This window comes from Amycolatopsis ponsaeliensis (genome assembly GCF_030182635.1).
GTDB classification, from domain to species: domain Bacteria; phylum Actinomycetota; class Actinomycetes; order Mycobacteriales; family Pseudonocardiaceae; genus Amycolatopsis; species Amycolatopsis ponsaeliensis.
In genome coordinates, this window is sequence record NZ_JAPZLD010000010.1 from 112739 (window position 1) to 223347 (window position 110609).

Genomic DNA, 110609 nt, shown 5'->3' on the forward strand with positions numbered 1-110609 from the left:
GATGTACACCAACTTCTCCGGCTGGGACATCTACCGCTCGGAGGTTCCCCTCCTGGCGACGATCGACCCGAAGGAGACGTCGGACATCGTCCGGTCGATGATGGCCTACGCCGAGCAGGGCGGGTCGTGGGACCGCTGGACCGTGGCCAACGACTACACCGGCGTGATGAACGGCGACCCGTACCACATCATCGTGTCCAGCGCGTACGCGTTCGGCGCGCGTGACTTCGACGCCCAGAAGGCGTTGCTGCTCATGATCAAGGGCGCCACCCAGCCGACGCAGGGCTACACCGAGCGGCCGGGCCTCGACGACTACCAGAAGCTGGGTTACGTGCCGGGCGCCGGCGCGGACACGCTCGAGTACACCAGCGCCGACTTCTCCATCGCCCAGTTCGCGAAGCGGCTCGGTGACAGCGCGACGTACACGACGTTCATGAAGCGCGCGCAGAACTGGCAGAACCTCTACAACCCGGGTACCGGTCACCTGCAGCCGCGCAACGCGGACGGCTCGTTCGCCGGAACCTACGACCCCGCCAGCTCGCAGGGCTGGGTCGAAGGCAACGGCGCGCAGTACGAGTGGATGGTGCCTTACGACCTCGGCGGCGTCGTAACGGCGTTCGGCGGGAACACCGCGACCCAGTCCCGGTTGGACACCTTCTTCACCGACCTGAACGCGGGCACGCAGGAGCCGTACGCCTTCATGGGCAACGAGCCGAACTCCAACGCGCCGTACGTGTATTCGTACGCGGGCGCGCCGGCCAAGACCCAGTCGATCGTGCACCGCTCGATGGACGAGCTGTACAACCCGCGTCCCGAAGGCCTGATCGGCAACGACGACCTCGGCCAGATGTCGGCCTGGTACGTCTGGTCCGCGCTCGGCATCTACCCGGAGATCCCGGGCCGCGCCGAGACGCTGCTCGTCACGCCGCGCTTCGAGCACGCCGTGCTCACCACCGGTTCGGGCAAGAAGGTCACTATCAACGCGCCGGGCACCGGCGACTACGTGGGCAGCCTGAAGGTCAACGGCGGCGCGGCCGCGAAGGCGTGGCTGCCGGAGACGCTGATCTCCAGCGGCGGCACGCTCGACTACACGCGCTCCGCCACGGCGACCGCGTGGGGCAGCGCGACGGCCGACGCACCGCCGTCGTTCCGCGAGCAGGAGAAGCCGAGCCTGTCCTTTGTGGACCCGGCACGCGCGGTGACGCCCGCGGGGGCGACGTCGCAGGCGTCGGTCGGGGTTCAGGACCTCTCCGGCACCGCCCGGACCTGGACCTACACCGCGGGCAGTGTCGACGGCATCACGCTGACGCCGGCGTCGGGCAGCATCGCCGTCCCGGCGGGCGGCAAGGCCAAGGCCGACCTGACGGTTTCGGTCCCGGCCGGGCTGGCCGACGGCGCCCGCCGCATCCCGGTGACGTTCTCCGCGCCGGGCGTGGCTTCGTCGCAGGCGGTGCTGACGGTGCTCGTGGCCCAGCCGAACAGCTGGCTGGCCACGGTCGACAACGCCGGGATCTCCCCGGACTCGAACTCGGGCGCGGCGAACTTCGACGGCGGCGGCTGGAGCTACTCGGCCGACGCGCTGGCCGCGGCCGGCGCCACCCCGGGCGGCACGGTCACCAGTGACGGCATCAAGTTCACCTGGCCGTCGTTCCCGGCCGGCGACCCGGACAACGTGGTCGCCGCGGGCCAGACGGTGAACGTGTCCGGATCCGGCCGCCTGGCGTTGCTCGGCTCGGCGTCCAACGGCAACGCGTCCGGCACGCTGACGGTGACCTACACCGACGGCAGCAAGTCCACGGCCACCATCGGCTTCTCCGACTGGACCCTCGGCGGTGGCGGCGCGCAGCCGGCGTTCGGCAACCGGATCTTGCTGTCGACGCCGTACCGCAACGCCGCGGGCAGCGACCCGCAGCAGATCCGCACGATGGTGTTCGGCACCAACCCGATCACCCTGGACGCGGGCAAGACGGTGGCGAGCGTGACGCTGCCGGACAACGTCAGCGGTGGCGCGCTGCACGTGTTCGCGATCGGCGTCGGCGCGTAGTTCCCGAAGACGGAACGGCCCCCTCCCGCGCCGGGAGGGGGCCGTTCCGCGTCCGCGGGGTTGGCCGGTTCCGGCCAGTGTCATGCCCCATTCGGACGCATACGCGCGATCATCGCTCGGCTACGTTGGGCACGCCCCAGGGGGAGCGGAGGTGGGGGTCGATCGTGCCGGTTTCGCAGGAGCCACTGGTATTCCCGGATGTCGAGCAGGCCGTCGCGGCGTTCGTGCGCGCACGGCCGGAGCTGTCCGGAATCCCGGTGGGATCGTCGGTGCCGCCGGACTTCGACGGGACCCAGCGCGCCGTGGTGCTCACCCGGCTCGGTGGTGTCTACCTCGACGACGACCGGCTCGACAACGCCGAAGTGCGGCTGGATTCCTACGGGCCGGGCAAGACCGCCGCGCAGGCGGTCGCGCTGGCCGTGCGGGGTGTCCTGCCGCTCCTGAACGCACCCGGCAGCGGGACGGTGTTCTCCGACGTGGCCGAGCTCCAGGGGCCGTGTTTCGTGCTCGACCGAAGGTTTTCCGACGCGAACCGGTACGTCATGCGGTACCGGTTCGTCGCTCGGGTCGAATCCAGACCGGCCTGACCGGCCGGGCGGTGCAGTGGGAGGGCTGCTGATGCCAGGACTGAACGCCAGCGAGATCCGGGTCGCCGGAACCGGAGCCGTCTACGTGGCTCCGGCGCACACGCCGATGAACTTCACCGGGGAGTGGGCGGCGCCGTGGACCGACCTCGGCTACACCACCGCGGACGGGGTCAAGTTCGTCAAGAAGGACAAGCTCGACCCGGTGGACACGTGGCAGTCGGTGGCCGCGATCCGGTACGTCTTCAGCGATCGCGACTTCTCGGTGAAGTTTTCGCTGCTGCAGATCAACAGTGACACCCTGCAGTTCTTCTTCAGCTCGCCCCCGACGGCGGGCGGCGTGTACAACATCGCCGCCGCGCCGAAGGTGGACGAGCGCGCACTCGGCATCGAATTCTCCGACGGCAACGTCAAGAACCGCTTCTACATCCCGCGCGGCGTGGTCACCGAGACCGACGAAACCGCGATCACGCGGACGTCGGCGATCAAGCTGGGCGTGACGTTCACGGCGATGACGCCGATCAGCGGTGATCCGGAAACACTGGCGCAGTGGTCGATCAGCGGGACGGCCGCCGCGGCGGCCGGGACGTCCGAGTAACGGGGGAACGCACCACATGGCGAAGTACGACGTCAACGCCGCTCGGGCCCAGCGCCTGGAAGCACTGGGGGAGCGCTGGGAGTTCGAGCTCGACGGCGACACCTTCAGCCTGCCGACCGAGCTGCCGAGGGACGCGGTGAGCGCGCTGGCCGCGCTCGATCCGTCCGACTTGGACGGTCTGCTCCAGGTCCTGCTCGGCGACGAGCAGTTCAAGCGGCTGGACGACCACTCGCTCAGCGTCCAGGACGTCCAGGCACTGCTGGAGGCCTACGGTCGCGACACCGGTATGGCGCTGGGGGAATCCTCGGCCTCGACGCGCTCCTGAGCGAGCACGGCGAGGCCGTCGAAGCCGACCTGCTCCGGTTCTACCGGGTCGACCTGCTCGACTACTACCGCGGCCGGCTGTCGCCGCGGCGGCTGCGGGTGCTCATCCGGCACCTGCCCCGCGAGTCCGCGTTGGTGCGCGCGCTGCACGGGGACGCGGCCGAGTGGGGCCTGACCGAGCACCTGCTCGCCGGCGCCGTCGACGAACTGGCCGTCGGCAACTGGCTGTTCGTCACGGCCAACTCCGGCGAGCAGGCCGATGCACCGCCGCGCCCGCGTCCGGTGCCCCGGCCCGGGGCCGAACCGGAGCCGGACACCGCGGCCACCCCGGCCGAGATCGCCGCGTTCTTCGGCGCGCCCGCACGAGGAGGTGACTGATGCCCGAAGCGACTTCCGCCGTCACGGGCGCGCAGGCGCAGACGAACGCCTTGGTGGCCGGCATCCAGAAGTCGATCACCGACGCCGTCGCCGGCGCCGCGAACAAGATATCCACGAAGTTCGCCGAGCGTGTCGACAAAGAGCTCGCCGAGATGACGACGAGCTTCAAGGCGACGCACCCGGCGGTCACCCAGGCCGTCACCGACGTCGTCGGCTACACGGACGCGCTCAAGACCACGTCGGTCGCGATCCGGGACAGCGCCAAGCAGCTCAAGGAGACGAGCGCCGCGGTCAAGCAGCTGCCGGCGTCCATCCGGGACGTCCGGACCGGCCTGCGCGACAGCGCGACGGAGGCGGCGAAGCTCGGCCGCGACCTGAAGCAGATGGTCGCCGGCGTGCCCGGCATGGTTCGGGACCTCGCGACCGCCATGAAGACGAACCTGATCCAGGGCTTCAACGCCGTGCGTCAAGGAGCGGTGCAGGGCGCGAAAGCCGTGCTCGACTTCGCCAAGTCGACGTTCACGTTCTCGAACATCCAGAAGGCCGCCGCGGCCATCACCGGGATCTTCAAGACCGCCGTGCAAGGGCTCGGCAACGCCTTCCGGGCCAACCCGATCGGGTTCGTCGTCACGATCATCACCCTGCTCGTCGGGGCGCTGATCCTCGCCTACCAGCGAAGTACGACGTTCCGGAACATCGTCAACGCGGCCTTCAACGCGGTCCGGTCCGTCGTGACCGCCGCGATGGGCAAGGTCCGGGAGACCATCTCCGCTGTCTGGCCCGCGGTGTCCAAAGTGGTCCAGGTCGCGGCCAAGCTGATCCGCGACTACGTGAGCACCTACTTCGGCGCACTCCGCAAGGTGGTCGAAACCGTGTGGAACGCGGTGAAGACGGTCGTCACCGGCGCGGTGAACACCGTGGTCGCCACGGTCAAGGGCGTCGGCAAGGTGGCCGGCATCGTGAAGGGCGCCTTCGACCAGGCGAAGTCGGCGGTGAGCGGGGCGCTGTCCGGCATCGTCGGCTTTGTGAAGGGGCTGCCGGGCCAGATCGTCAAGGCACTCGGGAACCTGGGCCGGACGCTCTACGACGCCGGCCGGTCGCTGATCGACGGCTTCCTCAGCGGCATCCGCGACATGGCGGGCAGCATCGTCTCGACGTTGAAGAACTCTGTGATCGACAAGATCCCGGGCCCGATCAGGAAGGCGCTCGGCATCCAGTCGCCGTCGCGGGTGATGGCGCAGATCGGGACCGACATCGGCGCCGGGCTCACCACGGGCATCGACTCGACGCGCGACCGCGTGGCCGAGGCGATGACAAAACTGGTGCCCCTGCCGAGGTCGGCGACCATCGCGCCGGCGCTGGCGAACCTGCGCACGACCCTCGCGGCCACGGTGACCGGCCCGCTCGCGCGCACGGCGCCGGTTGCGGCCGGCGCGGTCACGGTGAACGTGCACCCGCGGGCCGGGCAGTCGGAGTACGAGATCGGGCGCATCGCGGCCAGGGAGGTGGCATGGGCGGCGAAGCGGTGACCCTGGTGCAGCCGGTGTACGAAGTGGACGGCTGGGCGGCCAACACGATCGACGCCGACGGCGTCGAATGGTGGGTGACCAAGGAGGACGGCTGGTCCGGCGGGCCGGGGGTGCGGCTCGAGCTGTCCGACCGGCCCCAGCGCGACGGAAGCTTCGACGCGCCTTCGTTCCGGTCGGCGCGGGTGATCACCCTGGAGGGAACGGCGATCGCGCCGGACGAGTGGGTTCGCGAGCGGGCGAAGGATCGCTTGGCTGCCCTGCTCGCGGACGGTTCCGGGTTGACACCGCTGGTCGTGGCGGAGCGCACGGTGCGCCGCACCGCACTGGTGCGGCTGTCGTCGGCGATCAAGATCGTGGACACGACGCCGGTGAGCTTCGACTGGTCGGTCCAGGTCACCGCCCCGGACCCCCTCCGCTACGGCGACCCGCACGACGCGACCTGCGGGCTGCCCCGGCCCGCTCGGGGTATGGCCTTCCCCGTGCGGTTCCCGCTGGTGTTCGGCCAAGGCGAAGGCGGCGTGCTCGCGTTGGTGAACTCCGGAACCGCGACCGTGCGTCCGGTGTGGACGATCACCGGGCCGTGCGATCAGCCCGTGATCCGCAACGACTCCACCGGCGAGCGGATGGCGTTTTCGCTCAGTCTCGCCGAGGGCGACGTGCTGACCGTCGACTCCGCCGCGCGGACGGTGTTCTTGGGCGAGGCCTCTCGCCGTGCCGCGTTGCTCCCCCGGTCGAAGTGGTTCGGGCTGCCGCCCGGCAGCACGACGATCGGGTTCGAAGCTCTCGACAACACCGCGACAGGCAAGCTGACCGCCCACTGGCGCGACGCGTGGATCTGAAGGAAAGCAGGGGGAACGGCGATGGTAGAGCGGGACCCGGGTTGGGTGGACGGCGTCGACTCCGCCGAAGCCCGGCTCATCACCGGCGCGTTGGTGCAGGCGGGAGGCATCGGTGACGCGCTCGATCCACTGCGTGCGCGCCCGGGTGTGCGTGACAGCTCCGGAGACCCGGGCAAGGTGGCGCTCGTGTCGAACAAGCTGCGGGTCAACCCTTTCCAGGCGGTGCTGAGCGACTCGGCCAAGCCGGGTGACGGCCCGTACATCGTGACCCTCGACGCGATGAAGGAGCTGCCGTTCGCCGCGGCGCACGCCTCCCTGTCGCGGTGGGACCTGGTGGTGGCCGAGCTGGTCGGCAACGGTTTCGTGGTGAACGTCTACACCGGGGTGAGCGCGGCCAGCCCCGTGCGGCCGGTGCCGAACCCGGGACCGAGCCTGGTCCTGGCCGAGATCCAGGTTCCGAAGGAAGGCACGCCGCCGACGGTCACCGACCGGCGGCAGTTCACCGCCGGGATGAGCGGGATCCTGCCCGTGCGCGGTGACACCGATCTGCCGCCCGCAGCGACCGCGCACAGCAGCCAGCTCGTGTACCGCGTCGACACCGGTGTCCTTCTGTGCAAACGGGATTCGGCCTGGGTGCCCTACCGGCCGCCCCGTGGGGACATCTGGCATCCCATGACGCCCCTCGAGGGCGGCTGGAAGAATTTCGTCAGCGGCTACAACACTCCCGCGTACACCCTCATGGACGACGGCTGGGTGCGGCTGCGCGGTGTGGTCTGCAACGGCACGATCGGCGAGACGGTCTTCACGCTCCCGAACAACTGCAAGCCTCCGGTGCAGTGGCTGCTCGGGGCCAGCACGAGTCCCGACGCACACGGCCTGGTCAACGTCCTGCCGACCGGTGCGATCAAGGCGACCAAGGGCAACCCCGCCTGGATCTCGCTGGACGGCCTGACCTTCGCCACCTACTAGGCGGGCACGAATGGGCGCGACCTACACCTACCTCATCGCCGATCTCCGGACCGGCACCATCCTCGACGAGCTACCCCTCTCCGGCGTCTCCTTCGACAAGAAGCTCAACGACACCGGCACGTTCCGCGGCCGCCTGCGCGTCGACGACCCCGAGATCCGGATCCGTGAACCCCGGGTACTCGCCGAACCCGGACGCTGCGCCGTCTACGTCGACCGGGATGGTGACCTGCTGTGGGGCGGCATCGTCTGGACGAGCCGTTACAGCGCGGCCGGCGGGGTGCTGGAGCTCGGCGCCGCCGACTTCTTGTCCTACTTCGACCACCGGCTGGTGCTCGATCCCGCCGATCCGGCGAAACCCGTCCCCCTCAGCGGGGACCAGCTCGACGTCGTCCGGCAGCTGACCGCTGTCTTGCAGTCCCATGTGGATGGTGACGTCGCCGTGCGGGTCACCGGTCCCGCCTCCTCCGGGGTGTCCCGCGTCCTGACCTACGCGCCCGCCGATCTCAAGGTGGCCGGTGAGGTCCTGCGCGATCTGGCCAACACCGACGACGGCCTCGACTTCGCCTTCGACGTCCGCTACGACGGGAACGGCGTGCCCGAACGCCTGCTGAACCTGGGCTACCCCCGGCTCGGGTCCGCGGCCGGGGCGGACGCCTACGTCTGGGAGTACGGCGCGAACCTGGTCGACTTCGTCTGGCCGAGCGACGCGGCGAGCATGGCGACCCGGGTGCTGGGCACGAGCAGCGGCGGCACCGTCCCCGTCGTGCGGGCCGACCCGACCGCGCACGACGCCGGCTGGCCGCTGCTGGAGGCGGCCGCGTCCCCGGTCGACACCGCGGACCCGGCGATGCTGGCCGCGCACGTCGCGGGCGAGCTCGCCGCGCGGCGGCGGCCCGTCGTGCTGCCCGAGCTGACCGTGCGCGCCGACCTCGATCCCGTGGTGGGCTCGTATTCGGTCGGCGACGACGTCCGGGTGGTCGTCGACGACCCGTTCTTCGCCGGCGACCAGCTCGACGTGACCGTCCGGCTGCTCGGCCTGGCGGTCACCCCTGGCGACGACGCCGGGCAGGAAGAGGTCGTCCTGACCGTCGCGCCCCTGCTGGAGCCCTCGTGAGCCGCGTCAACCAGCCGGACACGCTGGTTTCGGTGCTCCGCGAGATCCAGCGACGCCTTCGCGTCCTCGAAAGCACCCGCCGCGCGACCACTTTCTCCGCCCGCGCCTCGGCGCCGGTGACCGCGTTCCAGCCCGCGCGCCCCGGCGAGTGGCCCGGCACGGACTCCGCCGAGTGGACGCCGCTGGTCCGGTTGCTCACCCGGCCCGGCGACGTCTTGGTCGTCCTCGACGTCGTAGCGGACGACGCGGGCGAGGCACGGGTGCTGGTGGACGGCGAAGTGGTCTCCACCGTCGAGGTCACCGGCGAGGTGGGTCGCCACGAAGTCGCTGTCACCGCGGACGCGGCCGTGACCGTGACCGAGCTGACCGTCGAAGCCCGCCGGACCGGCGCCACGGGGACGGTCCGGGTGGCGGCGTTCGCCCTGTGACGCGCTGTCCGGAACGAGACAGGTATTCACCGCCCTCTTGACCGGTTCGTCGGGCGTTGCCGAAGGTGTCGAGGGATGACATCGTTGGCAGGAGGAGCTCAGTGAAGAGCAAGGTCCTGGCGGGCGCGTTGACGCTCGCCGTGGTGGCGACGGGGGTGAGTCCCGTTGTCGCCGAAGCGTCCGGTGGGGACGCTCTCGACGCCGTCAACACGTTCATCGGCACGCAGGACGAGGGCAACACGTTCCCCGGCGCGTCGGCGCCGTTCGGGATGACGCAGGTCAGCCCGATCACCTCGCACTACGCCGGCTACCGCTACACCGACACCGCGATCCGCGGCTTCGGGCACTTCTTCCTGTCCGGTGCGGGCTGCTGGGAGCAGGGCGGCCTCGTCTCGACGCTGCCGACGACCGGTGAGATCGGCCCGGGCAAGGCCTTCGACACGACCAAAGCGTCCACTTTCGACCAGAAGCTGTACGCGGCGCCCTTCACCCACGACGGCGAGGTCGGCAAGCCCGGCTACTACAAGGTCCACCTGACCGGCTACGGCGGCGTCGATGTCGAGACGACCGCGGCCACGCGGGCGGGCGTCGAGCGGTACACGTTCGCGAAACCAGGCGACAGCAACGTCTTCGTCAACGTCGGCCAGGCCAACGACAAGGAACCCGTCACGGGCAGCAGCATCCGCGTCGTCGACGACCGGACCGTCGAAGGAACCGTGGAGTCGCAGGCGTTCTGTGGCGGCAAGGCCTACACGACGTACTTCACGACGAAGTTCGACAAGCCGTTCAAGTCCTCGGGGACGTGGTCGCCGACCGGCGGCACGCCCGGCAGCAAAGAGTCGTCGGGCGGTGCGGGCCTGCGCGGCGCGTGGCTGACCTTCGCCGGCGGCGGGCAGGTCACCGCCACCACCGCGATCTCCCAGGTGGACGCGCAGGGCGCGCGGGGCAACCTGGCCGCCGAGCGCATCCGGTCGTTCGACGCGGCGAAGGCCGACGTCCAGCGCACCTGGCGCAAGGAATTGTCCAGTGTGGACATCAAGGGTGGCTCGACCGACGACCGCACGGTCTTCTACACCTCGCTCTACCACGCGCTGCTGCAGCCGCTGACCGCCAACGACGCCGACGGCCGTTACTACGGCTTCGACAAGAAGATCCACCGCGCGGTCGGCTGGACCTACTACGACTTCTTCTCGCTGTGGGACACCTACCGCTCGCAGAACCAGCTCTTGGCGCTGCTGCGGCCGGACCGCGCCAAGGACATCGCGAAGAGCATCCTCGCCATCCACGACCAAGGTGGCTGGCTGCCGCGGTGGGCGTACGCGAGCCAGGAGACGAACACGATGACCGGCGACCCGGTCACGCCGTTCCTGGTGGACCTCTGGCGCTTCGGCGCGCTGTCGGGCAACGAAATGCGCGCCTACCAGGCGCTGCTGCAGAACTCGACGCAGATCCCGCCCGCGTCGTCGCCGTTCCAGGGCCGCTCGGGCAACGCGAGCTACCAGCAGGACGGCTTCGTCCAGTACGACCCGGACTTCCCGAAGAAGGGGCAGGACACCGACCCGAACCACGGCGCGTCGGCCACCCTGGAGTACGCGCTCGGTGACTGTTCGCTGTCGGTCATGGCCGCGGCGCTCGGCAAGAAGGACGATGCCGCCGCGCTGGCCGCGAAGGGCCGGACCTACCGGACGCTGTGGGACGAAACGCAGACCGACCGCGGCTTCACTGGCTTCTTCCGCCCGAAGGTGGCGGGCGGCAACTGGTTCAGCCCCGCCGACAAGCCGTACAGCCCGCAGAGCCAGGACGGCTTCCACGAGGGCACGGCCTGGCAGTACCAGTGGCTCGTCCAGCAGGACGTTCCCGGCCTGGAGCAGCGGATGGGCGGCCCGGCGGCCACCGGCAAGCGGCTTGACGACTTCTTCGCCTACGACGAGCTGGTGAAGAACCCCGCGACCGCGGTCCGCGAAAACTGGGTCGTCGGCCCGTACGACTACTACGACCAGTTCCGCTACAACCCCAACAACGAGCCGGACCTCCACTCGCCGTGGATGTACGCGCTCACCGGGCAGCCGGCGAAGACGTCGACGGTCGTCCGGGCGGCGCACACGCTGTTCACCAACGCACCCAACGGCGTCACCGGGAACGACGACCTCGGCACGATGTCGGCCTGGTACGTCTTCAGCGCCCTCGGCCTCTATCCGGCCGTCCCAGGGACTGGGAATTTCGTGCTGAACTCGCCGCGGTTCGCGAAGTCCGTGCTGCACCTGGAGAACGGGCGCGACATCACGATCAAGGCGCCCGGCGCGGACGGCTCGAAGCTGCAGTACGTCTCGGGCCTCGAGGTCGGCTCGAAGCGGAGTGATCGCGTGTACGTCAACGTGGACCAGTTGAAGCGTGGCACGACGCTCGACTTCCGCCTGACCGCCGACGCCGCGGCGGCCACGTGGGGGACGGCACCGTCCTCCGCACCGGTTTCACCCTGCTCGGAGTAGCAGGTGGACGCTCGCGGCCGTGGTCCAGACCACAATGGACCACGGCCGTGAGCATCGTCACGGGCCCCGGTGTTCCCGTGAGGGCCATCACGCCTCACACTGGGTATCAGCACGTCCGACAGCGCCGTTGACGTCCACAGGCAGTCCGCCGTGGACGGTGCGTCGGACGTTTGTCATGTCACGACCAAAACGTGGTGAGACCCCACAGGAGGAAGAAGTGTCCAGCAAGGCCGCTCTAGTTTTCCGCGTGGCCGCAGTCGCCGAAGCCCTGTCCTGGGCGGCGCTGCTTGTCGGGATGTTCCTCAAGTACGTCGTGCACTCCTCCGGTGAGGGCGGCGTGCCCGTCATCGGCATGGTGCACGGCGTGATCTTCGTCCTCTACGTGGTCGTCTCCCTGTCCGTGGCGAAGCCGCTCGGCTGGCGCCCGAAGACGCTGGTCCTCGCCCTGCTCGCGAGCATCCCGCCACTGTTCACGTGGCTGTTCGAGAAGTGGGCGCTGCGCAACGGCAAGCTCGACGGCCCGCAGCGGCTGTCCCACGGCGGTGTCGGCCTGTTCCAGGTCCGGGAACCCGTCGCCGTCTGATCCCGGAATGTGAGAAAGGGCCCGCGCTCCGGCGCGGGCCCTTTCCGTTTCGCGGCTACTCCGTGAAGTCGCCGGCCGCGCGGCGCACCTTCGTCAGCAGGTCCGTGAGCTGCTCGGTCTGCCGTTCGGTGAGCCCGGTCAGCCCGAAGCCGATGTCGTTGACGGCGACGGTCGCGGACTCGCGGCGCTTGCGGCCTTCGTCGGTGATCTCGACGAGCGTCGTGCGCCGGTCGGTCGGGTGCGGGACGCGCTTGACGAGCCCGTCGCGCTCCAGCCGGTCGACTATGTTGGTGACACTGGTGGGGTGCAGCTGGAGCCGCTCGCCCATCACCCGCATCGGCAGGCTGGCGCTGCGGGCGAAGGTGAGCAGCACCAGTGCTTCGTACCGGGCGAAGGTCAGGCCGTGCGGCTTGAGCGCGCCGTCCACCGCGGACTGGATGATCTGCTGGACCCGCATCACGCCGGTGACCGCGGCCATGGTGCCGGAGGGCCCGATCCGGGCCTCCCAGAGCTGTGCCGCGCGGGCGATCGGGTCGAACGGCAGCGGACGGTTCATGACACGCGAAGTTACCAGCGGGTACCGGCGGGTGTCGCACGACCGGCGGAAAGAGCAACGAAGAAGGGACTTCCGAGCATGATCGTCGCGTTCAGTGTCAGCCCGTCCGGCGGGGAGCCCGACGGCGGAGTCAGCGAGGCCGTCGCCCGCGCCGTCAAGGTGGTCCGCGAGTCCGGGCTGCCCAACTCGACCAACGCGATGTTCACCAACATCGAGGGCGAGTGGGACGAAGTGATGGACGTCGTGAAGCGGGCGGTCGAGGCCGCGGGGGAGGGCTCGGCGCGGGTCGGGCTGGTCCTGAAGGCCGACATCCGCCCCGGCTTCGAAGGCCAGCTCGAGGCCAAGGTGGACCGCATCGAAGCCCACCTGCGCGACGGTTCGTGACCGGCTAGGGGAGTGGCGGGGTGAAGGCGACCGTCCAGCGGCCGTCTTCGGTCGTCACCGTCAGCGGGTAGCTGAACAGCTTCCCGTCGCCGAGGGCACCCGTGACCGTCGCGCGGTCCGGGGCCGCCGCGTCCGGGCCGAGCTCCACCCGCACGTCGTGGACGCCGCGGTCCGCCAGCACCGTGACGTAGTCCTTCGCGAAGTCGCCCCCGCCGGACCCCGGGTAGTCGAGCAGGCCGGCGAGAGCGTCGGCGTCGTGACCGGACAGGGCCGACACGAGCCGGTCGCGCAGCTCGGCGGGCGAAGCGGCGCCCGGGTCCGGTTCGTGCACGATGAGCAGCGTCACCGCGCCGATCCAGGCGACGGCGGCCGCGATCGACAGGCCCACCTTCACGTCACGCCGGATGTGCACCCGGCCGAGCCTGCCCCAGCGGCGCCGTCCTGCCAAGCGGACCGGCCGGGCACCCCGTGAAACTCCTCCGGCACGCGTGCCAGGATGGAGTCGTGACACAACCACGCGGATCTGCAGCGAAGTCAGCGGCCTTGTCCGCCGCCCTTTCCGGCGCGGTCGACCTGTCCGCGCTCAAGGCCCGCGCCGAATCGGCGCAGAGGCAGCCGGCCCCGTCGGCCGGCCCGGCCGGTGGCGACGCGCCGCCGCCGCCCGCCCCGGGTTCGTCCGAGGCCGTGATCGATGTCACCGAGGCCACCTTCCAGGCCGAGGTCGTGGAGCGGTCCCTGCACCAGCTGGTGATCGTCGACCTGTGGGCCGAGTGGTGCGGCCCGTGCAAGCAGCTGTCCCCGGTGCTGGAGCGGATGGCCGCCGAGTCCGGCGGCGCCTGGGTCGTCGCGAAGGTCGACGTCGACGCGAACCCGCGCATCGCGCAGCTGTTCGGCGCGCAGTCCATCCCGACGATCGTCGCCATCGGCGGCGGCCAGCCGGTCGACGCCTTCTCCGGGGCGCTGCCCGAGCCCGAGATCCGCAAGTGGATCAACGCGCTGCTCGACGCCCTGCGCGACAAGCTCCCGGCGATCCGCGAGGCCGAGGCCAACGGCGCCGGCCCGGTCGAGGAGCCCGAGGACCCGCGCTTCACCGAGGCGGAAGAGGCCTTCGAGCGGGGCGACTTCGCCGCCGCGCAGGCCGCCTACGAGCGCATCCTCGACGTCGAGCCGGCGAACGAGCTGGCCAAGAACGCCCTGGCCCAGGTCAAGTTCACCGCCCGCGCGGAGAGCGCCGACCCGGAGGCGCGCGCGAAGGCCGACGCGGACCCGTCCGACCTCGCGGCCCAGCTGGACGCGGCCGACCTGGAGATCGCGGAGAACAATGTGGAGGCGGGCTTCAAGCGCCTGATCGACACGGTCCGCCGAACGGCGGGCGACGACCGCAACAAGGTCCGCGAGCACCTGGTGGCGCTGTTCGACCTGTTCGACCCGGCCGACGACCGCGTCATGAAGGCCCGCCGCGACCTGGCGTCCGCCCTCTTCTGAAAGCCATGAAGGGCACCCTCATGGCTTTAAGAGCCATGAGGGTGCCCTTCACGACATCGGACTAGGCGTACTGCTTCGAGCAGACCGACGAGCCTTCGAGATAGCCCCGCCGCAGTGACTCGACGCGGTCGAAACCGCTGTCCGGGCGCTTCCCGTTGACGTCCGCCGAGATCAGGCTCTCCGGCTGCAGCAGGTCCGCGATGGCCTCGTCGAGGTCACCCGCCGAGAGCCGCAGGTCGCCCGGCCGGTTCGTGAACGCCGCCCACGCGCCCACCAGGCACGCCGTGCGCAGCCCCGCGTTCGCGTTGTCGATCGACGCGCCGACGCCCTTCTGGATGCCCAGCGCGTAGCGCGAAGCGACCTCCGAGAACGCCGCGAAGTCGCCCATGCCGCCCGGGTCTTCGCCCTTCATCTCGGCCTCGCGGTCGATCGGCTGGGCCAGCTGCGACAGCTTCGCGAGGTCGATGGCCACCGTGTTGTTGTCGGCGCAGTACGACGCCGGCGGCGTGGTCTGGCAGCTGCCGCCGTCGGCGATCTCCGGCGCGGCCACCCCGGCGCCCTTGAAGGCCTCGTCGAGGCTCTTCTTCAGCAGCTCGACGGCCTGGTCGTTGAACTTCGCGTCACCCTTGCCCTTGTCGCCCGGGTCGAACGGGCGCTCGGTGAGGCGGGCCTTGACGTTCTCGGCGTTCATCGCCGCGCACTCCTTCGGGCCCTTCTCGAACCCGGTCTGGAACGCGAAGGTGCGGTCGAACGCCGTGCCGTGCGCGCCGCGGTCGGCGCCGCTGGTGCCCGCCTGGTCGCGGATCAGGAACATCGCCGCCATGACCTGGTTCAGGCCCTCGGACGTCGACACCCGGTAGTACTTGCTCTTGTCCTCGGCGACCCAGCGGAAGTAGCCGCCGGCGAAGCAGTCGGCCTGCTGCTCCTTCACGACGGTCGGGGTGCTCTTGGTCATGTTGGCCTTGTCGCCGAGCCGGTACTGGACGGCGTGGCCGAACTCGTGCGCCAGCACGACGACCACGGACATCGGCCCGAACCGCTGGCGCAGCATCGGCAGCAGCACCCCGCGGTCCCACGCCACCGAGTCGTCGACCGAGCAGTAGAACGCGTTCACGAGCTTCTTGACGCTGCCGCAGCCGGTCTTCTCGGTGTCGGTCTGCGAGTCGTAGGACAGCAGCGACTTCACCGGCTCGAACTGCTCCCCGAAGTCGGCGGGCAGCCGCTCGTTCCAGTACGTCTGGACGTCGTCGATCGCGGCGGTGGCGAGCTTGTCGTCTTCACCGCCGTCGGCGTTCTTGACGTCGATCGTCGGCGTGGGCGCGTCCGGCTTGAGGCCGCTCTCGAAGTGCGTCACCGGCAGCCCGGCGACGGATCCGGCGCCGGTGTCCTTGGCCGGGTCCCCGCTCGCGCCGCCCTTGCTGTTGCACCCGCTCACGGCCACCGCCGCGACGGCGAGCAACGCCACCAGCGCGCGCCGTCCTCCCCCTGGGATCATCTGTTCACTCGCTCTCGTGCCCACCCGGTACCCGACGGGCAGGACCATACCCAGGGCATACGCGGAGCGTGCACGTTATCCCCGAACTACTCCCTGCGCAGGCGGGGCCGCGGCCCGATATCGTCGCTTCCCATGCGTGCAGTCCGCCGGTTCACCGTCCGCGCCAGTCTCCCGGAGTCGCTGTCCGGCCTGGGCGCGCTGGCCACCAACCTGCGCTGGACGTGGCACCCGCCGACGCGCGACCTGTTCGCGTCGATGGACGCCGAGCTGTTCAACGCCGTGCGCGACCCGCTGCGGATGCTCACCGCGCTGCCGCCGTCGCGCCTCGACGAGCTCGCCGTCGACGACGACTTCCTCGCCCGCGCCCGGGACGCGGCCGCCGACCTGGAGAACTACCTGTCCGAGCCGCGCTGGTACCAGCAGCGTGCGGACGCCGAGCTGCCGCCCGCGGTCGCGTACTTCTCGATGGAGTTCGGCGTCACCGAAGCGCTGCCGAACTACTCCGGCGGCCTCGGCGTGCTGGCCGGCGACCACCTCAAAGCCGCGTCCGACCTGGGCGTGCCGATGGTCGGCGTCGGGTTGCTCTACCGCAACGGCTACTTCCGGCAGTCGCTTTCGCTCGACGGCTGGCAGGTCGAGCACTACCCGGTGATCGACCCGAACGCGTTCCCCCTCGAACTGCTGACCGTGGGCGGACGCCCGGTGCTCATCGGCGTCGCGATGCCGGGCGGGCGCGAGCTGTGCGCGCAGATCTGGCAGGCCCGCGTCGGGCGGGTGCCGCTGCTGCTGCTCGACACCGACACCGAGGCCAACGACGACGACCTGCGCGGCGTCACCGACCGGCTCTACGGCGGCGACGCCGACCACCGGCTGCGGCAGGAGATCCTGGCCGGCATCGGCGGGTTCCGCGCGGTCCGGAAGTACTGCGAGATCACCGGCCACCCGCAGCCGATGGTGTTTCACACGAACGAGGGACACGCGGGCTTCCTCGGCCTCGAACGCGCCCGCGAGATCGTGCAGGCGGACGGCCTCGCGTTCGACGAGGCCATGCCCGCGGTCCGCGCCGGCACGCTGTTCACCACGCACACCCCGGTCAGCGCGGGCATCGACCGGTTCCCGGTGGACCTGGTGCAGCGCTACTTCAACGACGGCAGGCTGGTGCCCGACATCGACCCGCGGCGCGTGCTCGCGCTCGGCGCCGAGGACAACCCCGGCCTGTTCAACATGGCGCACATGGGCCTGCGGCTGGCGCAGCGCGCGAACGGCGTCTCCCAGCTGCACGGCCGCGTCACGCGCAAGATGTTCTCCCGGCTGTGGCCCGGGTTCGACCACGACGAGGTGCCGATCTCGTCGGTGACCAACGGCGTCCACGGCCCGACGTGGGTGGCGCGCGAGCTGAGCACGCTGCTCGGCCGCGAATGGGGTCTCGACGTCGGCGAGGGACCGCTGCGCGACGGCGTTTCGGACGCCCAGCTGTGGGGGCTGCGGCGCGAGCTGCGCGAGAAGCTGGTGCACGAGGTGCGCCGCCGGGTGCGCGCGGCGTGGCTGCAGCGCGGCGCGTCCCCGCTGGAGCTGGGCTGGGTGGATTCGGTGTTCGACCCGGACGTGCTGACCGTCGGGTTCGCCCGCCGCGTCCCGACGTACAAGCGGCTGACGCTGATGCTGCGCGACCCCGAGCGGCTGCGCACGCTGCTGCTCGACGAGCAGCGGCCGATCCAGGTCGTCGTCGCCGGGAAGTCGCACCCGGCCGACGAGAACGGCAAGCAGCTGATCCAGCAGATCGTCCGGTTCGTCGACGGCGCGGACGTGCGGCACCGGATCGTCTTCCTGCCGGACTACGGCATGTCGATGGCCCGGTACCTCTACCGCGGCTGCGACGTCTGGCTGAACAACCCGGTGCGGCCGCTCGAGGCGTGCGGGACGTCGGGGATGAAGTCGGCGCTCAACGGCGGCTTGAACCTCTCCATCCGCGACGGCTGGTGGGACGAGTGCTACGACGGCAGCAACGGCTGGGCGATCCCGACCGCGGACGGCGTCACCGACCCCCTGCGCCGCGACGACCTCGAGGCGGCGGCGCTGTACGAGCTGCTCGGCCAGCAGATCTCGCCGCTGTTCTACGACCGGTCCACCGACGGCGTGCCGACCGGCTGGCTGTCGATGGTGTGGCACACGCTGGAGACGCTCGGCCCGCGGGTCCAGGCGTCCCGGATGGTCCGCGAGTACGTCGACAACGGCTACCTGCCGGCGTCCCGCATGGTCGCGGCGGCGACGGGCGACGGCTACCGCGGCGCGCTGTCGCTGGCGGACTACCGCACCAAGCTCGAGGTGTCGTGGCCGCGGCTGCGGATCTTCGACTCGGAGCTGCTGGTGGAGGCGACCGAGCCGCTGGTGGTCGGCACGGAGGTGACGATCCGCGCGCGCATCGACCTGGCCGGGCTCGATCCGTCCGAAGTGGACATCCAGGCGGTGGTCGGCCAGGTGGCGGACGACGACGAGCTGCGCGACGCGGTCACGGTCCCGATGACGGCGGACGGAATCGGAGCGTTCGCGGCGCGGTTGAAGCTGCCACGCCCGGGATCGATCGGCTACACGGTCCGGGTGCTCCCGAAGCACGGCTTGCTGGCCGCCCCGGCCGAACTGGCGCGCGTGGTGCTGGCCTGACCCGTGCCGGTCACGCCCGGTTGCGCGGGCGCAGCACCGTCGCCACGATGCCGATGATCAGCGCCACCGGCAGCGTGATCGCCAGCAGGCCGCCGCTCAGCGCGGTCAGTGCCGCGGCGACGGCCAGCGGCACCACCCACGCCGCGAAGATCCAGGCGTGGTCGCGGTGCCGGTACTGCCTCGGAACCTCGTGTGGCTCGGTCATGGTGCCCACCTCGATCGCTCGTGGCTGTCGGCATCACGATCGCCGTTGCCGCGACCGGGCCGATATGGCCCAACGTCGTGAGCACGAAGGCCCTAAGCCATCGGCGACGGGTGCCGTGCCACCTGACCTGGAGTTACTCCACCTCGCGACGTCCGGAAATCACGCCGCGCGCGGCCGGAAGCCGCGTTAAGTTGAACCCATGCGCTTCGGAATCTTCGTCCCGCAGGGCTGGCGGCTCGACCTCGCCGGCATCGACCCCGCGGACCACTGGAAGACCATGCTCGGCCTCGCGAAGCACGCGGAGGCCGGGCCCTTCGAATCGATCTGGGTCTACGACCACTTCCACACCGTGCCCGTCCCGACCGAGGAGGCCACGCACGAGGCCTGGTCGCTGATGTCGGCGTTCGCCGCCGCGACCGACACCGTGCGGCTCGGGCAGATGTGCACCTGCATGGGGTACCGGAACCCGGCCTACCTCGCGAAGGTGGCCGCGACCGCCGACATCATCTCCGGCGGCCGCGTCGAGATGGGCATCGGGGCCGGCTGGTACGAGCACGAGTGGCGGGCCTACGGCTACGGCTTCCCCGGTGCCGGCGACCGGCTCGGCCAGCTCGACGAGGGCGTGCAGATCATGCGTGACCTCTGGACCACCGGCACGTCCACACTGGACGGCAAGCACTACCAGACCGACGGCGCGATCCTGCGCCCGTTGCCGCCGCAGGAAGGCGGCCTCCCGCTGTGGATCGCCGGCGGCGGGGAGAAGAAGACGCTCCGGATCGCCGCGAAGTACGCGAAGTACACGAACTTCGCCGCCGACCCGGAGACCTTCACCCGCAAGTCGGAGATCCTCGCGCAGCACTGCAAGGACGTCGGCACCGACTTCGACGCGATCGTGCGCTCGGCCAACCACAACATCGTCATCGGCGAGACCGAGAAGGACGTCCAGGACAAGCTGGCCTGGCTGAAGTCCCACCTCGGCAAGTACATCGACGCCGACGCCGTCGCGCGCTGGGCCGGCAACTTCGAGAACAGCCCGACCACCGGCACGCCGGAGCAGATCACCGAGAAGCTCGCCGCGATGGGCGAGCTGGGCATGTCCTACGCGATCTTCAACTTCCCGGAAGCCGCGTACGACCGCTCCGGCATCGACCTGTTCGTCGAGAAGGTCGCGCCCGCTCTCGCCTAGGGCACCGCGGGGCTGCCGCCGGTCTGCACGGGCAGGCCGGCGGTGGCCCACGCGCGGAAGCCGCCTTCGAGGTCGGTCGCGTTCGGCAGCCCCAGGCGCTGCAGGTCGGCCGCGGCCAGGCTCGACGAATACCCCTCGTTGCACAGCACGACGACGGTCGAGCCGGCCGTCACGCCGGGCAGCCGCCACTCGCTGTCCGGCGCCAGCCGCCATTCCAGGTGGATCCGCTCGACGACCACCGAGCCCGGGATCTCGCCCTCGGCCTGCCGGTTCGCGAACGGCCGGATGTCCACGAGCAGCGCGCCCGCCTCCTGCAGCTCGCGGGCCCTGGCCGGGCCGACCCGGTCCAGGCCGGAACGGGCCTGCTCCAGGAACGAATCGATCGCGCTCATCCGTGGACGATAGCGGGCAGCGGCGGGATTTCGGCCGGGACGTCGGCGAGCGTCGCGTACTCCCGCGTCGGCACCAGCGGCGGCGAGTACGCGTGGACGCTCGCCGCGGGCGCGTCCCCGATGCCGGTGACCTGGTGGGCGCGGCCGGCGCCGAAGCCGATGCCTTCGCCGGGAACGTGCGTGCGCCGCCGGATCGGGCCGCCGGGGTAGCGGTACTCCTCGCCCAGCTCGCCCTGCAGGACGGTGAACGAGCCGGACGCGCCGCCGTGGTCGTGCGGCTTCGTGTGCTGGCCGGGCAGCCACGACAGCAGCCACAGCTCGACGCCGTCGGTCAGGGCCAGCCGGGCCCACCAGCGGCGGTCTTCGTCGAACCGCAGGATGTCCTTGACGTTCGCGGTCAGCTCGGTGGTGACGGTGGCGGTCAGGTCGGCCAGCTCACGCGGCGTCCAGAGCAGCCGCGACGGGTGCAGCAGCTCGGGCAGCAGCGGATCGGTCAGCTGCGGGTGGATCTCGACGGCGGGACGGGCGATCGAAGTGGTCAACGCGGGTGCTCCTCGGACGCGGAGGTGATCGGGACGCGGGAACAGCGCGGCCCGGTCTCGCGCGCCGGAAAAGGGCGCGTGGGATCAGCGAAGCCGCGCCCGCGTACACCCGGCCGAAGCGACGAGGAGCAGGTCGATCGCACGACGACGCCAGAACGAGCCCCGGGTGACCGGGGTGGCGTGCACGTCGGCTGACATGGTCGCGATCCTGCCACAACCGAGTGGCGCACGGCACTTCCGGCGTGCGTCGTTCCACGTCGTGGACACGTCCCGACCAGCCGGATCGCCGTCTCACCCGGGCGGGTGCGCACGCGCGCGCGACGGCAGACAGAATGGGCCTCGTGAGCGAGCCGATCCAGCCCAGCGAACTTGACGACCTCGTGGTCCGGATGGCCGGTGTCGGCGTCCGCCGGGGCACCAACGACCTCCTCGCCGGCCTCGACTGGAACGTCGAACTGGACGAACGCTGGGTGGTGCTCGGCCCGAACGGCGCGGGCAAGACCACCCTGCTGCGCCTCGCCGCGGCCGAGCTGCACCCGACCACCGGCGAGGTCGACCTGCTCGGCGAGCGGATCGGCCGGGTCAACATCTTCGACCTGCGCCCGCGGATCGGCTTCACCTCCGCCGCGATCGCCCAGCGCGTGCCCGGCGACGAGCTCGTCAAGGACGTCGTGGTCAGCGCCGGCTACGCGGTGCTCGGCCGCTGGCGTGAGGAATACGACACCCTCGACACCGCCCGCGCGACCGAGCTGCTCGACGCGATGGGCATCGGCAACCTCGCCGAGCGCACCTTCGGCACGCTGTCGGAGGGCGAGCGCAAGCGCGCGCTGATCGCCCGTTCGCTGATGACCGACCCGGAGATGCTGCTGCTCGACGAGCCGGCCGCCGGGTTGGACCTGGGCGGCCGCGAGGACCTCGTCGCGCGGCTCTCCGCGCTGGCCCTGGACCCGGACGCGCCGGCACTCGTGCTGGTCACCCACCACGTCGAGGAGATCCCGCCGGGGTTCACCCACGCGCTGCTTCTCCGCGACGGCCGCGCGGTGGTGTCCGGCCTCGTCGAAGACGTCATCACCAGCGAAAACCTCTCGAAGACGTTCGACCAGGACCTCGTGCTGGAGCGTTCCGGCGATCGCTTCTTCGCCCGCCGTCGCTAAGCTGTCGCTTACCGGCCGGTAGCCTGCTGGCAGTCCGTCAACGAGGAGGAACGGCGTGGGAGAGTTCGTAACCCTGGAGGTCAAGGACGGGGTCGGCACGATCCGGCTCGACCGGCCGCCGGTCAACGCCCTGAACGCCCAGGTCACCGCCGAACTCGCCGAGCTGGCGAAGGAAGCCACCGAGCGCGACGACGTCCGCGCGGTGATCCTCTACGGCGGCGAGAAGACCTTCGCCGGCGGCGCGGACATCAAGGAGATGGCCAGCCGCACCTACCCCGAGATCGCGAAGTTCGGCGCCAACCTCACCGGCACCCTCGCGGCCATCGCGAACATCCCGAAGCCGGTCGTCGCGGCCATCACCGGGTACGCCCTCGGCGGCGGCCTCGAACTGGCGCTGACCGCCGACCGCCGGGTCGCCGGCGACAACGTCAAGGTCGGCCAGCCCGAGATCCAGCTCGGCGTCATCCCCGGCGCGGGCGGCACCCAGCGCCTCGCCCGCCTGATCGGGCCGAGCAAGACCAAGGACATCGTCTACACCGGACGCTTCGTGAAGGCCGAAGAGGCGCTGAAGCTGGGGATCGTCGACGAGGTCGTCGCCCCCGACGACGTCTACGCGGCCGCGCACAAGTGGGCGGCCCAGTTCGCGAACGGCCCCGCCGTGGCGCTGCGCGCGGCGAAGGCGGCCATCGACGGCGGTCTCGACACCGACCTCGCGAACGGGCTCAAGCTCGAATCGCACCTGTTCGCCGCTCTCTGGGCGACCGAAGACCAGCAGAACGGCATGAAGTCGTTCATCGAAAACGGGCCCGGCAAGGCCACTTTCGAAGGGAAATGACGCCTTGACCGACGTGAACGACCCGGCGCCGAACCCGCACGCCACCGCCGAAGAGGTCAAGGCCGCGTGGGCCGACCCCAAGCTGGCGAACGTGCTGTACCACGACTGGGAAGCCGGCACCTACGACGAGAAGTGGTCGATCTCGTACGACGAGCGCTGCATCTCCTACGCCACCGACGTCTTCAACGCCGTCGCGGGTGATGACGGCCAGCCGTACCAGCACGCGATGGAGCTGGGCAGCGGCACGGGTTTCTTCCTGCTGAACCTCATGCAGGGCGGCGTCGCCAAGAAGGGCTCGGTCACCGACCTCTCGCCGGGCATGGTCCAGGTCGCGCTGCGCAACGCCGAGAGCCTCGGCCTCGACGTCGACGGCCGCGTCGCCGACGCCGAGCGCATCCCGTACGAGGACAACACCTTCGACCTCGTCGTCGGGCACGCGGTGCTGCACCACATCCCGGACGTCCAGGCGGCGTTCCGCGAGGTGCTGCGCGTGCTCAAGCCGGGCGGGCGGTTCGTCTTCGCCGGCGAGCCGACGAAGATCGGCGACTTCTACGCCCGCAAGCTCGGCCAGTTCACCTGGTTCCTGACGACCCGCGTGACGAAGCTGCCCGCGCTGAGCGGCTGGCGTCGTCCGCAGGAGGAGCTCGACGAGTCCTCCCGCGCCGCCGCCCTCGAAGCTGTCGTGGACATCCACACCTTCGACCCGTCGGAGCTGGAGTCGTGGGCTCGCGGGGCCGGCGCGCAGGACGTCCACGCGGTCACCGAGGAGTTCGCCGCGGCGCTCGCGGGCTGGCCGATCCGGACGTTCGAGGCCGCGGTGCCGCAGGAGAAGCTGACCGTCCGCTGGCGGCTGTTCGCCTACAAGCTGTGGCTGCGGCTGTCCGCTGTGGACAAGAAGCTGCTGGCGAAGGTGCTCCCGCGTGAGCTGTTCTACAACGTGATGATCACCGGGACCAAGCGGCCGTCCTGAGTGGGGTATTCCTTCAGCCTCGGCGACGTCGCCTACCTGCGCTCCGGCGCGGGGACGGCGGCGCTCGCCGAGGTTTCGTCGTTGCCGCTGACCGACCGGATCGCGTCCGTCGCCGCCGTGCGCCGGATCGTGGGCGAGGAGTTCGCAGCCGCCGTCCTGGAAACCGTGCTGCTGCGCCGGAAAGCGGTCGGGAAGCTGTCCGGTGACGGCTGGCTGTTCACCTCGGACGCGCTCCAGCAGGCGAGCGCGTCACTCGTCGCCCGGCACCGGGCTCAGCGGTTGGCGGGTCTCGACGTCCACGACGTCACGTGTTCCGTGGGCGCCGACCTCGTCGAGATCGCGCGGGTGGCGCGGCGCGCGCTCGGGTCCGATCTGGACTCGGTGCGGCTGAAGATGGCCCGGCACAACGGAACCGCCGCGGGTGTCGCGTTCGGACTCGCCCGGGCCGACGCGCTGCGGCCGGTGAGCCGGGACGGCGTCGTCGTCGCGGACCCGGCTCGTCGTGACTCGGCAGGACGACGGGCGTGGAAACCCGCGGACTTCACACCACCGCTGGACAAGCTGGTCGCGGCGTACCCGGGGCGCGCGCTGTCGGTGAAGTGCGCTCCCGGCCTCGACTTTGCGATCACGCCGTGGGCCGAAGAGGTCGAACTGGTGTCCCTCGACGGCCAGGTCCGCGAGTCCTGCCTCTGGCGCGGGCTGGGTACCGGCGTCACCCGGCGGGCGACCGTGCTGCGCTCGGACGGGACACAGTGGACGGTCACCGATGTCGAACCGGACGAACTGCCCACACGGGAGCCGGGGGAGTGGATCGTCGACCCGGACGGCGCCGTCGTGCGGGCCGGACTGGTCCGCCACTACGCGGCCCGGCACGGGTTGTGGCAGCTGGACGAACGCATCGCGTACCTGACCGGCGACGCACCGCCACCGGGCGTGCGCGCCTTCCGCGTCCTGGAGCACGGGCCCTACAGCGAAAAGTCCTTGAAAGCCGTCCTCAAGCGACACGACGTCGGCCGGCTGGAAATCCTCGTGCGCGGCCTGGACGTCGACCCGGATGCCTTGCGGCGGCGGCTGAAACCCCGTGGCGCCGCGGAAGCATCGGTGGTGCTCACGCGAATCGGGCGGTCTCCGGTGGCTTTCCTCTGCCGCGCCGAAAGGTGAACGGAAACTTTCGAGGGGTGGAACTCCGGGTGAACGTGACGTAGGTTCCCCGAGTCGTCAAGTCTTCACTGGAGGGTCGCCGTGTCCGGAAAATGGTCAGGTCTCGTCAAGCTCGCCGCCGCCGCGGCCATCGGCGCCACCGTCGCCTCGGGGGCCACCGCGCTGGCCGGCTCGGACGACGCGACCGCCGCCCGCTCGAAGGAGCCGGCCAACATCGGCCAGGTCAAGAACGACGTCAAGGCCTACTACGGCGACTACCTCGACGCCGCCGGCAAGCACCACTACTCCGACACGAGCCGGTTCGTGAAGGACACCGACCGCGTGGTCACCGACGCGAAGCGCTACCTGCAGCAGCAGCTCGGCCGCGTGAAGAACCCCGCGATCGTGCTGGACGTCGACGACACCGCCGAGATCACCTTCGGCTGGGAGGCCGACAACGACTTCGGGTTCGACCCGGTCAAGCAGCAGCAGGCCATCGACAACGGCACGTTCGTCGCGAACAAGCCGGTGCTGGAGCTGGCCAACTGGGCCGCGCAGCACGGCGTCAAGGTGTACTTCCTGACCGGCCGCAACGAGCTGCAGGGCCCGCAGTCGCTGAAGAACCTGGCCAACGAGGGCTACCCGGCCCCGGCCGGCGCGTTCTTCAAGCCGAAGGTGACCGCGCCGGACTACCTGCCGTGCGGGCTGACCTGCAACACCGTCCAGTACAAGTCGGGCACGCGGGCGCACATCGAGGCGACCGGCGCGAAGATCGTGCTGAACGTCGGTGACCAGTTCAGCGACCTCGAAGGCGGCTACGCGCTGCACCCGACCAAGCTGCCGAACCCGATGTACTACCTGCCCTGAGGTGGAATAACCGCCGGGCCCGGAGTGCTGCTCCTACTAAGCGAACTTTCTCGAGGAGCTGACATGCCGGAGAAGAAGGTGCTGGTTCCGGGCCCGGACCACCCGATCACCGTCGAGCCGACCAAGGCCCGCGTGGTGGTCAAGGCGGGCGGGCGCGTGGTGGCGGACAGCCGCAACGCGCTGACGCTGCAGGAGTCGAACTACCCGGCGGCGCAGTACATCCCGCGGGCGGACGTCGACTTCAGCGTGCTGGAGCGGACCGACCACGAGACGTACTGCCCGTACAAGGGCGACAGCAACTACTACAGCCTGAACGTCGGTGACGTGAAGGCGGAAAACGCGATCTGGACGTACGAGAAGCCGTACGACGCGGTCGCGTCGATCAAGGACCACGTCGCGTTCTACCCGAACGTCGTGGACTCGATCGAACTGATCGAGGACTGAGCTGGACCTCGATCTGCTGAGGACGTTCCTGGCCGTTCACCGGGCAGGATCGCTGACCGGTGCGGCGCCGTCGCTGGGCTTGTCCCAGCCGACGGTGACCGCCCAGGTCAGGGCCCTCGAAGACCAGCTCGGGCGGCAGCTGTTCGTCCGGCGCGCCCGCGGGGTCACACCGACCCCGGCGGCCGACGAACTGGCCGCCCGGATCGCCCCGCACGTCGACGCGCTTTCTTCCTTGACCGTCGGCGAGGTGGACCCCTTCGCCGCGCCGGTGCACCTGGCCGGGCCCGCCGAGCTGACGACGTTGCGGGTACTTCCCGCGCTCGCCGGCCTGGTCGCCGACGGCCTGAATTTGCGCGTGACGTTCGGCCTGGCCGACGACCTCCTGGCGGGTCTCTCGCAGCGCCGGTTCGACCTGGTGGTGTCGACGATCCGGCCGCGCGGCCGCGGTCTGACGGCGACGCCCCTGACGGACGAGGAGTTCGTCCTGGTCGGCCCGCGCGGCTTCTCGGGCGACCCTCGGACCGCGCCGCTGGTGGCCTACGCCGAAGACCTGCCGATCATCCGCCGTTATTGGCGTTCGGTGCTGGGGGTGCGGCCGCCGTCCGGGCCTTCCGTCGTCGTGCCGGACTTGCGCGGCGTCCTGACGTGCGTGCTGGCCGGGTTCGGCGTCAGCGTGCTGCCGCGGTATCTCTGCGCGGCGGAGCTGGCTTCAGGGGACTTGGTCGCTTTGCTCGACCCGGAGGAACCGCCGATCAACACGCTGTTCGCGGTCACTCGCACGGAACCGTGCCGGGCTGGGCCCGCGGCAGTGCGGGACGCCCTGATTGCTGACGCTGTCAGCTGGTGATGCGCAGCACGCAGGTCTGCATGGGGAGGGTGAATTCGCCGTCCGCGGTTTCCGGTGTGCGCGCGAGGAAAGCGCGGATCCGCCCCAGTACGATGGTTCGTTCCCGCTCCGGCATGACCAGCATTCCCGCTCTGGTCGCGAGCGTCGCCACGAGGGAATCCGCGGTGCGGCGCTGCCCATGGGGGAACTCGGCGCGCTCCGCGGAGCCGAACCCGGCGGTCTCGGCCCGCCAGCCGGCGGGAGTGTCCCGCGGCCCGATGGCGGCGCTCCCGCTGACGCGCGCGAGCCCGGCGACCCACCCGACCCGGTCGTCGACGACGTTCCACAGCCCGGCCAGGACTCCGCCGGGCCGCAGCACCCGGGCGATTTCGGGCCCGGCGACGGCCATGTCGAACCAGTGCAGGGCATTCCCGGCCAAGACGGCATCGACGGAGGCATCGGGCAGCGGTATCGCCTCGGCCCGTCCCGGCAGCGCCCGGACATCGGGCAGTTCTCCGCGCAGCTCGCCCAGCATCGCCGGATCGGGCTCCACCGCGGTGACGTCGGCGCCGGCCGAGACCAGCGTGGCGGTGAGTTTCCCGGTCCCGGCGCCGAGATCGAGCACCCGCGGCCCGGCGGCGGGCTCGAGCGCCCACCGCACAGCGGCTTCGGCGTAGTCCGGCCGATGCCGGGCGTACGCGGCCGCGGCGGCGCCGAACGAGGAGGCGTGGTCGTCCACGTGACCATCTTGCCCGCCGGGCGGGGCCGTGGACCCCGCCCGGCGACGAATCAGCCCGTGTAGCCCGCGAAGATCTTCGCGAACTCGTACTTCGCCTGCGGCACGTTGGTGCACTTGTAGAGAGCGCCGGTGCAGGCGTTGGCGTCGCGGCCGGCTTCCCAGAACGACAGCATGCCCAGGTGGACGGTCTTCGCGAACGCCACCAGCGCCTTCGCGTCCTTCTGGTAGAAGATCTCGTTTTGCGAGTCGTTGACGCCGATCATCGGGGTCACGCCGACCTTCTTCCACGCCGCCGCGTCGCTCAGCCCGTAGAGGGACTTGAGCTGCGCCTGCGTCGCCTTGGCCGCGGAAATCGCTTTCGCGCCCTGATCGCCCGCGCCCTGGTAGTAGTCCATCGCCATGATGTTGACGAGGTCGAGGTTCACGCCGGCGTCCTTGGCCGCCTTGACGACGTTGAGCCCGTTCGCGTCGAGGCCGCTCGGCAGCACCGGCAGCGTCAGCGAGATCTTCAGGCCGGGGTTGTTGTTCTGGAGGGTCTTCAGGGCTTGAGAGCGGCGGGTGATCGACGTCGGGTCCGCGACGGCCGCGCCTTCGATGTCGAAGTCGGCGTACTTGAGGCCGTACGCCTTGACGACGGCGTCGTACTCGGCCGCGACCTGCGCGGACGTGCTGCACGCCTGGGCCAGCTCGATGCCGGACGCGCCACCGAAGGAGATCTTGACGTCGCCGCCGGCGTTGCGGATCTTGGTGATCTCGTCCTTCTGCCAGGCCGTGCGCGGGTCGTAGGCGCCGAACCAGCTGGCCTTGCAGCCGTAGGAGTTGACGAAGGCGAGGGTGAAGCCCTTGACGCCGCTGGCGGCGGACATCGCCGACAGGCTGGGCGTGGGCCAGGCGCCCATGTCGACGTAGGGCCCGACGGGGATCGGCGACCCGGCGGCGGCTTCGGCGGGAGCGCCGAGCCCGGTGCTCACGAGCGCTAGGCCGGCCAGCCCGGCCAGCAGGGAACGGAGACGCATGGTGGAACCTCCACGACGACGAGCGCGGCGGCGGGGATTTCCGGACATGATTGGTATAGACCATTAACGTGGTCCGGACCATAGGCCGAACGGGCTACCCAGGTGACCGGCGGTAATCGGTGGACGGGCCACCTAGACTCAGGACGGTGCTGATCACCACGGAACGGCTCACGTTGCACGAGTGGGCCGAGGAGTACTTCGACGGGCTGTTCGCGATGGCGCAGATCCCGGACACGGTCCGCTATGTCGGAACCGGCAAGCCGTGGACCCACGAGTACACGCTGGCCAAGCACCAGGCGACGCTCACGCACTGGAACACCCACGGCTTCGGCTGGTTTGCGGTATCGGCGGCCCCGGGTTCGTTCGACGGAGTGGTATCGCTGGTCAGCCGCAGCCCCACGGAGTCGGGCTTGGGGCTGCCGGCGGTGGAGATGGGCTGGTGGATAGCACCCTCGGGCTGGGGCAGGGGCTACGCAACCGAAGCGACGACGGCGGTCCGCGACCACGTGTTCTCATCCGGGTTCGCGGACCGTCTGCTGGCGGTGTACGAGCCGGCGAACAAGGCGTCGGCGCGGGTGGTGGAGAAGCTCGGATTCACCCCGCACAGCCGGTTCACGCTGGACGGAAGGGTCGAGCAGCGAGCGGTCCTGAACCGCCCGCGCTGACCTTCCTACGCGGAGACCGGAACGGCACCCACCCAGCGGTGCACCGCCTCCGCAAGCCCGTCATCGCCCGAACCGCTCGTACCCACCCAGGCCACATGCCCATCCGGCCGCAGCAACACCGCGTCGATGTCCGAAGTGGACGGACTCGACGCCGCCACCACCTCGACCGCCGCCGACCAGCCGGCGAAAGATCCCGTCAAATCCACCAGCATCGGACGCCCCGGGTGCAGCAACGCGGCCAAATGCGTCTCGCCCGAAGCCGCCACCAACGGCACATCCGGAGCCAGCCGACCCAGCCACGGATGCCCACCCGGCTCATAACACGCGTCCAACCCAGTGACGATCTCCGCCAACGCCCGGTTCCCCGCCGGATGCGCGGCGATCCGGCGCATCAAATCAGCCCACGGCGCATCCCCGGCCTCCTCCAGCGCGACCTGCGCCTGCGTGTTCGCCAGAATCCGCGACCCCGCCGCGTGCCGCTCTGCGTGATACGTGTCCAGAAGCCCGTCCGGGGCCGTCCCGTGCACCGTCGCCGCGAGCTTCCAGCCCAGGTTGAACGCGTCGTCCAACGCCACGTTGACCCCGATCGCCCCGGCCGGCGGGTGGATGTGCGCCGCGTCGCCCGCCAGCAGCACCCGGCCTTCGCGATAACGCGTGGCCAAGCGCGCCGCGTCGCCGAACCGGGTCAGCCAGCGGGGTTCGCGCAGCTCGACGTGCCGGTCGAGCACCGCGTCCACCTGCGCCTGCAGCCGCTCCAGCGTCACCGGCGCGTACTTGTCGGCCGGCGGGTCGTCCTCCCGCACCACGATCCGGACGTACCCCGGCCGCGGGATGACGAACACCGTGCGCCCGTCCGGCCCGGTCGAAACCCCGTACGGCAGCTCGCATTCGACGTCGCCGAGCAGCGCGTACCAACGCGCGTCGACACCCGGAAAGTCGATCCCGGCCTGCTTGCGCACCGTGCTGCGCCCGCCGTCGCAGCCCACCAGGAAGCTCGCGGTGATCGTGCGGCCGAATTGTCCATTGTGGACGACAGTGGAAACGCTTTCCGGAGACTGCGTGAACGACCGCAGCTCGTGTCCCCGCAGGATTTCGACGCCGAGATCGGCGGCCCACCCTTCCAGGACCTCCTCGACGCGGGTCTGCGGAATCCCCAGCGAGAACGGGTGGTCGGTCGCCGCGTCCGCAAGCGACAGGGGTCCGGGCAGGCCCGTGACCGGCGCGTGCGGCACCTGGTGGCCCTCGGCGACCAGGCGTTCGGCCAGCCCGCGGCGGGCCAGCAGGTCCAGCGAACGCGAGTTGAGGTTGAACCCGCGGCAGTACGGCGGCCGCGAGGGATGACGTTCGACGATCGTCGTGCGGACGCCCGCCAGCGCGAGCTCCGCGGCGAGCAGCAGGCCGGCCGGTCCGGCGCCGGCGACGAGGACATCGGTTTCGAGCACGAGTTTCCCCTCAGAAGTGGTCGGGCCAGGGCAGGGAGCCGGAGCGGATTTCGGCGGCCGTGGCGCGGGCCCAGTCGAGCTCCGCCTGCCACGCGTGCCGGACGAACTCGACCTCGATCATGAACAGCCGCGGCGCCCCCTTGCCGACGGTCTCGTCGAGAGCGGTGTTCGCGCCGTCGATGCGGTCGGCGAGATGGCGGGCGCGTTCCTCCAGCGCGTCGGCGGCGCGCTCCGGGCCGAGCGCGCCGAGGTAGCTCACCGCCGCGACGAACTTCGGGTACTCCGCGACCGGCTCGCGGACCAGTTCGTCGAGCCACGCGATGAACTCCTGGCGACCGAGCTCGGTGTGTGCGTAGACGGTCCGCTCCGGCCGGTTGCCCTCCCGGACCGTCTCGACAGGCTCGATCCACCGGTGCTTCGCCAGCGACTCCACGGTGTCGTAGAGCGAGCCGGGGTTGATCTTGAAGCTGCTGTCCTTGTAGCGCTCGCGCAGCGTGGACGCCATTTCGTACGGGTGCATCGGGCGTTCGAGCAGCAGGCCGAGCAGGGCCAGCGCGAGGGTGTTGCGGATCTTGCGTGGTGGCACTAGTCGCTCCCTATTGGTCGGAACCGACTATACGACCGTCGTCAAGTCAGATTCTCGACGCAGGTGTGCAGCAGGTCTGCCAGGTAGCGCCGCTGGTCGGCCGACAGGTCGCCGAGCATTTCGAGTTCGACCTGCGTGATCAGGTCTTCGGCGGCGCGCAACTTCGCGTGGCCGGACGCCGTCAGGGCCACCGGGCGCGCCCGGCCGGTGCTCGCCTGCTCGGCCACGGTCACCAGTTCCGCCGACCGCAGTCCGCCCAGGACGTCCCGCAGCGACTGCCGGGTGACGAACGTGATCCGCGCGAGCTCGGCCGACGACGCGCCGGGGTGGTCGTCGAGCGCGCGCAGCACGGCGTACTGCGACATCGACAGCTCCAGTGGCCGCAGGCGGTCGGTGCAGGCCTGGTTCAACGCCTGCTGGGCGCGTTTGATCAGGTAGCCGGGCCGATCGCCGGTCGAGGGTTGACTCATGACAGGAACCTTACACATACTGATTGATGTAAGGACCCTGACATCGAGGAGGGCTCATGACGACCACGACCATCGACGCGGACGCGAAGCTGGCGACCCTGATCAACGTCTTCACCGTCGAACCCGCGCGCCAGCGGGAGCTGGTCGACGTGCTGGTCAAGGCGACCGAAGAGGTGATGCGGCACCGGCCGGGCTTCGTCGCGGCCAACATCCACGCCGGCGCCGAGGGCACCCGCGTCGTCAACTACGCCCAGTGGGAGAGTGCGGACGCGTTCCGCGCGATGCTCACCGACCCGGCGTGCCAGGAACACATGCAGGCCGCGCTGGCCATCTCGACGGCCGACCCGCAGCTCTACACCGTCGAGTCGGTGCACCACATCTGACGTCAGCGCACGTCGAGCGCGGTCACCCCGGGACGTACCGGCAACCCTTGACGTCGCCGAGCGGGACGCCGTCCGCCACCGTGGACAGCAGGAACGGACGGCCGCAGGCGCGTTCCTCGGCGAGGGTGACGGCGGCGCCGTAGTCGTCCTCGCCGACCGCCACCACCGCCGTGTCCGGCCAGGCGACCACGCCGGCGATCCGCAGCACGGTCACCGAGCGAGCGCCTCAGAACTTCGTGTTCTCCCGCCAATGCCGGAACAGGCCCGCGTTGCCGGAAATCGTCAACCGCCGGTCGTCCGTGGCGATGCGCCCGGTCAGAGCGAGGAGCAAGTCGGCGACGCGGCCCTCGACGACGACGTCCGCGTCGTCTCCCGACTGACTCACCTCGACACCCGTCGCCGTCCGCCGGGCCAGCCAGCCGAGGTCCGGCCCGGTGGACCGGAACAGCAGGGTCTCGCCGGCGCCCCGCAGCGCCGTCCGGTCCATCGCCGGGTGCTCCAGCCGCGAAAAAACGGCCACGAGGTCGAGACCTTCGGAGATCCCGTCCGCGGCCAGATCGGCGTCGACCGCGTATGGCGCACCGGTCGTGAGCGCGGCGTCCGCGCGGTGGACGACGGTCTCGTGGGTGAGCCGGCGCGTCCAGAACCCGGCGCGGCGATCGGGCGTCCAGGTCGACGTCGGCGTCTCGGGGCCGACGTCGGCCACGGCCTCGACGAGCCGTTCCGCGCCGTCGACGAGCCATTCGCCGAGAGCGTCGAAGTCCGGCGGATCATCGACCGCGACCGCGTCGAACGGCACGTACCCGGTGGGCTGGCTCGCGACGATCGCGGCGGACTTGTGGTAGGCCAGCCCGACGTGGCGGGTCAGGTCCTGCAGCGACCATTCGGGACACGTCGGGACGCGCGCGTCCGGCGCGGCGCCCTCGATCGCCATCCCGAACTCCTCCGCCTCGGCGACGAGCGCCTCGGCCAGCCGATCGTGGCTCAAGGATTTCACCCGGCCAAGATAGTCCGGACCGAGGCGGCCGTGGGGTCGTTTTCAGCTGCCCGAGCCGACCGCGGCGACGGCGGACTCTACTGGCTTCGTCGATTTTCGAGCCACGTCTTCGCCAGCCGCTTCGGCGCCCGGCACAACCAGGCCTCGACCAGCACTTCCTCCAGCGTCGGCAGGTCGATCCGGTCGAGCTCGACGAGGATCGCGGGGAAGCCGCGGAAGTGCGGGGTCGTGAAGAAGACGGCCGGGTCGTCGGCGATCAGCACGTCCTTGACCCCGACGTCCGGCACGTAGGCGCAGAGCACCGGCCCGTCGGGCGCCCGCGCGCCGAGCGCCTCGACGTCGCCCTTGCGCAACGGGCGCTCCCAGGCGAAGCCCTTCTTGCCGATCTGCCAGGCCAGATGCCCGCGGGAGCTGTCCTCGATCACTTCGGGCAGCCCGCGCGCGATCCGGCCGGCGTCATCCCAGCCGGCCACGGCGATCAGCATAATCGCGAAAGTGACCGGGGAACTGAAACGCGCTCGCCTGGGAGTCTCCATCATCTTCGCCGTGTGCGGCGCGGCGTTCGCGACCTGGCTGGCGCGGGTGCCAGCGGTGCAGGAGCAGCTGGGGCTGACCACCGGCCAGCTGGCGACCGGGCTCTTCGGCCTCGCCCTGGGGTCGGTCGTCGCGCTGGTGGGCGCCGGGGCGCTGCTCACCCGGATCGGCAGCCGCGCGGCCGTCGTGCTCGGGGCGGTCGTCCTGTGTGGCGGGCTGCCGCTCGTGGCGTTCGCGTGGTCCGCGCCGGTGTTCACCGCCGCGCTCGTGGTGCTCGGCGTGGGCAACAGCCTGCTCGACGTCGCGATGAACGCGCACGCGGCCCGCGTCGAGGAGGGCTACGGGCGCCCGATCTTCGCCGGCTTCCACGCGTTCTGGAACATCGGCGGCCTCGCGGGATCCGGCGTCGACGCTCTGATGGAGGCCCTGCACGTCCCGGTCTCGGTGCACTTCCTGATCGCGGGCGCGGTGCTGCTCGCGCTGGCGTTGTGGGGCCGCGCGCTGTTCCTGGCCGGAGCCGACCGCGGCCAGGGCGACGCGGCGTTCGCGTGGCCGAGCCGGGCGCTAGTGCCGCTCGGCGTGATCGCGTTCTGCGGGTTCGTCGCCGAGGGCGCGGTCAACAGCTGGAGCGCGGTGTACCTGGCCGACGTCACCGGCGCGACGCCCGCGCTCGCCTCGCTGGGTTACTTCGCGTTCTCGGGGACGATGATCGCGGTCCGCCTGGTCGCCGACCGGGTCGTGGCGCGCACGGGCGCGGTGCGTTTCGTCCGCGTGGCGACCACGGTCGCGGTGCTGGGCTTCGCCGTGGTCATTTTCGTGCCATGGCCGGTCGCGGTGGTGTTCGGCTTCGCGGTGGTCGGCCTCGGCGTGGCCGGGATCGTGCCGATCGCGTGGAGCGTGGCGAGCCGCAAGCAGGCGGACGCGCCGGGTCGCGCGGTAGCCGCCGTCGCCGCGTGCGGGTACTTGGGCTTCCTGGTGGAGCCGGTGCTGGTCGGCGCGCTGGCGACGCGGATCGGCCTGCACTGGGCGTTGTCGTCGGCGGTCGTGGTCACTTTTTCGGTCATGTTCCTGGCGCCGTCGCTGCGGGTGCGCGAGGCGGCGCTCACGCGAGAAGTCGTTTGAGCCCTTCGGCGGACGGAGTGCCTGGCGCCGCCGTGTAGACGAGGAGCCGGTGCTCGTGGCCCGGAACCGCGAGGATCTCGCAGTCGAGCTCCAACGGTCCGGCGACCGGGTGGACGGTCCGTTTGGTCAGCGTCCGCTGCACGACGACCTCCCGCTCGGCCCAGAGCCGCGCGAACTCGGGGCTCTCCTCCAGGAGGTTGTCGACCAATGAACGAACGGCGGGCTCGGCCGGGTACCGCCCGCTCGCCCGCAGGTCCGCGACGCACAGCCGAGCCAGGTCCAGGCGGTTGCCGGTGATCGTGTCGCCGGTGTCGAACAGCCGCCGCAGCCGGTTTCGTCGCCGCGGCGACCACGCGGCCGGGTCGCCGATCAGCGCGACCAGCATCCGGTTCCAGGCGACCATGTCGTAACCGGCGTCGATCACCATCGCCGGCACGTCGCCGAGGCGGTCGAGCAGCCGCAGGACGTTCCCGGGCACCGGCCGCGGCGCGGGCGGGGGAGCAGGCCGCGCGAGCTGCCGCAGGTACCCGTGTTCGTCGCCGGTCAGCCGTAGCGCGCGGCCGAGCGCGGCGAGGACCTGGTCCGACGGCTGCGGTCCGCGGCCCTGTTCGAGCCGCACGTAGTAGTCGACGGAGATGCCGGCCAGCAGCGCGACCTCCGTGCGCCGCAGCCCCGGCGCCTGCCGCCGCGGGCCGGGTTCCAGGCCGACGTCGGCGGGCCGCAGGCGGTCCCGCCGGCTGCGCAGGAACCCGCCCAGTTCCACCCTGTCCACGCGTCCATCATCACCCCGCGCCCGGGTGGTACCGCCAGTGCCTACCCCGTTCCGGCCACGCGGGACGAGCCTTCGGGCATGACGATTCTGGTGACCGGCGCCCGCGGGAACGTCGCCCGCGCGCTGATGGGACGACTGCTCGAAGACGGACACGCGGTGCGCGCGGCCGGCCGCGACCCGGAGCGGACCCGGCTGCCGGTCGGGGTCGAGGTGGTCGCGGCCGACCTGGCCCGGCCGGAGAAATGGGACGCGGCCCTGGACGGCGTCACGCAGGTGTTCCTCTACGCGGGCACGGCCGGGCTCGGCGGGTTCCTCGCGCGGGCGGGCGGCCTGGCGCAGGTCGTGCTGCTGTCCGCACTGGGCGCGGATCCCGCGTCGGAGGACGCCATCACGCGCGCCCACGGCGAAGCCGAGCAGGCCGTGCGCGACTCGGGGATCCCGTGGTCGTTTCTGCGACCAGGCGGGTTCGCCGCCAACCGGCTGCTGTGGTCGGAATCGGTCCACACCGGCGTCGTGCGGGACCCGTTCCCGGACTCGCACTCGGCTCTGGTCCACGAAGCGGACATCGCCGCCGTCGCCGCGTGCGCGTTGACGTCGTCCGGCCACCTCGGGGCGACGTACACGCTGACCGGGCCCGAGTCGCTCACGGTGCGGGACCAGGTCGCGGTACTCGGCCGGGTGGCCGGGCGTCCGGTCTGCGTCGAGACTCAGGACCTCGACGACTACCGCCGGGAGCTCACCGCGGCGTTCGAGGCTCGCGGGCTCGGCCGCGTCGGGTCGGCGGAGGTGATCGAAGCCCGGATCCGGCGGCTGGCCGCCCTGGTGGACCGGCCGCAGGAGACGACGGAGACGGTCCTGGCGGTCACCGGCCGTCCGGCGCGGAGCTTCGCGGAGTGGGCTGGCGACCACGCCGGGGACTTCGCTTGAGTCAGCCCTCGTGTTCCTTCAGCAGCCGCCGGACGGCCTTCAGATCACCTGTGACCATAATCCGACCATCGGTGATCGCCGCGTCGAGGTCCTGAGGACATTCGAGGAGCGCATTCAACGTGGGCGGGTCGGTCCGGATCGTCGCGTCCGGGGAAGCGGGTTCGCCCGGCTCGACCGTCAGCCGGCCCGGCTCGGTGCGGATCGTCCACACACGGCTGTCCAGTTCGACGCGGTAGCAGGCCGCCGTGCGCGGGCGGGCGGAGCCGCGGAGGAACAGCAGCATCGACGTCGCGCCGAGCGTCGCCGGCTCGGGGAGCGGGACGCGGGCAGCCCATGCACCCAGGGCCAGCACGATCGGCTCCAGCTCGCGACCCCACTCGGTCAGTTCGTAGACGGTCGACGCCGCCGGGGGTGGCAGCTTCCGGCGGGCCACCACGCCGTGGCCTTCGAGCTCGCGGAGTCGATCGGTGACCAGGTTCGAGCTGGCGCCCGGCAGCGCGCGGCGGACGTCGGAGAAGCGCTGCGGCCCGAGCAGCAGTTCGCGCACGACGAGCAGCGCCCAGCGTTCCCCGACGACGTCCAGCGCGCGGGCGGTGGCGCAGGCGTCCCCGTAGCTCCGGCTCGTCGGCATGGTGTCAATCTACAACTCTGAGGTTGTTTTTAACAACTAGTGCGGCGTACGGTGGCCGGCATGGGTAATCCGGTCGTGCACTTCGAGATCATCGGCACCGACCCTGCCGGGCTGCGCGGGTACTACGGCGAGCTGTTCGGCTGGGAGTTCGACACCTCGGGGCCGGTGTCGGACCAGGTGTCGGATGCGGGCAACTACGGCTTCGTCGAAACGGAGACCATCCCGGGCGGCGTTGGCGGCGGCGCGGGACACGAGAGCCACGTGGTGTTCTACGTGGGCGTCCCGGACGTCGCGGCGGCGCTGGCGGAGGCCGAACGCCTCGGCGGGACGCGCCGGCTGGGCCCGTCCCGCGCGCCGGGGCGCGACCTGGTGGTCGCCCACTTCACCGACCCCGAGGGCAACGTGATCGGGCTCGCCGGCCCGGCGTGACTAAAAGTCCGTCGTCGTGCCCTGGACATCGGCGCGGCAGGCTTCGAGGAACCGGTCGCCGGTCTCGCTGATCCCGGTCAGCACGCGGTCTAGGCTGGCCCGCCGCACCTTCGTTTCCCCGGAGTCCAGTTCGGCGAGGATGTCGTTGACCCCGTTGCGGGCCACTTTCCACAGTTCCTTGCCGCGCCGGCGTGGTTCTTCGGTGCCGAACAGCGCCACCTGGTTGTGCGCCTTGCGCAGCTCGTTGCGCCGTTCCCGCCAGCGGGCCTCGATCTCTTCGCGGTTCTCCGCCAGCTCGACGAACTCCGACCGGATCAGCTGGAAGGCCTCTTCGCCGGCGTTGGACAGGCCCGCGTAGGCCTTGACCCGTTCGTCACGCAGCCAGGTGGCGTGCTCGGCCGCGCGCTTCCGCTCCTCGGCGCGCTGGGTCGCCTTCAGCTTGCGGCCCTCCACGAGCGTGGTGGTCAGCAGGGTGAGCAGCACGCCGCCGAGCGTCGCCCCCACGGTGATCAGCTGCGTGGTCGTCCCCGAGTCCATGGCGGGATTGTCCCAGGAGGCCCGGACCGGGCTTGACCTCGACCATGCTGGAGCTTCAAGACTGGCGTCATGACGATCTGGATCTGCGGAACCTGCGGGGTCGAGCACCCCGACACCGACCGGCCCCCGGCCGGCACCTGCGCCATCTGCGCCGACGACCGCCAATGGGTGCCCGCGTCCGGGCAGGTGTGGACGACACTCGACAAGCTCGCGGCCGACGGCCACGAGGTCGTGCACGAGGAGCTGGAACCGGGGCTGCACCGGTTCAACCGCGAACCGCCGTTCGGCATCGGCCAGTGGACGCACCTGGTCCGGACCGCCGAGGGCAACCTGCTGTGGGACCCGCCGAACCACCTGGACGCGGCGCTCGCGACCGAGATCGAGGAGCTCGGCGGCGCGGCGGTGATCGTGGCCAGCCACCCGCACATGTACGGCTCCCAGGTCAGCTGGAGCCATCGGCTCGGCCGTGTCCCCGTGCTGGTGCACGCGGCCGACCGGCAGTGGGTGCGGCGCGAGGACCCGGTGATCCGGGAGTGGTCCGGCACCGAGCGGGTCCTGCCCGGTGTGACGCTCGTCGAGGCGGGCGGGCACTTCCCGGGCGCGGCGGTGGCCCACGTCGCCACCGAAACCGGCGGCTTCTTGCTGGTGGGCGACACGATGGTGCCGGTGGCGGCGGCGGGCTGGGTGACGTTCATGCGCAGCTACCCGAACAAGATCCCGCTGTCGACGGGCCTGGTCCAGCGGATCGTGGACCGGCTCGAGCCCTACGAGTTCGACCGCCTTTATGGTCTCTTGGGCGGCAAGATCCTGGGTGACGCGAAGGGCGCGGTCCGCCGGTCGGCCGAGCGCTATATCGAGTGGGTGAGCGGGGCGAACGACCACCTCGGCTGAGGGTTGACGGGTGACGCGACTCAGCCCGGGTGACGTCGGCTGGCTCAGGCCCCGGGTCGACCGCGACGGATCACGACGCGGCCGGGTCCCTCAGCCGCGCGGACTGCGGCTGGTCACGGCGCCAGCCAGTCGTCAGCCGCGTCGGCTGAGATCCTTCAGCCGCGCCGGTCCGTGTCAAGCCGGCCGCCACCTTCTTCACAACGCGGGTATCAACCACGCAAGCGGGTGTTGAGCCGAGCGGCCTGCAGAGTCAGGTGAGTGCGCTCCGCGAGATTGGGCGCCTTCTGCGCCGCCTCGGCATACAACCGCGCAGCCGTCGCCAGGTCGCCGTCGCGCTCGTGGAGGTACGCCGCCACCGCCGTGTGCCGGGGCAGCGCGTCGTCCAGCTCCGCGAGGGCCGCCAGCCCGGCACGCGGTCCGTCGGCCTCGCCCACCGCCACCGCGCGGTTGAGCCGGACGACCGGGCTGTCGGTCAGGCTCGCGAGCTCGTCGTACCACTCGACGATCTGCACCCAGTCCGTCTCCTCGGCGGTCGGCGCGTCGGCGTGCAGGGCCGCGATGGCCGCCTGGGCCTGGAACTCGCCCAGACGGTCACGGGCGAGCGCCTTCTGCAGGATCCCCACGCCTTCGGCGATCAGCCCGGTGTCCCACCGGCCGCGGTCCTGCTCGGCGAGCGGCACCAGGCTGCCGTCGGCCGCGATCCGCCCGGCGCGCCGCGCGTGGTGGAGCAGCATGAGCGCCAGCAGCCCCGCGACCTCCGGGTGGTCGATCGCGCCCGCCAGCTGACGGGTCAGCCGGATGGCCTCGGCGGCCAGGTCGACATCGCCCGAGTAACCCTCGTTGAAGACCAGGTAGAGGACGCGCAGCACGGTCGCGACGTCACCGGGCTGGTCGAACCGCACCTGCCCGACCGTGCGCTTGGCCCGGCTGATGCGCTGCGCCATGGTCGCTTCGGGGACCAGGTAGGCCTGCGCGATCTGCCGCGTGGTCAGCCCGCCGACAGCGCGCAGCGTGAGCGCGACCGCCGAAGACGGCGTCAGCGACGGGTGCGCGCACAGGAAGTACAGCTGGAGCGTGTCGTCCGCGGCGGCCGCGGGCCCGGGCTCCGGCTCCAAGTCGACGAGGTCCTCACGCCGCCGCCGGGCGCTCTCCGACCTGGCCGCGTCGAGGAACTTGCGCCAGGCGACCGTGACCAGCCAGCCCTTCGGGTCGCGCGGCGGCTCGGCCGGCCAGACGCGGAGTGCTTCGAGCAGCGCGTCCTGCACGGCGTCCTCCGCCGACGCGAAGTCGGCGCCGCGCCGCACGAGGATCCCGAGCACGTGCGGCGTCAAGCTCCGGAGCTGGACCTCGTCCACTCTTCACCCGACCTTTTCGGCCAGCTCGACGATGATCCCCGCGGGGCCGCGCAGGTAGCAGAGCCGGTAGCTGTCCTCGTACTGCGCGACCTCGCCGACGAGCTCCGCGCCGTGTTTCCGCAGGCGGCCGACGACGTCGTCGATGTCCGCCACCTCGAACAGGATGTGCCGCAGACCCGGCGTGTTCGCCGGCGCGGCCGGGTCACCCGTCGGGCCCGCGGGCGTCTGGTACCTGATCAGTTCCAGGCATCCGTGGCCGTCCGGCGTCCGCATCATCGCGACGTCCGAGCGGACGCCGTCGAGCCCGTTGATCAGGTCGACGACGCGCCCCTCGACCGTCATCTCGCCCTCCAGCTCCAGCCCGAGCTCGGTGAAGAACGCCTTGGCGGCGCCGAGGTCCTCGACGACGATGCCGACGTGTTCCAGCCGTGCCATCACTCGGCCGTCACTCATGATGATCTCCCTCTCAGGCGTGCTGCCGTTCCTTCTGCTGCTGGATCAGCTCCTCGACGGCGCTGGGCAAGGTCGTCTCGAAGTCGATCAGCTTGACCCAGGTCGGGGTGACCACGATCCGGACCATGCCGTCATAGAGCGACCGCACGCCCTTCTCCCACTCCACCCGCTGCTCCGGCGTCATCTCGTAGGTGCCGTTGAATTGCAGGTATTCGTCCGGGATGCCGTCGACGACGTCCAGCTCGACCGTGCCGCGGATCAGCAGGATCTTCGGCGGGTGCACCTCGGTGTCGATCGTCAGGGCGACCGCCGGGTTGCGGCGCAACGCGGGCAGCTTGGCGGCGTTCTTCGCCGTGCACAGGACGATCTGCGAGCCGTTCCAGGTGAACCCGATCGGGATCGAACGGGGAGTGCCGTCGAGGGCCGTGTAAGCCAGCCGGGTCAGGTCCCGGGCCAGCAGTTCGCGGCTGAGCGGGCGGTTCAGGATCTCGTCGATGACGCTCTGCTGCATGTCGGTCTCCTCGTCGGATCGGCTGTGGTTCGTGCCGGGGACGGAGCCGTGGGCGGTTTCTCGACAACGCACAGATGTGACACGGGTCACTCCGTGATGGTGATCGAGTTCCCGTAGAACGGACGCAGCTCGAGCCACTCCGCGACCGGCTTCCCGCCCGCGCCGGGGGCGGCCGACAGCTCTGCGGCCAGCTCGAGGGCACGCTCGTAGCTGTCGACGTCGATGATCGTCCAGCCGGCGATGAGGTCCTTCGTCTCGGCGAACGGGCCGTCGGTCACCGGCGGCCGCCCCTCGCCGTCGAACCGGACGAACGTCCCCTCGGGGGTGAGCGCCTGGTGCTCGACGAACTCGCCGGTCTCCTCGAGCCGGGCCCCGAAATCCTGCATGTACTGCACGTGGGCCGTGATCTCTTCCGGCGTCCACTGGTCCATGGGCACGTCGTTGACGGAAGCCGGGGCGCCTCGGTAGTGCTTCAGCAGCAGGTACTTGGCCATGGTCGTTCTCCTCGGTACGGGTGCGGCCCATCTTGGCCGCGTCCGACCCGGGGACGCAGCCGATAGCGCGTTCTCGACATCGCCGGCCTGAAAGATTTCAGTCAGGCCGTCGGGCGGCCGGCTCCGGCGAAGTCGTCGCCGTCCTTGCGGTAGGAGTGCACCTGCACCGCCTGGCCGGTCTGCGGCGCGTCGATCATCTGCTGGTTGCCGATGTAGAGCCCGACGTGGTGGATCTTCGTCGCCGGCTCGCCGTAGAAGATCAGGTCGCCCAGCTGTGGATCGGTCACGTGCGGGACGCTCCGGAACTGCGTGTCGGCCGTGCGCATCAGCTTGACGCCGGCGCTCCCGTACGCCGCCGTCGTCAGGCCGGAGCAGTCGAAGCCCGGGTCGCTGCCGCCGGTGCCGTTGCCGCCCCAGATGTAGGGGAGGCCGATCTTGTCGATGGCGAAGTTCACCGCGCTCAGCACCGCCGGGTTCGGCGCCGCCGAGCCCTGGCCGACCGTGCCGTAGACGTTGACCGTGGCCAGCGTCCGGTGCAGCAGCAGCGGCGCCGACTGCAGCTTCGCGACCGAGTCCCACCACGGCTGGCCCTGCGAGAGGTCGGTGCCGCCGTCGCACAGCGCGCGGCCGGTGGTCAGCGCGGCGTCGTCGATATTCTGGACATCGGGCTTCCCGCCCGTGTAGCTCGCCTGGTACTTCGCCCAGATCGCGGGGGAGACCTGCATCGGTCCGGCGGCGTTCGCCGTCGAGACGACCTTGTTGTAGAAGTCGCGCACCTCGATCGTGCCGAGCGGCTTGTCCAGCACGCCGGTGGTGCCGAGCTGCCCGCCCTGCGCGCGGCCGTGGTCCGTGGTCACTTTTCCGACCGCGGCCAGCGTCACCCAGGACAGGTGGCAGCCGGGGACGTCCTTGCCGAGCTTCGTCGTCGCCTTCGCGTAGCCGACCATCGCGCGCAGCGGGACGTCGAGCCACTGGCTGGTCTTGGACGCCCAGGCGTCGAACTCGCTCGCTTCGGGCACCTTCGGCGGCGCGGACGTCTGCGGGGGCGTGGTCGTTTTCGGGACAGAGGCCGACTGCGTGACCGTCGCGGCGGCGTTCGTGGTCTCCTGCTGCTTGGGCGCGAACTCGACGCCGACGACGAGCGCGGCGGCGACCACGACCACCGCGGCCACCACGACGGCGGCCTTCCGGCGACGGGGCTCGGGCTTCTCCTCCGGCGCGACCTCGGGCTCTTCGATCGGCACGATCTCCGGCTCGTCGCTCACCGCGCGGCTCCGGTCAGCCGGTCGAGGACGAAACCGCGCAGGCCGTCGAGGTCGGTGTCCATCGCGACCTCGATCGAGCGGCCGGGACTGAACTGCGGATCGTCTTCGCCGAGCCTTCGCCGGTCGACGAGCGTCTGCCCGCGTGCCGGGCCCAGCCCGCAGTCGACGTCGACGCGGTAGGTCTCGGTGTGCAGGATTCCTGGCGAAATCGCCTCCGCGACCGCGACGGCGTCGTGCATGACCATGCGGTCCTCGCCGAACACGCGCGTGTAGTGCTGCCGATAGGTGGAGGTGAGGCCTTCGAGGGTGGCGCCGACCGGCCCCGACGACGCGAGCTTCGCCAGCCATTCGGCGTCGACGGCGCACCGGTGCGTGAGGTCGAGCGGCACGAGCACGACCGGGACGTCCTCCTCGACCAGCACGCGGCGGGCCGCTTCGGGGTCGCTCCAGATGTTGAACTCGGCGGCGGTAGTGCTGTTGCCGAACGTCACCCCGCCGCCCATGATCACGAGCCGCGCGATCTTCGCCGCCGCGCCCGGGTGGGCCGCCAGCAGCGCGGCGATGTTCGTCAGTGGCCCGATCGGCGCGATGGTCACGGGCTCGTCGGAGGCTTCGAGCAGGTCCAGCATCAGGCGGACGGCGTCGCGCTCATCGAGGGGACGGCTCGCCTCGGGCAGTGTGGAGGAGTGGCCCGACAGGCCGTCGCCGCCGTGGACCTCTTTGGCGTCACGCGGCTTCGAATAGACCAGCGGCCGGGAGGCTCCGGCGGCGACCGGCACGTCGGTGCGGCCGAAGAGCTCCAGCAGCCGGCGCGCGTTCGAGGTCGTGCGATCCAGCGGCACGTTGCCGAACACCGACGTCACGCCCAGCAGTTCGACGTCCGGGGACAGCGCCGCCAGCGCGATCGCCAGCGCGTCGTCGACGCCCGGGTCGGTGTCGATGATCAGCCTCGTGCCCATCCAGCTCCCCTTGCCTGTGAACCCGTCCCGTACACAGGTTACGGTCACGGGCATGACGTCGATGTGGGGTGCGCCCGCGCTGTCGCGGGTGCGGGCCTGGCGGCGCGCGCGGCGCGACCCGCGGCAGGCGAAGTTCCTGACCGCCGACTCGCTGCGCTGGGTGCTGCGCAACCGCGCGTACACGCCCTGGTACCTCGTCCGGTACTACCGGCTGCTCAAGTTCCGGGTCGCCAACCCGCACATCATCCTGCGCGGGATGCTCTTCCTCGGGAAGGACGTCGAGATCCACTGCCGGCCGGGCTACGGGCGGCTGGAGATCGGCCGCTGGGTGCACATCGGCGACGGCAACGCGATCCGCTGCCACGAGGGTTCGCTGCGGATCGGCGACAAGTCCGTGTTCGGCCGCCAGAACGTCATCAACTGCTACCTCGACATCGAGCTCGGCGCGGCCACGCTGGTCGCCGACTGGGTGTACATCTGTGACTTCGACCACGTCACCGCCGACATCCATGTGCCGATCAAGGACCAGGGCATCGTGAAGTCGCCGGTGCGCATCGGGCCGGACACGTGGCTCGGCACGAAGGTCAGCGTCCTGAAGGGCACCCGCATCGGCCGCGGCTCGGTGCTGGGCGCGCACTCCGTCGTGCGTGGCGACATTCCCGACTACTCGATCGCGGTCGGCACGCCGGCCCGCGTGGTGCGTAACCGCGAAGAGGACTACGCGGCCGACACGGCTCGCCGTGAGGCTGTCGCCGACATGGCGCGGAAGGCCAACAAGGCGCTGCAGAAGACCCTCGAGCAGTAGATCTACTCAAGTGTCGTGGTCGTCCACCCGGACATAATGGCCACGTGGGGGAACTCCGGACCGTGTGGTCCTCACTCGCGCTGGCGCTGTGCGCCGCGGGCCTGCTGCTCGTCGTCCCGTTCTTGTTCTTGCAGGGCTTCCTGGCGAGCTTCCCGGTGTTCGGCACGAGCAGTCACGCGGGTGACGGCTACCTGACCTGGGCGGCCTGGCTCGGCGCGGGACTGCCGCTGATCGGCGTCGTCTTGGCGGCTCTCGGGCGACGCCGTGGGTGGACGTGGTTCTTCGGGATCTGCCTGGTCCTGGCCGTCGCGGTCGCCGCGATGGCCAGGGTCGACCAGGTCCGGCACGCTCCGCCGCCTCCGCCGGAGCCGCGCCACTGCGTCGAGCGCAGCGGCGGCGGCAACGAGTGCCCGGGCGACTGACTTACTCCTCGAACGTCATCTCCGGAGGCGGCCGCCGGAAACCGCGGGTGATCGCCGCCAGGGCGACGACGCCGATCGCCAGCCAGACCAGGCCGAACACCAGCGCGATGCCGTCCAGGTTGACCAGCAGCCACAAATCGACCACGGCCCCGATCACGGGGAAGACCACCCAGGTCAGCACGCGTTTCCCGGCCCGGTCGCGCAGCCAAGTCGCCAGGACGCTGACGTTGACGAACGTGAACGCTGTGAACGCCCCGAAGTTGATGAACGACGTCGACGTGCTGACGTCGAGCGTCAGCGCGACCAGCCCGACGAGCCCGGTCAGCACGATGCCGAACACGGGCGTCGCGAACCGCGGCTGGAGCTTGCCGAAGATCCGCGGTAGGACGCCGTCGCGGCCCATGGCGAACATCAGCCGAGACGCGCTCGCCTGGGCGGCGATCCCCGACGCGAACTGCGCCACGACCAGTCCGGCGAGGAAGAACGACGCGAAGAGGTTGCCGCCGATGGTCGTCGCGATTTCGAACGCGGCGGACGACTCGTCGGTGAACGTGCTGCCCGGGTGCGCGAGCTGGGTGAAGTAGGCGAGCACGATGAAAATGCCGCCGCCGATCAGTGCGGTCAGCAGGATGGCGCGAGGGATCGTCCGGCGCGGCTCGGTCGTCTCCTCGGTCAACGTCGTCACGGCGTCGAAGCCGAGGAACGAGTACGTCGCGAGCGCGGCGCCGCCGGAGATCGTGCCCAGCGTGCTGCCCGGGTGGAAGAACGGCCGCGTGCTGGCCAATGAGCCGCCGACGTGCAGGACCTGCTTGACCGAAAGAACGACGAAGAAGCCGATCACCAAGATCTGGAACGCCATGAGGACGAAGTTCGCCTTCTCGGCGATCTTGATGCCCAGGACGTTGAGGATGGTCGTCAGCAGGATAAAAGTGATCAACCAGAGCCAATTGGGCACGGACGGGAACTCGGCCGAGAGGTAGGCGCCGCCGATCAGCCAGATCACCATCGGCAGGAAGAAGTAGTCGAGCAGCACAGCCCAGCCGACGAGGAACCCGGCGCGCGCGTCGACCGCTTTCCGGACATAGGTGTAGGCCGAGCCGGCGACGGGGTGGGTCGCGGCCATCTTCCCGTAGCTCGCCGCGGTGAACAGCATGGCGACCAGGGCGAGCAGGTACGCCGAGGGCACGGTGCCGTCGGTCGTCGTCGCGACGATGCCGAAGGTGCCGAGCACGATCAGCGGAGCCATGTAGGCGAGCCCGAACAGGACGACACCGGGCAGGCCGAGCCGGCGCTGCAGGGCGGCCGGGGCCGCGGCCGTGGAGGTCATCGGTCGTCTCCTTCTCGTGGACGCCAGCGGTCCGGGTCGATCCGGCCCTGGTAGAGCGGCAGGTCGAGGGGCGCGTCGGCGGGGGTGAACTGCGCCCACATGCGGTTGGTGCCCGCGGTGCCCTCGCGGCGGACGCGCGCCACCTCGTCGAGGTCGATCGTGTGGGCGAGGACGCCTTGGCCGGTTCCCGGCAACGCGCCGAGAACGTCACCTTCGGGCCCGACGAGCAAGCTGTCGCCCATCCCGAACGGCCCGGCCGTGTTCACGCTGGCGACGAAGACCTGGTTGACGATGGCGTTCGCCCGGGCCAGGACGAGTTCCTGAGCGCGGTCGGGGGTCGTGGTCTGGACGGGGTTGAGCACGATCTCGGCGCCCATCCAGGCGAGGTGCCGGGTCACTTCGGGGAACCAGGCGTCGTAGCAGATGGAGAACCCGACGCGGCCGGCGTCGGCCAGATCGGCGACGACGAACCGGTCGCCGGGGTCGTAGGGCTCGTGCGGCCGCCAGGGGAAGATCTTGCGGTACCAGCCGGCCAGCTCGCCTCGCGGGGAAAAGACGAGGGCGGTGTTGAACAGCTCGCCGTGGTCGCCTTTTTCGCAAACGGTGCCGGGCGCGAGCCAGATCCCCAGGTCGCCGGCCAGTTCCGCGAGTTCCTTCGTCCTCGGCCCATGCAGCGGTTGGGCGGCGGCGCGGAGTTGCTCCGTGCGTTCGTCACCCTCGCCGTCTACGCCGCAGAGGTGCAGTTCGGGGAAGGCGGCCAGGCGCGTGTCCGGAAACCGGCCGAGGACGGCTTCGACCTCGCCCGCGAACCCGCCGTCTCCAACGGCTCGGGGCGGCGCTTGCACCAGGGCGATCGGCAGGGGGCGCGGCATGGACGAAAAATAGTCCATCTTGAACACTTAAACAAGAGTGCTCAAGATGAGCAGTTTGTGCGGTACGGTCGGTTCATGGCGACAGCAGACCTGAGCGCCCCGGCACTGACCGGCATCCGGCGGCTGTCCGCACTGGACACGGTCCGCGCCCGCATCGCGCTCGCCGTGGAGTTGGGCCTGCTGAAGCCGGGGGAGCGCCTGCCGGCGAACGCCGACATCGCGCGAGCGCTCGGGGTCGCGGAGATCACCGTGCGGCGGGCTTTGGAGTCTCTGGTCGGCGACGGCCTGATCGAACGCCGCCGCGGCCGAGCCGGCGGAACGCTCGTGGCCGAGAATCCGCCGACGCAGCGAGTCCGCGAGGTCGGCGCGTACCGCGAGTCGGCGGCCGAGGTCCGTGACCTGATCGACCACCGCCTGGTCTTGGAGGCGGGTTTGGTCCAATTGGTGGCGAAGCGATCGCCGGACCTCCCGCGCTTGCGGACGTTGGTCGCCCGGATGGACACGGCGACGGGCTGGGCGGAGTTCCACGAGCTCGACGCGGAGTTCCACCGAACGGTGGCGGCCCCAGCCCCGGCCGCGGCGGTTGCCCACTACGAGACGGTGCTGGGCGAGCTGTACCGGTTCTACCTGCCGTACCCGATGGTCAAGCTGCGCGAGTCGAACCGCGACCACGCGCGCTTGGTGAAGGCACTGGCGGCAGGCGACCCGGACGCGGCGGCCCGGGTGACGAGAAGGCACGTACGCGGCCTGCACCAGACGATGTTCGTCGGCCTCGCCGCAGGGGACCCGGCAGCGCCCGAAAACTGACGACGGCCTGGCTGAGCCAGCTCAGCCCAGCGATGGTCGGAAGTCGACCACGGCTCGGCGACCTGTCGCGGCCGGCCCGGATTCGGCCCGACTAAGGGGCGAGACCCGGCGACCGCGGCCCGCCCGCCGCGGTGGTCCGAAAGCCGACCATCATCTCGACCCCCGGCCGTTCGGCGGTGATCATCGGCTGATAGGCCGATCTCCCGCGACCGCGCTCCCGGCAGCCTGGGCCCATGTCGATCACCCGGTTCGCCATCCCCATGCTCGTCGCCGCGGCGCTCGTCCCCGCTGTCCCCGCGGTTGCCGCCGCGGACGGCGTCTCCTGGCAGCTCTGCTCCGCCGTCGCGAAGGGCTGGGACGCCGACGATCAGCGCAGCGAGTGCACGCTGGTCCCGGTTCCACTCGACTACGCCGACCCGGATGGTCCGAAAATCGACATCGCCGTGAGCCGGATCAAGGCGACCGGCGCGAAAACCGGTGCCGTCCTGCTGAATCCGGGTGGTCCCGGTCAGTCCGGCTTGACCATGCCGCGCAGCATCGCCGACAGTCACGCCGGTGACATCGGCGTCCACCACGACCTCGTCGGGTTCGATCCGCGGGGCGTCGGCTACAGCGCCGACCTGCCGTGCGCGGTCGATTTTCCGGAGCCCGACCCCGGCGTCCCCGACAAGGAGAAGGCCCGCGAAGCCGCGGAGCGCGCAGCCGCCGCGAACCGCGAGTGCGTTGCCGCGCATCCCGCCTTCGTCCGGAACCTGACCACGCCGACCATCGCCAGCGACCTCGACCGGATCCGGCAGGCCCTCGGCGAGGACAAGATCGGCTACTACGGCGTCTCCTGGGGCACCGCGCTCGGCGCGCAGTACCGGTCGCTCTTCGACGACCACGTCGACAAAATGCTGCTCGACTCCGTCATGGCGCCGGACCTGAATGTCACCGAAATGGACGACGCCCAGGCGACCGCCGGGGAGAACACCTTCCACGAGTTCGCGTCGTGGATCGCCCGCTACGACACCGTCTATCACTTCGGGACCACCGAGCCCGTAGTCGCGAAGGTCCTCCTCGACCTGCGGGCGAAGTTCGGCGCGACCGTGAACGGCATGCTCGCCAACCCGCGCCGCGAGTGGGCCGGCTTGGCGACGCAGCTCGCGGCCATCCGGGACGGCGGCGCGCCCGTTGCCGAAAAGATGACCACGGGATTCGGCTGGGACGGCGAGGCGCAGGCGTTCAACCACTTCCAGCAGACGGCCCTGCTCTGCAACGAGTCGCCGAGCCCGCGCGACTTCGACACCGTCTGGCAGCACCGCGTCGACCGCATGAAGCGCCTGCCGGTCGCGGGTGGCTATGGCCTCTACGAACAGCTCTGCGTCGGCTGGCCGCTGGACGCGCGGCCGTGGTCGTTCGCGAAAGGACAAAGCCCACTGCAGCTCGTTGGCCACGCCTACGAGCCGGTCACGCCCATCGGCTGGGCGCTCGAGATGCAGCGGAAGATCGGCGGCGCGCTGATGACCGTCGAGGACGACGCCCACGGCTCGCTGTCCGCACTGCCGTGCGCCGACGCCGCCGTCGCTTTATTCGACACAGGTCAGACGACGTCCAAGTCGTGCCCGGGCGCACCGACGCCCAAGCCGTGAATCAGCGGGCCCGCAGCTGCTCGCGGACCTCCATCAGCGCGAAGCCGAGCAGGTTCAGCCCGCGCCAGTAATCTGGCTTGGCCGCGTTCTTCTCCTCGCGTGCGAGGCCGGTGCCCCACACGAGGTCCTTCTTCGACGCCTCGACGAGCACTGCCTCGCCGGTCCCGAGCAGGAACCGGCGCAGGTCGCGGTGGGCCCGGAACTTGGCCAGGTTGCCGTCGACGACGATGTCGAACCGGTGCCGCTCCCAGGTGGCGGCGTCGAACCCGGTCACCTCGCGGCCGAGCACCTTCGCCGCCTTCGCCTCGGGCGTCTCCCGGATCAGCGCGGCCTTTTCGTGGTCACCGAACAGCGAAGCCTTGCCGGCCATCATGTAGTGCTCGGCGGTCGGGTAGACGACGCCGTCGGCCTCGAACGGGTCGGCCCACCACTGGCTCAGGCAGCTCGCCGTCACCCGCCCGGACTTCGTGGGCGTGTGCCCGTAGAACAGCAGGTATTCGGGCTCCGCACCCTCGTGGACCTTTTCGCGCAACGCCTCGACACTGCGGACCCCGTCGACCTTCACCATCCGCCTAGTGGACCACGCCCTCAGAGCAGGAAGTGGAACAGGGGGCTGCCGGGCTCGATCCGTTCCACCTGTAGCGGGCTCGCGTCCATCCGCGCCAGCAGGCCCGGGAGGTCGGACGACCGGGCGATTTCCACGCCGACCAGCGCCGGGCCCATCTCGCGGTTGGTGCGCTTGACGTACTCGAAGCGGGTGATGTCGTCCTCGGGTCCGAGCACCTGCTCGAGGAACCGCCGCAGCGCGCCCGGCTCCTGCGGGAACCCGACGAGGAAGTAGTGCTTCAGCCCTTCGTGCATCAGCGAGCGTTCGAGGATCTCGCTGTAGCGGCTGACGTCGTTGTTGCCGCCGGAGACCACGATAACGACGGTCTGCCCGGGCTCCACCTGGACCACCGAGCCGAGCGAGGCCGCCGCCAGCGCGCCCGCGGGCTCGGCGATGATCCCGTCCGACTGGTACATCGCCAGCATCTCTGTACAGATGGCGCCCTCGGCGACCGAGGTCAGCTCGGCGCCGCTCTCGCGGATCAAGGGGTAGGTGACGTTGCCGGCGATGCGCACGGCGGCGCCGTCGACGAACGAGTCGAGCTCCCGCAGCCGCACCGGCTCCCCGGCGGAAAGGGCGGCCGCCATGCACGCCGCCCCCGCAGGCTCGACGCCGACGACGCGCACGTCCGGGTGCCGTTCCCGCAGCCAGCTGCCGACGCCGGCGAGCAGCCCGCCACCGCCGACCGGGACGATCACGACGTCCGGCACGAAGCCGAGCTGCTCGATGACCTCCAAAGCGACCGTGCCCTGGCCTGCGACGGTGCGGACGTCGTCGAACGCCGGCACGAGCGTCGCACCGGTGCGCTGCGCGTCCTCGTTGGCCGCGGCGAAGGCGTCTTCGTACGTTTCGCCGACGACGATGACCTCGATGTGCGCGCCGCCGAGTGTCGCGATGCGTTCGCGCTTCTGCCGCGGCGTGGTGCCCGGGACGTACACGCGGCCGTTCGCGCCGAGCCGGCGGCACGCGTACGCGACGCCCTGGGCGTGGTTGCCGGCGCTGGCGCAGACGACACCGAGCGCGCGTACGTCCTCTTCGAGCTGGACAATGAAGTTGTAGGCGCCGCGGATCTTGTACGACCGGACGGTCTGCAGGTCTTCGCGTTTCACCCAGACCTGGGCGTTCACCCGGGACGACAGCCGCGCGCTCGGCTCCAGCGGCGTGCGGGTCACCACCCCGGCCAGCCGCTCGGCGGCCTTTTCGATGGTCGCCGCGGTCACCGTGTCGATGTCATGCACCTCGTTGAATCTACGACTCGGGCGTCCCGGGCAACCGCCCGGGCCTCCGGGCGCATCAAAGGGGTGACGAACAGGACAGGGGGCGCCGGTGAACGACTTCACCGAGTACGTGACGGCTCGGGCGGGCTGGCTGCGCAAGGTCGCGTACCTGCTCTGCGGCGACTGGCACCGGGCGGACGACCTGGTCCAGACGGCGATCACCCGGCTCTACGCGAACTGGTCGCGGGCCGCCCGAGCGGACAACCTGGACGGGTACGCCCGCCGGACGCTGGTCAACACGTTCCTCGCGGAGCAGCGGCAGTCGTGGTGGCGGCGGGTGGATTTGCGCGGAATCGACCACGACCCGCCCCCGGCGCCCGGCCCGGACGTCGACTCGGCGCTCGACCTGCGGGCCGCGCTGGACCGGCTGCCCGCGCGCCAGCGGGCGACTGTCGTCCTGCGCTACTTCGGCGACCTGCCGGTCGCCGAAACCGCCCGGGCCCTCGGATGCTCCGAAGGCACTGTCAAGAGCCAGACCGCGAAGGCCGTGGAGACGCTCCGCGAGCTGCTGGGCGAGCCGATTGCGGAGGGACGAGCATGACCGACACCGAGCTGTCCACGATGCTGAAGGAACTGGCCGACCGGCCCGCGCCGCCGCCCCGGATCGACGTCGACCGCGCGCGCCGGATCGGGGGACGCCGTCGTCGCGCGCGGACCACGGCGCTGGTCATCGGCTGCGCCGCGGTGGTGACGGCCGCGGGCCTGACGGCCGTGTCGGTGTTCCGGCCCACGCCACCGCCCGCGCCGGCGGCCGTCCTGCCCAAGCCCGCGCCTCTCGCCCCGGCGCCCACCGACGACCCGCTGGCGACGAAGGCGAGCTTCGGCTGGCTGCCCGAGCCGATCACGGGCATCGAGTACGGCCGCGGCGGCCACGGCGACTACGCGCTGGCCATCGGCCGCGGCGACCTGCCGCCGATGATCTGGCTCGCGGTGTACGACCAGGAACCGCCATTGGACCGCAGGCACGACATGGGCGGGCGGGCGGTGCGCGTTCCGGTCCGGGTCGGTGACCGCGACGGTTACTGGGTCACGACCGATGCGGGGGACCCACTGAACCAGGGCAACAGCTACCTGCGCTGGCCGACCGCGGACGGCCGCTGGGCCGAGCTGAACGCCTACTACCTCGCCCTTCCCGACCTGCAGCAGGTCTTGCTGCGGGTCGCCGGGGAGGTGACGTTCGCGAACCGGGCGGTGCCGCTGCCGCTGCACATCGACAGTCTGCCGGGGACCTTCCGGGTCGCCGACATCTCCCTGTGGCGCCGCCCCGACAGCGATGGCGTCCCGTGGCGGGCGGTGCTGCAGTACTCGTCGAACGGCGCGCTGGCGACGATCACGGTCTCGCTTCCGGGCGGTCAGGCGGACGGCCTCGGCAAGCCGGTCTGCACGACGAAGAACGGGCTCAAGGCGTGCGTCGCGATCGACCACCCGCAGGCCGCGGGCGTCGACAGCCAGACCCTGCTCGACCGCATCACGCTGCTCGGCCCGGACGAGTCGAAGTGGACCACGCACGTGATCGGGTGATCAGCCCTTGGGCACCGCCGGGTAGGGGACGAAGGTGCTGGTGTTCTCGTCGACGGTGAGCTGCTTGCCGATCGTCGGGAACGCGCGCTGCGAGCAGGCCGGCCGTTCGCAGACTTTGCAGCCCATCCCGATCGGCGTCGCCGCGGCGGGCTCGTCCAGATCGAGGCCGGTCGAATAGACGAGCCGCCCGGCGTGCCGCAGTTCGCAGCCCAGGCCCACGGTGAACGTCTTTCCGGGACTGCCGTAACCGCCGATGTTGCGGGACACCGTGCGCGCGATCCAGAAGTAGCTCTTCCCGTCGGGCAGGGTCGCGATCTGGGTGAGGATCTTCCCCGGCTGGGTGAACGCCTCGTAGATGTTCCACAGGGGACACGCGCCACCCACCCGGGAGAAGTGGAAGCCGGCCGCGGACTGCCGCTTGGACATGTTCCCTGCCCGGTCCACCCGCACGAAGGAGAACGGCACCCCGCGCTGCTTGGGACGTTGCAAAGTGGACAGCCGGTGGCACACGGTCTCGAAGCCGACGCCGTAGTGGTCGCACAGCCGCTCGATGTCGTAGCGGAACCGCTCGGCCGCGGCCAGGAACGGTCCATACGGGAGGATCAGCGCTCCCGCGAAGTAGTTCGCCAGGCCGACCCGCGCCAGCGAGCGCGCGGCCGGCCCGGAGAACGCCCACGAGTCGGCCAGCTCGGTGATCAGGTCGTCGTACTCGAGCAGCGCGATCTGCGAAGCCATGCGAAACGCCTGCTGCCCGACCCGCAGGCTCGGAGCCAGGCGCAGCACGCGCGTCACCGGCTCGTAGCGGTGCTGCTGACCGGCGGATTCGTCGATCCCGTCGTTGGTCACTTCGACGCCGTAACGCTGCCAAAGCCGTTCCTTCAGCGCGCCGAGCACCTGACCGCGCTGCAGCGGGATGTCGGCCGCCATCTTCTCGGCGCGCTCGTCGAGCTCGGCTACATAGTTCTCGCGCTCGTAGAAGAAGTCGCGGACCTCCTCGTGCGGCAAGGCTGACGCCGCGCTGCCGTGCAGGCCCAGGCCGTTTTCCATGGTGAGCGCGGCGGTGTTCTCGACGGCGTTGCGGTAGCTGCGGTGCAGCTTGACCAGCGCCTGGGCGATCGCCGGCAGGTTCGACGCCAGCTCGTTGAGCTCGCTGGTGGTGACGTCGACGCCGAGCGACTCGTCGAGCAGCGCTTCCTTGACGTCGGCCACCAGGCGGGACGTGTCGTTGTTCGCGAAAAACTCGGTGTCCACCCCGAACGCCTGCGTGATCCGCAGCAAGACGGGGACGGTCAGCGGACGCGAGTTGTGCTCGATCTGGTTGAGGTAGCTGGGTGAGATCTCCAGCACACGAGCGAGGTCGGCCTGGCTCATCGACCGGCTTTCGCGCAGATGACGCAACCTCGCTCCGGCGAAAGTCTTCTCCATTCGAGCCGTCCTCTCCGGAAGGTTTCCGGTCCTGAACGGTTACGTGAACGGTCAAGAACGCGGATTTTCGGTGCGGTTGCGAAACGGCTATTCGCAACCTTTGCAAAGAGCCTACGGACCCTTCGCACAAATTGGCAACTTGGACAGCTGGACCGGATTTTCCCAGCCGTGCGAGGGTCGGATCAGGCAAGGCGAGCAATCGCAAACTTCGCAACACCGGGAGATCCGATGACGGAACAGGCCAAGCAGGCGGCCGCGGAGCTGGCGGCGCAGTGGGCGAACGACCCCCGCTGGGCGGGCGTGCAGCGCTCCTACTCGGCTGAGGACGTCGTCAAGCTGCGCGGCAGCGTGGTCGAGGAGCACACGCTGGCCCGCCGCGGCGCGGAGAAGCTGTGGGACCTCCTGCACACCGAGGACTACATCCACGCGCTCGGCGCCCTGACCGGCAACCAGGCCGTCCAGCAGGTCCGCGCGGGCCTGCAGGCCATCTACCTGTCCGGCTGGCAGGTCGCGGCGGACGCCAACCTGTCCGGCCAGACCTACCCGGACCAGAGCCTCTACCCGGCCAACTCGGTGCCGGCCGTGGTCCGCCGGATCAACAACGCACTGGGCCGCGCCGACCAGATCAACTGGGCCGAGGGCAACACCGACATCGACTGGTTCGCGCCGATCGTCGCCGACGCCGAAGCTGGCTTCGGTGGCCCGCTCAACGCGTTCGAGCTGATGAAGGGCATGATCGCGGCCGGCGCCGCGGGTGTGCACTGGGAAGACCAGCTCGCGTCCGAGAAGAAGTGCGGTCACCTCGGCGGCAAGGTCCTCATCCCGACCAAGCAGCACGAGCGCACGCTGAACGCCGCCCGCCTCGCCGCGGACGTGCTGAACGTGCCGTCGCTGATCGTCGCCCGCACCGACGCGCAGGCCGCGACGCTGCTGACCAGCGACGTCGACGAGCGCGACCAGCAGTTCCTCACCGGCGGCCGCACCGCCGAGGGCTTCTACGAGGTCACCAACGGCATCCAGCCGTGCATCGAGCGCGGCCTGGCCTACGCCCAGTACGCCGACTTGCTCTGGATGGAGACCTCGGAGCCGGACCTCGAGGTGGCGCGCAAGTACGCCGAGGCCATCAAGGCGAAGTTCCCGGACCAGATGCTGGCCTACAACTGCTCGCCGTCGTTCAACTGGAAGAAGCACCTGGACGACGCGACGATCGCGAAGTTCCAGCGCGAGCTCGGCCACATGGGCTACAAGTTCCAGTTCATCACGCTGGCCGGCTTCCACGCGCTGAACTACTCGATGTTCGACCTGGCGCACGGCTACGCCCGTGAGGGCATGACCGCCTACGTCGACCTGCAGGAGCGCGAGTTCGCTTCGGAGAGCCGCGGCTACACCGCCACCAAGCACCAGCGCGAGGTCGGCACCGGCTACTTCGACAACGTCGCGACGGCGCTGAACCCGGAGAGCTCGACCACCGCGCTCAAGGGCTCCACCGAAGAAGCCCAGTTCCACTGATCCCGGCCGCGGGGGGGGGGGGGGGCCCCCCCCCCCCCCCCCCCCCCGCGTCCCTCCCTTCTTTCCTTCCCTGCCCACAGCTCGCGGAGGCACCCCATGGTTGATCGGCTGAACTACCGCATCGAGGTCACCGGCGAGGTCGACGGCCGGTTCGCGGAGATCCTGACCCCGGCGGCACTCGACTTCCTGGCCAAGCTGGACAACACGTTCGCCGGACGCCGGCGCGAGCTGCTCGACGCCCGCCGCGTGCGGCGCGAGGAACTGCAGTCCGGCGAGAAGCCGCTCGGCTTCCTGCCCGAAACGCGCCGGATCCGTGACGACGAGTCGTGGCAGGTCGCCCCGACCGCGCCCGGCCTGGAGGACCGCCGCGTCGAGATCACCGGCCCGACCGACCGCAAGATGACGGTCAACGCGCTGAACTCCGGCGCGAAGGTGTGGCTGGCGGACTTCGAGGACGCGACGTCGCCGACGTGGCACAACGTCATCGACGGCCAGCTCAACCTCTTCGACGCGATCCGTCGCAACATCGACTTCACCACCGACGCCGGCAAGCAGTACACGATCGGGGACGAGCCGGCGACGATCGTCGCGCGCCCGCGGGGCTGGCACCTGGTGGAGAAGCACATCCGCATCGACGGCCGCCCGGTCTCGGCGAGCCTGGTCGACTTCGGGCTGTTCTTCTTCCACAACGCGCGCCAGCTGCTCGCCCGCGGTGTCGGCCCGTACTTCTACCTGCCGAAGCTCGAGAACCATCTCGAAGCGCGGCTCTGGAACGACGTCTTCCTGCTGGCGCAGCGCGAGCTCGGCATCCCGCGTGGCACGATCCGCGCGACCGTGCTGATCGAGACGATCACCGCCGCGTTCGAGATGGACGAGATCCTCTACGAGCTGCGCGAGCACGCGGCGGGTCTCAACGCCGGGCGCTGGGACTACATCTTCAGCCTGATCAAGAACTTCGCCGCGCACGGCGCCGACTTCGTGCTGCCGGACCGCGCGCAGGTCACGATGACCGTGCCGTTCATGCGCGCCTACACCGAACTGCTGGTGAGCACCTGCCACAAGCGCGGCGCGCACGCCATCGGCGGCATGGCCGCGTTCATCCCGAGCAAGGACCCGGAGATCAACGCGACCGCGGCCGAGAAGGTCCGCGCCGACAAGGAACGCGAGGCCGGCGACGGTTTCGACGGCTCCTGGGTCGCCCACCCGGGCCTGGTTCCGATCTGCCGCGAGGTCTTCGACAGCGTGCTCGGCGGCTGGCCCAACCAGCTCGGCAAGCTGCGCGACGACGTCCACGTCACCGCCGAGGACCTGCTCGACGTGGCCAGCGCCGGCGGCGAAGTCACCGAAGCGGGCGTGCGCGCGAACATCAACGTCGCGCTGCGCTACGTCGACGCGTGGCTGCGCGGCACCGGCGCGGCGGCGATCCACAACCTGATGGAGGACGCGGCCACCGCCGAGATCGCGCGCTGCCAGGTCTGGCAGTGGATCCGCAACGGCACGAAGCTCGAGGACGGCACGGCGCTGACCCGCGAGCTGGCGGTCGAATACCTGGACGAGGAGCTCGCGACGGTGCGCGCGGAGCTGGGTACCCGCAACCGCCTCGACGACGCGTACGAGATCTTCACCGAAACCGCACTGGGCGAAAAGCTGCCGAGCTTCCTCACCACGGGCGCCTACGCGCGTTACCTCACAGACGCCCGGTAGCAGGGCCCCGGTTGCCCCTACCTGACGAGGGGCAACCGGATCCACACTGATTGGGATGGTGTGGTCCGGAACTGGTCCGGCGACGGTGGCTCCCCGTCGCCGGACCAGTTTCGTTTTTGTCGTTCTCCGAGCAACCCCGGCGCCCGCCGACCCCGTTTGAGACGGTGTGAGGGCGACGAGGAGGACCACGTGAGACGGCCGGAAGAGGCGGGATTCCGCGACTACGTCACGGCGAGGATGGACGTCCTGCGCCGGACGGCCTACCTGCTGTGCAGGGACTGGCACCTCGCCGACGACCTGGTGTCGATCACCATCGGCAAGCTGTACCGGCACTGGCCGCGGGCTCGGCGGATGGACCACGTCGACGCCTACGTGCGCCGGATCCTCGTGCGGACGTGGCTCGACGAGAAGGCCCGGGCGTGGCGGCGCGAGGAACCGGCGGAGACGCTGCCGGAGCCCGCCGTGCCGCCCGGCGACGACGTCGTCGAGCGACTCGGTCTCCTCGCGCTGCTCGACGCGCTGCCGCCGCGGCGCCGGGCCGCGGTGGTGCTGCGCTACTACTGCGACCTTTCCGTCGAGGAGACCGCCGAGATCCTCGAGTGTTCGCCGGGAACCGTGAAGAGCCAGACCGCGCGCGGGCTCGACTCGCTGCGCGCGCTCGTCGCCGCGAGCCAGAGCTGAAGGAGGGGCCATGAGCAAGGAACAGTTCGACGCGGCCATCGGCGCGGTGCCGGTGTCCACGGTGGATCTCGACGCGCTACTGAACCGCGAACGCCGTCGCGCGAGGGTGGCGCCGTGGACGGCTGCAGGCGCGGGCGTTGCGGCCGTGGTCGTCGTCGCGACAACCGTGTTCGCGCCCGGCGAACCCGGGCCGGCGATGGTGGTGCCCGGGAGCTCGCCTTCGGCGTCACCCGACCCGTGCGCTATATCTCCCTTCCCGCCGCAGACGGGGCCGCCGGCGCCGGAGACCGCCGACGTCGCGGCGAACCGGCTCAGCGGCGTGTTGACCGCCGCCGTCCAGCAGCGGGTCGCGGCCGGGACGAAGCTCCAGCCGCACGCCCAGGGCGAGTACCCGAAGGGCAAGCAGCACGGGCCGCTGACCTTCTACCACGTGTTCTCCGCAAAGGTGGCCTCCGGGAGCACATGCAGCGGCGGCGAGGACTACTTCACGGCCGCGGCGACGACGGCCGGCAAGGCGGGCAAGGGCAACGTCTGGGCGGTCGTCACCCGGCTCGGCGGCAACGCCACGCCGGCGACGGAGTGCACTCCTCCGCCCGAAGGCTCGCAGGGCGGGTGCGACCGGACGGCCGGGCCGCACGGCGAGACGATCGTCGCGCTGACGTTCACCCGACCCGGAGACGCGACCGTCAACCAGGTCAATGTCACCAAACCCGACGGCACGGGCATCATCATCGAGGCGGAGAACGTCGCCGACAGCGCGAAGCAGAGGCATGAGAACCCGCCGGACATGCCGCCGCCGCTGAGTCTCGCCCAGCTGAAGGCGGTCGCGCTGGACCCGGGGCTGACGCTTTACCCCTGAGCGGCCAGAAGGACCTTCGCGGCTTCGCGGGCCGTGTTCGCTTCGCCCGGGTCTCCGGTGATCGCGGCGAGCACGGTCGCGCCCTCGACGAGCGAGAATAGTTGGTCGGCGGTGGCTTGGTCCGGAACTAGACCACGCAGGTAGGCGCGGACGTGGTCCTTGTGCTCGCGGATCGCGGCCGCGACGCCCGGCGCCGGTTCACCGAACTCACCGAACGAGTTGACGAACGCGCAGCCGCGGAAGCCGGGCTCGGAGAACCAGTCCCGCAGCCAGCCGAACACGGCGAGCGGGTCGTTGCCGCGGGCGTGGACGAATTCGCGCAACGACGTCCGCCACCGCTCGTCGCGGCGCCGGAGATAGGCCTCGACCAGGTCGTTCTTCGCAGGGAAGGTCTGGTAGAGCCGCTTGAGCGAGACGCCCGAGCGGGTGCGGACGGCGTCCATCCCGACCGCCTGGACGCCGTGGGCGTAGAAGAGCTCCTCGGCGGCTTCCAGGAGCCGGTCGGTCGCCTCCGTGGGAGTCATGTCACCTGCCTCTGGTGCGGAGAATGAGCGTTCTCTACGCTACCGGAGAACGTCCGTTCTCCACCGGTGAAGGAGAGACTCATGACCCCGCGTCCGCCGTTCCCGCCGTTCGACGAGGACACCGCCCGCCAGAAGGTCCAGGCCGCCGAGGACGCGTGGAACACGCGCGACCCCGAGCGCGTCTCGCTGGCCTACACGGAGGATTCAGTGTGGCGCAATCGCGACCAGCACGTCGTGGGACGCGCGGAGATCGTCAGGTTCCTGACGGCGAAGTGGGAGCGCGAGCTGGACTACGCTTTGCGCAAGGAGCTGTGGGGATTCCGAGGCAACCGCATCGGTGTCCGGTTCCAGTACGAGTCCCGCAACGCCGAGGGCCAGTGGTTCCGCAGCTACGGCAACGAGCTGTGGGAGTTCAGCGACGAAGGCCTGATGCGCCGGCGGGAGGCGAGCATCAACGACGTGCCGATCGGGGAGTCGGATCGCCGGATCTTCGGCCCGCGCCCGGAGTCCGAGCACGGCGTCCTGCTGCCGATCTTCTGAGTCCGCTTCACGCGTAACCACCCCTGGCCGAGCCTTGTCGTGGGCATGCTCGGGCGCATGACGGCACCGGCGTTCGGCGGCGAAGTGAGCGAGTACTACCAGCGGTTCCGCCGCGGCTACCCACCCGGGGTGGGGGAAACGCTGACTGCGGCGTTCACGCTGACAGGCGAGGACGTCGTGCTCGACCTCGGCTGCGGGACCGGCCAGCTCACCCGGGTCCTGGCGTCCCGCGTAGGCGCGGTGCTGGGCATGGACCCGGAACCGGCGATGCTCGGCCAAGCCCGCAAGGCGAGCACGCCGCCGAACGTGAGCTGGCTTCTGGGCGCGGACTCCGACGTCGGCGCGCTGACACCGGCTCTCGGCGCGGGCCGGCTGGGCGCGGTGACGGTGGCGCAGGCATTGCACTGGATGGACCACGCTCGGCTCTTCGAGGCGGTACGTCCGCTGGTGCGCCCGGGCGGCGGTATCGCGGTGGTGACCAACGGCGAGCCGTTGTGGCTGCAGGAGGCGGCGTGGTCAGTGGCGCTGCGCGAGGTGGTGTCGTCGTATTTGGGGACACCGCTGCACAGCACGTGCGGCACGGACGAGACGAGCCAGTCGCGCTACGCGGACGCCCTCTCGGCGGCGGGGTACGCGGTCGATGCCCAGGTCGTCTCGTATGACGCGCCACTGAGTGTCGAGGAGATCGTCGGTGGCGTGTTTTCGGCCATGAGCCCGGCGCAGCTGCCGGCGGCCGAGGCGCGGCCGGCCTTCACCGAAAGCGTCCGGGAGGCGGTGGTCCCGCACGGACCACTGCGGGAACGGGTCCGGGTGCGCATCCTGACCGGGATCCGCTGATTGGTCACGGAAGGCGAATGGGTACCGGCCCGTAGTGTTCCGCTTATTGTTTCCCCGGGAACCTGCGCGGATGCTCGCTGCGAGGCGCTTCCTTGCGCCGTCGTCCTGAGGAGTCCCCATGACCAGCAGGTTGAGAGCTGCCGTCGCCACCGTCTTCGTCGTGTTTTCGTTCTCGCTCGGCGCCGTGGTGACGGTGACCGCACCCGCGTCGGCGCACCCCGACTGCCTCAGGTCTTGCCGTTTCTGAGTGGCCCGCTACCTACAGTTCGGCTTTTGCGTGGCGCTCTTCGTCGCTGGCAGCCGACTCCTGCTTGGTCGACCAGGGCGTCGCGTCGCCGAGCACGCGTTGTCACTGCGTCGGCGACTGCTACCTACAGTTCCGGGATCCCGGCCGCGACCGGCTCGAACGCGTTGCCGGTGGCGATCTTCGGCCGCGGCAGCTCGACCGGCTCGCCTGGCTTGGTCCGTTTGTAGACCGCGGCGGTCGCCTCCGCGATCCGGCCCCAGTCGAAGTCCGCGGCCAGCCGCGACTGCGCGGCCTTCGCCCGCTTCGCCGCGGCCGGCGCGTCGTCCAGCACGGCCGTCACCGCGTTGGCCAGTTCCGCGACATCGCCGGGGCTGAACGCCAGGCCGGTCTCGCCGTGCACCACGACCTCGCCGAGCCCGCCGGCGGTCGACGCCACCAGCGGCGCCTTCGCGGCCGCGGCCTCCAGCGCGACGATCCCGAACGGCTCGTACCGGCTGGGCAGCACGACGGCGTCGGCCGCGGCCAGCGCCGCCCGCAGGTCGCGGTCCGACAGGTGCCCGACGAAGTCGACCGCGCGCCGCACCCGCAGCTTTCGCGACTGCTCGACCAGCTCGTCGAAGTGTCGTCCTTTTCCAGCGACGACCACGCGCGTGCCGGGGTGGCGGCGCCGGATGCGGGGGAGCGCGGCCAGCAGGTCCTGCACGCCCTTCTCCCACTCGAGTCGTCCGAAATAGAGCAACAGCGGCGCCCCGGCCGGGCTGTAGACCTCGCGGGCGCGGGCGATCTCCTTCGCCGGCACCTGCCAGCCGCGTTCCTCGATGCCGTTGTGGATCACCGTGACGTCGCCGGCCTCGACCTCGAAGAGGTGCGCGACCTCGCGGCGCATGGCCTGCGAGCAGGTGATGAGTGCGTCGGCGCGGTTAGCTAGCCACCACTCGACCGAGTGAACCTGCTGGTTCAGCGGGTGCGACAGCCAGCCGGAGTGCCGCCCGGCCTCGGTCGCGTGGATCGTGCCGACCAATGGCACGCGGGCGGCCTCGGCGATCGCGATGGCCGGGTGCGCGACCAGCCAGTCGTGCGCGTGGACGACATCGGGCTGCCAGCCACGCAGCAGGTCCTGCGCGGCGCGGATCATGGCGTGTCCCATGGCCAGCGTCCAGGCGACGAGGTCGCGTTCGAACGTCACGTGCATCGGGTCCTCGGCGACCCGGATGATCCGCACGCCCTCGACGACGCGGTCGGTGCGCGGGTGCGTCCCGGCGTCGGTGCCCGCGGCGTGCCGGCAGAGGACGACGACCTCGTGACCTTGCTGGGCCAGGTGGCAGGCGAGCGCGTGCACGTGCCGGGCCAGGCCGCCGATGGCCACTGGCGGGTACTCCCAGGACAGCATCAGCACACGCATGGGCAGAGGTTACTCGCGAGTCGGGACGGCCTAACGGCGCCCGTGCCAGCCGACCGGCCAGATCCGTCGCGGAATGTGGTCCGACTCACTGGCGAGCCCGGCGATCTCTGCCACCATCGGCCGGGATGACTTCACCAGAGGACACCGGCTGGCGCCGGCTCGACCCGCCCCTGTCCACCCCGTGGACCGGCGAGGTCGGCCCGGACAACGCTCTGCCCGAGTACCCGCGGCCGCAGCTGACCCGGCCGCGCTGGCTGAGCCTCAATGGCGTCTGGGAGTACGCGGGCTGGCCGTCGTCGCCGGATGAACCACGGCCGTCCGGCTACGCCGAGCGGATCCTGGTCCCCTTCCCGCCGGAGTCGGCGTTGTCCGGAATCGGCCGACGCGACGAGGTCCTCTGGTACCGGCGCCTGGTCGAGATCCCTGCCGACTGGCATGGCTCGCGGGTCCTGCTGCACTTCGGTGCGGTCGACCAGACGGCGAAGGTGTGGGTCAACAACCAGCTCGTCGCGACGCACGAAGGCGGCTACACGGCGTTCAGCGCGGACATCACCGACGTCCTGCGGGCGTCGGGGCCGCAGGAGCTGACCGTGCGGGCCGAGGACCGCACCGACATCGAGCCCTTCCCGGTCGGAAAGCAGCGCAACGCACCTGGCGGGATCTGCTACACGGCGTCGTCCGGAATCTGGCAGACGGTGTGGCTCGAACCGGTACCCGAAGCGCGCGTCGAACGCCTGGACCTGACCCCCGACCTCACCGGGGTGACGGTGTTCCCGCAGGTCACCGGCGGCGCCGAGGTTATGGTCGTCGTGTCGACCACGGACGGCGAGGTGGCGCGCGGCTCGGGTGCGGCGGGGACGTCGGTGCGCGTGGACGTTCCCGAACCACGGCTCTGGACGCCCGACGACCCGCACCTCTACACGCTGCGAGTCCGGCTGCTCGACCGTCATGGCGCGGTTCTGGACGAAGTCGGCAGCTACGCGGGCCTCCGGACGATCGGCTTGCTCCCGGATGCCGAGGGGCGCCCGCGGATCGCGCTCAACGGCCGGCCCACGTTCCTGCACGGCCCGCTCGACCAGGGCTACTGGCCGGACGGCATCTCGACCGCGCCCACCGACGACGCCCTGCGCTTCGACCTCGAGAAGACGAAGGAGCTGGGCTTCAACTTCGTCCGCAAACACGTCAAGGTCGAGCCGGCGCGCTGGTACTTCTGGGCCGACACGCTGGGCTTGGTCGTCTGGCAGGACATGCCGTCGCTGACGGTGTCGTTCGACGGCCCGCCTGGGATCGCACCGGACCCGGTCCCGCAAGCGCAGGAGCGGTTCGAAGCGGAATTGATCGAAATGATCACTCAACTGCGGGCAGTCCCGTCGATCGTTGGCTGGGTGCCGTTCAACGAGGGCTGGGGCGAGTTCGACACGGCCCGTGTCGCGGAACTGGTCAAGGCCCTCGACCCGACCCGGCTGGTGATCGCGAACAGCGGGGTCAACTGCTGCTTCTCCCGCCCGGACACGGGCGCGGGTGACGTCTACGACGACCACACGTACGTCGGCCCAGGCGCGCCGGCGGTCACCGATGGCCGGGCGATCGTCGACGGCGAGTACGGCGGCCTTGGTCTGGTCTTGGACGACCACCGCTGGCCGGGCCCGCCGAACGCGTACGAAATGACGCCGACCCGGGAGCGGCTGACCGAGCGCTACGCGGAGGTGAGTGCCGCACTGCAGAGAGTGGTCGTCGAGCGGGGTCTGTCCGGCGCGATCTACACCCAGACGACCGATGTCGAAAACGAGGTCAACGGCCTGCTGACGTACGACCGCCGAGTGCTCAAGGTCGACCCGTCGGTGGTCGCGAAGTGTGTCCGAGCGGTGATCGACGCCGGCTCCGCCTGAGCTGCCTTGGTCGATTCCCGGCGACCGTTCGCGCCGGTGGGTTTGCGGTCTGGTCAGCTTTCGGCAACGGCTTTGACCAGGCCATCCCGCCCGTGGTCGAGCGCCGACAACAACGCGCCGCGCAGGGCCGCCGAGTCCGTCACCGCTCCCGCCTCCACCCGGACCGGGCCCGGTGCCGCCGCGCGGACCGCTCGCCGGATTTCGGCCACGAGGCCCGGTCGGCTCCCCGCCGGGCCACCCAGCAGCACCAGGTCCGGATCGACGATCGTGCAGATCGCGGCGACGGCCCGGCCGAGCGTCGCGCCGAGCAGCCGTAGTCGTTCGGCGGCCACGGCGTCACTGGCGGCTTGGTCGAGCGTGGTCAAGATCGCGTCGACGTCCAGTGAAGGCGCGTCGGACCTGCCGAAACCCTGGTCGGCGAGAGCCGACGCGAGCGTCGACCCCGAGCTGTCGAGGTATCCGATCTCGCCCGCCAGCCCGTGCGCGCCCCGCACGAGCTGATCGCCGACGTAGAGACTGACGCCGAGCCCGGCGCCGACGTAGACGTAGGCAAAACTCTTCGCCTCCCGGGCGGCGCCCTCTCGTCGTTCGGCGAGTGCGGAGAAGTTGACGTCGTTGTCGAGCAGAACGTCATGCCCGATCTCCCCAGCCCGGAGCGTCCCCTCGGGAAAAGGCGACCCGGGCAGCGCGACGACCTCATGCGTGACCGGGTCGACCGGGTTGGCCACCGAGATCGCGATCGCCCGCACCGGACCCGAGCCCACTCCGCCCGCCGTGGCGACCGCGTCCCGGACCGCGGCCGTCACCGGCCGGTCGCCGGGCGGGTGCCGCTCGGTGGCCAGGACCGTCCCGGTCAGGTCGGTCGTGATCGTACGGACGCCCTGCTGGTTGACCTCCGCGGCGACCACGCGGCCGGCGTCGGCGGCCAGCTCGTAGAAGGTGGCGATCCGTCCGCGGCGGCCGGTCTGGTCGGTGCCGGTGGCCCGGAGCGCGCCCGCCGTCTCCAGCCGTCGGACCGACTCGGAGATCGTCGGCTTCGAGATCCCGGTGGTCGCAGCGAGCTCCGCGCGCGTGGTCCGTCCGTGGACGAAGACGTGGTCCAGCACCGTGCGGTCGGTCATGGCCCGCAGCATCGCCAGGCGCGGAAGCGGCCGGTCGGGGTCGGACATCGCACCTCTTGTGGCGGGAGACGGACTGGGGTTACCGTAGCCGGGACATTCTAGTAAGGAGTCCTAACCAAAGATCGCGAGGACACCGATGACGACCACAGAGCTGCCCGCGAACATGTCCGAGGCCATCTCGCGGACCAAGCACGAGCTGCGCGCCCGCATCGGCGACGTCGCCGGCGTGTTCACCGAGGTCCGCGACGGGATGCGGCGGGAGGTCGACGCTGTCGCCGTCGATCCGGACGCCTTTCCTGTCGTCCGTTACCGCGACATCGCCGAGGGGACCGTGCCGCAGCGCACGCTCGACGCCGTCCGGCGCCGTGGCTGCGCCGTCGTCAAGGGCACCTTCGCCCGCGAAACGGCCGAAGCCTGGGACGCCGAGTTGGCCGCGTACCTCGCCCGCAACGACTTCGCCGGGACGTACCAGGGCCCGGCCGACGACGTCTTCGCCGGCCTCGCGTCGAGTCAGCCGCAGATCTACCCGGTCTACTGGTCGAAGCCGCAGATTCAGGCTCGCCAGCACGAGCGCATGGTCGCCGTCCGGCGGTTCCTCAACTCCTTCTGGCGGCACGAGTCCGAGGGGCGCGTCTGGTTCGACCCCAATCGCGACACGGCCTACCCCGACCGCATTCGCCGGCGGCCGCCCGGCTCGGCGTCGCTCGGTCTGTCCGCCCACACCGACTCGGGCTCGGTCGAACGCTGGCTGCTGCCCGCCTATCAGCAGGTGTTCCGCCACGTCTTCGCCGGAAACTGGCAACGGTACGACTCCTGGGACGGCGCCTACCGCACCGAAGTCGACGAGTACCCGTCGACGGTCATGTGCTCGGCCTTCCGCACCTTCCAGGGCTGGACGGCGTTGTCGGAAATGCACCAGGGCGACGGCGTCCTGCACGTGGTGCCGATCCCGTCGGCGATCACCTACGTACTGCTCCGCGCGCTGCAGGACGACATCCCCGACGACGACCTCTGCGGCGCGACCAACGGCCAGGCCCTGCCGGTGAGCGACAAGTACCACGACGACCTGCTGCCCGCGCTGACCTCGATCCCCGACGTAGAACCGGGCGACACGGTCTGGTGGCACGGCGACGTCATCCACTCGGTCGCCGACGGCACCAATCCGGATCGCTGGGGAAACGTCATGTACATCCCGGCGAGCCCGCATTGCGCGAAGAACGCCGCCTACGCCGAAAAGTGCGGCCGGGCATTCCTGGCCGGTGCGAGCCCGGGCGATTTCGCGCCCGAAGATTACGAAGTGAACTGGACCGGCCGCGCCACGATCGACGACCTCGACGCGGTCGGGCGCGACCAACTCGGCCTGTGAACGGCACCGCGCCGGGGCGGCCGCACTCCGCCCCGACGCGACCGGGAACTACAGATGCAGCCCGAGCCCGAGGTGCAGGCCCAGGATGTGGATGTGCCCGTGGTGATGGTGGTGGCCGACGCACAGCACGCAGTGGCGAGCCTGGCTCGCCGCGTCGGACGACGGCGCGGCCACCGCGGTGCCCACCGCTGGGCCGGCCAGCAGCAGCCCGAGTGCCACGGGGAACGCGGTCAGCGCGGCCCGTCGTCTGGAGGTAGTCATCCCATGATCCCTTCTCCGCACATCGGCGCCGGAATGGCGTCGTGAAAAGTATTCGGTGCGCAGCGGGGAAAAGGGCAGGCTGATCACCCGGGATCCGCCCGACCGGATCATGGGAATCATTTTCGGTACCGTTTCCGTGGTACCCGGATGGCCGCAGAAACCCGTCGATCCGGTGAATTCCGGGGAAGGCGGGGGACACGACGTCCCCCGCCCTGTGTCACGCCGGGAGCGCGGCCTCGATGGCCTTGACGACCGCGTCGTCCTCCGGCTCGGTCCGCGGCCGGAACCGCGCCAGGACCTCACCGTCGGCGCCGATTAGGAACTTCTCGAAGTTCCACTGGACGTCGCCGGAGGCGCCGTCGGCGTCGGCCGTCTTGGTCAGCTCGGCGTACAGCGGGTGCCGGTCCTCCCCGTTGACGTCGATCTTCTCGAACAGCGGGAAGGTCACGCCGTAGGTCGTCGAGCAGAACGTCTGGATCTCCTCCGCGCTGCCCGGCTCCTGCCCCGCGAACTGGTTGCACGGAAAACCGACGACGGAGAAGCCCTGGCCGCCGAAGCGCTCCTGCAGCCGCTCGAGGCCGGAGTACTGCGGGGTCAGGCCGCACTTCGACGCGACGTTGACCACGAGCAGCGCTTTGCCCGCGAGGGAGGCCAGCGAGCCGTCCTGCCCGTCGAGGGTCTTGACCGGAATTTCGTGGATCCCCATGAGTCCCTTTCAGTCGTGCTTCAGTGCTCGGGCGTCGAGGTGCCCGAACGGTCCTTCGTCGGCGCGGTAAGCGGCCGCCAGCTCCTCGGCCCGTGCGCGTTCGCCGCGTCGCAGCAATCCGGCCAAGGCGTCGAAGCGCTCGGTGTGGACCGCCGCGCGGCGACGCGCGTAATCCGCGGCGGAGTCCTTGGTGACCATGAAGGCCCAGTCGCTCTCCAGCGCCAGCATCGCCTCGGCCACGGCCTGGTCGGCGACGGTGTCGCGGGCCGTGGTCGGCAATCCGGCAACCAGTGAGAGGAGCCGTTCCTGCAGCGCGGTGTTGGCGTCGACCATGTCCTTGACCTGCTCGCCGTCCCAGACGCGCCAGTCCTTGCCCGACCCCCACGACGACGCGGGCAGCGCGATCGGCTCGCCGACGAGCCCGGCGTCGAGGGCGCCCTTCAGCGTCGTCACGCGGACGCCCGCCTCGGGTAGCGAGCGCAGCACGCCCTCCAGCCAGGCCGGCCCTTCGTGCCACCAGTGCCCGAACAGCTCCGTGTCGTAAGCGGCGACCACGAGCGCCTCACGCCCGTGTTGCTTTTTCAGCGACCGAAGCCGCGTCACCACGGTGTCGACGAAGTCCTTGACGTGCAGCCCCAGCACGTCCGCGGCCAGCGACGGGTCGTACGGCGCCTTGTCCGGCGGCTCGACCGTCTTGCCGGTGACGCGCGACGCCTTGAGCCCGACCTCGTGCGCCCAGGTGTGGAAGTCGCGATAGGCGGCGTGGCCGGGGTAGCCGGCCTTCGGCGACCACACGCGGTAGGTGACCTCGAGGTCTCGTCCGAAAGCGACCACGTCGCTGTCGCCGACCGGCCGCGCCGCCCAGGTGTCGCCGCGCAGCGACGGCCCGTCGACCATGAACCGCCGCACGCCGGCGGCCGCGTAGCCCTTTTCCATACCAGGGGCGTAGCCGCACTCCGGCGCCCAAATCCCTTCGGGCCGCGAACCGATCCGCAGCGCCGTGTCGGCCAGGCCGGCGTTCAGCGCGTACTCGCGCACCCGCGGGTCCAGCAGCGGCTGGAACGGGTGGGCCAGCGGCCCGCCGAGCAGCTCGATCGTCGAGTTGTCGACCAACGAACGAAGGATGGGGGAGAAGCCGTGGCGCCAGCGGGTGCCCAGCTCCTCGGCCGCGCGGACCGCCGTGCGATGTTCGGCCGCCGCCAGCTCGCGCAGAGTCGGGTCGCCCCGCCACAACGTCGACGCGTGCTGGGCGCGCAGCTGCCAGTGGCCGAGCCAGTCGTGGAACGCGCGGATGCTGTACGGGTCGTCGAGCTGCGCAGCGAGCACCGGCGTGACCCCCAGCGTCAGCACGTCTCGACGGCCTTCGGCGGCGAACCGCTCGAGCAGGTCGACCATCGGCAGGTACGAATGCGCCCACGCCTGGTAGAGCCATTCCTCGCCGACCGGCCAGCTCCCGTGGTGCGGCAGCCACGGCAGGTGGCTGTGCACGACGAGGCAGAAGGTGCCTTCGTTCATCGGCGCACCGCCACGGCGACCAAGTCGAGGCTGGCGTCGAGGTCGTCGCCGTGGATGTCGAACCCGGTGGCCTCGATCGCGGCGACGTCGGCCAGCAAGGCGCCGGGCCAGACGGCCTGACCCGGCAGCGAGCCCATGACGACGTCGAGCTGGGCGTCGATGATCGAACCGCCATAGCGCTCGTCGAGCGTGCGGACAGCCTCGCCGTGGTGCAGGCCGTGGAGCGCTTCGACGTCGAATCCGGCGTCGGTGAGCAACCCGGCCAGCTCGGCCGGCGCCAGCTCACGGGTGTGGAACGGGTTCAGCGGCGTGTCGCTGTCCGGGGTGAAGGTCAGCCGGTTCGGCGTCGTGACCAGCAGTTTGCCGCCTGGCGACAACACCCGCCGGCACTCGGCGAGGAACCCGGCCTGGTCCCACAGGTGCTCGATGACCTGGAAATTGGCCACGACGTCGACAGCGCCGTCACGCACCGGCAGGAACGCCAGGTTCGCCCGCGCGACGGCGACCTCGGGGTAGCGGCGGGCGACGTGCTCGGTGGTCGGCACGTCGTAGTCCAGCGCGAGCACCCGGCGGGCCGTGGTCGCGAGGAGGCTCGCGCCGTAGCCCTCACCGCAGCCGGCTTCGAGCACCGTCGCGTCCGCGCAGTGGGGGAGCAGGGCGAGGTAGGCGGCCTCGTGGCGGCGGAACCAGTAATTCTCCTCGGCGATGCCGGGGACGGTCCGTTCGCCGGTCAGGTGCAGCGCCTCGGCCCGGGTGGCTGGGGTGGTCACCTTCGCGACCCTAGCGGGTGTCACGTCCGGCCCGGCCGTCTCGTTCCGTGGTCATGCAACGGACAATCACCCGCGTTCTGCTCGTCCTCTTCGGCCTGATCGAGGTCCCGATCGGACTGTGGCCACTGATCACACCAACCGGCTTCTACCAGGACTTTCCCGGCGTCCGCACGGGCTGGGTCTCGATGGACGGCCCCTTCAACGAGCACCTGCTGCGCGACTTCGGCGGCCTCAACCTGGCGCTCGCGGCGACGCTGATCGGCGCCGCCGTGATCGGCACCACAGCCGCGGCCCGGCTGGCTTCGGTGGCGGCCCTGCTCTACAGCGTTCCGCACTTCGCCTACCACCTCGGGCACGTGTCGCATTTCGAGACGATCGACCAGGTGCTCATCATCGGGCTGACGGGGCTCACCGTGCTGGTGCCGCTCGTGCTCCTGGCGATTCCGGGGCGCCGGGTCAGTACACCGGTGACACCGTGATGCCGAGCGCGCCTGGGCCGAGGTGCGCGCCGATGACCGTGCTCGCTTCGACGACCATGCTCTCGGCCATCGCCGGCACCCGGCGTTCGATCTGCCGGCCGATCTCGAGCTCGTGGTCGCTCGCGCCGAACCGGGTCACGGCGATGTCGGCGCGGAAGCCGCCGGACTTCTTGACCGCGAGATCGACCATCTTGGCCAGCGCGCGCCGCGTGCCGGGGACACGGGCGAGCGGCGCGACCTCGCCGTCCTTGACCGTGAGCAGCGGCTTGATGGAGAAAGCCGTACCGAGCATCGCCTGCGCGGCGCCGATCCGCCCACCCCTGCGCAGGTACTCCAGCGTGTCGACGTAGATGAACTCGGTGCTCGTGAAGCACCGGCGTTCGGCGGCTTCGATGACGCGGCTTGCGTCCCCGCCCGCCGCGGCCGCGCGGGCCGCCGACACCGCGGCGAAGCCGAGGCTCATCCCGGTGGTGCGGCTGTCCAGGACGTGCACGGGGATGCGGACCTGCTGGGCGGCCTCCCGGGCCGCGCGGACGGTGTCGGACATGCGGCCGGAGATGTGGATGCTGACGATGGCGGTCGCGCCGGAGGCGGCCGCTTCCTGGTAGGTCCAGAAGAACGCCCCCGGATCCGGGGGCGAAGTGGTGATCACGTGCCCCTCTCTCATGGCGTCGATCACCTCGCCGCGGTCGAACCGGTTTTCGTCGTCGAAGTGACCACCCAGGTTCAGCTGGATCTGGACGACTCCGATGGCCCAGCGGGAGGCGACGAGGTCGGGCAGGCAGGAGCTCGAGTCGGTGATGACGGCGATGCGCGCGGGCATGGTGGGGGAGGTTAATGCCTTACACCCACTGCGAGTAGGCCGTGGTTGGTCCGATCGGACGAACGGCAGTTCGGGTGGGGTAACCGGTCGACTACCGGGACGATGGTCCCATTAAGTTGCGCATCCAGGTGAATGGCGTCACCTCGGCGGGTCCTGCGCGCCGATTGGCCCTAATCTACCGGCCAGTAGAGCACTGACCCGTGGTGCGTCCGCGGGCCACAACCGGGAGGTCGAAGAAGACCCATGACCAATATCGTCGTCCTGGTCAAGCAGGTACCGGACACCTACTCGGAGCGCAAGCTCAACGGGTCCGACCACACCCTTGACCGCGAATCCGCCGACGCCGTGCTCGACGAGATCAACGAGAAGGCCGTCGAAGAAGCCCTGAAGATCAAGGAAGCCGGCGAGGGCGAGGTCACCGTGATCTCGGTGGGCCCCGACCGCGCGACCGACGCGATCCGCAAGGCGCTGTCCATGGGCGCCGACAAGGCCATCCACGTCTCCGACGAGGCGCTGCACGGCTCCGACGCGATCGCCACCGCCAAGGTGCTCGCCGCCGCGATCGCCAAGGTCGAAGGCTACGACCTGATCATCGCCGGCAACGAGTCCTCCGACGGCCGCGGCGGCGCCATCCCGGCGATCCTCGCCGAGCTGCTCGGCCTGCCGCAGGTCACCTACGCGCGTGAGGTCACCGTCGACGGCACGACCATCAAGGCCGTCCGCGAGACCGAGGACGGCCTGACCCGCCTCGAGGCGACCCTGCCCGCGGTGGTCAGCGTCGGCGAGAAGATCAACGAGCCGCGTTACCCGTCCTTCAAGGGCATCATGGCCGCGAAGAAGAAGCCGGTCGAGACGTTCACCATCGCCGACCTGGGCATCGACGCGGGCGAGGTCGGCCTCGGCAACGCGTGGTCCACCGTGACCGAATCCTCGCCGAAGCCGCCGCGCACCGCCGGCGAGAAGGTCGAGGACGAGGGCGACGGCGGCACCAAGGTCGCCGAGTACCTGGTCGGCCAGAAGCTCATCTGACAACGGCTCTTCGAGGAGGATTCAAGAACATGGCTGAAGTACTCGTCCTCGTCGACCACGTCGACGGTGAGGTCAAGAAGGTCACGCTCGAGCTGCTGACCGCGGCCCGCGCGCTCGGTGAGCCGTCGGCCGTCGTCGTCGGCCCGACCGGGACGGCCGCCAAGGCGAAGCAGTCGCTGGCTTCCCACGGCGCCGCCAAGGTGTATGTCGCCGAAGGTGACGACGCCGCGAACTACCTGGTCACGCCGAAGGTGGACGTGCTCGCCGCGCTGGCGCAGCAGGCGTCCCCGGCCGCCGTGCTCGTCACCGCCAGTGGTGAGGGCAAGGAGGTCGCCGCCCGCCTGGCCGTGCGCCTGGGCTCCGGTCTGATCTACGACGCCGTGGGCGTCAACGGCGACGGCGTCATCGACCAGTCGATCTTCGGTGGCGCGTTCTCGGTGAAGTCGAAGTCCACGAAGGGCGCGCCGGTCGTCTCCATCCGCCCGGGTGCGGTCGAGGCCGAGCCGGCCGAGGGCGCGGCGGCCGAGGAGACCGTCGAGCTCCCCGCCACCGATGCGGCGAAGTCGACCAAGATCACCGGCGTCGAGCCGGTGACCGGCGGTGACCGGCCGGAGCTGACCGAGGCCTCGATCGTGGTCTCCGGTGGCCGCGGTGTGGGTTCGGCGGAGAAGTTCGACGTCGTCGAGAAGCTGGCCGACTCGCTCGGTGCGGCTGTCGGTGCGTCGCGTGCGGCTGTCGACTCCGGCTACTACCCGGCGCAGTTCCAGGTGGGCCAGACCGGCAAGACCGTGTCGCCGCAGCTGTACATCGCGCTCGGCATCTCCGGCGCGATCCAGCACCGCGCCGGCATGCAGACGTCGAAGACGATCATCGCCGTCAACAAGGACGCCGAGGCGCCGATCTTCGAGATCGCCGACTTCGGCATCGTCGGCGACCTGTTCAACGTCGCGCCGCAGCTGACCGAAGCGGTCGAGAAGCGCAAGGGCTGAGCAGTAGCTCCGAAGGGCCTTCCGGGATCACCCGGAAGGCCCTTCGCGCGTTTCCGGGACCTGAGAGAAGCCTGAGAACCCGCAATTAACTGAACGTGCACTAATCGGTCATCGGATGGCACTCTCCGCGGTTTCCTCCGCGCGGGTAAACCTTGACCATGACGACGTCACAGCTCCTCGTCAGCACTGATCAGGCGGGTGCCGACCTCCCCGCGGACGCTCCCCGGTACTCTCTTCTCGTCGCCCACGCGAACGACGAAGTGGTCGCCGCGCAGCAGCTCCGCCACCGGGTTTTCGCCGAGGAGATGGGCGCGCGGCTGCACTCGCCGATCGCCGGTCTCGACGTCGACGAGTTCGACGAGTTCTGCGATCACCTCGTGGTCCGCGACGACAACACGGGCGAGATCGTCGGCTGCTACCGGATGCTGCCGCCGGATCGCGCCGCGCAGGCCGGGAAGCTCTACGCCGACAGCGAGTTCGACCTGAGCGCGCTCGACGCGCTGCGGCCGTCCCTGGTCGAAACCGGGCGGTCGTGCGTGCACCCGGACCACCGCAGCGGCGCGGTCGTCAGCCTGGTCTGGGCCGGGATCGCCCGCTACATGCTGCTGTCCGGCCACCGCTACCTCGCCGGCTGCGCGTCGGTCCCGCTGGTGGACGGCGGTTCGTTCGCCGCTGGCGTCTGGGACGTCCTGCGCACCAAGCACTACTCGGACGAGGACACGCGCGTCTCACCGCTGATCCCGTGGGACGCGTCGGGGATCGAACGTCCCGCCCGCTCGATCCTGCCGCCGCTGATCAAGGGGTACGTCCGGCTCGGCGCCAAGGCCTACGGGCCGCCCGCGCTCGACGCGGACTTCGGCGTCGCGGACTTCTTCGTCGTGCTGGACCTGCACAACGTCGACGAGCGCTACCTGAAGTTCTTCCTCGGGGTCCAGGTATGAAGCACGCCTGGATGCCGGCCTCGCCTTGTGGCGACGGCTGCCTGACCGACGGAGACCCGGTGGTCGGATTCCCGCGACGCGTTCTGCGCGTCACCGCGGCGATCTTCGTCGTCTTTTCGGCGTTGCTGACGTCGCCCCTGCTGCTGGTGTCCTGGGGCCGCGAGCGCCGGATCCGGCTGATCTTCCGCGGCGTGCTGCGGGCGTTCGGCGTCCGGCTGGACGTCCGGGGCGGCGAGGACTTCCTGACCGCGCCCGCCGGCCGTGGCGCGCTGGTGGTCAACAACCACATCTCGTGGCTGGACATCGTCGCGATCAACGCACTGCGGCCGATGCGCGCGCTGGCCAAGAAAGAGATCGCGGGCTGGCCGGTGCTGGGCGGCCTGGTCCGCCGCGGCGGCAGCATCTTCCTCGACCGCGAGCGGCTGACGACGCTGCCGGCCACGATGGCGTCGCTGGCCGACGCGTTGCGGACGGGTTCGCTCGTGAGCGTGACCCCGGAAGGGACGACGTGGTGCGGCCTGGCATCGGGCCGTTTCACGACGGCGACTTTCCAGGCGGCCATCGACGGCGGCGTCCCGGTCCGCCCGATCGCGCTGAGGTACCGCCTCGCGGACGGCCGCGAGACGAGCCGCCCGGCGTTCATCGGTCCGGAGTCGCTGATCGCGTCCCTGCGCCGGGTAGCGGCGCTTCGCGGGCTGGTGCTCGAGATCCACATCTGCCCGGAGATCGCCCCGGGCCGCGCGGAGAACCGTCGTGAACTGGCGGCTCTCGCCGAGGCCGCGGTGCATTCGGCGCTGGGGACGGTGCAGATCCCGGCCCAGCAGCGGCGGCGGACCCCGCGTCCGCAGCCGGTCCCCCTGGCTTCGCCTCCCGCGAAGTGATCCGGGCCCTGTCGCCGCGATCCGGCGACAGGCCCGGGTTGGGAGGCGTTCGCCGTTCGACGAGTCCGCTGCGTTCACTGTCGAGTTTGGCGCTTGGCCCCAGCACTGCGTGGTGATCTCCAGCGTTCAGCTGACAGCGAGCGTGAGCTTCCCTCCTGGGTGCCCGTCCTCGCTCTCGACCTGTGCAGCGGCGGCTTCGACGAGCGGATAGCTCTTGCCCTGGGCGATACGGACCCCGTGGTCGGTCACCCAGCCGGCGATCCCGGTCAGGACCTCACGCGACTGCTCGCCCCCGCTCGAGAACGGGATGCCGAGTTCGAAAGCGGCACCATCGGCGATGGTGACGATCCGGTCCTTCGTGCCTCGCAGCTCGACCGACCCGGGCAGCACCCCGTGCCCTGTGGTGTCGAACACGGCGTCCACCGGCCCGGGCGCGGCCTCGCGGACCCGGTCCAGCCAGCCGTCGCCGTAGAGCACCGGCACGACGCCCAGCGACTTCAGGTCGTCGAGGTTCCGGCTGCCTGCGGTGCCGATGACGGTCAGTCCCTTGGCGACGGCCACCTGCGCGGCGAACCGGCCGACCGTGCCGCTGGCGCCGTGAATCAGCAGCGTCTCGCCTTCGCGGACCTCGAGCAGCCCGAGGACGCGAAGGGCCGTTTCGCCGGCGACCGGCAACGCCGCCGCGTCCGCCCACGAGATGCCGGCGGGCTTCGGCGCGAGCGTCTTCGCCAGCGCGTACTCGGCGTACGCGCCGGTCTCGGACCAGCCGAACACCTCGTCGCCGACGGCGAAGTCCGCGCCCTCGCCGACGGCGTCGACAACGCCGGCCACCTCGAGGCCGGGGGTGTGCGGGAAGGGGACCTTGAAGTTCTGCTGCATGAAGCCGTTGCGGATCTTCCAGTCGATCGGGTTGATCCCGGCGGTCCGGATGGCCAGCCGCACTTGTCCCGGGCCGGGTTCCGGTACCGGAACCTCGGACAGCTGCAGGACTTCCGGCCCGCCGTAAGCGGAGAAAGTGATTGCTCGCATGGTGTTCGCTGCGCTCCTCGGGTCTGTGACTTCGAATGTCCTCTCCAAGGAGTCAACCCGCCCGGCTATTCCGCCGAACCACCCGGACGAGCAGTGTTCACTAGCCGGACGAGCAGGTGGCCGTAGCCCTGGCGCGCCTACCTTGGACGCATGGACGCTTCCTGGTCGGATCCGCGACACGTGCTCGACGTCGTCGAGCGGCTCTTGTCGGCACCGCGGCCCCACCTGCTGCACCAGTTCTCCGCCGAGTTGGGGAAGCTGATCCCGCACCGCGCGGCCGCCATGCAGACGGGGGACTGTCCGCGCAGCCCGCTCAAGGTCGTCGGTGACCAGGCGATCGCCGACGCCGTGACGAGCGTCGAGCTGCAACGGCTGGTCGACCGCAGCGAGCCGGGCAAGGCCTTGGTGATCGACGGCGTGCTCGGCGGCGTCGAGCGCCGTCTCGTTCTTCTTTCGTCGATGCCGGCGGTCGGCAGGGGTGCGGTACTCGCTGTCGTGCCGGAGGACACGGAGCTGCCGACGACCGAGCTGGAGCTGGCCGCGCAGCTGTGGCACATCCTCAGCACGGACGCGGGCCAGCGCGCGACGGACCCGGGCCCGGACGTCCTGGCCAGCAACCTCGCGGCGGCCACCGCGCGAGCCCAGGCGATCACGGACCTCGGCCAGACCCACGCGGCGACGCTGACCACGCTCCTGGCGGTGCTGCGCTCGGGACGCCTCTCCGACGCCGTCGCCCGCCGCACGGCGGCCGACCTGGCCACGGACGCGCTGCTCGAACTGAAGGGTGTCGTCGATCGCGACCAAGCCTTGTCCGAGGAACGCGCGGGCGCGGCCTTCGCCGTGCTCAGGACCCAGCTGGCCGACCTGGTCCGGCACACCGACGTCGACGTCGACCTGGTCGACCCGGCCGGCGACGCATCGCTCCCGCAGGACATCGCCCACACAGCCCGGACGATGACCCGCGGGCTGGTGCTCGCCGCCTTGGACCGGCCGGCGACCACGCGCCTGCGCGCATCGTGGCGACTCGACGGCCTGGTTCTCCGGATCACGGTCCGCGACGACAGTCCCGAAGTCGCCGACGCGATCCCGGCCCGAGGCCTGACCGAGCGGCTCACCGCCCTTGGCGGCCACTGGGAGGTCGACGCGGTGCCCGGCTGGGGCACGACGGTCACCGCGGTCCTCCCGCTCGGCGTCGCCGAACCGCCGGAACTACGTCCGCTCGACCGCCTCAATCCGCGTGAGGTCGAGGTCCTGACGGGGATCTCTCAAGGCCTGCGCAACCGGCAGATCGCCGAACAGCTGCAGCTCAGCGAGCACACGGTGAAGTTCCACGTCCGCAACATCCTCGACAAGTTGGACGTGAGCTCCCGTGGCGAGGCCGCCGCGCTGGCCCGCGACCTGCGTCTGGAGCCGGTGGCCCGCCGCACAGCCTGAACCGGCTTGACCTCCAGCGGGCTGGAGGTTGCACGCTGCTGATCATGGCCTCGACGCTCGACTCCACGCCCCGTCGCCGCAGCGTGCTGTGGACCGCGGAACACCGACTGACCACGATCGCACTGCTGCTCGTGGTCACGTTGGTCGCGTTCGAGAACATGGGCGTCGCGACGGCGATGCCCACCCTGGTCGCCGACCTCCACGGGTTGTCGCTGTACTCGTGGCCGTTCACGATCTTCCTCATCTCGAGCGTGATCGCAACGGTGCTGTCAGGCCGGATCGGCGACCGCCGCGGCCCGGCCCCGGCGCTGCTGGCGGGGCCGGTGCTGTTCGCGGCGGGCCTGGTCGTCGCGGGGACGGCGAGCGGGATGCCGATGTTCCTCCTCGGTCGCGCCCTGCAGGGCTTCGGTGCGGGACTGCTGCTGGTTTCGGTCTCGCTCCTGATCGCGTTGACGTTCACCGACCAGGAACGCCCGGTGATCTACGCGGCGAACGCGGCCGCCTGGGTCCTGCCGGCGGTGATCGGGCCGTCCTTGGCCGGCGTGGTGACGGTCAGCATCGGCTGGCGCTGGGTCTTCTTGGGCCTGGTCCCGCTGGTGGTCATCGGCATGGCGATGCTGGTGGTGGTCATCCGCCGTCTACCTGCGCACATGCCGTCCGCCGGCGGTCGCCGCGCCGGCGTGGTCCAGGCGATCGTCGCTGCCCTCGGCGTCGCGGCGCTGACATGGGCGGCCCAGCACCAGTCGCTCCTGGCTCTCGTTTACGGCACGGCTGGGCTCGTCGCCCTGGGTTACGCCCTCAGGACGCTGCTCCCGACCGGGACACTAACATCCCGCCCCGGCCTCACGACGGTCGTCGCGTCCCGCGCTCTGATCGCCGGCGCGTACGCCGGGATGGAGGCGTATCTGCCCCTGACGATGAGCGCGGTCCACGGCTACAGCCCCGCCCTTGCCGGCCTGCCGCTGACCATCACGGCGTTGGGCTGGTCAGCGGCCTCGGCAGCACAAGGCCGCTTCCGCAACTGGTCCAGAGAGGCGTCGCTCCGCACCGGATTCTGGCTGGTCGCGGCCGGTTTGGTCTGCTTCGGCCTGGTCTCCCAGCCCTGGTTCCCCGCCTGGACGGCGTTCGTAGCCTGCGCGGTCGGCGGCGCCGGCATGGGAATCGCGATGCCGGCGATCTCCGTCCTCCTGCTCCGCTATTCACCCGAGGGTGAGCGCGGCTTCAACACCTCGGCGATGCAGCTGGCCGACTGGGTGGGCTCCGCACTGCTCATCGGCCTGGGTGGTGTCCTGCTCGGCGTAGTGGGCTCGGTTTTCGATCCGTCGCCGGCGATGGCCCTGCTCACGGTGGCCTTGGTGGCCCTCGCGCTGCTGGGGGTCCGGCTGACCGGACGCTGGCCGTCGAAGGTGTGACAGGCCACTTCGAGGGCCAGGGTGGGCTTCGTCACGCGGTGGAGCGGACTACCCTGATGGAGCGATGACCTATCTCGACCACGCGGCGACCACTCCGATGTTGCCCGAAGCCGTAGCGGCGATGACCGAGGCGCTGTCCAACGTGGGCAACGCCTCCGCGCTGCATTCTTCGGGCCGCCGCGCCCGGCGGATGGTCGAAGAGGCCCGCGAAACCATCGCCGACGCCTTGGGGGCCCGCCCGTCCGAGGTGATCTTCACCGGCGGTGGCACCGAGAGCGACAACCTAGCGCTCAAGGGCATCTTCTGGGCCCGCCACGACGAGCAGGAGCAGCGTCGCCGCATCCTGGTCGGCGCCGCGGAGCACCACGCTGTCCTCGACACGGTCGAATGGCTCGAATCCCACTGCGGCGCCGAGATCACGCTGCTGGAAGTCGACAGCCAGGGTCGCATCTCGCCAGACACCCTCCGTGCCGCCATTGCCGCTGATCCCGAAGCTGTGGCGCTGGCGACTGTGATGTGGGCCAACAACGAGGTCGGGACGATCAATCCGATCGCCGAGCTGGCCGCGGTCTGCGCCGAGTTCGACATCCCGCTCCACACCGACGCGGTACAGGCTGTCGGCGCCGTCTCGGTCGACTTCGCGGCCAGCGGCGCTGCCGCACTGACCCTGACCGGACACAAGCTCGGCGGTCCCTTCGGAGTAGGCGCCCTCCTGCTCGGCCGCGACGTGACGTGCGTACCCCTTCTGCACGGCGGAGGCCAGGAGCGCAGCGTTCGCTCCGGCACTCTCGATGTCCCAGCGATCGTCGGGTTCGCGACTGCGGTCCGAGCCAGCGTCACGACCCGAGCCGACTACGCAAAGCGCGTCGAGGAACTCCGCGACGGACTCATCGAAGCCATTCAGCGCGAAGTACCCGACGCCATCCTCAACGGCGAAGGCGGCGAGCGGCTGCCCAGCCATGCTCACTTCACGTTCCCCGGATGTGCCGGCGACAGCTTGCTGATGCTGCTCGACGCCAAGGGCATCGAATGCTCGACGGGATCCGCGTGCACGGCAGGCGTGGCCCAGCCAAGTCATGTGCTGCTAGCCATGGGCGCCGACCCTGCGGCGGCTCGGGGTTCTCTCCGTTTCTCCCTCGGTCACACATCCACCGCCGCGGACGTCGAGGCGGTCGCCGCTGAGATCGGCGGAGTCGTCACTCGCGCCCGGCAGGCAGGCCTGGCCGGAATGCGCAAGCAGAACCAGAAGCAAGAGGTGTAAGGCAATGCGGGTTTTGGCCGCGATGAGCGGAGGAGTGGACTCGGCGGTCGCCGCCGCGCGCGCGGTCGACGCCGGGCACGACGTCGTCGGCGTGCACCTGGCGTTGTCGGCCAAGCCCGGAACCTTGCGGACCGGGTCACGCGGTTGTTGCACGATCGAGGACTCACACGACGCTCGGCGGGCCGCCGACATCCTCGGAATCCCCTTCTACATCTGGGATTTCGCGGAGCGATTCACCGAGGAGGTCGTTGAGACCTTCGTCGGCGAATACGCCGCCGGACGGACGCCGAATCCGTGTGTCACCTGCAACGAGAAGATCAAGTTCGAAGCTCTCCTCGAGAAGGCGATGGCGCTCGGTTTCGACGCGGTCGCGACGGGACACTACGCGCGCCTCTCCGTTGAGGACGGCGTGCCCGAGCTGCGTCGCAGTGCCGACAGTGGCAAGGACCAGTCCTACGTGCTCGCCTCCCTCACCGCGGAGCAGCTCAGCCACGCCATGTTCCCTCTGGGGGACTCGTGGAAGACCGACGTGCGCGCCGAGGCGGAACAGCGCGGTCTGTCTGTCGCCAACAAGCCGGACAGCCACGACATCTGCTTCATCCCGGACGGTGACACCAAGAAGTTCTTGGAGAACCGGCTGGGCCAGCGTCCGGGCGAGCTCGTGGACGCGGAGACCGGCGCAGTGCTCGGCCGGCACACCGGGGTGCACGGATTCACGGTCGGACAGCGCAAGGGGCTCGGAATCGAGGCTCCGGCGCCTGATGGCCGTCCTCGGTATGTCCTGTCCCTCGAACCGGTTTCCGGCTCCGTCAAGGTCGGTTCCGCTGCCGGGCTCGGGATCAAGACGATCGAGGCCGACCGCGCGATCTGGCCCAGCGGTGAGCCGCTGACCGAACCGACCGAATGCGTGGTGCAGGTCAGGGCGCACGGAGGCATCGTCGACGCGGTCGCTGACGTGGACTCCGACACCATGACGTTGCATCTGCGCGAGCCGTTGCGCGGAGTAGCTCCGGGCCAGGTCGTCGTGCTCTACCGGCCGGATGCCGAGGGCGGGGACATCGTCCTGGGGAGCGCGAAGATCTCGGGCACGCGCTGATCGTCGGTCATCGCCGTGACTTCTTGCGGCTTCGGTTTGCCCGTCTTCGACCGGAGTCCATCGATGGCGGTGTCGTCGAGTGCATCCGGCCTGTTGGTGTTGCGACGTTCACCGTGCCATCAGGGGTGACTTCGTAGTCCCAATCGGGCTGGCCCTTCAGCCTGCGGTGCCGCGAGCAATACGTCACCGGCTGATCCGCGGCTTCTGCGATCTCGCCTTGCGCTCGGGTCGCCTCGATCCCGCAGTTCTGCGCAGGACGTGTGCATCCGGGCTGCCGGCACTCGCGATCCCGGACACGGATGAACTCGTCGTGCGCCGGGTCCAGCGGGTACCGCGTCGGCGACAGCTCGATCGCTTGGCCGCTACGCGGATCGGTGAGGACTCGTCGGAGTGTTGTGTCGGAGCCGCTGATGATGCGACGGGCGACCGACGCCGCGACGGGGCCGCGCCCGGCCAGAATGGCCGGGAAGTCGTTCACGCCGAGGTACGTCGCCAGGTCGACGTGCAGGAACACCTCGGTGCGCTCGCTCGCGCCGCCCATTCCGCTGAGCAGCAGATCCATGGCGACATCTGCTCGAAGCTGGTCCAGCGTTCGAGACTCGTCCGGGGTCTTCATCGCCCGAGCGGCCCGGTCGATACGGGCGTAGGCCGCGGTCGCCTTCTCGGTAGGCGCGTTGTTGATCGAAAGACTGGTCACGCCGGTGTCCTGGTGATGCAGAGCCAACCGCCGTTCGACGAAGCTCCGCTCGGTGCGCTGCTCCGCGCCCTCCGGATCCACTTGCGCAGCCGCATAGGCCGCGGCCCGGCGGACCTGAGTTGCATTGCGTCCTGGAACGCGGTCCTCGAGCGTCGCGTCTACGAGGCGTACGTGGTCTCTGGACAGCCATGCCGTCGCATCCGTGACCTTCATGGCGCGATAGAGATCGAGCCGGCCGTCGTCCATGAGGTTGAGCATTCGGGGAAGTCGGGCGATCAGTGCGTTCGCCGCCGAGACCATGGCGCCGGCCCGATGTTCCGTGATGGACAGCGCCAACGCCACCTCGGAAGCCGTACCGGGCACCCGTCTCCGGCGCACGCTCAGGTCTGCGATCGCCCGTAGCTGCAGGGCCTGCAGCTTGGAAATCTCGGCATCCGTGACGCGGATCAGGTCGACGACCTGGTCGTCTTTCATACGTTGCAACACATCCGGGTCGGCGCGGACCGTACTCAGTACGAACGGGAGCTTGTCCTCGATGGTCGAGGAGCCGGTGGAAGGGACGAGTTTGCGGAGCGGTTGCGGAGGTGCCATGAGCCCGACGGTACGAGGCCTCGCGGGAAATGTCACCGAGATTCAGAAGAATGGGTGGTAAAAGGGAGCGAACGGTCCGTTCGCGCCCTTCGCGGCTTGACGTACGCGAATTGATTCGCAATGGTTCGCGTGCGTGGACGTGTGCGTCACCGATTTCGGGAAGGGAGCAGATCGATCTTATGTCCTATGTGGATAGACGCGAACCTGTTGGGCACCAACGCTGTGAACGTTCAGAGCTTGAGTTTGAAACTGGTGTGGCTGGGAACGAAGCCGAGTCGCTCGTAGAACCGGTGTGCGTCGGTCCTCGAGACGTCCGACGTGAGCTGTACGAGCGCGCATCCACGTCGTCGCGACTCGTCGATCGCCCAGCGCATGAGGTCGGCGCCGAGTCCGGAGCCGCGGTGGTCGGCGTGGACCCGGACGGCTTCGATCTGACCGCGGAGGGTGCCGCGCCGGGCGAGGCCGGGAATGATCGTCAGCTGTAGTGTCCCGACTGGCACACCGTCGGAGATCACGACGACCAGAAGCTGGTTCGGATCTGCGTCGATTTGCTCGAAAGCGCGCAGGTAGGGCTCGAGGTCGTGGGGATCGTCGCGGGTCGCACCGAGTTGGTCGTCCGCCAGCATGCGCACTATCGCGCCGATGTCCTCACGCTGTGCCCTGCGGATGATGTAGTCGTTCACGGCGCCAGTATCACAGGGCTCGGGTGAACCCTTGATAGCTCTGCTCGAAGCCGAAGCGAGCGTAGAAGTCTCGCAGGTCGGCGCGCGCCAGGCCTGAATCGAGGTGGAGACGGCTGCAGCCTCGTCGCCGAGCTTCGTCGATGCCCCAGGTCAGAAGCGCGCTGGTCACGCCGCGCCGCGCGGCGCGGATGCCCTCGAGCAAGCCGCGGGTCGCGCCGTCCCAGGCGAGTCCTCGCAGCACCGTCAGCTGCGCGGTACCGGCGACGCCGTTGTCGTCCTCGGCGACGACCAGTGTGACGTGCGGGGTGTTCATGAGCTCCTGGAGTGCGGCTGCCAGTGGCTCGCCCGGTGCGCCGAACAGGCGCACGAGCGCCTCGATGTCCCTCGCCCTGGCACGCCTGATGACTTCCATTTCACCCAGTATGCAGGAGGCCGGCCTTGCGTCGTAACGGCGACGACGTGACTACCCGCGGTACTGGTTGCGATGTCGCTCAGGGTGTCGTGTAGTGGCGGATGCCGTCGACCGCCTGGGTGGCCAGTTTGCCCTGGGATACCAGCAGGTCGAGATGCGCCGCCGTCTCCAGGACTGCGAGCGTCTGGTTGAACGAGTCCATTTCGGACAGCTTGCGGTTGCGGCGGGTCCAGCCGATCCGCTGCGCGGCCTCGAATGCGGTGCTCGCGCCGGCGGTGATCTGAGAGCCGATCGTCTCAAGGCGCTGCCGATGGTGTTCCAGCAGTTCGTCGACCCGTGTGTGCACGCTTTCGGACACAGAACCGTGCGCGGGAAGCATGCGGCGGTCGGGCATCGCGCGCACCAGGCGCAGCGAGTCGATGAAGTCGTTGAGCGGCAACTCGGCCGGCACGGGCTGGAAGCCGATCGAAGGCGTGATGTGCGGCAGCACGTGGTCGCCGGAGAACAGCAGATCGGCGGTGTCGTCGACGAACACGACATGGCCTGCCGTGTGACCTGGAGTGGCGACGACGTCGAACTCGCGGCCGGGCAGGATCGAACGTCGTCCCGGAGTCAGCCACTCATCGGGCGCTTCCCAGAGATCGGCCTCCGTGTGCCGCCGGTCCGTGCCGAAATCGCGGGCCAGGGCTTCGACGACTTCGCGGGCGCCGGCCTGGAACAACAGGTCGATCTGAGCTTCCATCGGCAGCCGGTCGGGGTTGCCGGAGGCCTTCAGCGATGGCTCCTCATCCTGGCCCAGGGCGATCTTCGAGCCGAATTCGCGACGAAGGACGACAGCCTGCGAGTAGTGGTCGCGGTGCACGTGGGTCACGAGGAACTCGCTGACGTCGGCGAGCTCCGCGCCGATCCCGCCGAGTGCGTTCGCGAGTTGTTGCCGTGCCACGGTCAACGCCCAGCCTGAGTCGACCAGGACCAGCTTCTCGCCGTCGGTGACCGCGTAGACGTTGACCGCGCGCAGAGCGTCGTTGGGCAGGGGCAACGGGATCCGGTAGACACCGGCCGAGACCTCGTAGATTCCGGGCTCGGTCCAGTTCCTGTCGCTGCTTTCCGGCAACGGTTCCACGGTGACCTCCGTCCCGGCGAGACTGCGGCGTCCCAGCCTCCATTCACCTTGAGCCGTGCCGGGTTCGGTGTCCACCTGGATAGGCTGAGACGCCGGTCACTTGCTCAGTTGGTGTCCTGCTTCAGGGCGGTGTCGATCGTGAGGGCCGCCGCGACCACCATGCTGGCCAGCGGATCGGGCAGGGGGTGGGGGATCTCCACCACGTAGTTGTCGGCGGTGGTGAAGGCGGCCTTGAGGAACCCGCCCCACGTCTTGGTCACCCGGGCGACCTCGGTGCCGGCGTGGTCGCGGATCGAGAAGTTCCAGGCACGCCAGTTCTCGGCAAAGATCCCGCCCACCGAGTGGCCGTCGACGACGAAGCCGAAGCGGATCTTCCCGAAGACGTTCTCCTGGACGATCTCGCCGATCGGGGTCTCGTCGGCCCGCGTGACGAGGAACCGCGACTTGAAGACCTTGGCGGGCCGGGTCACCTTGAGCACGGTGCTGTGGTTGGCGTCCCGGACCTCGAACTTGTGGGTCAGGAACTGGTCGTAGTTGGTCAGGAGGCGGATCGCCTTCTTCAACGTGCTTTGCCCGACCTGGACGACTCCGCCGAGCCGGTTGCCGTGCTGGTCGAAGACACCGAACTCGTTGGCCATCTCGATCAGCTTCGCGCGCTGGTTGACCACCAGGACCGGCTCGGTGAACAGCGTCCCGCCGCCGGTGCGGGCGGCGCCTCGACCGCGGGTCGCGCGATTGACCTGGTCCTGGACGCGCGCCGGGTCGTGGGCCCGCTCGATGTCGAGCTCGATCGGCTCGGAGTCGCTCGGCGGGGGTGCCTGGTTGGCCGGGCGGGTGTTGGCGGTCCAGGCCCGGCCGTCCCACCAACGGTGCAGACGGGGGTCCCGCGCGTCGGGATACCAGCCCGGTTGCGGTGGCGAACTCGTCATGGCGGGTGAGCCTATCCGCGCGGACCCCGCCGCGGTGCCGGTAAAGGCAAATGCGGCGTATGTCTGTCTCCGGGCGGCTCGGTGCGGCGGCCCGGTCGGCACCGTCGGCGGGTGGTCGACCAGAATCGGTGGTCGTGAATGAGCGAGTTTGGCCCAGCGGTGCCGCGACGGCGATCGGCTCGATGCCGGGCACGGACCCCGCGGAGGCTGCGGCGGTCGTGTTCGGCGAACTGCCGGACTTCCCGCACCTGCCGGAACTGCCGGCCCGCGGCGTCGGTGCCGACATGCTCGGCCGGACCGCGGCGCTACTGGTCGACCTGGCCGTCGAGGTCGTGCCGAGCGGCTACCGCGTCGCGTCGCGGCCGGGACACGAGCACCGCCGGGCCGTCGACCTGCTGCGCTGGGATCTTGACGCTTTGCAAGAGGCGCGGGAGAAGGCCGGAGCCACGCCATCGGTCTTCAAGGTCCAGCTGGCTGGCCCGTGGACGCTCGGTGCCGGGATCGAGCTCCCCCGAGGTCATCGGGTGCTCACCGACCGTGGCGCCTTGCGGGACTTCACGTCCTCCCTGCTGGACGGTCTCGCCGGGCATGTCGCCGAGGTCCAGGCCAGGACCGGCGCGCCCGTGGTCGTCCAATTCGACGAGCCGTCGTTGCCCGCAGTACTTGCCGGTGGTCTGTCGACACCGTCCGGCTACGGGAACGTCGCCGCTGTGCCGGAGCCGGAGGCACGTGACCTGCTCGCGACGGTGATCGACGGCGCGAAGGCGATCACCGGGAAGCCGGTGATCCTGCACTGCTGCGCCGCGAAGCCGCCGCTCGGCATGCTGCGCCAGGCAGGCGCCGACGCACTCGCCTTCGACCTCGCCGCGCTCGACGGCGCGTCGGCCGCGTTCCTCGACGAAATCGGCGAAGTCTGGGACGGCGGTGCGACCCTGTTCCTCGGCGCGGTTCCGACCACGGCGCCTGCGTCTCCGTTGAGCCTGAAGGACGTCGGCGAGCCGGCGTTCCGGCTGTCCGACCGGCTCGGCTTCAACCGCAACGTCCTCGCCGAACGCGCGGTGCCGACCCCCGCCTGCGGCCTCGCCGGCGCCACACCCGAGTGGATGCGCCGCGTCCTCGCGCTGACGCGTGATCTCGGCAAAGCCTTCGTGGAACCCCCGGAAGACTGGTGACGGAATCCGGCAACTCGCCGACGTCCGCTCGGCCCGGCAAGTAGCGTGGCGGGGTAGCCGACCGGACGAGGACCACCCGTAACCATGCGCCTGTTCCGCCGCAAGAACGCCGTCGCCGATCCGCCCGACCCGCGTACCGCGTGGCCCGAGCAGCACGTGCCGGACGACCCGGCGGCCGCCGCCGAGGCCTTCTGGCAGGGCTGGTACGACCTGCTTCCGATGATCAGCGCGGCGCTCGGTGAAGGTGAACCGCACCGGGTCGAGTACGAGCTCTGCCAGCTCGTCGAGGCGCTGCACCCGCGGCTGCACTTTTCGCTCGAACGTGGTCGCCGGGCGATCTACGCCCTGGTCGTGACCGGCCAGGAGGACCCGGAGCTGCGTCCGTTCACCGACGCCTGGCGGGCCGCCGCGCCGCCGGATGACGCGATCTGGGAGTACCACGACTCGGTCCCGCCCGTGCCCGATCCGACGGAGGTCACCGTCAACCTCGGCGAGCACCGGATCGCGCTGGCCGACGTCCGGGTCGTCGCGCAGGTCGACGAGGACGAGCGCGTGGTCGACGTCGCCGTCTTCCACCCGGGCTTCGGCGACCTCGACGAGGCCGCCCGGCAGACCATGACGTTCCTGCCGCTCGATGCGACATTGGGTGAACGGCTCGCCGCCGAACGACTACGGCGCGTGGAGACCGCGGCGGCCGAGCCGGCGGGCGCGATCACCCTTCTGGAGTTCCGTGAACTGGTCCGCGGGCTGGACGCCGGACCGGACGAAATTGTCGGTGCCGCCGACTAGGGTTACCACCCGTGAGCAGCACCGAATCCCCTCAGGACCAGATCACCGCGGAGGACGTCACCGACGTCCCGGCCGATGTGCGCGAGCGCCACGCCGCCCTCGCGGAGGAACTGCGCAACCACCAGTTCCGCTACTACGTCCTGGACTCGCCGATCATCTCCGACGGGCAGTTCGACGACCTGCTCGGTGAGCTGCAGCAGATCGAGGAGCGGCACCCGGCGCTGGTCACGCCCGAATCGCCGAGCCAGCGCGTCGGGGGCACGTTTTCGACCGAGTTCACCGCGTACGACCACCTCGAGCGCATGCTCAGCCTCGACAACGTCTTCGACCAGGACGAGTTCCTCGTCTGGGTGGAGCGTGTCGAGAAGGAGGTCGGGCACACCGAGTTCCTCGCCGAGCTGAAGATCGACGGCCTGGCGATCAACCTCCTGTACGAAAACGGTCACCTCACCCGGGCGCTCACCCGGGGTGACGGCCGCACGGGCGAAGACGTGACGCTGAACATGCGCACGCTCGACCAGGTGCCGGAGACGCTCACGAGCACCGACCAGTTCCCGGTGCCCGCCCTGGTCGAGGTGCGCGGCGAGGTCTACTTCCGCGTCGAGGACTTCCTCGAGCTGAACGCGAAGATGGTCGAAGCAGGCAAGCCGCCGTATGCGAATCCGCGCAACACCGCGGCCGGGTCGCTGCGGCAGAAGGACCCGAAGATCACGCGCGAGCGCCGGCTGCGGCTGATCTGCCACGGCCTCGGCAAGCGTGAGGGCTTCGAGCCGCAGCGTCAGTCGGAGGCGTACGACGCGCTGGCCGCGTGGGGGCTGCCGGTCTCGCCGCACAGCAAAGTCCTGACGTCGGCCGAGGAGCTCACCGAGCACATCGTCTACTGGGGCGAGCACCGGCACGACGCCGAGCACGAAATCGACGGCGTGGTCATCAAGGTCGACCGGGTGGCGCTGCAGCGGCGGTTGGGCACGACGTCGCGCGCGCCGCGGTGGGCGATCGCCTACAAGTATCCGCCGGAAGAAGCGATCACGACGCTGCTGGACATCCAGGTCAACGTCGGGCGGACCGGGCGGGTGACGCCGTTCGCGGTCACGGAGCCGGTCAAGGTCGCGGGGTCGACCGTCGCGCGGGCCACCCTCCACAACCAGGAGGAGGTCAAGCGCAAGGGTGTGCTCATCGGCGACCGGATCGTCATCCGGAAGGCCGGCGACGTCATCCCCGAGGTCCTCGGGCCGGTGGTGGACGCGCGCACCGGCGACGAACGCGAGTTCGTCATGCCCACCCACTGCCCGGAATGCGGTACCGAGCTCGCCTACCAGAAGGAAGGCGACAAGGACATCCGCTGCCCGAACAGCCGGTTCTGTCGCGCGCAGCTGCGTGAGCGTCTCTTCAGCTTGGCCGGGCGGGGCGCCTTCGACATCGAGGTTCTCGGGTATGAGGCCGCGGTCGCGTTGCTCGACGCTCAGGTGGTCGCCGACGAGGGCGACGTCTTCGACCTGAACGAGGACAGCCTCGCCGAGGTCGAGCTGTTCCGCACGAAGGCCGGCGAGTTGTCGGCGAACGCACGAAAGCTGCTCGCCAACCTCGACGTCGCGAAGGACCGGCCGCTGTGGAAGGTGCTGGTCGCTTTGTCGATCCGGCACGTGGGGCCGACGGCAGCTCAGGCGCTGGCCCGCGAGTTCGGCTCGATCGAGGCCATCGAGCAGGCGAGCGAGGAGGAGTTGGCGGACGTCGACGGAGTTGGCCCGACCATCGCGCGCGCGACGCAGGAGTGGTTCGAGGTCGGCTGGCACCGCGAGATCGTCGAAAAGTGGCGACGCGCCGGCGTGCGGATGGAGGAGGAACGCGACGAGTCCGTCCCGCGCAACCTCGAAGGCCTGTCGATCGTGGTGACGGGGTCGCTCGACGGCTTCTCCCGCGACGAGGCCAAGGAATTCATCATGGCCCGTGGTGGCAAGGCGGCCGGGTCGGTCTCGAAGAAGACCTCGTTCGTCGTCGTCGGGGACTCGCCTGGTTCGAAATACGACAAGGCCGTGCAGCTCAAGGTGCCGGTGCTCGACGAAGCGGGCTTTCGCGTCCTGCTGGAGCGAGGGCCTGAGGCTGCGCAGGAGGTGGCGCTGCCGGCCGGCGACGAAACCGCCGAAGCCGAGTCTGGGGAGACGGATGGGTGATGTCGAGATCCGGCCACCGCGGCCGGAGGAGTACGCCGCCGCGGGGGAGGTCACGGTGCAGGCGTACGACGTCGATGGTCACTTGGCCGACGACGTCGGTTACGACGCGAAGCTGCGTGACGTCGCGAGCCGGGCTGAGCTGGCCGAGGTGCTCGTCGCCGTCGATGCGGCGGGGGAGGTGCTCGGGACCGTGACCGTCGTGCGGCCGGGGTCGCCGTACGCCGAGATTTCGCGTCCGGGGGAGCTGGAGTTCCGGATGCTCGCGGTGGCGCCGTCGGCGCGTGGTCGTGGTGTCGGCGAGGCGTTGACGCGGGCCGTGCTGGACCGCGCGCGGGCGCTGGGCGTCCCCAAGGTGGTGCTGAGCAGTCTCGACCGGATGCACTCCGCGCACCGGCTCTACGAGCGGCTCGGGTTCGCGCGCCTGGTCGAACGGGACTGGCGGCCGTTTCCGCACATCAGCCTGATTGCCTACCAGATCGACGTCTGACCTGGCGTTCGTCGAAAAGGGGACGAGCCGGCTCGTCCCCTTTTCGGCAACGTGCGGGGCTAGCCGTCGAGGACGACCGCGACGATCCCGGCGAGGTGGGCCAGCCGGGCGACCTCGGCCGCTCGGAAGGCCGGGCCGCCGGGGCGGGCGACGAGCAGCGCCTTGCCCGGTTTGCCCAGCGGGGTGGCCGCCAGCTCGGTGCCCAGTTCCTTCCACGTCTCCGGGATCCAGGCTTCTTCGCCGTCGAGCACCGTCGCGCGCTCGAGCGGCAGCCACGGAAAGTCGGTGATCGGGGTCTCGGGGGCGGCGCTCGACGACGCCAGCCGGACGGCGCCGGTTTCGGCGTGCTCGACGACCATCGCCCAGCCGGCGCGCACGATGCGGGGCACGCCCTCGGCCAGGATGATGAGGCCGGTTTTCGGCTGGGCGGCGATCTCTTCGACGAGTTCGAGCTCGCGGTGCGTGTCCAGCACGCCCGCGTACGGGCGGACCGCGTCCACTTCGACGCCTTCGACACTCTCGGCCGCCGTGATGAGAGCGTCGGGCAGCCGGCCGGACGGGAGCTCGACCACGAGGTCGTCCACCGCCACTCCGGTGCCGCGCTCGACGACGTCCACGCTGAGGATGTCGGCGCCCACCGTGCCGAGCGCCGTGGCGACCGCGCCGAGGGTTCCCGGGCTGTCCGGAAGGAGGACCCGGATCAGGAACGACACCACGCGCCCCTCTCACCTCTGGCGTCCCAGCCTTGCCGTGGGACGCTCGATGCCGGTCGCCGATTGTGACAGACCCACCCGGCCCGCGGGACCCGCTGTCCGCCGGGCGGGATGCCGGCGTCGCCGGACGGCACTCGGCTTGCGCCGGGCGTAACCCAGTCGAGTCGTCCGACGTCGTCACCATAGACTTGCAGCTTCCGAGACAACCCGCACAGCACAACCCGGGAGTCACCCGCGTGCCCAACATTTCCCGAGACGAGGTCGCGCACCTCGCGAAGCTGGCCAGGCTGGCCGTGACCGATGACGAGCTCGACGTCTTCGCCGGCCAACTCGACCAGATCCTGGACTCGGTGGCCAAGGTGAGCGAGGTCGCCGCCGATGACGTGCCGCCGACCTCGCACGCCGTGCCGCTGACGAATGTCTTCCGGCAGGACGTCGTCCGTCCCGGGCTCACGCAGCAGCAGGCGCTGGCCGGTGCGCCGGCCGCCGAGGACGGCCGTTTCCGGGTGCCGCGGATTCTGGGGGAAGAGCAGTGACCGAGCTCATCAAGCTGACCGCCGCGGAGCTGGCCGGGAAGATCCACGCGCGTGAGGTGTCCGCGGTCGAGGTCACCCAGGCCCACTTGGACCGGATCGACGAGGTCGACGACCACATCCACGCGTTCCTGCACGTCGACACCGAGGGCGCGCTGGCCGCGGCCAAGGCCGTCGACGAGGGCATCGCCGCCGGTGACGCGCCCGCGTCGGCGCTGGCCGGCGTGCCGCTAGCGCTCAAGGACGTCCTGACCACTGAGGGCGTGCCGACGACCTGTGGTTCGAAAACGCTCGAAGGCTGGATCCCGCCGTACGACGCGACCGTGACGCGCAAGCTGCGCGAGGCCGGTGTCGTGATTCTCGGCAAGACGAACATGGACGAGTTCGCCATGGGTTCGTCGACCGAGAACTCGGCCTACGGCCCGACGCACAACCCGTGGGACCACGCCCGCATCCCGGGCGGGTCGGGCGGTGGCTCGTCGGCGTCGATCGCGGCGTTCGAAGCCGCCATCGCCATCGGCACCGACACCGGCGGCTCGATCCGGCAGCCCGGGTCGGTCACCGGCACCGTCGGAGTCAAACCGACCTACGGCGGGGTGTCGCGCTACGGCCTCGTCGCTTTTTCGTCGTCGCTCGACCAGGCCGGCCCCTGCGCGCGGACGGTGCTCGACGCCGCCCTGCTGCACGAGGTCATCGCCGGGCACGACCCGCTGGACTCGACCTCCATCGACGCGCCGGTGCCGCCGGTCGTCGCCGCGGCCCGGCAGGGCATGACGGGTGACCTCAAGGGCGTCAAGGTCGGCGTCGTGAAGGAGTTCGGCGGCGACGGCTACCAGCCGGGCGTGGAGCGGTCGTTCCAGGCCGCGGTCGAGCAGCTGCGGGCGCTCGGTGCCGAGGTCGTCGAGGTCTCTTGTCCGCATTTCGTCTACGCGCTGCCCGCGTACTACCTGATCGCGCCGAGCGAGTGCTCGTCGAACCTCGCCCGGTTCGACGCCATGCGCTACGGCCTGCGCGTCGCCGACGACGGCACGCACAGTGCCGAAGAGGTCATGTCGCTGACCCGCGAGAAGGGCTTCGGCGCCGAGGTCAAGCGGCGGATCATGCTGGGCACTTACGCGTTGTCGTCCGGCTACTACGACGCCTACTACGGCTCGGCGCAGAAGGTGCGCACGCTGATCACGCGTGACTTCGCGGCCGCCTTCGAAAAGGTCGATGTCCTCGTTTCGCCCACGACGCCGACCACGGCGTTCAAGATCGGCGAGCGCGTCGACGATCCGATGGCGATGTACCTCGCCGACCTGTGCACGATCCCGTCGAACCTGGCCGGCAACGCCGCGATGAGCGTGCCGAGCGGGCTGTCCGACGAGGACGGCCTGCCGGTCGGCCTGCAGATCATGGCCCCGGCGCTCGCCGACGACCGGCTCTACCGGGTCGGCGCCGCCTACGAGGCCGCCCGCGACGCCGCCGCCGGCGGGGCGCTCATCCACAAGGTCCCGGAGCTGGGAGGAACGAAGTGACTGCCGTGGCCGAGTTGATGGACTACGCCGACGTCATCGAACGCTTCGACCCGGTGCTCGGTCTCGAAGTGCACGTCGAGCTGAACACCAACACGAAGATGTTCTGCGGCTGCCCGAACGAGTTCGGCGGCGAGCCGAACACGAAGGTCTGCCCGACCTGCCTGGGCCTGCCCGGCGCGTTGCCGGTGGTGAACGGCAAGGCCGTCGAGGGCGCGATCCGCATCGGCCTCGCGCTCAACTGCGAGATCGCCGAGTGGTGCCGGTTCGCCCGGAAGAACTACTTCTACCCGGACATGCCGAAGAACTTCCAGACGTCGCAGTACGACGAGCCGATCGCGTTCAACGGCTACCTGGACGTCACGCTCGACGACGGCGAGGTCGTGCGCGTGGAGATCGAGCGCGCGCACATGGAGGAGGACACCGGCAAGTCGCTGCACGTCGGTGGCGCCACCGGCCGGATCCACGGTGCCGAGCACTCGCTGCTCGACTACAACCGCGCCGGCGTGCCGCTGATCGAGATCGTCACCAAGACGATCGAGGGCACCGGCGAGCGGGCCCCCGAGGTCGCGCGGGCCTACGTGTCCGCGCTGCGGGACCTGCTTCGCGCCCTCGACGTGTCCGACGTCCGCATGGACCAGGGCTCGCTGCGCTGCGACGCGAACATCTCGCTGATGGCGAAGGACGCGACCGAATTCGGCACCCGCACCGAGACGAAGAACGTCAACTCGCTGCGCAGCGTCGAGCGCGCGGTGCGGTACGAGATGACGCGGCAGGCGGCGATCCTCGCCGACGGCGGCAAGATCAAGCAGGAGACGCGGCACTTCCAGGAGGCCGACGGCTCGACGTCGCCCGGCCGCACCAAGGAGACCGCGGAGGACTACCGGTACTTCCCGGAGCCCGACCTGGTCCCGATCGCGCCGGCGCGCGAGTGGGTCGAGGAGCTGCGCGGCACGCTGCCGGAGATGCCGTCCGAGCGGCGGAAGCGGATCCAGACCGAGTGGTCGCTTTCCGACGAAGCCCTGCGGGACCTGCTGAACGTCGGTGCTGTCGACCTCGTCGCGGCCACGGTCGAGGCCGGCGCGTCGCCGGACGAGGCCCGCGGCTGGTGGGTCAACACTCTGGCCCAGGAGGCGAACACCCGCGAGGTCGAGCTGGTCGACCTGACGATCACGCCGAAGCAGGTGGCCGAGGTCATCGGGCTGGTTTCCTCCGGCGAGCTGACGAACAAACTCGCGAAGGAGGTCGTCCAGGGCGTGCTCGCCGGTGAGGGCGAGCCGCGCGAGGTCGTCGAGAAGCGGGGGCTGAAGGTCGTCTCGGACGACTCGGCGCTGCTCGCCGCGATCGACGAGGCCCTGGCAGGGCAGCCGGACGTCGCGGACAAGATCCGCGGCGGCAAGGTCGCCGCGGCGGGCGCGATCGTCGGTGCGGTCATGAAGGCGACCAAGGGGCAGGCCGACGCCAAGCGCGTCCGCGAGCTGATCATCGAGCGCGTGGGTTCCTGACCGTTTTCATGACACAGCCGTTTTCCGTCAAGAGCGTCACCTGGCGCGAGTGGCTCGGCCTGGCGGCCGGGCTGCTCGCGCTGGGTTCGATGTTCCTGCCGTGGACCACGCTGAGCACCAACAAGCCGGACATCGAAGACATCCTGTCGCAGCTGGAGCACAGTGACGTCGTCCGCGACGCGTGGCACTCGAGCTTCTTCGCGTGGTGCCCGCCGCTGCCGTTGCTGCTGGCCGGGGTGGTCGTGGTCGTCTTCGGGCGAATCCGGAAAGCGCGGGTCAGCGGCCTGCCGCACCTGTGGCTGGCGGTCGCCGTGGCGTCGCTGCTGCTGATGGTGATCGGCTGGTTCACGCTGGACTGGGAGTTCGACGCCGACCAGCGTGGCATCTTCGACGCCGCCGGCATCGCCATCGGCCCCGGCTTCGGCCGGTTTCTCGGGCTGCTGGCCGCGCTCGTGTCGGGCGTGGCCGCTTTCCTGGACATGCGGGCGGCGCGGGCCGAGAGCCGGCAGCCGCGGAAACGTGAGCCCCGCAGCAAGAGCCGCTGACCGGTTCTCGGCGACCTGCACCCGGTTGAGGTGACGGTGGGTTGCCGGCTGTGCGGGCTCGCGGTCATTGAGGTTGCCGAGTCGTCCGTTCCGGTTGAGGACTTGGGGCGACAACGTTGACATCGGCGGCGGCCGTTGCGTGAGAAAGCGCTTTCTGAGACGGTCGAAACGGCGAGCCGTAGGAGGCTGCGGGCGACCGGCGGGAGGCGTCGGCGATGTCGTCAAAGGGTCCGCGCGGCGGCAGGAATGCGGCGGCGAAGGCCACGCGACAGGAGGAATGCGGCGGCGCAGGAGTCGCGTGGGGACGGCGACGTGTGCGGAACCGTGATGGGCGTCCGCTGAGGCAGCGTCGAGGTCGGTGATGAGGGAGGCCGGATTGGCTCGGGGAAAGCGCTTGCGGGTTGCTGTCGTCGGGGCCGGGGCTATTGCCGACAGTCACCGTGCCGCCTATCTGGCCCACCGCGACGATGTCGATCTCGTCGCCGCCGCTGATGTCGATGAAGGCCGGGCTCTTGCCTTCTGTGCGACCACCGAGCACGCCCAGCCCTACCCGGACCTCGACTCCCTGCTCGCCGAGCAGGAACCTGATCTCGTCTCGATCTGCACTCCGCCGGGTCTGCACGTCGGACAGACGAAAGCTGTCCTTGAGAGCGGTGCCTGGGCCTGGTGTGAGAAGCCGCCTTGTCGTTCGCTTGCCGAATACGACGACATGACCTCCGCTGAACTTGACGGCGGCCCCTATGTCTCCTTCGTCTACCAGCAGCGGTCCGGCTCCGCCGTCGCCCACTTTCGGGATTTGCTCGCCAAGGGGGAACTCGGGCGTCCGCTTGTCGCGCATTGTCAGACCACCTGGTACCGGGATGCCGGCTACTACGCGGTCTCGTGGCGTGGGCGTTGGGCGACCGAAGGCGGTGGGCCCGCCATGGGCCACGGCATTCACCAGATGGATCTGCTGCTCCACCTGCTGGCCGACGATGACAGCGAAGACGGTGAGTGGGCCGAAGTCCAGGCGATGACCGCGCGGCTCGTGCACGATGTCGAGACCGAGGACGTCTCCACCGCGCTCGTCCGGTTCGGGTCCGGGGCGCTGGCCACCGTCGTCAACAGTGTCCTTTCGCCCGACGAAGTGAGCCGGATCCGGGTCGACTGTGAACGCGCCACCGTCGAGCTCACTCACCTCTATGGCCACGTTGCCGAAAACTGGCAATACACCCCCGCGCCGAACTGCGGCAGGCCAGAGACCGAACCCGCCGAGGACGTCGGCAGCTCGCATGCCGCCGCCTTGACGCCCGTCCTGGATGCCTACCGGGCCGGGCGGCGGCCGCCGTGCAGTGGGCGGGATGGGCGGCGGGTGCTGGAGTTCGTCGCCGCTCTCTACAAGGCCGCCTTCACCGGGCAAACCGTGCGTCGCGGGGAGATCGGGCCCGGGGATCCCTTCTACCGGGGAATGGGCGGGGTGACCGTGGGATGAGCGCCGCGATCACCGTCACCCACCGGCACGGCGATCGCGTGATCGTCGAGGCCGGCGGGGTCCCGCTCATGTCCTATGTGTACAAGCCCGATCCCGTCGCCTACGAGTCGCGCAAGCCCTACACCCACCCCTTGCGCACGTTGCGTGGCCGGCGCGTCAGCGGGTACCGGCCCGCCGACCACCGGTGGCACAAAGGCCTGCAGATGACCTCGAGCCACCTGTCCGGTCAGAACTTCTGGGGCGGCCACACCTACGTTCCCGGCCACTGGTATCAGGACCTGCCCGACCGCATCGGCTCGATGCGCCACGACGGGTTCGCCGGCTTCACCGTCGGCGGCGACCGGCTGACCTTCACCGAACGGCTCACCTGGGTGGCCCACCGCGGCGACGAGTGGGCGCGCGAGCGGCGGGACATCGTCGTCCACTCCGTCGAACCCGGTGAGGGCGCCTGGGCGATCGACTGGGGCATCGAGCTGACCAACGTCCGCGACGTGCCGCTCGTGTTCGGCAGCCCGACCACCGCCGGTCGCGAGCAGGCCGGGTACACCGGCCTGCACTGGCGGGGCCCGCGTGACTTCGGCGGCGGCCGCGTCTTCGGGCCCGATGGTCTCGGCGGCGACGACATGATGGGTGCGCAGGCGCCGTGGCTGGCCTTTGTCGGCGAACACGACGACGTCGACGCGCACTCGACGCTCGTCTTCGCGCATTCGCCGGAAAATGACCACGCGATCCACGAGTCGCACTGGTTCGTCCGGAGCAAGGAAACGCCCATGGTGGCCTTCTCGTGGGCGTTCTTCGAAGAATTCGCCCTCCCGCCGGGGGAGAGCTTCACGTACCGCTACCGGGTCGTCGTCGCGGACGGCGCGTGGGACCGCGATCAGGTGACCGGATACCTCGATAGGCACGGATGGTCATGAACGAATTCCCGCTACCGGGTGGCATCGGCGTTTCGCACCTGCGCGCCTACGACTGGGAAGCCGAGGACGGCGTCTGCGGTGGCAGCCCGCACCTGCACCTCGCCTGCACCGAGGCCTACGTCGTCACGGCCGGGCGCGGCGCCGTCCAGACGCTGAGCACCGGCGGGTACGCGGAGACGCCGCTCGAACCCGGCGTGATCGCGTGGTTCGCGCCGGGGACCGTGCACCGGATGGTGCAGGGCGGCGGCCTGCGCGTCACGGTCCTCATGCAGAACAGCGGTCTGCCCGAAGCGGGTGACGCCGTGTTCACTTTTCCGCCCGACGTGCTCGCGGACGCTGCGGCCTACGCCGAGGCCGCCGCGTTGCCGAAAATCGACGAGGCCGCCAAAAGACGTCGTGACCTGGCGATTCGCGGCTACCTACCCCTGCGTGAAGCGCTGCTGGACGGCGATGCGGAGCCGCTGAGGTCTTTCCACCGGGCGGCCGTCGCGCTGGTGTCGCCGAAAATCGGAGACTGGGTACCGCGCTGGCAGGCCGGAGCCCTGAAGGCCGCCGAACTGACCGGTGCGCACCTCAAGGCCCTCGCCGACGGCGACGGGAGCCACCTCGACCAGTCGGGCGTCCGGGTCGCGACGCCGTCGAACCCCGACGGCTACGGCATGTGCGGGCGTCGCGCGGAATACGACATCCCGGGTGTCACCTCGCCGTCCGGCGGGGACGCCCTCGACCAGGAAGGCCGGCGATGAACCAGACCGCCATCGGAGTGCTGCTCAACGGGGTCACCGGCCGGATGGGCTACCGGCAGCACCTGCTCCGGTCGGTGCTGGCCATCCGCGAGCAGGGCGGGGTCGAGCTGCCCGACGGCACCCGCGTGCAGCTCGAGCCGATCCTCGCCGGGCGCAACGCGGCGAAGCTGAAGGAACTCGCCGGTCGGCACGGCCTGACCGCGTGGACGACCGACGTCGGCTCGGCGCTGGACGACGTGGGGATCTACTTCGACGCGCAGCTGACGTCGGCGCGCGAGCCGTCGGTGCGGGCGGCGATCGCCGCGGGCAAGCACGTCTACGCCGAGAAACCGCTGGCCGAGATGCTGCCGTCGGCGCTGGAGCTGGCCGGGCTCGCGCGGGACGCCGGGATTTGTCACGGCGTCGTCCACGACAAGCTGTTCCTGCCCGGGCTGCGGAAGCTGCGGCGGCTGATCGACGGCGGGTTCTTCGGACGGATCCTGTCGGTGCGCGGCGAGTTCGGCTACTGGGTCTTCGAGGGCGACTGGCAGGACGCGCAGCGGCCGAGCTGGAACTACCGCGCCGAGGACGGCGGCGGGATCGTGCTCGACATGTTCTGCCACTGGAACTACGTGCTGGAGAACCTCTTCGGCGCGGTCCGCGCGGTGACGGCGAAGGCGGTCACGCACATCCCGCGTCGCTGGGACGAGCAGGGCGAGCCGTACGCGGCGACGGCCGATGACGCCGCGTACGGCATCTTCGAACTCGAGTCGGGGGCCATCGCGCAGATCAACTCGTCGTGGTCGACGCGGGTCTTCCGGGACGAGCTGGTCGAGTTCCAGGTCGACGGCACCGAGGGCAGCGCCGTCGCCGGCCTGCGGCGCTGCCGCGTCCAGCACCGCTCGGCGACGCCGAAGCCCGTGTGGAACCCGGACCTGCCCGCCACCGAGCCCTTCCGCGAGCAGTGGCAGGAGGTGCCGGACAACGCCGAGTTCGACAACGGCTTCAAGGCGCAGTGGGAGGAGTTCGTCCGGGACGTTGTCGCCGGGCGGCAACACCGCTACGACTTCTTCTCGGCCGCGCGCGGGCTGCAGCTCGCCGAAGCCGGGTTGACGTCGTCGGCGGAGGGACGGCGGGTGGAGCTGAAGCCCCTGGCGTGAGGGGCGGGTCAGTCCTTGTCGTTGCCACCACCGGACGTCGCCGGCGTGATCAGCACGACGCGGTCGTCGCTCGAGACCGGGGTTCCGCCGTCCTTGTTGACCGTGCCGGCCACTGCGAGCTGTGGGTTGATCATGCTCATCCCGGCGAGCCGCCCGAACGTCTCCGGCGGTTTGCCGGTCTTGCCGTCCAGGGAGATCTGCGGCTTCCCGGTCACCGCGCCCTCCTTCGACACCGGGACGTTCTGCAGGTTGGCGGCCACGGAAGCCGCCACCTCCACGAAGCCGCTCGAGTCGACGAAGTCCGCGCAGCCCGAGACCCCCGGCTTGTCCGGCCACGTCCACGCCGGGGTCGTCAGCGGCTGCCCGGCCTGCACGCGGTAGAGGGCGTCCTTGTCGGCGAGCCGGTCGGTGACCCAGACGCGGGCGCCGTCGGCGGAGGCGCACAGCCCGCCCGGCGCGTGCAGCCCGGCCGCCACGGCCAGCGCGCCGTTCGGGTTGCCCGCCGCGGCCTTGCCGGACGTGTCGATCCGCAGCACCTTCCCGGCCAGGGAGTTCGGGTCGGCGGCGGCGTTGGGGTCGCCCGCGTCGCCGGTGGCGACGAGCAGCGCGCCGCGGTTGTCGGTGCTGATCGTGCCGCGGTTGCCGGTCGCGCCCTTCGGGATCCCGGTGAGCACCGGCTTGGCCGCCTGCCCCTTGGCGAAACGCACGACGCGGTTGTCCGTCGCCGTGGTCACGTAGGCGAACACGAGCTGGTCCTCGACGTACGACGGCGACAGCGCGAGGCCCGTCAGGCCGCCGTCACCGGCCGCCTGGACGTCGAGCTTCGCGAAGTCCGTAGCGTCCTTGCCCGCTGTCGCCAGCATCACGCGGCCGCTCTTGCGCTCGCCGGCCAGCGCGCTCGGCGTCGAACCGTCACCCGGCAGGCCGGCCACCGCGGCGACGGTGTCCAGGCAGGTCGCGATCACCGCCGGGTCGAAGTCCTTGCAGCCCTGTGGCGGCGGCACGGGCGTGGGCGACTGGCCGGGCTGGGCCGGGCGGCCGTCGCCGCCGGAGTCCGCGCCGGGGCCCTGGACCTCGGGCGGTGACTCGGGGCTGGGCACGGGCGCGGGGCTGAAGGTCTGGCCCGCCGCGGTGTCGTCGAACCGCGCGCACCCGGCGGGCAGCAGGACGCCGCAGGCCAGGATCGCCAGCAGGGCCGACCGGTACCGGGTTCGCATGATTCACCAGCCTAGGGCCCGGCACGTGAACCATGGGTTAGTACTCCTCGATACGTTGGGGATCATGACGCTGACCGTCCTGGTGCCCGACGACGAGGGCCTGACCGTGCTCGCCGAGGTGCCGCGGGTGCTGCCCGTGCGCCACCAGTGGGGCGAGCCGGTGCCGCCCGAGGCCTCGAAGGCCGAGGTGCTCATCCCCGGCAAGCACCCGCCGGGTGAGGACCTGTGGCGCGCGCTGCCGAACCTGAAGCTGATCCAGCTGCTCTCCGCCGGCGCCGAGGACTGGGTCGGCCGGGTGCCCGACGGAGTCCTGCTGTCCACCTGCCGGGGTGCGCACGGCGGGAGCAGCGCCGAGTGGGTCGTCGCGGCGCTGCTGTCGATGTACCGGAAGCTGGACGTCTTCGGCGCGGCGCAGCGCGAAGGCCGGTGGGAGCGGCAGAGCACCGACACGCTGCAGGGCAAGCGCGTGCTCGTCATCGGCGCCGGCGACCTGGGGCAGCACCTGCGGCGGCGGCTCGAGCCGTTCGACGCGCGCTGCACGATGGTCGGGATGACCGCGCGCGACGGCGTGCACGGCGTGCGGGAGCTGCCGTCGCTGCTCGGCCTGCACGACGTCGTCGTGCTGATGGTGCCGCTGACCTCGCGCACCCGCGGGATGGTCGACGCGGAGTTCCTCGCCGAGATGCGGGACGGCGCGGTGCTGGTCAACGTCGCGCGCGGCGCCGTCGTGGACACCGACGCCTTGGTCGCCGAATTGACCACGGGCCGGCTTCGCGCCGCGCTCGACGTCACCGATCCCGAACCGCCGCCGCCCGGGCACCCGCTGTGGACGGCGCCGGGGCTGCTGCTGACGCCGCACGTCGGCGGGGCCGTGCGCGGCGTGCGGGGCCGGTCGTACGCCGTCGCCGCGGCCGAGATCGCGCGGTACGCGGGCGGGGAGCTGCCGGACAACCTCGTGCACGGGGAGTACTGACGCGCGGCGCGGTCTCTCGCCAGGTCAGCCCGCATCCCCTACTCTTCGCGCGTGAGCAGTGGAGACGACTTTTCGCAGCAGCCCACCAGCCTCCTGTCGGACGTCGAGGACAACGGGCCCGACGACACGCCGCGCCAGGGCGGGCTCGGCCTGGGCCTGCTGATCCTGCGGGTGGCGCTCGGCACGACCATGGGCGCGCACGGCCTGCAGCACCTGTTCGGCCTGTTCGGCGGGCCCGGCATCGGCGGGTTCGCGCGGATGCTGGAGACGTTCGGCTACCACAAGCAGACGACGCTGCTGTCGTGGATCACCGGGATCGTCGAGCTCGGTGGCGGCGTGCTGGTGGTCGTCGGGCTGTTCACGCCGCTGGCCGCGGCGGGGCTGCTGGGCGTCATGGCGAACGCGGTGTACGCGAAGTTCCACGGCGGGTTCTTCGAGGGGCAGGGGCAGGGCTTCGAGTTCGAGCTGCTGCTCGGGGCTTCGGCGTTGAGCCTGCTGTTCACCGGTTCCGGGCCGATTTCGCTGGAGCGGAACACTCCGTGGCGGAAGCGGCCGTTGCCGCTGGGGCTGGTGTCGCTGCTGCTGGCCGCCGCGGCTGCCGTCGTGGTCATCGTTTTGACGCGATGACGACGATGGCCGCCCTCGGAAGGGCGGCCATCGGAAGGTCTTACTTGTTCACGTCGCGGACCGCGCCGGTGTCCGCCGAGGTCGCCATCCGGGCGTACGCGCGCAGGGCCGCCGTCACCGGGCGCTGGCGCTCCTTCGGCTGCCACGGCTGCTCGGACGCCTCCATCTTCGAGCGCCGCTCGGCCAGGATCTCCGGGTCCACCAGCAGTTCCAGCCGGCGTGAGTGGATGTCCAGGAGGATCCTGTCACCGTTTTCGACTAGGGCGATCAGGCCGCCGGCCGCCGCCTCGGGGGAGATGTGGCCGACCGAGATGCCGGACGAGCCGCCGGAGAAGCGGCCGTCGGTGATCAGGGCGCACTTCTTGCCCAGGCCCGAACCCTTGAGGAACGCCGTCGGGTGCAGCATCTCCTGCATGCCCGGGCCGCCCGCGGGGCCTTCGTAGCGGATGACCAGCACCTCGCCCGGCTGGATCTCCTTCTTGAGGATCGCCGACACGGCTTCCTCCTGGCTCTCCAGCACCCGCGCCGGGCCCTCGAAGTGCCACAGGTCCTCGTCGATGCCCGCCGCCTTGATCACCGCGCCGTTCTCGGCGAGGTTGCCGCGCAGGATCGCCAGGCCGCCGTCCTTCGTGTACGCGTGCTCGACGTCGCGGATGCAGCCACCCGCCGCGTCCGTGTCCAGTGACGACCAGCGGTTCTCCGTCGAGAACGCCTGCGTCGTGCGGACCCCGCCCGGTGCCGCGTGGAACAGCTCGAGAGCGACGTCGGAAGGCGAAGCGGCGCGGATGTCCCAAGAACCGAGCCACGACTCGATGTCCTCCGAATGCACCGAGCGGACGTCGGTGTTCAGCAGCCCGCCGCGGTACAGCTCGCCGAGGATCGCCGGGATTCCGCCGGCCCGGTGGACGTCCTCCATGTGGTAGTCCGAGTTCGGTGCCACCTTCGACAGGCACGGCACGCGGCGGCCGATCGCGTCGATGTCGGCGATCGTGAAGTCGACCTCGCCCTCCTGGGCGGCGGCGAGGATGTGCAGCACCGTGTTCGTCGAGCCGCCCATCGCCATGTCGAGGGCCATCGCGTTCTCGAACGCCGCCCTCGACGCGATCGAACGCGGCAGGACCGAGTCGTCGTCGTTTTCATACCACTTCCGGCACAGCTCGACGACCGTGCGGCCGGCCTCCTCGAACAGCGCCCGGCGCGCGGCGTGCGTCGCCAGCGTGGAGCCGTTGCCCGGCAGGGACAGGCCCAGCGCCTCGGTGAGGCAGTTCATCGAGTTCGCGGTGAACATGCCGGAGCACGAGCCGCAGGTCGGGCAGGCCGAGCGCTCGACGATGTCGAGCCCGTCCTCGTCGACCTCGGGGCTGGCCGACGCGGCGATCGCCGTGATCAGGTCGGTCGGCGCCTGCGCGACGCCGCCCACGACGACGGCCTTGCCGGCCTCCATCGGCCCGCCGGAGACGAACACCACCGGGATGTTCAGCCTCATCGCGGCGTTGAGCATGCCCGGGGTGATCTTGTCGCAGTTGGAGATGCAGACGAGCGCGTCGGCCTGGTGCGCGTTGACCATGTACTCGACCGAGTCGGCGATGATCTCGCGCGAGGGCAGCGAGTAGAGCATGCCGGAGTGGCCCATCGCGATGCCGTCGTCGACGGCGATCGTGTGGAACTCGCGCGCGACGCCGCCGGCTTCCTTGACCGCGCCGGCGACGATCTCGCCGAGGTCCTTGAGGTGCACGTGGCCGGGCACGAACTGTGTGTAGGAGTTGGCGATCGCCACGATCGGCTTGCCGAAGTCGCTGTCGGTCATGCCGGTGGCGCGCCAGAGCGCGCGCGCGCCCGCCGCGTTGCGGCCGTGGGTGGTGGTCCGGGAACGGAGAGGCGGCACGGGAACTCCCAGGTCAAAGCCGAAAAGATGAAACTGGTAGAACCAATTTACTCGCTGGGCGACGTCTCCGGCTTGGCGGGCTTGACGTCGTCGGCGTCCAGCAACCCGCTCGGGTCGGCGACGAGACCTTCGCTGACCAGCGAAAGCACCGGCAGGTGCCGGGTCCGCACCGTGGGCAGCGGCACCTTCGTGTCGTCCTTGAGCACCGCCTGCACGCGCGACTTCTTGGTGATCGCCAGGCCCTTGAGCGCCGACCACGGGACGTCGCGGTGGCCGAACATCGTGCGCGTCGCCAGCCCCTCGCGCGTCGCGATCGTGCGGGTCCGGACCACGAACACCGCGAGCGCGATGGGGAAGAGGTAGAGCCACTGCAGGTACGGGATCTCGCCGAGCGCGATGGGCGTCACGCAGATCGTCAGGAGGGCGATCGCCATGAACGACGTGCGGGGGATCCGGAAGACGGCCTTCCGGCCTTCGTCCTGCTCTTTTTCGGCCACCCCGAAATGGTGCACCGCCCCGCGGACCGGCCGGGACCCGGGTCGGACGCGGGTGACATGCGCCGCTCGGGTGTCCACGATCTGGACTCGCCATCCCGCAGAGTTGACACCTGAGAGACCTTCGGACTAGCGTCAGCGTCGTGACACCGCTGACCGGCCTCGTACTTCCCAAGCGCGTCGACGCTTAGGGAAGACTTTCCGCTGCGTCGACGCGCGAACCCTCGTGCGACCTTACGGTCGGCGAGGGTTTTTTGTTGCCCACGGGAAGAGATTCCCCGCCCCACCGCACAAAACCGACCCGAACGAGTGACACCGAGACCCACGAGGCAGAACCGATGACCAGTGCCACGTCGCGCAGCGACGCGAAACCCGGGCCGACGCCCGGAACGCCCGGAGCACGTCCGAAGCCGGCGCCACCGGCGGGAACCCCGGTGCGCGTCACCGGCGCGCAGTCCCTCGTGCGCTCGCTCGAGGCGGTCGGCGCCGAGGTGGTCTTCGGCATTCCGGGCGGCACCATCCTGCCCGCCTACGACCCGCTGCTGGACTCGACGAAGGTCCGCCACATCCTGGTCCGCCACGAGCAGGGCGCCGGGCACGCCGCCACCGGCTACGCGCAGGCCACCGGCAAGGTCGGCGTCTGCATGGCGACCTCCGGCCCGGGCGCGACCAACCTGGTCACCCCGCTGGCCGACGCGAACATGGACTCGGTCCCGGTCGTGGCCATCACCGGGCAGCAGTCCCGGGCGCTGATCGGCACCGACGCGTTCCAGGAAGCCGACATCTGCGGCATCACCATGCCGATCACCAAGCACAACTTCCTCGTCACGGACCCGGCGGACATCCCGCGGACCATCGCCGAGGCGTTCCACCTGGCGTCCACGGGCCGACCCGGCCCGGTGCTGGTGGACATCCCCAAGGACGTGCTGCAGGAGATGACCTCGTTCTCCTGGCCGACCGAGCTGCGGCTGCCGGGCTACCGCCCCACGCTGCGCCCGCACGGCAAGCAGGTCCGCGAAGCCGCGAAGCTCATCGCGAAGTCGCGTCGCCCGGTGCTGTACGTCGGCGGCGGCGTGATCAAGGCGGAGGCCCACGAGCAGCTGAAGCAGCTCGCCGAGCTGACCGGCATCCCCGTCGTCACCACGCTGATGGCGCGCGGCGCGTTCCCCGACTCGCACCCGCAGCACCTCGGCATGCCGGGCATGCACGGCACGGTCGCCGCGGTCGCCGCCATGCAGCGCGCCGACCTGCTGATCGCGCTCGGCGCCCGGTTCGACGACCGCGTCACCGGCCAGCTGTCGTCGTTCGCGCCGGACGCCGCGATCGTGCACGCCGACATCGACCCGGCCGAGATCTCCAAGAACCGCAAGGCCGACGTCCCGATCGTGGGCGACTGCAAGGAGATCATCGGCGAGCTGATCACCGCCGTGCAGACGGAGTTCGACCACGGCGGCAAGCCCGACCTCACCGACTGGTGGACCCAGGCCGACGACTGGCGCGAGAACTACCCGGCCGGTTACGAGTGGCCGGACGACGGTTCGCTGTCGCCGCAGTACGTGATCGAGCGGATCGGCCAGCTCGTCGGCCCCGACGCGGTGTACGCGGCCGGCGTCGGGCAGCACCAGATGTGGGCCGCGCAGTTCGTCAAGTACGAGAACCCGCGCACCTGGATCAACTCCGGCGGCCTCGGCACCATGGGCTACGCGGTGCCCGCGGCGATGGGCGCGCAGTTCGGCGTCCCCGGCACGCAGGTGTGGGCGATCGACGGCGACGGCTGCTTCCAGATGACCAACCAGGAGCTGGCCACCTGCGCCATCGAAGGCGCGCCGATCAAGGTCGCCGTCATCAACAACGGCAACCTGGGCATGGTCCGGCAGTGGCAGAACCTCTTCTACTCGGAGCGGTACTCCAACACCGACCTCGGCACGCACAAGCACCGCATCCCGGACTTCGTGCTGCTGGCCGAGGCGCTGGGCTGCGCCGGGCTGCGCTGCGAGACGAAGGAAGACGTCGACGCCACCATCCGCCGCGCGATGGAGATCAACGACCGTCCCGTCGTGATCGACTTCGTCGTCGGGAAGGATGCCCAGGTGTGGCCGATGGTCGCGGCCGGCACCGGCAACGACGAGATCATGGCGGTCCGGGGCATCCGGCCGCTGTTCGACGACGACGAGGTTTCGGTCGAGACGACCGAGGCCGCCGCGGAAGCCGCCGGGGAAGGTGAGCGCTGAGATGAGCGTCCACACGCTGAGTGTCCTGGTCGAGAACAAGCCGGGTGTGCTCGCGCGCGTCTCGGGCCTGTTCTCCCGCCGCGGGTTCAACATCGAGTCCCTCGCCGTCGGGCCCACGGAGAACCCCGAGGTGTCCCGCATGACGATCGTGGTCGCTGTCGAAGAGCTACCGCTCGAGCAGGTGACCAAACAGCTCAACAAGCTGGTCAACGTGATCAAGATCGTCGAGCTGGAACAGTCGACCGCCGTGCAGCGCGAACTGCTGCTGGTCAAGGTCCGCGCCGACAACACCGTGCGCAGCCAGGTCCTCGAAACCGTCCAGCTCTTCCGGGCCAAGGTGGTGGACGTCTCTCCGGAGGCACTCACCGTCGAGGCCACCGGGACGTCCGACAAGATCGGTGCGCTGCTGCGGATGCTGGAGCCGTATGGCATCCGCGAGCTGGTGCAGTCAGGCATGGTCGCGGTGGGGCGGGGCGCCCGTTCCATCACCGCCACTTCACCGCGTTAACGAAGTAAGTCAGGAAAGGAAGCAGTACCCCCATGGCAGTGGAAATCTTCTACGACGACGACGCCGACCTCTCGATCATCCAGGGGCGCAAGGTCGCTGTCATCGGCTACGGCAGCCAGGGCCACGCCCACTCGCTGAGCCTGCGCGACTCCGGCGTCGACGTCCGCATCGGCCTGCCCGAGGGGTCCAAGTCGCGGGCGAAGGCCGAGGAGCAGGGCCTGCGCGTGCTCACCCCGGCCGAGGCGTCGGCCGAAGCCGACCTGATCATGATCCTGGCTCCGGACACGAAGCAGCGCTTCATCTACGAGCAGGACATCGCGCCGAACCTCAAGGACGGCGACGCGATCTTCTTCGGGCACGGCTTCAACATCCGCTACGACCTGATCAAGCCGCCGTCCAACGTGGACGTCGCGATGGTCGCCCCCAAGGGCCCGGGTCACCTCGTGCGCCGCCAGTTCGTCGACGGCAAGGGCGTCCCGGCGCTCATCGCGGTCGAGCAGGACGCCACCGGCAACGCGCAGGCGCTCGCGCTCTCCTACGCCGCCGCCATCGGTGGCGCGCGTGCGGGCGTCATCAAGACGACGTTCACCGAGGAGACCGAGACCGACCTCTTCGGCGAGCAGGCCGTGCTTTGCGGTGGCGCGTCCGCGCTGGTGCAGACCGGCTTCGAGGTGCTCACCGAGGCCGGTTACGCCCCGGAGATCGCCTACTTCGAGGTGCTGCACGAGCTGAAGCTGATCGTCGACCTCATGTACGAGGGCGGCATCGCGCGCCAGCGCTACTCGATCTCCGACACCGCCGAGTACGGCGACCTGACCCGCGGCCCGCGCGTCATCTCGCCGACGGTCAAGGAAGAGATGAAGAAGATCCTCGGCGAGATCCAGGACGGCACGTTCGCCCGCGAATGGGTCGCCGAGGACGAGGCCGGCCGGCCGAACTTCACCAAGCTCGAGGAGCAGGGCAACCAGCACCCGATCGAGGCGACCGGCAAGAAGCTGCGCGACCTGATGTCGTGGGTGGACCGGCCGATCACCGAGACCGCCTGATCTTTCCGGCCAGACGCTGAAGGGGACGCCCGGTGCCGGGCGTCCCCTTCAGTGCGTTCGGTGGTCGTTTCGCTACGCTGGCCGCATGAGCGATGACAAGGCGCACATCCGGCACCACCTGGACCTCTCGAAAGCGGAGTGGGTCCGGGCCGAGCCGGAAGGCGTCACGCTCGAAGAGGTCGTCGAATACGCGCACATCCCGCACACCGACGGCGTCGTCTACACCGCGATGCGGAAGTCGACCGACCCGGAAGGCGTGGTCCTCGTCTTCACCCCCTCCGAATGGGACGCGTTCCTCAGGGGCGTCCGCGACGGCGAGTTCGACCTGCCGGGAGACCTCGCGGAGGCTTAGACCTTCGCCGCCAGCTCGGGAATCGTGCCGAGGTCCCCGGCGATGCCGAGGTGGTCGCCGTAGTCGCGGGACTCGACGACCAGGCCGTCGCACACGCGCATCGAGAAGATGTTGGCGATCCGCACCGGTTTCCCGCCGTATTCGCCCTGGTAGGCGAACTCGCCGAGCAGCACCTCCGGATCGGTGCCCTGGTAGACGACCAGGTCCGCGACGGTGAAGCCGGGGTTCATGGCCTTGCCCGCCTGGAAGTGCTCGCGGATGTCGTCGCGCGTGCGCGATGCCGTCGATCCCGGCAGGAACGGGTGCGTGACATGGGTTTCTTCCGCGTACAGGTCCGGGAGTTCGTCCCAGCGCCCGCCGGCCACGCCGTGCACCAGCTTTTCGAGCACCGTGTCCGCACTCTCGGGCGTGACCGGTGAGAGCTCACGCGGCGGCGCCTGCTCGTAAGCCTTGACCAGCTGGTCGACGCCGTCGCGGATGACGGCCAGCCGCAGGTAGTCGTGGTAGTCGCGGGAGTGGACGATCAGGCCGTCGCGGACGCGCAGCACCTGGATGTTGGCCGTGGTGATCGTCCGGCCGGTTTCGGCCGATTCGGCGTCGTAGTCGTATTCGGCGACGATCACCTCGGGGTCCGTCGTCTCGTGGACGACCACGTTCTTGCGCTTGAGCCGCACCGCGCCGGCGAGGACGCCGGTGAACCGCTCGTGGACGGCCGCGCGGCCGGTGAGGCGGGTCGGCCGCGGCACGGCTTGGGGGTGCTCGACGACGGTGTCTTCGGCGTAGAGCGCGGAAAGCTCGCCGAACCGTCCTTCGCTGATGCCGTCGGACAGGGCGTCGAACACGTCGCGGGGTTTGGTCATGGATCCTCCCAGTGGGCAAAACGGAGTCTGTAGTCCGTCTCCGAAGATACGGACTACAGACTCCGTTTGTCTACAGGGTGC

At 70.3% G+C, this 110609-nt stretch carries 119 protein-coding genes (2 of these 119 running past the window's edge); 71 read left to right on the top strand and 48 right to left on the bottom strand.

Translation table 11 applies throughout. The features are described from left to right. The 12 genes from QQ657_RS17050 to QQ657_RS17105 form a co-directional block, all read left to right on the top strand. Nucleotides 1-2044, top strand: the 3' portion of a protein-coding gene (locus tag QQ657_RS17050) for a GH92 family glycosyl hydrolase (protein ID WP_284743127.1). The gene continues 1187 nt to the left of window position 1, outside the view; 2044 of the gene's 3231 nt are visible here — the last part of the coding sequence; its start codon lies off the left edge, out of view; the stop codon is at nucleotides 2042-2044. A 164-nt stretch (nucleotides 2045-2208) separates the two neighbouring features. Further along, a complete protein-coding gene (locus tag QQ657_RS17055) occupies nucleotides 2209-2631 on the top strand; it encodes a hypothetical protein (RefSeq protein WP_284743128.1) in 423 nt (140 codons plus the stop codon). A gap of 31 nt (nucleotides 2632-2662) precedes the next feature. Continuing rightward, a complete protein-coding gene (locus tag QQ657_RS17060; RefSeq protein WP_284743129.1) occupies nucleotides 2663-3226 on the top strand; it encodes a phage tail tube protein in 564 nt (187 codons plus the stop codon). A 16-nt stretch (nucleotides 3227-3242) separates the two neighbouring features. Beyond that, nucleotides 3243-3551: a hypothetical protein gene (locus tag QQ657_RS17065; RefSeq protein WP_284743130.1), complete on the top strand. Its 309-nt coding sequence runs from the start codon at nucleotides 3243-3245 to the stop codon at nucleotides 3549-3551. A 98-nt stretch (nucleotides 3552-3649) separates the two neighbouring features. Then, nucleotides 3650-3928, top strand: a complete 279-nt coding sequence (locus tag QQ657_RS17070; protein ID WP_284743131.1) for a hypothetical protein — start codon at nucleotides 3650-3652, stop codon at nucleotides 3926-3928. Further along, nucleotides 3928-5457 carry a phage tail protein gene (locus tag QQ657_RS17075; RefSeq protein WP_284743132.1) on the top strand — a complete coding sequence of 510 codons (1530 nt, stop codon included), beginning with the start codon at nucleotides 3928-3930 and terminating at the stop codon, nucleotides 5455-5457. Before QQ657_RS17070 ends, QQ657_RS17075 begins: the two co-directional genes overlap by 1 nt. After that, nucleotides 5439-6296 carry a phage distal tail protein gene (locus QQ657_RS17080; protein ID WP_284743133.1) on the top strand — a complete coding sequence of 286 codons (858 nt, stop codon included), beginning with the start codon at nucleotides 5439-5441 and terminating at the stop codon, nucleotides 6294-6296. Before QQ657_RS17075 ends, QQ657_RS17080 begins: the two co-directional genes overlap by 19 nt. Nucleotides 6297-6317: 21 nt before the next feature. Next, the gene (locus QQ657_RS17085; protein ID WP_284743134.1) at nucleotides 6318-7265 is read left to right on the top strand and encodes a hypothetical protein; all 948 of its coding nucleotides are present in this window, start codon (nucleotides 6318-6320) and stop codon (nucleotides 7263-7265) included. 10 nt (nucleotides 7266-7275) lie between these two features. Beyond that, the gene (locus QQ657_RS17090; protein ID WP_284743135.1) at nucleotides 7276-8379 is read left to right on the top strand and encodes a hypothetical protein; all 1104 of its coding nucleotides are present in this window, start codon (nucleotides 7276-7278) and stop codon (nucleotides 8377-8379) included. Continuing rightward, complete coding sequence (locus QQ657_RS17095) at nucleotides 8376-8807, top strand: hypothetical protein (RefSeq protein ID WP_284743136.1); 432 nt, start codon at nucleotides 8376-8378, stop codon at nucleotides 8805-8807. The genes QQ657_RS17090 and QQ657_RS17095 overlap by 4 nt, the downstream gene beginning before the upstream one ends. A 101-nt stretch (nucleotides 8808-8908) precedes the next feature. Next, nucleotides 8909-11296: a GH92 family glycosyl hydrolase gene (locus QQ657_RS17100; RefSeq protein ID WP_284743137.1), complete on the top strand. Its 2388-nt coding sequence runs from the start codon at nucleotides 8909-8911 to the stop codon at nucleotides 11294-11296. A 217-nt stretch (nucleotides 11297-11513) separates the two neighbouring features. After that, nucleotides 11514-11879 carry a DUF3817 domain-containing protein gene (locus QQ657_RS17105; RefSeq protein WP_284743138.1) on the top strand — a complete coding sequence of 122 codons (366 nt, stop codon included), beginning with the start codon at nucleotides 11514-11516 and terminating at the stop codon, nucleotides 11877-11879. A 55-nt stretch (nucleotides 11880-11934) separates the two neighbouring features. On the opposite strand, the gene QQ657_RS17110 is transcribed toward QQ657_RS17105, so the two are convergent. Then, a complete protein-coding gene (locus QQ657_RS17110; protein ID WP_284743139.1) occupies nucleotides 11935-12435 on the bottom strand; it encodes a MarR family winged helix-turn-helix transcriptional regulator in 501 nt (166 codons plus the stop codon). 78 nt (nucleotides 12436-12513) lie between these two features. Between QQ657_RS17110 and QQ657_RS17115 the strand changes: the two genes are divergently transcribed. Then, a complete protein-coding gene (locus QQ657_RS17115; RefSeq protein ID WP_284743140.1) occupies nucleotides 12514-12819 on the top strand; it encodes a thiamine-binding protein in 306 nt (101 codons plus the stop codon). Nucleotides 12820-12823: 4 nt separating this feature from the next. On the opposite strand, the gene QQ657_RS17120 is transcribed toward QQ657_RS17115, so the two are convergent. Then, the gene (locus tag QQ657_RS17120; RefSeq protein WP_284743141.1) at nucleotides 12824-13231 is read right to left on the bottom strand and encodes a hypothetical protein; all 408 of its coding nucleotides are present in this window, start codon (nucleotides 13229-13231) and stop codon (nucleotides 12824-12826) included. Between the two features lie 92 nt (nucleotides 13232-13323). Between QQ657_RS17120 and QQ657_RS17125 the strand changes: the two genes are divergently transcribed. Beyond that, entirely contained in the window at nucleotides 13324-14304 is a 981-nt protein-coding gene (locus QQ657_RS17125; RefSeq protein WP_284743142.1) for a tetratricopeptide repeat protein, read from the top strand. A gap of 61 nt (nucleotides 14305-14365) precedes the next feature. On the opposite strand, the gene QQ657_RS17130 is transcribed toward QQ657_RS17125, so the two are convergent. Then, nucleotides 14366-15799, bottom strand: a complete 1434-nt coding sequence (locus QQ657_RS17130; RefSeq protein ID WP_284743143.1) for a neutral zinc metallopeptidase — start codon at nucleotides 15797-15799, stop codon at nucleotides 14366-14368. 132 nt (nucleotides 15800-15931) lie between these two features. Between QQ657_RS17130 and glgP the strand changes: the two genes are divergently transcribed. Next, a complete protein-coding gene (gene glgP / locus QQ657_RS17135; protein ID WP_284743144.1) occupies nucleotides 15932-18460 on the top strand; it encodes an alpha-glucan family phosphorylase in 2529 nt (842 codons plus the stop codon). Nucleotides 18461-18470: 10 nt separating this feature from the next. Here glgP and QQ657_RS17140 read toward each other — a convergent pair whose 3' ends face one another. Then, nucleotides 18471-18665, bottom strand: a complete 195-nt coding sequence (locus QQ657_RS17140; protein WP_284743145.1) for a hypothetical protein — start codon at nucleotides 18663-18665, stop codon at nucleotides 18471-18473. 199 nt (nucleotides 18666-18864) lie between these two features. Between QQ657_RS17140 and QQ657_RS17145 the strand changes: the two genes are divergently transcribed. Beyond that, complete coding sequence (locus QQ657_RS17145; RefSeq protein WP_284743146.1) at nucleotides 18865-19851, top strand: LLM class F420-dependent oxidoreductase; 987 nt, start codon at nucleotides 18865-18867, stop codon at nucleotides 19849-19851. On the opposite strand, the gene QQ657_RS17150 is transcribed toward QQ657_RS17145, so the two are convergent. Both QQ657_RS17150 and QQ657_RS17155 read right to left on the bottom strand, forming a co-directional pair. Next, the gene (locus QQ657_RS17150) at nucleotides 19848-20243 is read right to left on the bottom strand and encodes a rhodanese-like domain-containing protein (protein WP_284743147.1); all 396 of its coding nucleotides are present in this window, start codon (nucleotides 20241-20243) and stop codon (nucleotides 19848-19850) included. The genes QQ657_RS17145 and QQ657_RS17150 overlap by 4 nt on opposite strands. Continuing rightward, complete coding sequence (locus QQ657_RS17155) at nucleotides 20240-20785, bottom strand: cysteine dioxygenase (RefSeq protein ID WP_284743148.1); 546 nt, start codon at nucleotides 20783-20785, stop codon at nucleotides 20240-20242. Before QQ657_RS17155 ends, QQ657_RS17150 begins: the two co-directional genes overlap by 4 nt. 332 nt (nucleotides 20786-21117) lie before the next feature. On the opposite strand from QQ657_RS17155, the gene QQ657_RS17160 reads away from it, so the two are divergent. The 7 genes from QQ657_RS17160 (at nucleotide 21118) to QQ657_RS17190 (ending at nucleotide 27042) form a co-directional block, all read left to right on the top strand. Beyond that, nucleotides 21118-21939, top strand: coding sequence for an ABC transporter ATP-binding protein (locus tag QQ657_RS17160; protein WP_284743149.1), 822 nt, complete (start codon nucleotides 21118-21120; stop codon nucleotides 21937-21939). A 55-nt stretch (nucleotides 21940-21994) separates the two neighbouring features. Further along, nucleotides 21995-22774, top strand: a complete 780-nt coding sequence (locus tag QQ657_RS17165) for an enoyl-CoA hydratase/isomerase family protein (RefSeq protein WP_284743150.1) — start codon at nucleotides 21995-21997, stop codon at nucleotides 22772-22774. A gap of 4 nt (nucleotides 22775-22778) precedes the next feature. Beyond that, nucleotides 22779-23744 carry a class I SAM-dependent methyltransferase gene (locus QQ657_RS17170; RefSeq protein ID WP_284743151.1) on the top strand — a complete coding sequence of 322 codons (966 nt, stop codon included), beginning with the start codon at nucleotides 22779-22781 and terminating at the stop codon, nucleotides 23742-23744. Beyond that, on the top strand, nucleotides 23745-24905 hold the full coding sequence (locus tag QQ657_RS17175; protein WP_284743152.1) for a class I SAM-dependent methyltransferase: 1161 nt from the start codon (nucleotides 23745-23747) through the stop codon (nucleotides 24903-24905). Between the two features lie 81 nt (nucleotides 24906-24986). Continuing rightward, nucleotides 24987-25751, top strand: a complete 765-nt coding sequence (locus QQ657_RS17180) for an HAD family acid phosphatase (protein ID WP_284743153.1) — start codon at nucleotides 24987-24989, stop codon at nucleotides 25749-25751. 63 nt (nucleotides 25752-25814) lie between these two features. Then, nucleotides 25815-26195, top strand: coding sequence for a DUF427 domain-containing protein (locus QQ657_RS17185; protein ID WP_284743154.1), 381 nt, complete (start codon nucleotides 25815-25817; stop codon nucleotides 26193-26195). A 16-nt stretch (nucleotides 26196-26211) separates the two neighbouring features. Continuing rightward, nucleotides 26212-27042 (top strand): LysR family transcriptional regulator, encoded by an 831-nt coding sequence (locus tag QQ657_RS17190; protein ID WP_284743292.1) that lies wholly within the window; start codon nucleotides 26212-26214, stop codon nucleotides 27040-27042. On the opposite strand, the gene QQ657_RS17195 is transcribed toward QQ657_RS17190, so the two are convergent. Further along, the gene (locus QQ657_RS17195; protein WP_284743155.1) at nucleotides 27032-27760 is read right to left on the bottom strand and encodes a class I SAM-dependent methyltransferase; all 729 of its coding nucleotides are present in this window, start codon (nucleotides 27758-27760) and stop codon (nucleotides 27032-27034) included. The two genes, QQ657_RS17190 and QQ657_RS17195, sit on opposite strands and share 11 nt — an antisense overlap. Nucleotides 27761-27810: 50 nt before the next feature. Next, nucleotides 27811-28776 (bottom strand): chitinase, encoded by a 966-nt coding sequence (locus tag QQ657_RS17200; protein ID WP_284743156.1) that lies wholly within the window; start codon nucleotides 28774-28776, stop codon nucleotides 27811-27813. A gap of 146 nt (nucleotides 28777-28922) precedes the next feature. Between QQ657_RS17200 and QQ657_RS17205 the strand changes: the two genes are divergently transcribed. Continuing rightward, nucleotides 28923-29441, top strand: coding sequence for a GNAT family N-acetyltransferase (locus QQ657_RS17205; RefSeq protein ID WP_284743157.1), 519 nt, complete (start codon nucleotides 28923-28925; stop codon nucleotides 29439-29441). A gap of 5 nt (nucleotides 29442-29446) precedes the next feature. On the opposite strand, the gene QQ657_RS17210 is transcribed toward QQ657_RS17205, so the two are convergent. From QQ657_RS17210 to QQ657_RS17220, 3 genes are read right to left on the bottom strand one after another with little or no spacing between them, the layout of a single operon-like run. Next, complete coding sequence (locus QQ657_RS17210) at nucleotides 29447-30883, bottom strand: FAD-dependent monooxygenase (RefSeq protein WP_284743158.1); 1437 nt, start codon at nucleotides 30881-30883, stop codon at nucleotides 29447-29449. Nucleotides 30884-30893: 10 nt separating this feature from the next. Beyond that, nucleotides 30894-31469, bottom strand: a complete 576-nt coding sequence (locus QQ657_RS17215) for a PadR family transcriptional regulator (protein WP_284743159.1) — start codon at nucleotides 31467-31469, stop codon at nucleotides 30894-30896. A 41-nt stretch (nucleotides 31470-31510) separates the two neighbouring features. After that, a complete protein-coding gene (locus QQ657_RS17220) occupies nucleotides 31511-31939 on the bottom strand; it encodes a MarR family winged helix-turn-helix transcriptional regulator (RefSeq protein WP_284743160.1) in 429 nt (142 codons plus the stop codon). Nucleotides 31940-31995: 56 nt separating this feature from the next. Here QQ657_RS17220 and QQ657_RS17225 point away from each other — a divergent pair, with 56 nt between their 5' ends. Beyond that, nucleotides 31996-32322 (top strand): antibiotic biosynthesis monooxygenase family protein, encoded by a 327-nt coding sequence (locus QQ657_RS17225; protein WP_284743161.1) that lies wholly within the window; start codon nucleotides 31996-31998, stop codon nucleotides 32320-32322. 22 nt (nucleotides 32323-32344) lie between these two features. On the opposite strand, the gene QQ657_RS17230 is transcribed toward QQ657_RS17225, so the two are convergent. From QQ657_RS17230 to QQ657_RS17240, 3 genes are all read right to left on the bottom strand, one after another. Beyond that, a complete protein-coding gene (locus tag QQ657_RS17230; protein ID WP_284743162.1) occupies nucleotides 32345-32536 on the bottom strand; it encodes a hypothetical protein in 192 nt (63 codons plus the stop codon). Between the two features lie 12 nt (nucleotides 32537-32548). Continuing rightward, nucleotides 32549-33319, bottom strand: coding sequence for a maleylpyruvate isomerase family mycothiol-dependent enzyme (locus tag QQ657_RS17235; RefSeq protein WP_284743163.1), 771 nt, complete (start codon nucleotides 33317-33319; stop codon nucleotides 32549-32551). 77 nt (nucleotides 33320-33396) lie between these two features. After that, nucleotides 33397-33792 (bottom strand): MmcQ/YjbR family DNA-binding protein, encoded by a 396-nt coding sequence (locus tag QQ657_RS17240; protein ID WP_284743164.1) that lies wholly within the window; start codon nucleotides 33790-33792, stop codon nucleotides 33397-33399. Nucleotides 33793-33814: 22 nt separating this feature from the next. Between QQ657_RS17240 and QQ657_RS17245 the strand changes: the two genes are divergently transcribed. Further along, entirely contained in the window at nucleotides 33815-34975 is a 1161-nt protein-coding gene (locus QQ657_RS17245; protein WP_284743165.1) for an MFS transporter, read from the top strand. On the opposite strand, the gene QQ657_RS17250 is transcribed toward QQ657_RS17245, so the two are convergent. Further along, on the bottom strand, nucleotides 34956-35747 hold the full coding sequence (locus QQ657_RS17250) for a helix-turn-helix transcriptional regulator (RefSeq protein WP_284743166.1): 792 nt from the start codon (nucleotides 35745-35747) through the stop codon (nucleotides 34956-34958). The two genes, QQ657_RS17245 and QQ657_RS17250, sit on opposite strands and share 20 nt — an antisense overlap. Before the next feature lie 78 nt (nucleotides 35748-35825). Here QQ657_RS17250 and QQ657_RS17255 point away from each other — a divergent pair, with 78 nt between their 5' ends. Next, nucleotides 35826-36674, top strand: coding sequence for an SDR family oxidoreductase (locus QQ657_RS17255; RefSeq protein ID WP_284743167.1), 849 nt, complete (start codon nucleotides 35826-35828; stop codon nucleotides 36672-36674). Nucleotide 36675: 1 nt separating this feature from the next. Here QQ657_RS17255 and QQ657_RS17260 read toward each other — a convergent pair whose 3' ends face one another. After that, nucleotides 36676-37305 (bottom strand): winged helix-turn-helix transcriptional regulator, encoded by a 630-nt coding sequence (locus QQ657_RS17260; protein WP_284743168.1) that lies wholly within the window; start codon nucleotides 37303-37305, stop codon nucleotides 36676-36678. Between the two features lie 60 nt (nucleotides 37306-37365). On the opposite strand from QQ657_RS17260, the gene QQ657_RS17265 reads away from it, so the two are divergent. Next, nucleotides 37366-37734: a VOC family protein gene (locus QQ657_RS17265; protein ID WP_284743169.1), complete on the top strand. Its 369-nt coding sequence runs from the start codon at nucleotides 37366-37368 to the stop codon at nucleotides 37732-37734. Here the strand turns inward: QQ657_RS17265 and QQ657_RS17270 are convergent, their stop codons facing one another. Beyond that, nucleotides 37735-38271: a hypothetical protein gene (locus QQ657_RS17270; protein ID WP_284743170.1), complete on the bottom strand. Its 537-nt coding sequence runs from the start codon at nucleotides 38269-38271 to the stop codon at nucleotides 37735-37737. 69 nt (nucleotides 38272-38340) lie between these two features. Between QQ657_RS17270 and QQ657_RS17275 the strand changes: the two genes are divergently transcribed. After that, nucleotides 38341-39162: an MBL fold metallo-hydrolase gene (locus QQ657_RS17275; RefSeq protein WP_284743171.1), complete on the top strand. Its 822-nt coding sequence runs from the start codon at nucleotides 38341-38343 to the stop codon at nucleotides 39160-39162. Nucleotides 39163-39371: 209 nt separating this feature from the next. Here the strand turns inward: QQ657_RS17275 and QQ657_RS17280 are convergent, their stop codons facing one another. The 6 genes from QQ657_RS17280 to QQ657_RS17305 all read right to left on the bottom strand — a co-directional run bounded on the left by QQ657_RS17280 (nucleotide 39372) and on the right by QQ657_RS17305 (nucleotide 44199). Next, on the bottom strand, nucleotides 39372-40517 hold the full coding sequence (locus tag QQ657_RS17280) for an RNA polymerase sigma factor (RefSeq protein ID WP_284743172.1): 1146 nt from the start codon (nucleotides 40515-40517) through the stop codon (nucleotides 39372-39374). Between the two features lie 3 nt (nucleotides 40518-40520). Continuing rightward, on the bottom strand, nucleotides 40521-40970 hold the full coding sequence (locus QQ657_RS17285; RefSeq protein WP_284743173.1) for a VOC family protein: 450 nt from the start codon (nucleotides 40968-40970) through the stop codon (nucleotides 40521-40523). A gap of 13 nt (nucleotides 40971-40983) precedes the next feature. After that, nucleotides 40984-41481 (bottom strand): pyridoxamine 5'-phosphate oxidase family protein, encoded by a 498-nt coding sequence (locus QQ657_RS17290; protein ID WP_284743174.1) that lies wholly within the window; start codon nucleotides 41479-41481, stop codon nucleotides 40984-40986. An 86-nt stretch (nucleotides 41482-41567) separates the two neighbouring features. Then, nucleotides 41568-41975, bottom strand: a complete 408-nt coding sequence (locus QQ657_RS17295; protein WP_284743175.1) for a YciI family protein — start codon at nucleotides 41973-41975, stop codon at nucleotides 41568-41570. 101 nt (nucleotides 41976-42076) lie between these two features. Next, the gene (locus QQ657_RS17300; protein ID WP_284743293.1) at nucleotides 42077-43213 is read right to left on the bottom strand and encodes a C40 family peptidase; all 1137 of its coding nucleotides are present in this window, start codon (nucleotides 43211-43213) and stop codon (nucleotides 42077-42079) included. Nucleotides 43214-43236: 23 nt separating this feature from the next. Continuing rightward, nucleotides 43237-44199, bottom strand: coding sequence for a nucleoside hydrolase (locus tag QQ657_RS17305; protein WP_284743176.1), 963 nt, complete (start codon nucleotides 44197-44199; stop codon nucleotides 43237-43239). 52 nt (nucleotides 44200-44251) lie between these two features. On the opposite strand from QQ657_RS17305, the gene QQ657_RS17310 reads away from it, so the two are divergent. Together QQ657_RS17310 and QQ657_RS17315 are read left to right on the top strand one after the other, a co-directional pair. Continuing rightward, complete coding sequence (locus QQ657_RS17310) at nucleotides 44252-45004, top strand: acyltransferase (protein WP_284743177.1); 753 nt, start codon at nucleotides 44252-44254, stop codon at nucleotides 45002-45004. 44 nt (nucleotides 45005-45048) lie between these two features. Then, nucleotides 45049-45426, top strand: a complete 378-nt coding sequence (locus QQ657_RS17315) for a DUF6234 family protein (RefSeq protein ID WP_284743178.1) — start codon at nucleotides 45049-45051, stop codon at nucleotides 45424-45426. A gap of 1 nt (nucleotide 45427) precedes the next feature. On the opposite strand, the gene QQ657_RS17320 is transcribed toward QQ657_RS17315, so the two are convergent. Then, nucleotides 45428-46753, bottom strand: a complete 1326-nt coding sequence (locus tag QQ657_RS17320; RefSeq protein WP_284743179.1) for an APC family permease — start codon at nucleotides 46751-46753, stop codon at nucleotides 45428-45430. Further along, nucleotides 46750-47625 carry a carbon-nitrogen hydrolase family protein gene (locus QQ657_RS17325; protein WP_284743180.1) on the bottom strand — a complete coding sequence of 292 codons (876 nt, stop codon included), beginning with the start codon at nucleotides 47623-47625 and terminating at the stop codon, nucleotides 46750-46752. Before QQ657_RS17325 ends, QQ657_RS17320 begins: the two co-directional genes overlap by 4 nt. A gap of 75 nt (nucleotides 47626-47700) precedes the next feature. Between QQ657_RS17325 and QQ657_RS17330 the strand changes: the two genes are divergently transcribed. Together QQ657_RS17330 and QQ657_RS17335 are read left to right on the top strand one after the other, a co-directional pair. After that, entirely contained in the window at nucleotides 47701-48432 is a 732-nt protein-coding gene (locus QQ657_RS17330; protein ID WP_284743181.1) for a FadR/GntR family transcriptional regulator, read from the top strand. 233 nt (nucleotides 48433-48665) lie between these two features. Next, nucleotides 48666-50063 (top strand): alpha/beta fold hydrolase, encoded by a 1398-nt coding sequence (locus QQ657_RS17335; RefSeq protein WP_284743182.1) that lies wholly within the window; start codon nucleotides 48666-48668, stop codon nucleotides 50061-50063. A gap of 1 nt (nucleotide 50064) precedes the next feature. On the opposite strand, the gene ybiA is transcribed toward QQ657_RS17335, so the two are convergent. After that, entirely contained in the window at nucleotides 50065-50631 is a 567-nt protein-coding gene (gene ybiA, locus QQ657_RS17340; RefSeq protein WP_284743183.1) for a riboflavin biosynthesis intermediates N-glycosidase, read from the bottom strand. Nucleotides 50632-50651: 20 nt separating this feature from the next. Continuing rightward, entirely contained in the window at nucleotides 50652-51908 is a 1257-nt protein-coding gene (gene ilvA / locus QQ657_RS17345) for a threonine ammonia-lyase IlvA (RefSeq protein ID WP_284743184.1), read from the bottom strand. An 88-nt stretch (nucleotides 51909-51996) separates the two neighbouring features. Here ilvA and QQ657_RS17350 point away from each other — a divergent pair, with 88 nt between their 5' ends. Then, nucleotides 51997-52488 carry a SigE family RNA polymerase sigma factor gene (locus QQ657_RS17350; RefSeq protein WP_284743185.1) on the top strand — a complete coding sequence of 164 codons (492 nt, stop codon included), beginning with the start codon at nucleotides 51997-51999 and terminating at the stop codon, nucleotides 52486-52488. Next, nucleotides 52485-53468, top strand: coding sequence for a hypothetical protein (locus QQ657_RS17355; RefSeq protein WP_284743186.1), 984 nt, complete (start codon nucleotides 52485-52487; stop codon nucleotides 53466-53468). Before QQ657_RS17350 ends, QQ657_RS17355 begins: the two co-directional genes overlap by 4 nt. On the opposite strand, the gene QQ657_RS17360 is transcribed toward QQ657_RS17355, so the two are convergent. Then, a complete protein-coding gene (locus QQ657_RS17360; RefSeq protein WP_284743187.1) occupies nucleotides 53469-54893 on the bottom strand; it encodes a short-chain fatty acyl-CoA regulator family protein in 1425 nt (474 codons plus the stop codon). It lies immediately after the preceding gene. Between the two features lie 228 nt (nucleotides 54894-55121). Between QQ657_RS17360 and aceA the strand changes: the two genes are divergently transcribed. The 4 genes from aceA (at nucleotide 55122) to QQ657_RS17380 (ending at nucleotide 59646) form a co-directional block, all read left to right on the top strand. Next, nucleotides 55122-56402, top strand: coding sequence for an isocitrate lyase (gene aceA, locus QQ657_RS17365; protein ID WP_284743188.1), 1281 nt, complete (start codon nucleotides 55122-55124; stop codon nucleotides 56400-56402). Between the two features lie 96 nt (nucleotides 56403-56498). Then, nucleotides 56499-58106, top strand: coding sequence for a malate synthase A (gene aceB, locus QQ657_RS17370; RefSeq protein ID WP_284743189.1), 1608 nt, complete (start codon nucleotides 56499-56501; stop codon nucleotides 58104-58106). Between the two features lie 189 nt (nucleotides 58107-58295). After that, entirely contained in the window at nucleotides 58296-58787 is a 492-nt protein-coding gene (locus tag QQ657_RS17375) for a SigE family RNA polymerase sigma factor (protein WP_284743190.1), read from the top strand. A 10-nt stretch (nucleotides 58788-58797) separates the two neighbouring features. Continuing rightward, nucleotides 58798-59646 carry a hypothetical protein gene (locus QQ657_RS17380; RefSeq protein WP_284743191.1) on the top strand — a complete coding sequence of 283 codons (849 nt, stop codon included), beginning with the start codon at nucleotides 58798-58800 and terminating at the stop codon, nucleotides 59644-59646. Here the strand turns inward: QQ657_RS17380 and QQ657_RS17385 are convergent. Beyond that, entirely contained in the window at nucleotides 59637-60170 is a 534-nt protein-coding gene (locus QQ657_RS17385; protein WP_284743192.1) for a TetR/AcrR family transcriptional regulator, read from the bottom strand. The genes QQ657_RS17380 and QQ657_RS17385 overlap by 10 nt on opposite strands. 81 nt (nucleotides 60171-60251) lie before the next feature. Here QQ657_RS17385 and QQ657_RS17390 point away from each other — a divergent pair, with 81 nt between their 5' ends. From QQ657_RS17390 to QQ657_RS17400, 3 genes are all read left to right on the top strand, one after another. After that, nucleotides 60252-60710, top strand: coding sequence for a nuclear transport factor 2 family protein (locus QQ657_RS17390; protein WP_284743193.1), 459 nt, complete (start codon nucleotides 60252-60254; stop codon nucleotides 60708-60710). A gap of 57 nt (nucleotides 60711-60767) precedes the next feature. Beyond that, complete coding sequence (locus tag QQ657_RS17395; protein WP_284743194.1) at nucleotides 60768-61547, top strand: class I SAM-dependent methyltransferase; 780 nt, start codon at nucleotides 60768-60770, stop codon at nucleotides 61545-61547. Between the two features lie 118 nt (nucleotides 61548-61665). Further along, a complete protein-coding gene (locus QQ657_RS17400; RefSeq protein ID WP_284743195.1) occupies nucleotides 61666-61794 on the top strand; it encodes a hypothetical protein in 129 nt (42 codons plus the stop codon). 124 nt (nucleotides 61795-61918) lie between these two features. Here QQ657_RS17400 and QQ657_RS17405 read toward each other — a convergent pair whose 3' ends face one another. Then, entirely contained in the window at nucleotides 61919-63196 is a 1278-nt protein-coding gene (locus QQ657_RS17405; protein ID WP_284743196.1) for a glycosyltransferase family 4 protein, read from the bottom strand. A gap of 125 nt (nucleotides 63197-63321) precedes the next feature. Here QQ657_RS17405 and QQ657_RS17410 point away from each other — a divergent pair, with 125 nt between their 5' ends. Next, a complete protein-coding gene (locus QQ657_RS17410) occupies nucleotides 63322-65085 on the top strand; it encodes a glycoside hydrolase family 2 protein (protein ID WP_284743197.1) in 1764 nt (587 codons plus the stop codon). Nucleotides 65086-65138: 53 nt separating this feature from the next. Here the strand turns inward: QQ657_RS17410 and QQ657_RS17415 are convergent, their stop codons facing one another. Further along, nucleotides 65139-66254 (bottom strand): ROK family transcriptional regulator, encoded by a 1116-nt coding sequence (locus tag QQ657_RS17415; protein ID WP_284743198.1) that lies wholly within the window; start codon nucleotides 66252-66254, stop codon nucleotides 65139-65141. Between the two features lie 88 nt (nucleotides 66255-66342). On the opposite strand from QQ657_RS17415, the gene QQ657_RS17420 reads away from it, so the two are divergent. Then, the gene (locus QQ657_RS17420) at nucleotides 66343-67572 is read left to right on the top strand and encodes a YbiU family protein (protein WP_284743199.1); all 1230 of its coding nucleotides are present in this window, start codon (nucleotides 66343-66345) and stop codon (nucleotides 67570-67572) included. A gap of 48 nt (nucleotides 67573-67620) precedes the next feature. On the opposite strand, the gene QQ657_RS17425 is transcribed toward QQ657_RS17420, so the two are convergent. The 4 genes from QQ657_RS17425 to QQ657_RS17440 all read right to left on the bottom strand — a co-directional run bounded on the left by QQ657_RS17425 (nucleotide 67621) and on the right by QQ657_RS17440 (nucleotide 70824). Then, on the bottom strand, nucleotides 67621-67833 hold the full coding sequence (locus QQ657_RS17425) for a hypothetical protein (protein ID WP_284743200.1): 213 nt from the start codon (nucleotides 67831-67833) through the stop codon (nucleotides 67621-67623). 217 nt (nucleotides 67834-68050) lie between these two features. After that, nucleotides 68051-68539: a glutathione peroxidase gene (locus QQ657_RS17430; protein ID WP_284743201.1), complete on the bottom strand. Its 489-nt coding sequence runs from the start codon at nucleotides 68537-68539 to the stop codon at nucleotides 68051-68053. Between the two features lie 9 nt (nucleotides 68540-68548). Beyond that, the gene (locus QQ657_RS17435; RefSeq protein ID WP_284743202.1) at nucleotides 68549-70054 is read right to left on the bottom strand and encodes a 1,4-alpha-glucan branching protein domain-containing protein; all 1506 of its coding nucleotides are present in this window, start codon (nucleotides 70052-70054) and stop codon (nucleotides 68549-68551) included. Next, on the bottom strand, nucleotides 70051-70824 hold the full coding sequence (locus QQ657_RS17440) for a class I SAM-dependent methyltransferase (RefSeq protein WP_284743203.1): 774 nt from the start codon (nucleotides 70822-70824) through the stop codon (nucleotides 70051-70053). The genes QQ657_RS17435 and QQ657_RS17440 overlap by 4 nt, the downstream gene beginning before the upstream one ends. A gap of 53 nt (nucleotides 70825-70877) precedes the next feature. On the opposite strand from QQ657_RS17440, the gene QQ657_RS17445 reads away from it, so the two are divergent. After that, a complete protein-coding gene (locus tag QQ657_RS17445; protein ID WP_284743204.1) occupies nucleotides 70878-71303 on the top strand; it encodes a hypothetical protein in 426 nt (141 codons plus the stop codon). On the opposite strand, the gene QQ657_RS17450 is transcribed toward QQ657_RS17445, so the two are convergent. Then, nucleotides 71281-72126 carry a DegV family protein gene (locus QQ657_RS17450; protein WP_284743205.1) on the bottom strand — a complete coding sequence of 282 codons (846 nt, stop codon included), beginning with the start codon at nucleotides 72124-72126 and terminating at the stop codon, nucleotides 71281-71283. The genes QQ657_RS17445 and QQ657_RS17450 overlap by 23 nt on opposite strands. 243 nt (nucleotides 72127-72369) lie before the next feature. On the opposite strand from QQ657_RS17450, the gene QQ657_RS17455 reads away from it, so the two are divergent. The 4 genes from QQ657_RS17455 to QQ657_RS17470 all read left to right on the top strand — a co-directional run bounded on the left by QQ657_RS17455 (nucleotide 72370) and on the right by QQ657_RS17470 (nucleotide 75966). Further along, nucleotides 72370-73155, top strand: coding sequence for an electron transfer flavoprotein subunit beta/FixA family protein (locus tag QQ657_RS17455; protein WP_284743206.1), 786 nt, complete (start codon nucleotides 72370-72372; stop codon nucleotides 73153-73155). A 29-nt stretch (nucleotides 73156-73184) separates the two neighbouring features. Then, nucleotides 73185-74144, top strand: a complete 960-nt coding sequence (locus QQ657_RS17460) for an electron transfer flavoprotein subunit alpha/FixB family protein (RefSeq protein ID WP_284743207.1) — start codon at nucleotides 73185-73187, stop codon at nucleotides 74142-74144. A 158-nt stretch (nucleotides 74145-74302) separates the two neighbouring features. After that, nucleotides 74303-75085, top strand: coding sequence for a GNAT family N-acetyltransferase (locus tag QQ657_RS17465; RefSeq protein WP_284743208.1), 783 nt, complete (start codon nucleotides 74303-74305; stop codon nucleotides 75083-75085). Beyond that, nucleotides 75082-75966, top strand: coding sequence for a lysophospholipid acyltransferase family protein (locus tag QQ657_RS17470; RefSeq protein WP_284743209.1), 885 nt, complete (start codon nucleotides 75082-75084; stop codon nucleotides 75964-75966). The genes QQ657_RS17465 and QQ657_RS17470 overlap by 4 nt, the downstream gene beginning before the upstream one ends. Before the next feature lie 126 nt (nucleotides 75967-76092). Here the strand turns inward: QQ657_RS17470 and QQ657_RS17475 are convergent, their stop codons facing one another. Next, nucleotides 76093-76995, bottom strand: coding sequence for an NADP-dependent oxidoreductase (locus QQ657_RS17475; protein ID WP_284743210.1), 903 nt, complete (start codon nucleotides 76993-76995; stop codon nucleotides 76093-76095). A gap of 150 nt (nucleotides 76996-77145) precedes the next feature. Here QQ657_RS17475 and QQ657_RS17480 point away from each other — a divergent pair, with 150 nt between their 5' ends. From QQ657_RS17480 to mnmA, 4 genes are all read left to right on the top strand, one after another. Beyond that, on the top strand, nucleotides 77146-78429 hold the full coding sequence (locus tag QQ657_RS17480; protein ID WP_284743211.1) for a helix-turn-helix transcriptional regulator: 1284 nt from the start codon (nucleotides 77146-77148) through the stop codon (nucleotides 78427-78429). A 44-nt stretch (nucleotides 78430-78473) separates the two neighbouring features. After that, nucleotides 78474-79841, top strand: coding sequence for an MFS transporter (locus QQ657_RS17485; RefSeq protein ID WP_284743212.1), 1368 nt, complete (start codon nucleotides 78474-78476; stop codon nucleotides 79839-79841). 64 nt (nucleotides 79842-79905) lie between these two features. Then, the gene (locus QQ657_RS17490) at nucleotides 79906-81102 is read left to right on the top strand and encodes a cysteine desulfurase family protein (RefSeq protein WP_284743213.1); all 1197 of its coding nucleotides are present in this window, start codon (nucleotides 79906-79908) and stop codon (nucleotides 81100-81102) included. A gap of 4 nt (nucleotides 81103-81106) precedes the next feature. Continuing rightward, nucleotides 81107-82198: a tRNA 2-thiouridine(34) synthase MnmA gene (gene mnmA, locus QQ657_RS17495; protein ID WP_284743214.1), complete on the top strand. Its 1092-nt coding sequence runs from the start codon at nucleotides 81107-81109 to the stop codon at nucleotides 82196-82198. A gap of 7 nt (nucleotides 82199-82205) precedes the next feature. Here mnmA and QQ657_RS17500 read toward each other — a convergent pair whose 3' ends face one another. From QQ657_RS17500 to QQ657_RS17520, 5 genes are all read right to left on the bottom strand, one after another. Next, nucleotides 82206-83486, bottom strand: coding sequence for a DUF222 domain-containing protein (locus QQ657_RS17500; RefSeq protein WP_284743215.1), 1281 nt, complete (start codon nucleotides 83484-83486; stop codon nucleotides 82206-82208). Nucleotides 83487-83716: 230 nt separating this feature from the next. Beyond that, on the bottom strand, nucleotides 83717-84169 hold the full coding sequence (locus QQ657_RS17505) for a GNAT family N-acetyltransferase (protein WP_284743216.1): 453 nt from the start codon (nucleotides 84167-84169) through the stop codon (nucleotides 83717-83719). Between the two features lie 10 nt (nucleotides 84170-84179). Further along, a complete protein-coding gene (locus QQ657_RS17510; protein ID WP_284743217.1) occupies nucleotides 84180-84581 on the bottom strand; it encodes a GNAT family N-acetyltransferase in 402 nt (133 codons plus the stop codon). A gap of 79 nt (nucleotides 84582-84660) precedes the next feature. Then, nucleotides 84661-85704: an MBL fold metallo-hydrolase gene (locus QQ657_RS17515; protein WP_284743294.1), complete on the bottom strand. Its 1044-nt coding sequence runs from the start codon at nucleotides 85702-85704 to the stop codon at nucleotides 84661-84663. Nucleotides 85705-85808: 104 nt separating this feature from the next. Then, entirely contained in the window at nucleotides 85809-86633 is an 825-nt protein-coding gene (locus QQ657_RS17520; protein ID WP_284743218.1) for an LURP-one-related family protein, read from the bottom strand. Nucleotides 86634-86767: 134 nt separating this feature from the next. Between QQ657_RS17520 and QQ657_RS17525 the strand changes: the two genes are divergently transcribed. The 4 genes from QQ657_RS17525 (at nucleotide 86768) to QQ657_RS17540 (ending at nucleotide 91252) form a co-directional block, all read left to right on the top strand. Then, entirely contained in the window at nucleotides 86768-87805 is a 1038-nt protein-coding gene (locus tag QQ657_RS17525) for a uroporphyrinogen decarboxylase/cobalamine-independent methonine synthase family protein (RefSeq protein ID WP_284743219.1), read from the top strand. 84 nt (nucleotides 87806-87889) lie between these two features. Then, entirely contained in the window at nucleotides 87890-88594 is a 705-nt protein-coding gene (locus QQ657_RS17530; RefSeq protein ID WP_284743220.1) for a hypothetical protein, read from the top strand. 11 nt (nucleotides 88595-88605) lie between these two features. Beyond that, on the top strand, nucleotides 88606-90765 hold the full coding sequence (gene ligA / locus QQ657_RS17535; RefSeq protein ID WP_284743221.1) for an NAD-dependent DNA ligase LigA: 2160 nt from the start codon (nucleotides 88606-88608) through the stop codon (nucleotides 90763-90765). After that, nucleotides 90758-91252 (top strand): GNAT family N-acetyltransferase, encoded by a 495-nt coding sequence (locus QQ657_RS17540; RefSeq protein ID WP_284743222.1) that lies wholly within the window; start codon nucleotides 90758-90760, stop codon nucleotides 91250-91252. The genes ligA and QQ657_RS17540 overlap by 8 nt, the downstream gene beginning before the upstream one ends. 59 nt (nucleotides 91253-91311) lie before the next feature. Here the strand turns inward: QQ657_RS17540 and QQ657_RS17545 are convergent, their stop codons facing one another. Next, entirely contained in the window at nucleotides 91312-91965 is a 654-nt protein-coding gene (locus QQ657_RS17545; protein ID WP_284743295.1) for an ACT domain-containing protein, read from the bottom strand. A 236-nt stretch (nucleotides 91966-92201) separates the two neighbouring features. Here QQ657_RS17545 and gatC point away from each other — a divergent pair, with 236 nt between their 5' ends. The 8 genes from gatC to QQ657_RS17585 all read left to right on the top strand — a co-directional run bounded on the left by gatC (nucleotide 92202) and on the right by QQ657_RS17585 (nucleotide 100335). After that, nucleotides 92202-92501, top strand: a complete 300-nt coding sequence (gene gatC / locus QQ657_RS17550) for an Asp-tRNA(Asn)/Glu-tRNA(Gln) amidotransferase subunit GatC (protein WP_284743223.1) — start codon at nucleotides 92202-92204, stop codon at nucleotides 92499-92501. Then, nucleotides 92498-94015: an Asp-tRNA(Asn)/Glu-tRNA(Gln) amidotransferase subunit GatA gene (gene gatA / locus QQ657_RS17555; RefSeq protein ID WP_284743224.1), complete on the top strand. Its 1518-nt coding sequence runs from the start codon at nucleotides 92498-92500 to the stop codon at nucleotides 94013-94015. The genes gatC and gatA overlap by 4 nt, the downstream gene beginning before the upstream one ends. Further along, complete coding sequence (gatB, locus tag QQ657_RS17560) at nucleotides 94012-95517, top strand: Asp-tRNA(Asn)/Glu-tRNA(Gln) amidotransferase subunit GatB (protein WP_284743225.1); 1506 nt, start codon at nucleotides 94012-94014, stop codon at nucleotides 95515-95517. The genes gatA and gatB overlap by 4 nt, the downstream gene beginning before the upstream one ends. A gap of 8 nt (nucleotides 95518-95525) precedes the next feature. After that, nucleotides 95526-96062: a hypothetical protein gene (locus QQ657_RS17565; RefSeq protein ID WP_284743226.1), complete on the top strand. Its 537-nt coding sequence runs from the start codon at nucleotides 95526-95528 to the stop codon at nucleotides 96060-96062. A 361-nt stretch (nucleotides 96063-96423) separates the two neighbouring features. Further along, nucleotides 96424-97533 (top strand): Gfo/Idh/MocA family protein, encoded by a 1110-nt coding sequence (locus tag QQ657_RS17570; RefSeq protein WP_284743227.1) that lies wholly within the window; start codon nucleotides 96424-96426, stop codon nucleotides 97531-97533. Then, nucleotides 97530-98450: a DUF6807 domain-containing protein gene (locus QQ657_RS17575; protein WP_284743228.1), complete on the top strand. Its 921-nt coding sequence runs from the start codon at nucleotides 97530-97532 to the stop codon at nucleotides 98448-98450. Before QQ657_RS17570 ends, QQ657_RS17575 begins: the two co-directional genes overlap by 4 nt. Next, nucleotides 98447-99196, top strand: a complete 750-nt coding sequence (locus QQ657_RS17580; protein WP_284743229.1) for a cupin domain-containing protein — start codon at nucleotides 98447-98449, stop codon at nucleotides 99194-99196. The genes QQ657_RS17575 and QQ657_RS17580 overlap by 4 nt, the downstream gene beginning before the upstream one ends. Then, nucleotides 99193-100335, top strand: a complete 1143-nt coding sequence (locus QQ657_RS17585; protein ID WP_284743230.1) for a Gfo/Idh/MocA family protein — start codon at nucleotides 99193-99195, stop codon at nucleotides 100333-100335. The genes QQ657_RS17580 and QQ657_RS17585 overlap by 4 nt, the downstream gene beginning before the upstream one ends. An 8-nt stretch (nucleotides 100336-100343) precedes the next feature. Here QQ657_RS17585 and QQ657_RS17590 read toward each other — a convergent pair whose 3' ends face one another. Beyond that, nucleotides 100344-101552: a PQQ-dependent sugar dehydrogenase gene (locus QQ657_RS17590; RefSeq protein WP_284743231.1), complete on the bottom strand. Its 1209-nt coding sequence runs from the start codon at nucleotides 101550-101552 to the stop codon at nucleotides 100344-100346. Between the two features lie 64 nt (nucleotides 101553-101616). Here QQ657_RS17590 and QQ657_RS17595 point away from each other — a divergent pair, with 64 nt between their 5' ends. Next, on the top strand, nucleotides 101617-102525 hold the full coding sequence (locus QQ657_RS17595) for a 2-hydroxyacid dehydrogenase (protein ID WP_284743232.1): 909 nt from the start codon (nucleotides 101617-101619) through the stop codon (nucleotides 102523-102525). A gap of 51 nt (nucleotides 102526-102576) precedes the next feature. Beyond that, entirely contained in the window at nucleotides 102577-103152 is a 576-nt protein-coding gene (locus QQ657_RS17600) for a DoxX family membrane protein (RefSeq protein ID WP_284743233.1), read from the top strand. A gap of 40 nt (nucleotides 103153-103192) precedes the next feature. On the opposite strand, the gene ilvD is transcribed toward QQ657_RS17600, so the two are convergent. Further along, nucleotides 103193-105037 (bottom strand): dihydroxy-acid dehydratase, encoded by a 1845-nt coding sequence (ilvD, locus tag QQ657_RS17605; protein ID WP_284743234.1) that lies wholly within the window; start codon nucleotides 105035-105037, stop codon nucleotides 103193-103195. A 47-nt stretch (nucleotides 105038-105084) separates the two neighbouring features. Then, on the bottom strand, nucleotides 105085-105615 hold the full coding sequence (locus QQ657_RS17610) for a PH domain-containing protein (protein ID WP_434056748.1): 531 nt from the start codon (nucleotides 105613-105615) through the stop codon (nucleotides 105085-105087). Nucleotides 105616-105869: 254 nt separating this feature from the next. On the opposite strand from QQ657_RS17610, the gene QQ657_RS17615 reads away from it, so the two are divergent. From QQ657_RS17615 to QQ657_RS17630, 4 genes are all read left to right on the top strand, one after another. Then, nucleotides 105870-107762, top strand: coding sequence for an acetolactate synthase large subunit (locus tag QQ657_RS17615; RefSeq protein ID WP_284743236.1), 1893 nt, complete (start codon nucleotides 105870-105872; stop codon nucleotides 107760-107762). 1 nt (nucleotide 107763) lies between these two features. Continuing rightward, on the top strand, nucleotides 107764-108270 hold the full coding sequence (gene ilvN, locus QQ657_RS17620; RefSeq protein WP_003080760.1) for an acetolactate synthase small subunit: 507 nt from the start codon (nucleotides 107764-107766) through the stop codon (nucleotides 108268-108270). 32 nt (nucleotides 108271-108302) lie between these two features. Further along, complete coding sequence (gene ilvC, locus QQ657_RS17625) at nucleotides 108303-109316, top strand: ketol-acid reductoisomerase (protein WP_284743237.1); 1014 nt, start codon at nucleotides 108303-108305, stop codon at nucleotides 109314-109316. 85 nt (nucleotides 109317-109401) lie between these two features. Continuing rightward, a complete protein-coding gene (locus QQ657_RS17630; protein WP_284743238.1) occupies nucleotides 109402-109668 on the top strand; it encodes a DUF397 domain-containing protein in 267 nt (88 codons plus the stop codon). Here the strand turns inward: QQ657_RS17630 and QQ657_RS17635 are convergent. Next, complete coding sequence (locus tag QQ657_RS17635) at nucleotides 109665-110528, bottom strand: nuclear transport factor 2 family protein (RefSeq protein ID WP_284743239.1); 864 nt, start codon at nucleotides 110526-110528, stop codon at nucleotides 109665-109667. The two genes, QQ657_RS17630 and QQ657_RS17635, sit on opposite strands and share 4 nt — an antisense overlap. Nucleotides 110529-110598: 70 nt before the next feature. Then, nucleotides 110599-110609, bottom strand: the 3' end of a protein-coding gene (locus tag QQ657_RS17640; RefSeq protein WP_284743240.1) for an ankyrin repeat domain-containing protein. It continues 1318 nt past the right edge of the window; 11 of the gene's 1329 nt are visible here — the last part of the coding sequence; its start codon lies beyond the right edge, outside the window; the stop codon is at nucleotides 110599-110601.

What these genes read in the sequence shown, in the direction of transcription:
- QQ657_RS17090 (WP_284743135.1), top strand. Translation starts at nt 7,276, where the DNA reads ATGGGCGCGACCTACACCTACCTCATCGCCGATCTCCGGACCGGCACC.
- QQ657_RS17490 (WP_284743213.1), top strand. Translation starts at nt 79,906, where the DNA reads ATGACCTATCTCGACCACGCGGCGACCACTCCGATGTTGCCCGAAGCC.
- QQ657_RS17400 (WP_284743195.1), top strand. Translation starts at nt 61,666, where the DNA reads ATGACCAGCAGGTTGAGAGCTGCCGTCGCCACCGTCTTCGTCGTGTTT.
- QQ657_RS17145 (WP_284743146.1), top strand. Translation starts at nt 18,865, where the DNA reads ATGCGCTTCGGAATCTTCGTCCCGCAGGGCTGGCGGCTCGACCTCGCC.
- ilvC (WP_284743237.1), top strand. Translation starts at nt 108,303, where the DNA reads ATGGCAGTGGAAATCTTCTACGACGACGACGCCGACCTCTCGATCATC.
- QQ657_RS17360 (WP_284743187.1), bottom strand. Translation starts at nt 54,893, where the DNA reads ATGGAGAAGACTTTCGCCGGAGCGAGGTTGCGTCATCTGCGCGAAAGC.
- QQ657_RS17630 (WP_284743238.1), top strand. Translation starts at nt 109,402, where the DNA reads ATGAGCGATGACAAGGCGCACATCCGGCACCACCTGGACCTCTCGAAA.
- aceA (WP_284743188.1), top strand. Translation starts at nt 55,122, where the DNA reads ATGACGGAACAGGCCAAGCAGGCGGCCGCGGAGCTGGCGGCGCAGTGG.
- QQ657_RS17460 (WP_284743207.1), top strand. Translation starts at nt 73,185, where the DNA reads ATGGCTGAAGTACTCGTCCTCGTCGACCACGTCGACGGTGAGGTCAAG.
- QQ657_RS17420 (WP_284743199.1), top strand. Translation starts at nt 66,343, where the DNA reads ATGACGACCACAGAGCTGCCCGCGAACATGTCCGAGGCCATCTCGCGG.
- QQ657_RS17470 (WP_284743209.1), top strand. Translation starts at nt 75,082, where the DNA reads ATGAAGCACGCCTGGATGCCGGCCTCGCCTTGTGGCGACGGCTGCCTG.
- QQ657_RS17565 (WP_284743226.1), top strand. Translation starts at nt 95,526, where the DNA reads ATGACACAGCCGTTTTCCGTCAAGAGCGTCACCTGGCGCGAGTGGCTC.
- QQ657_RS17130 (WP_284743143.1), bottom strand. Translation starts at nt 15,799, where the DNA reads ATGATCCCAGGGGGAGGACGGCGCGCGCTGGTGGCGTTGCTCGCCGTC.
- QQ657_RS17285 (WP_284743173.1), bottom strand. Translation starts at nt 40,970, where the DNA reads ATGAGTGACGGCCGAGTGATGGCACGGCTGGAACACGTCGGCATCGTC.
- glgP (WP_284743144.1), top strand. Translation starts at nt 15,932, where the DNA reads ATGCGTGCAGTCCGCCGGTTCACCGTCCGCGCCAGTCTCCCGGAGTCG.
- QQ657_RS17140 (WP_284743145.1), bottom strand. Translation starts at nt 18,665, where the DNA reads ATGACCGAGCCACACGAGGTTCCGAGGCAGTACCGGCACCGCGACCAC.
- QQ657_RS17455 (WP_284743206.1), top strand. Translation starts at nt 72,370, where the DNA reads ATGACCAATATCGTCGTCCTGGTCAAGCAGGTACCGGACACCTACTCG.
- QQ657_RS17500 (WP_284743215.1), bottom strand. Translation starts at nt 83,486, where the DNA reads ATGGCACCTCCGCAACCGCTCCGCAAACTCGTCCCTTCCACCGGCTCC.
- QQ657_RS17425 (WP_284743200.1), bottom strand. Translation starts at nt 67,833, where the DNA reads ATGACTACCTCCAGACGACGGGCCGCGCTGACCGCGTTCCCCGTGGCA.
- QQ657_RS17570 (WP_284743227.1), top strand. Translation starts at nt 96,424, where the DNA reads ATGAGGGAGGCCGGATTGGCTCGGGGAAAGCGCTTGCGGGTTGCTGTC.
- QQ657_RS17530 (WP_284743220.1), top strand. Translation starts at nt 87,890, where the DNA reads ATGCGCCTGTTCCGCCGCAAGAACGCCGTCGCCGATCCGCCCGACCCG.
- QQ657_RS17310 (WP_284743177.1), top strand. Translation starts at nt 44,252, where the DNA reads ATGACGTCGATGTGGGGTGCGCCCGCGCTGTCGCGGGTGCGGGCCTGG.
- QQ657_RS17480 (WP_284743211.1), top strand. Translation starts at nt 77,146, where the DNA reads ATGGACGCTTCCTGGTCGGATCCGCGACACGTGCTCGACGTCGTCGAG.
- aceB (WP_284743189.1), top strand. Translation starts at nt 56,499, where the DNA reads ATGGTTGATCGGCTGAACTACCGCATCGAGGTCACCGGCGAGGTCGAC.
- QQ657_RS17485 (WP_284743212.1), top strand. Translation starts at nt 78,474, where the DNA reads ATGGCCTCGACGCTCGACTCCACGCCCCGTCGCCGCAGCGTGCTGTGG.
- QQ657_RS17510 (WP_284743217.1), bottom strand. Translation starts at nt 84,581, where the DNA reads ATGGAAGTCATCAGGCGTGCCAGGGCGAGGGACATCGAGGCGCTCGTG.
- QQ657_RS17590 (WP_284743231.1), bottom strand. Translation starts at nt 101,552, where the DNA reads ATGCGAACCCGGTACCGGTCGGCCCTGCTGGCGATCCTGGCCTGCGGC.
- QQ657_RS17115 (WP_284743140.1), top strand. Translation starts at nt 12,514, where the DNA reads ATGATCGTCGCGTTCAGTGTCAGCCCGTCCGGCGGGGAGCCCGACGGC.
- mnmA (WP_284743214.1), top strand. Translation starts at nt 81,107, where the DNA reads ATGCGGGTTTTGGCCGCGATGAGCGGAGGAGTGGACTCGGCGGTCGCC.
- QQ657_RS17220 (WP_284743160.1), bottom strand. Translation starts at nt 31,939, where the DNA reads ATGAGTCAACCCTCGACCGGCGATCGGCCCGGCTACCTGATCAAACGC.
- QQ657_RS17260 (WP_284743168.1), bottom strand. Translation starts at nt 37,305, where the DNA reads ATGCCGACGAGCCGGAGCTACGGGGACGCCTGCGCCACCGCCCGCGCG.
- QQ657_RS17580 (WP_284743229.1), top strand. Translation starts at nt 98,447, where the DNA reads ATGAACGAATTCCCGCTACCGGGTGGCATCGGCGTTTCGCACCTGCGC.
- QQ657_RS17330 (WP_284743181.1), top strand. Translation starts at nt 47,701, where the DNA reads ATGGCGACAGCAGACCTGAGCGCCCCGGCACTGACCGGCATCCGGCGG.
- QQ657_RS17110 (WP_284743139.1), bottom strand. Translation starts at nt 12,435, where the DNA reads ATGAACCGTCCGCTGCCGTTCGACCCGATCGCCCGCGCGGCACAGCTC.
- QQ657_RS17080 (WP_284743133.1), top strand. Translation starts at nt 5,439, where the DNA reads ATGGGCGGCGAAGCGGTGACCCTGGTGCAGCCGGTGTACGAAGTGGAC.
- QQ657_RS17270 (WP_284743170.1), bottom strand. Translation starts at nt 38,271, where the DNA reads ATGGACTCGGGGACGACCACGCAGCTGATCACCGTGGGGGCGACGCTC.
- QQ657_RS17635 (WP_284743239.1), bottom strand. Translation starts at nt 110,528, where the DNA reads ATGACCAAACCCCGCGACGTGTTCGACGCCCTGTCCGACGGCATCAGC.
- ybiA (WP_284743183.1), bottom strand. Translation starts at nt 50,631, where the DNA reads ATGGTGAAGGTCGACGGGGTCCGCAGTGTCGAGGCGTTGCGCGAAAAG.
- QQ657_RS17200 (WP_284743156.1), bottom strand. Translation starts at nt 28,776, where the DNA reads ATGCGTCTCCGTTCCCTGCTGGCCGGGCTGGCCGGCCTAGCGCTCGTG.
- QQ657_RS17335 (WP_284743182.1), top strand. Translation starts at nt 48,666, where the DNA reads ATGTCGATCACCCGGTTCGCCATCCCCATGCTCGTCGCCGCGGCGCTC.
- QQ657_RS17385 (WP_284743192.1), bottom strand. Translation starts at nt 60,170, where the DNA reads ATGACTCCCACGGAGGCGACCGACCGGCTCCTGGAAGCCGCCGAGGAG.
- QQ657_RS17060 (WP_284743129.1), top strand. Translation starts at nt 2,663, where the DNA reads ATGCCAGGACTGAACGCCAGCGAGATCCGGGTCGCCGGAACCGGAGCC.
- QQ657_RS17305 (WP_284743176.1), bottom strand. Translation starts at nt 44,199, where the DNA reads ATGGGCACGAGGCTGATCATCGACACCGACCCGGGCGTCGACGACGCG.
- QQ657_RS17065 (WP_284743130.1), top strand. Translation starts at nt 3,243, where the DNA reads ATGGCGAAGTACGACGTCAACGCCGCTCGGGCCCAGCGCCTGGAAGCA.
- QQ657_RS17185 (WP_284743154.1), top strand. Translation starts at nt 25,815, where the DNA reads ATGCCGGAGAAGAAGGTGCTGGTTCCGGGCCCGGACCACCCGATCACC.
- QQ657_RS17615 (WP_284743236.1), top strand. Translation starts at nt 105,870, where the DNA reads ATGACCAGTGCCACGTCGCGCAGCGACGCGAAACCCGGGCCGACGCCC.
- QQ657_RS17355 (WP_284743186.1), top strand. Translation starts at nt 52,485, where the DNA reads ATGACCGACACCGAGCTGTCCACGATGCTGAAGGAACTGGCCGACCGG.
- QQ657_RS17275 (WP_284743171.1), top strand. Translation starts at nt 38,341, where the DNA reads ATGACGATCTGGATCTGCGGAACCTGCGGGGTCGAGCACCCCGACACC.
- QQ657_RS17585 (WP_284743230.1), top strand. Translation starts at nt 99,193, where the DNA reads ATGAACCAGACCGCCATCGGAGTGCTGCTCAACGGGGTCACCGGCCGG.
- QQ657_RS17595 (WP_284743232.1), top strand. Translation starts at nt 101,617, where the DNA reads ATGACGCTGACCGTCCTGGTGCCCGACGACGAGGGCCTGACCGTGCTC.
- QQ657_RS17255 (WP_284743167.1), top strand. Translation starts at nt 35,826, where the DNA reads ATGACGATTCTGGTGACCGGCGCCCGCGGGAACGTCGCCCGCGCGCTG.
- QQ657_RS17410 (WP_284743197.1), top strand. Translation starts at nt 63,322, where the DNA reads ATGACTTCACCAGAGGACACCGGCTGGCGCCGGCTCGACCCGCCCCTG.
- QQ657_RS17540 (WP_284743222.1), top strand. Translation starts at nt 90,758, where the DNA reads ATGGGTGATGTCGAGATCCGGCCACCGCGGCCGGAGGAGTACGCCGCC.
- ilvN (WP_003080760.1), top strand. Translation starts at nt 107,764, where the DNA reads ATGAGCGTCCACACGCTGAGTGTCCTGGTCGAGAACAAGCCGGGTGTG.
- QQ657_RS17465 (WP_284743208.1), top strand. Translation starts at nt 74,303, where the DNA reads ATGACGACGTCACAGCTCCTCGTCAGCACTGATCAGGCGGGTGCCGAC.
- QQ657_RS17160 (WP_284743149.1), top strand. Translation starts at nt 21,118, where the DNA reads ATGGGCCTCGTGAGCGAGCCGATCCAGCCCAGCGAACTTGACGACCTC.
- QQ657_RS17150 (WP_284743147.1), bottom strand. Translation starts at nt 20,243, where the DNA reads ATGAGCGCGATCGATTCGTTCCTGGAGCAGGCCCGTTCCGGCCTGGAC.
- QQ657_RS17325 (WP_284743180.1), bottom strand. Translation starts at nt 47,625, where the DNA reads ATGCCGCGCCCCCTGCCGATCGCCCTGGTGCAAGCGCCGCCCCGAGCC.
- QQ657_RS17085 (WP_284743134.1), top strand. Translation starts at nt 6,318, where the DNA reads ATGGTAGAGCGGGACCCGGGTTGGGTGGACGGCGTCGACTCCGCCGAA.
- QQ657_RS17415 (WP_284743198.1), bottom strand. Translation starts at nt 66,254, where the DNA reads ATGTCCGACCCCGACCGGCCGCTTCCGCGCCTGGCGATGCTGCGGGCC.
- QQ657_RS17395 (WP_284743194.1), top strand. Translation starts at nt 60,768, where the DNA reads ATGACGGCACCGGCGTTCGGCGGCGAAGTGAGCGAGTACTACCAGCGG.
- QQ657_RS17450 (WP_284743205.1), bottom strand. Translation starts at nt 72,126, where the DNA reads ATGCCCGCGCGCATCGCCGTCATCACCGACTCGAGCTCCTGCCTGCCC.
- QQ657_RS17295 (WP_284743175.1), bottom strand. Translation starts at nt 41,975, where the DNA reads ATGGCCAAGTACCTGCTGCTGAAGCACTACCGAGGCGCCCCGGCTTCC.
- QQ657_RS17075 (WP_284743132.1), top strand. Translation starts at nt 3,928, where the DNA reads ATGCCCGAAGCGACTTCCGCCGTCACGGGCGCGCAGGCGCAGACGAAC.
- QQ657_RS17575 (WP_284743228.1), top strand. Translation starts at nt 97,530, where the DNA reads ATGAGCGCCGCGATCACCGTCACCCACCGGCACGGCGATCGCGTGATC.
- QQ657_RS17320 (WP_284743179.1), bottom strand. Translation starts at nt 46,753, where the DNA reads ATGACCTCCACGGCCGCGGCCCCGGCCGCCCTGCAGCGCCGGCTCGGC.
- QQ657_RS17435 (WP_284743202.1), bottom strand. Translation starts at nt 70,054, where the DNA reads ATGAACGAAGGCACCTTCTGCCTCGTCGTGCACAGCCACCTGCCGTGG.
- QQ657_RS17380 (WP_284743191.1), top strand. Translation starts at nt 58,798, where the DNA reads ATGAGCAAGGAACAGTTCGACGCGGCCATCGGCGCGGTGCCGGTGTCC.
- QQ657_RS17430 (WP_284743201.1), bottom strand. Translation starts at nt 68,539, where the DNA reads ATGGGGATCCACGAAATTCCGGTCAAGACCCTCGACGGGCAGGACGGC.
- QQ657_RS17265 (WP_284743169.1), top strand. Translation starts at nt 37,366, where the DNA reads ATGGGTAATCCGGTCGTGCACTTCGAGATCATCGGCACCGACCCTGCC.
- QQ657_RS17475 (WP_284743210.1), bottom strand. Translation starts at nt 76,995, where the DNA reads ATGCGAGCAATCACTTTCTCCGCTTACGGCGGGCCGGAAGTCCTGCAG.
- QQ657_RS17225 (WP_284743161.1), top strand. Translation starts at nt 31,996, where the DNA reads ATGACGACCACGACCATCGACGCGGACGCGAAGCTGGCGACCCTGATC.
- QQ657_RS17445 (WP_284743204.1), top strand. Translation starts at nt 70,878, where the DNA reads ATGCAACGGACAATCACCCGCGTTCTGCTCGTCCTCTTCGGCCTGATC.
- QQ657_RS17290 (WP_284743174.1), bottom strand. Translation starts at nt 41,481, where the DNA reads ATGCAGCAGAGCGTCATCGACGAGATCCTGAACCGCCCGCTCAGCCGC.
- QQ657_RS17405 (WP_284743196.1), bottom strand. Translation starts at nt 63,196, where the DNA reads ATGCGTGTGCTGATGCTGTCCTGGGAGTACCCGCCAGTGGCCATCGGC.
- QQ657_RS17520 (WP_284743218.1), bottom strand. Translation starts at nt 86,633, where the DNA reads ATGACGAGTTCGCCACCGCAACCGGGCTGGTATCCCGACGCGCGGGAC.
- QQ657_RS17390 (WP_284743193.1), top strand. Translation starts at nt 60,252, where the DNA reads ATGACCCCGCGTCCGCCGTTCCCGCCGTTCGACGAGGACACCGCCCGC.